At 67.1% G+C, this 111,307-nt stretch carries 102 protein-coding genes and 1 other RNA gene (1 of these 103 cut by a window edge); 55 read left to right on the top strand and 48 right to left on the bottom strand.

Annotated features, from left to right (window positions below; translation table 11 throughout):
* The first annotated feature begins 371 nt into the window (after window positions 1-371).
* On the top strand, window positions 372-1,091 hold the full coding sequence (locus BLV15_RS01595; RefSeq protein ID WP_090224034.1) for a 16S rRNA (uracil(1498)-N(3))-methyltransferase: 720 nt from the start codon (window positions 372-374) through the stop codon (window positions 1,089-1,091).
* A gap of 308 nt (window positions 1,092-1,399) precedes the next feature.
* Here the strand turns inward: BLV15_RS01595 and BLV15_RS01600 are convergent, their stop codons facing one another.
* From BLV15_RS01600 to ompR, 4 genes are all read right to left on the bottom strand, one after another.
* Window positions 1,400-2,137, bottom strand: coding sequence for a SapC family protein (locus BLV15_RS01600; protein ID WP_090224036.1), 738 nt, complete (start codon window positions 2,135-2,137; stop codon window positions 1,400-1,402).
* Window positions 2,138-2,241: 104 nt separating this feature from the next.
* Window positions 2,242-5,655 carry an EAL domain-containing protein gene (locus BLV15_RS01605; RefSeq protein ID WP_090224038.1) on the bottom strand — a complete coding sequence of 1,138 codons (3,414 nt, stop codon included), beginning with the start codon at window positions 5,653-5,655 and terminating at the stop codon, window positions 2,242-2,244.
* 197 nt (window positions 5,656-5,852) lie between these two features.
* Window positions 5,853-7,166, bottom strand: a complete 1,314-nt coding sequence (locus BLV15_RS01610; RefSeq protein ID WP_090224040.1) for an ATP-binding protein — start codon at window positions 7,164-7,166, stop codon at window positions 5,853-5,855.
* 103 nt (window positions 7,167-7,269) lie between these two features.
* The gene (gene ompR, locus BLV15_RS01615) at window positions 7,270-8,004 is read right to left on the bottom strand and encodes an osmolarity response regulator transcription factor OmpR (protein WP_090224042.1); all 735 of its coding nucleotides are present in this window, start codon (window positions 8,002-8,004) and stop codon (window positions 7,270-7,272) included.
* Window positions 8,005-8,235: 231 nt separating this feature from the next.
* Here ompR and BLV15_RS01620 point away from each other — a divergent pair, with 231 nt between their 5' ends.
* The 3 genes from BLV15_RS01620 (at window position 8,236) to gshA (ending at window position 12,660) form a co-directional block, all read left to right on the top strand.
* Window positions 8,236-10,551, top strand: a complete 2,316-nt coding sequence (locus BLV15_RS01620; RefSeq protein ID WP_090224043.1) for a Tex family protein — start codon at window positions 8,236-8,238, stop codon at window positions 10,549-10,551.
* 2 nt (window positions 10,552-10,553) lie between these two features.
* A complete protein-coding gene (locus BLV15_RS01625) occupies window positions 10,554-10,943 on the top strand; it encodes a PaaI family thioesterase (RefSeq protein ID WP_090224045.1) in 390 nt (129 codons plus the stop codon).
* A 124-nt stretch (window positions 10,944-11,067) separates the two neighbouring features.
* Window positions 11,068-12,660, top strand: coding sequence for a glutamate--cysteine ligase (gene gshA / locus BLV15_RS01630; protein ID WP_090224047.1), 1,593 nt, complete (start codon window positions 11,068-11,070; stop codon window positions 12,658-12,660).
* Window positions 12,661-12,863: 203 nt separating this feature from the next.
* On the opposite strand, the gene rutR (BLV15_RS01635) is transcribed toward gshA, so the two are convergent.
* Window positions 12,864-13,559, bottom strand: coding sequence for an HTH-type transcriptional regulator RutR (rutR, locus tag BLV15_RS01635; protein ID WP_090224049.1), 696 nt, complete (start codon window positions 13,557-13,559; stop codon window positions 12,864-12,866).
* 349 nt (window positions 13,560-13,908) lie between these two features.
* Here rutR (BLV15_RS01635) and rutA point away from each other — a divergent pair, with 349 nt between their 5' ends.
* The 6 genes from rutA (at window position 13,909) to rutF (ending at window position 18,275) form a co-directional block, all read left to right on the top strand.
* The gene (gene rutA / locus BLV15_RS01640) at window positions 13,909-15,000 is read left to right on the top strand and encodes a pyrimidine utilization protein A (RefSeq protein ID WP_090224051.1); all 1,092 of its coding nucleotides are present in this window, start codon (window positions 13,909-13,911) and stop codon (window positions 14,998-15,000) included.
* Window positions 15,000-15,731: a pyrimidine utilization protein B gene (gene rutB, locus BLV15_RS01645; protein ID WP_090224053.1), complete on the top strand. Its 732-nt coding sequence runs from the start codon at window positions 15,000-15,002 to the stop codon at window positions 15,729-15,731. The genes rutA and rutB overlap by 1 nt, the downstream gene beginning before the upstream one ends.
* A gap of 163 nt (window positions 15,732-15,894) precedes the next feature.
* The gene (rutC, locus tag BLV15_RS01650) at window positions 15,895-16,281 is read left to right on the top strand and encodes a pyrimidine utilization protein C (RefSeq protein ID WP_090224055.1); all 387 of its coding nucleotides are present in this window, start codon (window positions 15,895-15,897) and stop codon (window positions 16,279-16,281) included.
* A gap of 53 nt (window positions 16,282-16,334) precedes the next feature.
* Window positions 16,335-17,111 carry a pyrimidine utilization protein D gene (gene rutD, locus BLV15_RS01655; protein ID WP_090224057.1) on the top strand — a complete coding sequence of 259 codons (777 nt, stop codon included), beginning with the start codon at window positions 16,335-16,337 and terminating at the stop codon, window positions 17,109-17,111.
* Between the two features lie 17 nt (window positions 17,112-17,128).
* The gene (locus tag BLV15_RS01660; protein ID WP_090224059.1) at window positions 17,129-17,719 is read left to right on the top strand and encodes a malonic semialdehyde reductase; all 591 of its coding nucleotides are present in this window, start codon (window positions 17,129-17,131) and stop codon (window positions 17,717-17,719) included.
* A gap of 31 nt (window positions 17,720-17,750) precedes the next feature.
* Window positions 17,751-18,275 (top strand): NADH-dependent FMN reductase RutF, encoded by a 525-nt coding sequence (gene rutF, locus BLV15_RS01665; protein WP_090224061.1) that lies wholly within the window; start codon window positions 17,751-17,753, stop codon window positions 18,273-18,275.
* 168 nt (window positions 18,276-18,443) lie between these two features.
* On the opposite strand, the gene rutR (BLV15_RS01670) is transcribed toward rutF, so the two are convergent.
* Entirely contained in the window at window positions 18,444-19,079 is a 636-nt protein-coding gene (rutR, locus tag BLV15_RS01670) for an HTH-type transcriptional regulator RutR (protein ID WP_090224062.1), read from the bottom strand.
* Window positions 19,080-19,514: 435 nt separating this feature from the next.
* Here rutR (BLV15_RS01670) and BLV15_RS01675 point away from each other — a divergent pair, with 435 nt between their 5' ends.
* From BLV15_RS01675 to BLV15_RS01705, 7 genes are all read left to right on the top strand, one after another.
* Window positions 19,515-20,522, top strand: coding sequence for an isopenicillin N synthase family dioxygenase (locus BLV15_RS01675; protein WP_090224064.1), 1,008 nt, complete (start codon window positions 19,515-19,517; stop codon window positions 20,520-20,522).
* 3 nt (window positions 20,523-20,525) lie between these two features.
* On the top strand, window positions 20,526-20,912 hold the full coding sequence (locus BLV15_RS01680; RefSeq protein ID WP_090224065.1) for a VOC family protein: 387 nt from the start codon (window positions 20,526-20,528) through the stop codon (window positions 20,910-20,912).
* Window positions 20,913-21,065: 153 nt separating this feature from the next.
* Complete coding sequence (locus BLV15_RS01685) at window positions 21,066-22,151, top strand: BMP family ABC transporter substrate-binding protein (RefSeq protein ID WP_090224067.1); 1,086 nt, start codon at window positions 21,066-21,068, stop codon at window positions 22,149-22,151.
* Window positions 22,152-22,279: 128 nt separating this feature from the next.
* Window positions 22,280-23,788: an ABC transporter ATP-binding protein gene (locus BLV15_RS01690; protein WP_305087626.1), complete on the top strand. Its 1,509-nt coding sequence runs from the start codon at window positions 22,280-22,282 to the stop codon at window positions 23,786-23,788.
* Entirely contained in the window at window positions 23,781-24,902 is a 1,122-nt protein-coding gene (locus tag BLV15_RS01695) for an ABC transporter permease (protein ID WP_090224069.1), read from the top strand. Before BLV15_RS01690 ends, BLV15_RS01695 begins: the two co-directional genes overlap by 8 nt.
* On the top strand, window positions 24,902-25,828 hold the full coding sequence (locus BLV15_RS01700) for an ABC transporter permease (protein WP_090224071.1): 927 nt from the start codon (window positions 24,902-24,904) through the stop codon (window positions 25,826-25,828). The genes BLV15_RS01695 and BLV15_RS01700 overlap by 1 nt, the downstream gene beginning before the upstream one ends.
* A gap of 225 nt (window positions 25,829-26,053) precedes the next feature.
* Window positions 26,054-26,728: a cysteine hydrolase family protein gene (locus BLV15_RS01705; RefSeq protein WP_090224072.1), complete on the top strand. Its 675-nt coding sequence runs from the start codon at window positions 26,054-26,056 to the stop codon at window positions 26,726-26,728.
* 578 nt (window positions 26,729-27,306) lie between these two features.
* On the opposite strand, the gene argA is transcribed toward BLV15_RS01705, so the two are convergent.
* A complete protein-coding gene (gene argA, locus BLV15_RS01710; protein WP_090224073.1) occupies window positions 27,307-28,605 on the bottom strand; it encodes an amino-acid N-acetyltransferase in 1,299 nt (432 codons plus the stop codon).
* Window positions 28,606-28,738: 133 nt separating this feature from the next.
* Window positions 28,739-29,890, bottom strand: a complete 1,152-nt coding sequence (gene argE, locus BLV15_RS01715; protein ID WP_090224074.1) for an acetylornithine deacetylase — start codon at window positions 29,888-29,890, stop codon at window positions 28,739-28,741.
* Window positions 29,891-29,990: 100 nt separating this feature from the next.
* Here argE and BLV15_RS01720 point away from each other — a divergent pair, with 100 nt between their 5' ends.
* The 6 genes from BLV15_RS01720 to BLV15_RS01745 all read left to right on the top strand — a co-directional run bounded on the left by BLV15_RS01720 (window position 29,991) and on the right by BLV15_RS01745 (window position 35,937).
* Window positions 29,991-31,358, top strand: coding sequence for a CYTH domain-containing protein (locus tag BLV15_RS01720; protein WP_090224076.1), 1,368 nt, complete (start codon window positions 29,991-29,993; stop codon window positions 31,356-31,358).
* Window positions 31,359-31,540: 182 nt separating this feature from the next.
* Window positions 31,541-32,206 carry a DUF502 domain-containing protein gene (locus tag BLV15_RS01725; protein ID WP_090224078.1) on the top strand — a complete coding sequence of 222 codons (666 nt, stop codon included), beginning with the start codon at window positions 31,541-31,543 and terminating at the stop codon, window positions 32,204-32,206.
* A gap of 72 nt (window positions 32,207-32,278) precedes the next feature.
* A complete protein-coding gene (gene tfpB, locus BLV15_RS01730) occupies window positions 32,279-34,063 on the top strand; it encodes a type IV pilus assembly ATPase TfpB (RefSeq protein WP_090224080.1) in 1,785 nt (594 codons plus the stop codon).
* Window positions 34,064-34,160: 97 nt separating this feature from the next.
* On the top strand, window positions 34,161-35,093 hold the full coding sequence (locus BLV15_RS01735) for an SPFH domain-containing protein (protein ID WP_090224081.1): 933 nt from the start codon (window positions 34,161-34,163) through the stop codon (window positions 35,091-35,093).
* Window positions 35,090-35,536, top strand: a complete 447-nt coding sequence (locus tag BLV15_RS01740) for an NfeD family protein (RefSeq protein ID WP_090224083.1) — start codon at window positions 35,090-35,092, stop codon at window positions 35,534-35,536. Before BLV15_RS01735 ends, BLV15_RS01740 begins: the two co-directional genes overlap by 4 nt.
* 89 nt (window positions 35,537-35,625) lie before the next feature.
* On the top strand, window positions 35,626-35,937 hold the full coding sequence (locus BLV15_RS01745; protein ID WP_090224085.1) for a DUF2388 domain-containing protein: 312 nt from the start codon (window positions 35,626-35,628) through the stop codon (window positions 35,935-35,937).
* Between the two features lie 118 nt (window positions 35,938-36,055).
* Here BLV15_RS01745 and BLV15_RS01750 read toward each other — a convergent pair whose 3' ends face one another.
* The 7 genes from BLV15_RS01750 to BLV15_RS01780 form a co-directional block, all read right to left on the bottom strand.
* Window positions 36,056-37,516 carry an inorganic phosphate transporter gene (locus tag BLV15_RS01750; protein ID WP_090224086.1) on the bottom strand — a complete coding sequence of 487 codons (1,461 nt, stop codon included), beginning with the start codon at window positions 37,514-37,516 and terminating at the stop codon, window positions 36,056-36,058.
* 217 nt (window positions 37,517-37,733) lie between these two features.
* The gene (gcvH, locus tag BLV15_RS01755) at window positions 37,734-38,120 is read right to left on the bottom strand and encodes a glycine cleavage system protein GcvH (protein ID WP_090224088.1); all 387 of its coding nucleotides are present in this window, start codon (window positions 38,118-38,120) and stop codon (window positions 37,734-37,736) included.
* Window positions 38,121-38,213: 93 nt separating this feature from the next.
* Window positions 38,214-39,296 (bottom strand): glycine cleavage system aminomethyltransferase GcvT, encoded by a 1,083-nt coding sequence (gcvT, locus tag BLV15_RS01760; RefSeq protein ID WP_090224090.1) that lies wholly within the window; start codon window positions 39,294-39,296, stop codon window positions 38,214-38,216.
* A 338-nt stretch (window positions 39,297-39,634) separates the two neighbouring features.
* A complete protein-coding gene (locus BLV15_RS01765; protein ID WP_175534288.1) occupies window positions 39,635-40,852 on the bottom strand; it encodes a 2-octaprenyl-3-methyl-6-methoxy-1,4-benzoquinol hydroxylase in 1,218 nt (405 codons plus the stop codon).
* Window positions 40,853-41,052: 200 nt separating this feature from the next.
* Window positions 41,053-42,237, bottom strand: coding sequence for a 2-octaprenyl-6-methoxyphenyl hydroxylase (gene ubiH / locus BLV15_RS01770; protein ID WP_090224093.1), 1,185 nt, complete (start codon window positions 42,235-42,237; stop codon window positions 41,053-41,055).
* Between the two features lie 2 nt (window positions 42,238-42,239).
* Entirely contained in the window at window positions 42,240-43,574 is a 1,335-nt protein-coding gene (gene pepP, locus BLV15_RS01775) for a Xaa-Pro aminopeptidase (RefSeq protein WP_090224094.1), read from the bottom strand.
* A 19-nt stretch (window positions 43,575-43,593) separates the two neighbouring features.
* Entirely contained in the window at window positions 43,594-44,157 is a 564-nt protein-coding gene (locus BLV15_RS01780; RefSeq protein ID WP_090224096.1) for a YecA/YgfB family protein, read from the bottom strand.
* A 213-nt stretch (window positions 44,158-44,370) separates the two neighbouring features.
* Here BLV15_RS01780 and BLV15_RS01785 point away from each other — a divergent pair, with 213 nt between their 5' ends.
* From BLV15_RS01785 to BLV15_RS01800, 4 genes are all read left to right on the top strand, one after another.
* Window positions 44,371-44,577: a TIGR02449 family protein gene (locus BLV15_RS01785; protein WP_090224098.1), complete on the top strand. Its 207-nt coding sequence runs from the start codon at window positions 44,371-44,373 to the stop codon at window positions 44,575-44,577.
* On the top strand, window positions 44,577-44,891 hold the full coding sequence (locus tag BLV15_RS01790; RefSeq protein ID WP_090224100.1) for a cell division protein ZapA: 315 nt from the start codon (window positions 44,577-44,579) through the stop codon (window positions 44,889-44,891). The genes BLV15_RS01785 and BLV15_RS01790 overlap by 1 nt, the downstream gene beginning before the upstream one ends.
* Before the next feature lie 33 nt (window positions 44,892-44,924).
* Window positions 44,925-45,102: non-coding RNA, 6S RNA (gene ssrS, locus BLV15_RS01795), on the top strand.
* A 61-nt stretch (window positions 45,103-45,163) separates the two neighbouring features.
* Entirely contained in the window at window positions 45,164-45,772 is a 609-nt protein-coding gene (locus tag BLV15_RS01800; RefSeq protein WP_090224102.1) for a 5-formyltetrahydrofolate cyclo-ligase, read from the top strand.
* A 19-nt stretch (window positions 45,773-45,791) separates the two neighbouring features.
* Here the strand turns inward: BLV15_RS01800 and BLV15_RS22025 are convergent, their stop codons facing one another.
* Window positions 45,792-45,929 (bottom strand): hypothetical protein, encoded by a 138-nt coding sequence (locus BLV15_RS22025; protein ID WP_175534268.1) that lies wholly within the window; start codon window positions 45,927-45,929, stop codon window positions 45,792-45,794.
* A gap of 188 nt (window positions 45,930-46,117) precedes the next feature.
* On the opposite strand from BLV15_RS22025, the gene BLV15_RS01805 reads away from it, so the two are divergent.
* The 5 genes from BLV15_RS01805 to BLV15_RS01825 all read left to right on the top strand — a co-directional run bounded on the left by BLV15_RS01805 (window position 46,118) and on the right by BLV15_RS01825 (window position 53,490).
* A complete protein-coding gene (locus BLV15_RS01805) occupies window positions 46,118-46,567 on the top strand; it encodes an EVE domain-containing protein (RefSeq protein ID WP_090224104.1) in 450 nt (149 codons plus the stop codon).
* Between the two features lie 51 nt (window positions 46,568-46,618).
* Complete coding sequence (locus BLV15_RS01810; protein WP_090224106.1) at window positions 46,619-48,493, top strand: sensor domain-containing diguanylate cyclase; 1,875 nt, start codon at window positions 46,619-46,621, stop codon at window positions 48,491-48,493.
* Between the two features lie 73 nt (window positions 48,494-48,566).
* A complete protein-coding gene (locus BLV15_RS01815) occupies window positions 48,567-49,637 on the top strand; it encodes an HlyD family secretion protein (RefSeq protein WP_090224107.1) in 1,071 nt (356 codons plus the stop codon).
* Window positions 49,634-52,363 carry a ribosome-associated ATPase/putative transporter RbbA gene (gene rbbA, locus BLV15_RS01820; protein ID WP_245728119.1) on the top strand — a complete coding sequence of 910 codons (2,730 nt, stop codon included), beginning with the start codon at window positions 49,634-49,636 and terminating at the stop codon, window positions 52,361-52,363. The genes BLV15_RS01815 and rbbA overlap by 4 nt, the downstream gene beginning before the upstream one ends.
* Before the next feature lie 2 nt (window positions 52,364-52,365).
* Complete coding sequence (locus tag BLV15_RS01825; RefSeq protein WP_090224111.1) at window positions 52,366-53,490, top strand: ABC transporter permease; 1,125 nt, start codon at window positions 52,366-52,368, stop codon at window positions 53,488-53,490.
* Window positions 53,491-53,499: 9 nt separating this feature from the next.
* On the opposite strand, the gene BLV15_RS01830 is transcribed toward BLV15_RS01825, so the two are convergent.
* Complete coding sequence (locus BLV15_RS01830) at window positions 53,500-53,916, bottom strand: flagellar basal body-associated protein FliL (RefSeq protein ID WP_090224112.1); 417 nt, start codon at window positions 53,914-53,916, stop codon at window positions 53,500-53,502.
* Window positions 53,917-54,084: 168 nt separating this feature from the next.
* Here BLV15_RS01830 and BLV15_RS01835 point away from each other — a divergent pair, with 168 nt between their 5' ends.
* Window positions 54,085-55,062 carry an NADPH:quinone oxidoreductase family protein gene (locus BLV15_RS01835; protein ID WP_090224114.1) on the top strand — a complete coding sequence of 326 codons (978 nt, stop codon included), beginning with the start codon at window positions 54,085-54,087 and terminating at the stop codon, window positions 55,060-55,062.
* Window positions 55,063-55,150: 88 nt separating this feature from the next.
* Here BLV15_RS01835 and BLV15_RS01840 read toward each other — a convergent pair whose 3' ends face one another.
* The 4 genes from BLV15_RS01840 to trxA form a co-directional block, all read right to left on the bottom strand.
* Window positions 55,151-56,116, bottom strand: a complete 966-nt coding sequence (locus BLV15_RS01840; RefSeq protein WP_090224116.1) for a CDP-6-deoxy-delta-3,4-glucoseen reductase — start codon at window positions 56,114-56,116, stop codon at window positions 55,151-55,153.
* Between the two features lie 39 nt (window positions 56,117-56,155).
* Entirely contained in the window at window positions 56,156-57,622 is a 1,467-nt protein-coding gene (gene ubiD, locus BLV15_RS01845; RefSeq protein WP_090224118.1) for a 4-hydroxy-3-polyprenylbenzoate decarboxylase, read from the bottom strand.
* A 120-nt stretch (window positions 57,623-57,742) separates the two neighbouring features.
* Window positions 57,743-59,002 carry a transcription termination factor Rho gene (gene rho / locus BLV15_RS01850; RefSeq protein ID WP_090224120.1) on the bottom strand — a complete coding sequence of 420 codons (1,260 nt, stop codon included), beginning with the start codon at window positions 59,000-59,002 and terminating at the stop codon, window positions 57,743-57,745.
* Window positions 59,003-59,251: 249 nt separating this feature from the next.
* Window positions 59,252-59,578 (bottom strand): thioredoxin TrxA, encoded by a 327-nt coding sequence (trxA, locus tag BLV15_RS01855; RefSeq protein ID WP_090224122.1) that lies wholly within the window; start codon window positions 59,576-59,578, stop codon window positions 59,252-59,254.
* Window positions 59,579-59,844: 266 nt separating this feature from the next.
* On the opposite strand from trxA, the gene ppx reads away from it, so the two are divergent.
* The gene (gene ppx, locus BLV15_RS01860) at window positions 59,845-61,347 is read left to right on the top strand and encodes an exopolyphosphatase (RefSeq protein WP_090224124.1); all 1,503 of its coding nucleotides are present in this window, start codon (window positions 59,845-59,847) and stop codon (window positions 61,345-61,347) included.
* 6 nt (window positions 61,348-61,353) lie between these two features.
* On the opposite strand, the gene BLV15_RS01865 is transcribed toward ppx, so the two are convergent.
* Both BLV15_RS01865 and BLV15_RS01870 read right to left on the bottom strand, forming a co-directional pair.
* A complete protein-coding gene (locus BLV15_RS01865) occupies window positions 61,354-61,653 on the bottom strand; it encodes a DUF2218 domain-containing protein (RefSeq protein WP_090224127.1) in 300 nt (99 codons plus the stop codon).
* A gap of 131 nt (window positions 61,654-61,784) precedes the next feature.
* Entirely contained in the window at window positions 61,785-64,043 is a 2,259-nt protein-coding gene (locus tag BLV15_RS01870; protein ID WP_483878427.1) for a TonB-dependent siderophore receptor, read from the bottom strand.
* 247 nt (window positions 64,044-64,290) lie between these two features.
* On the opposite strand from BLV15_RS01870, the gene BLV15_RS01875 reads away from it, so the two are divergent.
* A complete protein-coding gene (locus BLV15_RS01875; RefSeq protein WP_090224131.1) occupies window positions 64,291-65,262 on the top strand; it encodes a helix-turn-helix transcriptional regulator in 972 nt (323 codons plus the stop codon).
* A gap of 51 nt (window positions 65,263-65,313) precedes the next feature.
* Here the strand turns inward: BLV15_RS01875 and ppk1 are convergent, their stop codons facing one another.
* Both ppk1 and hemB read right to left on the bottom strand, forming a co-directional pair.
* The gene (gene ppk1 / locus BLV15_RS01880; protein WP_090224133.1) at window positions 65,314-67,521 is read right to left on the bottom strand and encodes a polyphosphate kinase 1; all 2,208 of its coding nucleotides are present in this window, start codon (window positions 67,519-67,521) and stop codon (window positions 65,314-65,316) included.
* A gap of 18 nt (window positions 67,522-67,539) precedes the next feature.
* Window positions 67,540-68,553: a porphobilinogen synthase gene (hemB, locus tag BLV15_RS01885; protein ID WP_090224135.1), complete on the bottom strand. Its 1,014-nt coding sequence runs from the start codon at window positions 68,551-68,553 to the stop codon at window positions 67,540-67,542.
* A gap of 218 nt (window positions 68,554-68,771) precedes the next feature.
* Here hemB and BLV15_RS01890 point away from each other — a divergent pair, with 218 nt between their 5' ends.
* Both BLV15_RS01890 and elbB read left to right on the top strand, forming a co-directional pair.
* The gene (locus BLV15_RS01890) at window positions 68,772-69,326 is read left to right on the top strand and encodes a DedA family protein (protein WP_090224137.1); all 555 of its coding nucleotides are present in this window, start codon (window positions 68,772-68,774) and stop codon (window positions 69,324-69,326) included.
* A gap of 117 nt (window positions 69,327-69,443) precedes the next feature.
* The gene (gene elbB / locus BLV15_RS01895; protein WP_090224139.1) at window positions 69,444-70,097 is read left to right on the top strand and encodes an isoprenoid biosynthesis glyoxalase ElbB; all 654 of its coding nucleotides are present in this window, start codon (window positions 69,444-69,446) and stop codon (window positions 70,095-70,097) included.
* Window positions 70,098-70,108: 11 nt separating this feature from the next.
* On the opposite strand, the gene BLV15_RS01900 is transcribed toward elbB, so the two are convergent.
* The 4 genes from BLV15_RS01900 to BLV15_RS01915 are packed head-to-tail and all read right to left on the bottom strand — an operon-like array spanning window position 70,109 to window position 73,704.
* Window positions 70,109-70,558 carry a YaiI/YqxD family protein gene (locus BLV15_RS01900; RefSeq protein WP_090224141.1) on the bottom strand — a complete coding sequence of 150 codons (450 nt, stop codon included), beginning with the start codon at window positions 70,556-70,558 and terminating at the stop codon, window positions 70,109-70,111.
* A gap of 11 nt (window positions 70,559-70,569) precedes the next feature.
* Window positions 70,570-71,202: a homoserine/homoserine lactone efflux protein gene (rhtB, locus tag BLV15_RS01905; RefSeq protein ID WP_090224142.1), complete on the bottom strand. Its 633-nt coding sequence runs from the start codon at window positions 71,200-71,202 to the stop codon at window positions 70,570-70,572.
* Between the two features lie 16 nt (window positions 71,203-71,218).
* Window positions 71,219-71,800, bottom strand: a complete 582-nt coding sequence (locus BLV15_RS01910) for a mechanosensitive ion channel family protein (protein WP_090224144.1) — start codon at window positions 71,798-71,800, stop codon at window positions 71,219-71,221.
* Window positions 71,797-73,704 carry an ATP-binding cassette domain-containing protein gene (locus tag BLV15_RS01915; RefSeq protein WP_090225170.1) on the bottom strand — a complete coding sequence of 636 codons (1,908 nt, stop codon included), beginning with the start codon at window positions 73,702-73,704 and terminating at the stop codon, window positions 71,797-71,799. Before BLV15_RS01915 ends, BLV15_RS01910 begins: the two co-directional genes overlap by 4 nt.
* A gap of 50 nt (window positions 73,705-73,754) precedes the next feature.
* Between BLV15_RS01915 and BLV15_RS01920 the strand changes: the two genes are divergently transcribed.
* Complete coding sequence (locus BLV15_RS01920; RefSeq protein ID WP_090224145.1) at window positions 73,755-74,189, top strand: TIGR02444 family protein; 435 nt, start codon at window positions 73,755-73,757, stop codon at window positions 74,187-74,189.
* A gap of 223 nt (window positions 74,190-74,412) precedes the next feature.
* Here BLV15_RS01920 and BLV15_RS01925 read toward each other — a convergent pair whose 3' ends face one another.
* From BLV15_RS01925 to BLV15_RS01960, 8 genes are all read right to left on the bottom strand, one after another.
* Window positions 74,413-75,969, bottom strand: coding sequence for an alpha/beta hydrolase-fold protein (locus tag BLV15_RS01925; RefSeq protein WP_090224147.1), 1,557 nt, complete (start codon window positions 75,967-75,969; stop codon window positions 74,413-74,415).
* Window positions 75,963-78,413 carry a TonB-dependent siderophore receptor gene (locus BLV15_RS01930; RefSeq protein WP_090224149.1) on the bottom strand — a complete coding sequence of 817 codons (2,451 nt, stop codon included), beginning with the start codon at window positions 78,411-78,413 and terminating at the stop codon, window positions 75,963-75,965. The genes BLV15_RS01925 and BLV15_RS01930 overlap by 7 nt, the downstream gene beginning before the upstream one ends.
* Window positions 78,414-78,511: 98 nt before the next feature.
* Window positions 78,512-79,462: a FecR domain-containing protein gene (locus BLV15_RS01935; protein ID WP_175534269.1), complete on the bottom strand. Its 951-nt coding sequence runs from the start codon at window positions 79,460-79,462 to the stop codon at window positions 78,512-78,514.
* Complete coding sequence (locus BLV15_RS01940) at window positions 79,459-79,992, bottom strand: sigma-70 family RNA polymerase sigma factor (protein WP_407072471.1); 534 nt, start codon at window positions 79,990-79,992, stop codon at window positions 79,459-79,461. The genes BLV15_RS01935 and BLV15_RS01940 overlap by 4 nt, the downstream gene beginning before the upstream one ends.
* Window positions 79,993-80,092: 100 nt before the next feature.
* Entirely contained in the window at window positions 80,093-80,764 is a 672-nt protein-coding gene (gene trmB, locus BLV15_RS01945; protein WP_217632872.1) for a tRNA (guanosine(46)-N7)-methyltransferase TrmB, read from the bottom strand.
* A gap of 136 nt (window positions 80,765-80,900) precedes the next feature.
* A complete protein-coding gene (locus BLV15_RS01950; RefSeq protein WP_090224156.1) occupies window positions 80,901-81,695 on the bottom strand; it encodes a thiazole synthase in 795 nt (264 codons plus the stop codon).
* Between the two features lie 19 nt (window positions 81,696-81,714).
* Window positions 81,715-81,915: a sulfur carrier protein ThiS gene (gene thiS / locus BLV15_RS01955; RefSeq protein WP_090224157.1), complete on the bottom strand. Its 201-nt coding sequence runs from the start codon at window positions 81,913-81,915 to the stop codon at window positions 81,715-81,717.
* A 92-nt stretch (window positions 81,916-82,007) separates the two neighbouring features.
* Entirely contained in the window at window positions 82,008-82,382 is a 375-nt protein-coding gene (locus BLV15_RS01960; RefSeq protein ID WP_090224159.1) for a DUF423 domain-containing protein, read from the bottom strand.
* A 131-nt stretch (window positions 82,383-82,513) separates the two neighbouring features.
* Here BLV15_RS01960 and mtgA point away from each other — a divergent pair, with 131 nt between their 5' ends.
* Complete coding sequence (gene mtgA, locus BLV15_RS01965; protein WP_090224160.1) at window positions 82,514-83,221, top strand: monofunctional biosynthetic peptidoglycan transglycosylase; 708 nt, start codon at window positions 82,514-82,516, stop codon at window positions 83,219-83,221.
* A gap of 72 nt (window positions 83,222-83,293) precedes the next feature.
* Here mtgA and rpoH read toward each other — a convergent pair whose 3' ends face one another.
* The 4 genes from rpoH to ftsY form a co-directional block, all read right to left on the bottom strand.
* Window positions 83,294-84,148: an RNA polymerase sigma factor RpoH gene (gene rpoH / locus BLV15_RS01970; protein ID WP_090224162.1), complete on the bottom strand. Its 855-nt coding sequence runs from the start codon at window positions 84,146-84,148 to the stop codon at window positions 83,294-83,296.
* A 158-nt stretch (window positions 84,149-84,306) separates the two neighbouring features.
* Window positions 84,307-85,326: a permease-like cell division protein FtsX gene (gene ftsX / locus BLV15_RS01975; RefSeq protein WP_090224163.1), complete on the bottom strand. Its 1,020-nt coding sequence runs from the start codon at window positions 85,324-85,326 to the stop codon at window positions 84,307-84,309.
* Window positions 85,323-85,991 carry a cell division ATP-binding protein FtsE gene (gene ftsE, locus BLV15_RS01980; RefSeq protein WP_090224165.1) on the bottom strand — a complete coding sequence of 223 codons (669 nt, stop codon included), beginning with the start codon at window positions 85,989-85,991 and terminating at the stop codon, window positions 85,323-85,325. Before ftsE ends, ftsX begins: the two co-directional genes overlap by 4 nt.
* Window positions 85,988-87,259: a signal recognition particle-docking protein FtsY gene (gene ftsY, locus BLV15_RS01985; protein WP_090224167.1), complete on the bottom strand. Its 1,272-nt coding sequence runs from the start codon at window positions 87,257-87,259 to the stop codon at window positions 85,988-85,990. The genes ftsE and ftsY overlap by 4 nt, the downstream gene beginning before the upstream one ends.
* Window positions 87,260-87,507: 248 nt before the next feature.
* On the opposite strand from ftsY, the gene BLV15_RS01990 reads away from it, so the two are divergent.
* Genes BLV15_RS01990 through rsmD form a run of 3 tightly spaced genes read left to right on the top strand, consistent with a single transcriptional unit; the run spans window position 87,508 to window position 90,957 of the window.
* Window positions 87,508-88,866 carry a M16 family metallopeptidase gene (locus tag BLV15_RS01990; protein WP_090224169.1) on the top strand — a complete coding sequence of 453 codons (1,359 nt, stop codon included), beginning with the start codon at window positions 87,508-87,510 and terminating at the stop codon, window positions 88,864-88,866.
* Window positions 88,859-90,352, top strand: coding sequence for a M16 family metallopeptidase (locus tag BLV15_RS01995; RefSeq protein WP_090224171.1), 1,494 nt, complete (start codon window positions 88,859-88,861; stop codon window positions 90,350-90,352). The genes BLV15_RS01990 and BLV15_RS01995 overlap by 8 nt, the downstream gene beginning before the upstream one ends.
* Window positions 90,352-90,957 carry a 16S rRNA (guanine(966)-N(2))-methyltransferase RsmD gene (gene rsmD, locus BLV15_RS02000; protein WP_090224173.1) on the top strand — a complete coding sequence of 202 codons (606 nt, stop codon included), beginning with the start codon at window positions 90,352-90,354 and terminating at the stop codon, window positions 90,955-90,957. The genes BLV15_RS01995 and rsmD overlap by 1 nt, the downstream gene beginning before the upstream one ends.
* A gap of 4 nt (window positions 90,958-90,961) precedes the next feature.
* On the opposite strand, the gene BLV15_RS02005 is transcribed toward rsmD, so the two are convergent.
* Window positions 90,962-91,900 carry a UDP-glucuronic acid decarboxylase family protein gene (locus BLV15_RS02005; RefSeq protein WP_090224175.1) on the bottom strand — a complete coding sequence of 313 codons (939 nt, stop codon included), beginning with the start codon at window positions 91,898-91,900 and terminating at the stop codon, window positions 90,962-90,964.
* Window positions 91,901-91,968: 68 nt separating this feature from the next.
* Between BLV15_RS02005 and BLV15_RS02010 the strand changes: the two genes are divergently transcribed.
* Together BLV15_RS02010 and BLV15_RS02015 are read left to right on the top strand one after the other, a co-directional pair.
* Window positions 91,969-92,802 carry a glycosyltransferase family 2 protein gene (locus tag BLV15_RS02010; RefSeq protein ID WP_175534270.1) on the top strand — a complete coding sequence of 278 codons (834 nt, stop codon included), beginning with the start codon at window positions 91,969-91,971 and terminating at the stop codon, window positions 92,800-92,802.
* Between the two features lie 75 nt (window positions 92,803-92,877).
* Window positions 92,878-93,858 (top strand): hydrolase, encoded by a 981-nt coding sequence (locus BLV15_RS02015; protein WP_090224179.1) that lies wholly within the window; start codon window positions 92,878-92,880, stop codon window positions 93,856-93,858.
* 69 nt (window positions 93,859-93,927) lie between these two features.
* On the opposite strand, the gene BLV15_RS02020 is transcribed toward BLV15_RS02015, so the two are convergent.
* Window positions 93,928-94,593, bottom strand: coding sequence for a TetR/AcrR family transcriptional regulator (locus BLV15_RS02020; protein ID WP_090224180.1), 666 nt, complete (start codon window positions 94,591-94,593; stop codon window positions 93,928-93,930).
* 219 nt (window positions 94,594-94,812) lie between these two features.
* Here BLV15_RS02020 and BLV15_RS02025 point away from each other — a divergent pair, with 219 nt between their 5' ends.
* The 6 genes from BLV15_RS02025 to ggt all read left to right on the top strand — a co-directional run bounded on the left by BLV15_RS02025 (window position 94,813) and on the right by ggt (window position 101,218).
* Window positions 94,813-96,255: a coniferyl aldehyde dehydrogenase gene (locus BLV15_RS02025; protein ID WP_090224182.1), complete on the top strand. Its 1,443-nt coding sequence runs from the start codon at window positions 94,813-94,815 to the stop codon at window positions 96,253-96,255.
* 34 nt (window positions 96,256-96,289) lie between these two features.
* Window positions 96,290-96,835 (top strand): twin-arginine translocation pathway signal protein, encoded by a 546-nt coding sequence (locus tag BLV15_RS02030; protein WP_090224184.1) that lies wholly within the window; start codon window positions 96,290-96,292, stop codon window positions 96,833-96,835.
* Between the two features lie 74 nt (window positions 96,836-96,909).
* The gene (locus BLV15_RS02035; RefSeq protein WP_090224186.1) at window positions 96,910-98,502 is read left to right on the top strand and encodes a GMC family oxidoreductase; all 1,593 of its coding nucleotides are present in this window, start codon (window positions 96,910-96,912) and stop codon (window positions 98,500-98,502) included.
* Between the two features lie 142 nt (window positions 98,503-98,644).
* Complete coding sequence (coaD, locus tag BLV15_RS02040) at window positions 98,645-99,124, top strand: pantetheine-phosphate adenylyltransferase (RefSeq protein WP_090224188.1); 480 nt, start codon at window positions 98,645-98,647, stop codon at window positions 99,122-99,124.
* A gap of 143 nt (window positions 99,125-99,267) precedes the next feature.
* Window positions 99,268-99,519, top strand: a complete 252-nt coding sequence (locus tag BLV15_RS02045; RefSeq protein WP_058163014.1) for a YfhL family 4Fe-4S dicluster ferredoxin — start codon at window positions 99,268-99,270, stop codon at window positions 99,517-99,519.
* Between the two features lies 1 nt (window position 99,520).
* Window positions 99,521-101,218 (top strand): gamma-glutamyltransferase, encoded by a 1,698-nt coding sequence (gene ggt / locus BLV15_RS02050; RefSeq protein WP_090224189.1) that lies wholly within the window; start codon window positions 99,521-99,523, stop codon window positions 101,216-101,218.
* Between the two features lie 27 nt (window positions 101,219-101,245).
* On the opposite strand, the gene BLV15_RS02055 is transcribed toward ggt, so the two are convergent.
* From BLV15_RS02055 to BLV15_RS02065, 3 genes are all read right to left on the bottom strand, one after another.
* On the bottom strand, window positions 101,246-101,590 hold the full coding sequence (locus tag BLV15_RS02055) for a multidrug transporter (protein ID WP_090224191.1): 345 nt from the start codon (window positions 101,588-101,590) through the stop codon (window positions 101,246-101,248).
* A 98-nt stretch (window positions 101,591-101,688) separates the two neighbouring features.
* Entirely contained in the window at window positions 101,689-102,501 is an 813-nt protein-coding gene (gene mutM / locus BLV15_RS02060; RefSeq protein WP_090224193.1) for a bifunctional DNA-formamidopyrimidine glycosylase/DNA-(apurinic or apyrimidinic site) lyase, read from the bottom strand.
* Between the two features lie 91 nt (window positions 102,502-102,592).
* Window positions 102,593-103,405, bottom strand: coding sequence for an HDOD domain-containing protein (locus BLV15_RS02065; protein ID WP_175534289.1), 813 nt, complete (start codon window positions 103,403-103,405; stop codon window positions 102,593-102,595).
* 235 nt (window positions 103,406-103,640) lie between these two features.
* Between BLV15_RS02065 and BLV15_RS02070 the strand changes: the two genes are divergently transcribed.
* Entirely contained in the window at window positions 103,641-104,180 is a 540-nt protein-coding gene (locus BLV15_RS02070; RefSeq protein WP_090224196.1) for a type 1 glutamine amidotransferase domain-containing protein, read from the top strand.
* 56 nt (window positions 104,181-104,236) lie between these two features.
* On the opposite strand, the gene scpC is transcribed toward BLV15_RS02070, so the two are convergent.
* On the bottom strand, window positions 104,237-105,754 hold the full coding sequence (scpC, locus tag BLV15_RS02075; protein WP_090224198.1) for a succinyl-CoA:acetate CoA-transferase ScpC: 1,518 nt from the start codon (window positions 105,752-105,754) through the stop codon (window positions 104,237-104,239).
* A gap of 161 nt (window positions 105,755-105,915) precedes the next feature.
* Here scpC and BLV15_RS02080 point away from each other — a divergent pair, with 161 nt between their 5' ends.
* Complete coding sequence (locus BLV15_RS02080; RefSeq protein WP_090224199.1) at window positions 105,916-106,596, top strand: Crp/Fnr family transcriptional regulator; 681 nt, start codon at window positions 105,916-105,918, stop codon at window positions 106,594-106,596.
* Here BLV15_RS02080 and BLV15_RS02085 read toward each other — a convergent pair.
* Window positions 106,585-107,766 carry an NnrS family protein gene (locus tag BLV15_RS02085; RefSeq protein ID WP_090224201.1) on the bottom strand — a complete coding sequence of 394 codons (1,182 nt, stop codon included), beginning with the start codon at window positions 107,764-107,766 and terminating at the stop codon, window positions 106,585-106,587. The two genes, BLV15_RS02080 and BLV15_RS02085, sit on opposite strands and share 12 nt — an antisense overlap.
* Window positions 107,767-107,892: 126 nt before the next feature.
* Here BLV15_RS02085 and BLV15_RS02090 point away from each other — a divergent pair, with 126 nt between their 5' ends.
* The 3 genes from BLV15_RS02090 to ilvD form a co-directional block, all read left to right on the top strand.
* Window positions 107,893-109,089 (top strand): class I SAM-dependent rRNA methyltransferase, encoded by a 1,197-nt coding sequence (locus BLV15_RS02090; protein ID WP_090224203.1) that lies wholly within the window; start codon window positions 107,893-107,895, stop codon window positions 109,087-109,089.
* 87 nt (window positions 109,090-109,176) lie between these two features.
* The gene (locus BLV15_RS02095; RefSeq protein WP_090224205.1) at window positions 109,177-109,395 is read left to right on the top strand and encodes a hypothetical protein; all 219 of its coding nucleotides are present in this window, start codon (window positions 109,177-109,179) and stop codon (window positions 109,393-109,395) included.
* Between the two features lie 282 nt (window positions 109,396-109,677).
* On the top strand, window positions 109,678-111,307 hold the 5' portion of the coding sequence (gene ilvD / locus BLV15_RS02100; protein WP_090224207.1) for a dihydroxy-acid dehydratase. The gene runs 209 nt beyond the window's last position; only the first 1,630 of its 1,839 coding nucleotides appear in the window; the start codon lies at window positions 109,678-109,680; its stop codon lies beyond the right edge, outside the window.

Genomic DNA, 111,307 nt, shown 5'->3' on the forward strand with positions numbered 1-111,307 from the left:
GGGCGGATGACGCTATTTTCATTCGCCGTCACACCGCCGCTGGATCGTTGAAGCGCGACCCACCCTGCGAAACTCCGCCCGGTGGGTTACGCGGCTTTCGGCATCGGAGTAGGCCGGCGTATCGAGCGATGCCGCCAATCCACCCTACGAAATCGCCTCGCACACACCGTAGGGTGGGTTAGCCGCGCCCGCGAGGGGTCGGGTTCCCCCAAACGCCTGTGCGGCGTAACCCACCGGACGCTACCACGGCCAGCGCTGCGCACAAGGCCCGTAGGGTGCGCCGCGCGCACCAAAGCACCAAAACCAAAGCCCCACGCCGCCACCGGCAAAGCCGGTAGAATTGCGCCTCACCCCTCGCCGGCTGGACCCGCATGCGCCTCTCCCGTTTCTTCATCGACGCCCCGCTCGCCCTCGGCCAGCACGAACTGCCCGAGGCCCAGGCCCATTACCTCGGTCGCGTGCTGCGGCTGAACGCCGGTGCCGCCGTGCAGCTGTTCGATGGCAGCGGCTTCGAGTACCTCGGCGAACTGGTGGAGGTCGGCAAGAAAAGCGTGCGCGTCGAGCTGAACGAGCGCGTCGAGGGGCAAGCGGAATCTCCGTTGCGCGTGCACCTCGGCCAGGGCCTGTCGCGCGGCGAACGGATGGACTGGGCGATCCAGAAAGCCACCGAGCTGGGGGTCGCCGAGATCACGCCGATCTTCAGCGAGCGTTGCGAAGTGCGCCTGAAGGACGAGCGCGCCGACAAGCGCCTGGCCCACTGGCGCCAGGTGGCGATCAGCGCCTGCGAGCAGTGCGGCCGCTCGCGGCTGCCGACGATCCATTCGCCGCTGCCGCTGGCGCAGTGGCTGGAGCAGACGCCGGCCGACCTCAAACTGGTCCTGCATCCCTTCGCCGAGCCGCTGAGCAGCCACGCCAAGCCGACCAGCCTGGCCTTCCTCATCGGCCCCGAGGGCGGCCTCAACGACAACGAAGTCGCCAGCGCCAGCCGCGCCGGCTTCCACCCCGCGCGGCTCGGCCCGCGCGTGCTGCGCACCGAAACCGCGCCAGTGGTGGCGCTGGCCGTGGCCCAGCAGTTGTGGGGCGACTTCTAGCTGAGATATCCGCGGCTGATAAAGGAAGCTCATCACGCGGGTTGCACCCGCCCTACGAAGCCAATATGGCCACTCCGGTCCGCTATGGGGGCTTCAGCCCACCGGGGTTCGTCGATGCCGGGGTGGTGGGCTGAAGCCCACCCTACGCACGCCCCTGCAGGAGCTCGCTCGCGATCAACGCGCCCAAAAGCATCGCCAGCAAGCTGGCGCCTGCACTCCCGTAGGGTGGGCTTCAGCCCACCAGCACCCGACTCCCCCACGGCCCCCACGAAAAAGCCCCGCATCGCGGGGCTTTTTCAGGCATCGGCTCAGTGCCGGGCGACTTCGCCGCCTTTCTTCTTCAGGTAGTCGTCGAACAGCTGGTTGGTGTTGCCCAGCGACATCAGGTGCGCATAGATCCAGCCGAGGAAGCCGGACCTGTGCAGATCGAGCACCTGCTCGTCGGCGAGGCCGAGGAACTTCGCCTCGTCCACCGCCTGGAAATCGCTGAGCACGAAGGTTTCGCCGCTGGCGTGGGTGAGCGTCAGGGTGCGGCTGGAAAGCAGCTGCAGTTCGTTGAGCTTGGCGACGAACAGGCGGGTGCGCTCCATCTCGGCGGTGAAGTTCTGCAGGAACTGGATCATCTCGTCGAGGAACTCGCTGTTGCGCCCCTCGGCGTCGAACAGCTCGCGGCCGGTTTCCTCGTTCCAGCCGTCGTAGGCGGCGTCGAAGCAGACGGTGAAGGTGGCGTCGTCCTGCGCCATGACGAACGGGTAGCGGCGGACGAAGGCCGGGATGTAGGTGTTGGCCTGCCACTGATGCTCGCCGTCGACGTAGCCGTTATGGCCGTCCTTGAGGCCCAGCAGGGCGATCGGCATGGCCTTGTCGCCCTCGCCGATGAACACCAGCGGGTAATGCCGCGCCGCCTGGAAGAACTCCAGCCCGGCCACCGGGACCAGGTGGGTGGCGGCGGCGAATTCGCAATTCTGCGCGGTCCGCAGCTTGAGCGTGCGGTGTTCCTCGCGGTTGAGCGCCTTGATTTCCTTGTAGAGCAACAGGGTGGTCATGAATGACTCCTGGGTCGGTGGACGGTCGAGGCGGGAGCGCCCGCCTGAGGGTTCTGACGGTCCTAACCATAGCAAGGGTTCCCGCAGGCGAAAGCCGCGCTGCCCTACCTGCGCTCCATCCAGTTCACGAACTGCTCGGCGACCAGCGGCCGGCTGAAGTGGTAGCCCTGGCCCAGCGCGCAGCCGTGCTCGCGGAGGAATTGCAGCTGGCTGGACGTTTCGATGCCCTCGGCGACGCACTCCAGCCGCAGGTTGGCGGCGATCAGCAGGATGGTTTCCACCAGCAGCAGGTCGCTGGCTTCGCCGTTCAGATCGAGGAAGCTGCGGTCGATCTTCAGCCGGTCCAGCGGCAGCCGCTTGAGGTAGGTGAGCGACGAATAGCCGGTGCCGAAATCGTCGATGGCGAAGCGCACGCCGAGGGCCTTGAGCTCCTGCATGGCATCGATGCAACGTTCGGCATCCTCCAGCAGCACGCCTTCGGTGATCTCCAGTTCCAGCGCCGAGCCGGCCAGCCCGTGGCGCTGCAGGCAGTCGCCGACGCGTTGCGCGAAGCCGGCCTGGCGCAGCTCACGCGGGCTGACGTTGACCGCCATGACCAGGCGCGGCCAGCGCCGGTGCCACTCGGCCAGCGTGGCGCAGGCCTGCTCCAGCACCCACTGGTCGAGTTCCTGGACGAGCCCGGTTTCCTCGGCCAGCGGGATGAAGGCGGCCGGCTCGATGTCGCCGCGCTCGGGATGATTCCAGCGCAGCAGCGCTTCGACCCCGCAGACCTCGCCGCTCTCCAGCGCCAGTTGCGGCTGGTACTCCACACGCAACTGATGGCGCGCGATGGCCTGGCGCAGCTCGCTTTGCAGCTGCAGGCGCTTGTCGATGGCATCCTGCATCTCGGGGGCGAAGAAGTGCAGCGCATTGCGCCCGCCGAGCTTGGCCCGGTACATCGCGGTGTCCGCCTGCTTCAGCGCGTCGGTGGCGAGCTGCGCGCCGATGGGATGCAGGGCGATGCCGATGCTCGCGCTGGCCGACAGCTCGTGGCCGTCCACCACGCAGGTTTCCACCAGGGACCTGAGCAGCTTCTCGCCGACTTCGGCGGCGTACTTGGCGGCCGCCTCCGGCTGCGCCGCGAGGCCTTCGAGCAGCACCACGAACTCGTCGCCGCCCAGCCGCGCCAGGGTGTCCTCGGTGCGCAGGCAGCGCGCCAGGCGCGCGGTGACCTCGCGCAGCAGCGCATCGCCAACCGGATGGCCGAGGCTGTCGTTGACCGTCTTGAAGTGGTCCAGGTCGATGAACAGCAGCGCGCCGAAGCGCTGCTCGCGCTGTTCGCGGTCCATCGCGTGCTGCAGGCGATCCAGCAGCAGGCGGCGGTTCGGCAGGCCGGTTAGCTCGTCGCTGTAGGCCAGCCGCTCGATTTCGCGCTGGTAGCGCTGGCGTTCGGAAATATCGGTGATGCTCAGGCGCAGCAGCGGCTGTTCGCCGCCCGGCAGGCGTACCAGGCGCACCTCGCAGGGCCGCACGCGGCCGGCGCGGTCACGGATCAGCCAGTCGAACACCGGCACCTCGCCGGCGAGTGCGGCCCGCAGCAGGTCGACCGCGACCGTCTGCGAGGCGCGTCCGTCGGCCTGTTGCGGCGGGCTGAACTCGACCGGCTGGCGGCCGAGCAGTTGTTCGCGCGGCAAACCGGTGAGCCGCGAGGCGTTGCCGTTGACCTCGACGATGCCGTTCTTCGCATCGAACATCATGATCGCCTCGGGCGCGTGCTCCACCAGCGTCTGGTAGCGCGCCTCGGCCTCGCGTCGCTCGGTGATGTCGGCCAGCAGCGCCAGGCAGGCCTGCAGGTGGCCCTCGGCGTCGCGCACGGCGCGCAGGCTGAGGCGGGTGAAGACGACGCTGCCGTCGGGACGAAGGAAACGTTTCTCCATCTCGTAGTCGTCGCGCTCACCAGACACCAGCTCGGCGAACAGCACCGCCTCGTAGGCCAGGTCGTCCGGGTGGCTTACCTGGCTCCACGGCGCCGCGTGCAGCGCCTCGAGGCTGCGACCGAGAATCTGGCACAGGCGCAGGTTCATTTCGCGCCACTGCTGCTGCGGGCCGAGCATGGCCATGCCGATCAGCGGGGCCTCGAAGAACAGCCGCAGCCACTCGTCGCGCTCGCGCAGCTGCTGCTCGGCGAGGCGCCGCGCGCTGACGTCCTGGATCGCGCCATAGATGCGCACCAGCTGCGTACCGTCGCGCTCCACCAGGCCGTTGATGCGCACCCAGCGCGGCGTGCCGCGGCCGCCGACGAGGCGGGTTTCCAGGTCGAAATCGTTGCCGGAGACCAGCAGCCCGGCCATCGTCTGCTTGAGCAGCTCGCGGCCCTCGGCATCGAAGAGCCCGAGCACGCGCTGGTAGCTCGGCGGGCCGTCGAAGGCGTCCACTTCGAGGATGCGCAAGCAGCCCTCGCTCCAGAACATGCGCAGGTCCGGGTACTCCAGCACCCAGCCGCCGATGTCGGCGATGGCTTCGGTCTGCGCCAGCAGGTGAGCCTGGCGCAGCAACTCACCGCGGCGTTCGTCGAGCTCGCGGGAGAGCCGTTCGCGGATCGTCACGTCCTGCTGCAGCGCGAGAAAATGGCTGACGCCTTCGGCATCGCGAATCGGCGCCAGGGTCAGCTCGTTCCAGAACGCCGCGCCGTCCTTGCGGAAGTTGCGCAGCACCACCTGGCAGGGCTCACCGCGCTGCAGCGCCCGGCGCAGTTGCTGCATCTGCACCTGCTGGCCGTGGTTGCCGCAGAGGAAGCGGAAATCCCGCCCGAGCACCTCGCTTTGCGCATAGCCGCTCATCCGCTCGAACTGCGGGTTGCAGTAGATCAACGGCAGGTCGGCGTGCCGCGCGTCGGCGATGGTCAGGCCCAGCGGCACCGCCTTCAGCGCCTTGTCGCTCATTCCGGGAACCGGCGAAGCCGACGACGGCAGCGCATCGACCGCCGCCGCGCGCAGCCAGCCGCGGCGCCGCAGCGCGGGGCTGAGGCCGGCCAGCAGCGGAATGCCGAGCACCACCATGAGCAGCCCGCGGGCGGCCCAGTGGCCTTCCTTGAACGGTTTGATCGACTGCCACAGGAAGGTCGTCAGCGCCTCCTGGTGGCCACTGACGAAGGTCGCGACGATCAGCGGCAGCACCACGCCCAGGCCAAGAAACTGCGCCCAGTTGCGCGGGCCGCGCAGCGCGGGGTCGAACGGCCGACCGCTCAGCAGCAGCCAGCCCAGCCCGCAACAGAGCGTTTCCGGAATCGCCAGGAACGGCGCCCAGGCCCATTCGCCGAGGCTGATACCGCTCACCAGCACGCCGTTGAGATAGACCAGCGGCAGTACCCGCGCGCCCCACCAGAGGCTGAACACCAGGCCCAGCGCCAGCGACGGATACCACAGCGGCAACGCGTCGGGGCTGCTCCAGGCCAGCGCCGCGGCGCTGGAAAGCAGCAGCAACGGCAGCGGCAACCAGCGGGTCCAGCCAGGCAGGCGGTCGGATCGGGCGGCGGGCATGAGACCTCGTCGGGGAAATGCCGTATCAAAGCGGCTCCGAACCACGGCGCGGCAGGAACGGGTTCGAGGGAGTGGCGAAGAAAGCGGGGGCCTAGGCTAATGGGCGGCGCGGAAGCCGTCCAGACAAACCAGAGAGCAAGAATTGCGCCGTATCGGCGGCGTGATTGAAGGCTGCGACATCGGTACGTCGCGCGCCGCTAGACCGCGTCGCGCGGCAGCACCAGCCCCAGCGGCAGGCGAACCCGCGCCTCCAGCCCGCCGCCGGCACGGTTGCGCAACTCGACGCTGCCGCCATGCAGCGCGGCGATGCGCTTGACGATGGCCAGGCCCAGCCCGGTGCCGCGCCCGCCGCGGGCCCGGTCGCCGCGGATGAACGGGTTGAAGATCTCGCCCAGTTCTGCCTCGTCGATGCCTTCGCCGCGATCGAGCACGCTGAGCACCACGTAGGGCGCGGTGAAGTCGTCGGCCACGTAGGCCGCGACCTCGACGCCGTTGCCACCGTGGTTGAGGGCGTTCTCGATGAGGTTGGTCAGCAGACGCTTGATCGACACGCGACGCAGCGGGAACGGCGGTATCCGCTCCAGGCACAGGCGCACGTGCTCGCCGTTCTGGTTGAACGGCGCCACCGTTTCGGCGACCAGCTCGCCAAGGTCGAGCTGCTCCACCGGCTCGTCGCGGCCATCGCGGATGAAGGCGAGGAACTGGTCGAGGATGGCGTTCATGTCCTCGATGTCGCGGACCATGTCTTCGGTCAGTTCGGTGTCGCTGTCGAGCAGCTCCAGCGCCAGGCGCAGGCGGGTCAGCGGCGTGCGCAGGTCATGCGAGACGCCAGCGAGCATCAGCTCGCGCTCGCGCGCCGCCTGCTCGACGTCCTCGGCCATCTGGTTGAAGGCGCGGTAGACCTCGGTCATCTCGCTGGGCGTATCGCCCACCGGCAGGCGCACGCTGCGGCCCTGGCCGAGCTGGCGGGTGGCGTCGACCAGACGCTTGAGCGGCGCGTTGAGCTGGCGCACGAAGATCCACGCGGCGGCAGTGGACAGCAGGCCAATGCCGAGGAACCAGCCGAGCACGCTCCAGATGCGCTGGCCGCGCAGCGGATGTGCGTACATCGGCACCTTGATCCACTCCGGACCGAGCGCCGGCGCGCGCACCCACAACGCCGGCGGGCTCTGCACGCGCACCCGTACTTCGGTGTCGGCGCCCAGTTCGACCTGCATCTGCCGCTGGAACACCTCGCTGTAGGGCCAGTGCTGCTCGCCCGGCGGGAGGATTTCCTGCGGGACGATCTTCAGCCCGGCGGAATCGGCGATCCGCGGACGATCGGCGGAATCCGCCGCCCAGTAGGCGCGCAGGGTCAGCGCCGCGCCATGGCTGTACTGCCGGTCCACCAGCATGTCCTCGTTCATCATCAGGTAGACCAGGGTCAGCGCCTTGGAGAACAGCACGACGACGAGCACCAGCCAGAGGGTGCGGGCGAAGAAGCTTTGCGGGAACCAGACAGGGGTTTTCATGACGGGAAGCCAGAACGGCGCAGCGCCGGTCGCGGGAAGGGTCGCTCGGCGCGCGAGCGGGAGGGCCGGGCGGCGGACGAGGCGGGCCTCGTCCGCCGGGCGATCACTTGTTGCCGTCCGGTACGAACACGTAGCCGACGCCCCAGACGGTCTGGATATAGCGCGGCTTCGACGGGTCCGGCTCGATCAACCGGCGCAGGCGGGAGATCTGCACGTCGATGGAGCGCTCCAGGGCGTCCCATTCGCGGCCGCGGGCGAGGTTCATCAGCTTGTCGCGGGTCAACGGTTCGCGAGCGTGCTGGACCAGCGCCTTGAGCACGGCGAACTCGCCGGTGGTGAGCATGTGCACCTCGTCGCCGCGCTTGAGTTCGCGGGTCGCCAGCGACAGTTCGTAGTCGCCGAAGGTCACGGTTTCCTCTTCGCTGCCCGGCGCGCCCGGCACCAGCGGCACCTGGCGGCGCAGCACGGCCTTGATCCGCGCCATCAGCTCGCGCGGGTTGAAAGGTTTGGCCAGGTAGTCGTCGGCGCCCTGCTCCAGGCCCTGGATGCGGCTGCTCTCGTCGCCCTTGGCGGTGAGCATGATGATCGGCACCTGGTTGTTCGACTCGCGCAGCCGGCGGCAGGCGGACAGGCCGTCCTCGCCGGGCAACATGAGGTCGAGCACCACCAGTTGGAACAGCTCGCGGCCGAGCAGGCGATCCATCTGCTCGACGTTCTCCACGGCGCGTGCGCGGTAGCCCTGCTCGGTGAGGAAGCGTTCGAGCAGGCGGCGCAGGCCGGGATCGTCGTCGACGATGAGGATCTTTTCGCCTTCGGCGGCAGGGGCAGTGCTGTTCATGGAATCTCCAAAAATCCATCCGGGCGGCATTATGGCGTAGTCGCGAGACGCGGGAACGTCAGCCATTGTTAGCAGATTTTTCGCTGTCTGGCGGCGCTGGCGCACGTCACAGGCCGGCCACGGCGTGTCGTCGCCTGTCCGCCACCTGCCGTTCGCGGGCGCCGCTCGTGTTTATAATGCCGGCCTTTCGCGCAGGCACGGCCTGCTCTTCTTGTCTGATTCAGGTGGTTCATGGACAGCATCAGTACCCGCATCGCCAACGAGCTGGGCGTGCGCCCGCAACAGGTCGCCGCCGCCGTGGCTCTGCTCGACGAGGGCTCCACCGTGCCCTTCATCGCCCGCTACCGCAAGGAAGTCACCGGCAGCCTGGACGACACCCAGCTGCGCCATCTGGAAGAACGCCTGCGCTATCTGCGCGAGCTGGACGAGCGCCGCGCGGCGATCCTCGCCAGCATCGAGGAACAGGGCAAGCTGACGCCGGAACTGACCCGCGAGATCAACCTGGCCGAGACCAAGACGCGCCTGGAAGACCTCTACCTGCCCTACAAGCAGAAGCGCCGCACCAAGGGCCAGATCGCCCTGGAAGCCGGCCTCGGCGAACTCGCCGATGGCCTGTTCGGCGACCCGACCCGCGACCCGGAAGCCGAAGCCGCGCGCTTCGTCGACGCCGAAAAGGGTTTCGCCGACGTCAAGGCGGTGCTCGAGGGCGCCAAGTACATCCTCATGGAACGCTTCGCCGAGGACGCCGACCTGCTGGCGAAACTGCGCGGCTTCCTCAAGGACAACGCCACCCTCGCCGCGCGCCTGGTGCCCGGCAAGGAAACCGAAGGCGCCAAGTTCAGCGACTATTTCGAACACGACGAACCCTTCCGGAGCGTGCCGTCGCACCGCGCCCTGGCGATCTTCCGCGGGCGCAACGAAGGCGTGCTGAGCGCCGCGCTGAAGGTCGGCGAGGAGCTGCCCGGCAGCATGCACCCGGGAGAAGTGATGATCGGCGAGCGCTTCGGCATCGCCAACCAAGGCCGCGCGGCCGACAAATGGCTGGCCGAAGTGGTGCGCTGGACCTGGAAGGTCAAGCTCTATACGCACCTGGAGACCGACCTCTTCGGCGAGCTGCGCGACGCCGCCGAGGACGAGGCGATCAGCGTCTTCGCGCGCAACCTGCACGACCTGCTGCTGGCCGCCCCGGCCGGCCCGCGCGCCACCCTCGGGCTCGATCCGGGCCTGCGCACCGGCTGCAAGGTCGCCGTGGTCGATGCCACCGGCAAGGTCCTGGATACCGCCACCGTCTACCCGCACGCGCCGAAGAACGACTGGGACGGCACCCTCGCCGTGCTCGCCAGGCTCTGCGCCAAGCATGGCGTCGACCTGATCGCGATCGGCAACGGCACCGCCAGCCGCGAGACCGACAAGCTCGCTGGCGACCTGATCGCCAAGGTCCCGGGCCTCAAGCTGACCAAGGTGATGGTCAGCGAGGCCGGCGCCTCGGTGTATTCCGCCTCGGAGCTGGCGGCCAAGGAATTCCCCGGCCTCGACGTCTCGCTGCGCGGCGCGGTATCCATCGCCCGCCGCCTGCAGGACCCGCTGGCCGAACTGGTGAAGATCGATCCGAAATCCATCGGCGTCGGCCAGTACCAGCACGACGTCTCCCAGCTCAAGCTGGCGCGCTCGCTGGACGCGGTGGTGGAAGACTGCGTGAACGCCGTCGGCGTCGACCTGAACACCGCCTCCGCCGCCCTGCTGGCGCGGATCTCCGGGCTCAACGCGACGCTGGCGCAGAACATCATCGCGCACCGCGACGCGCATGGCGCCTTCGCCAGCCGCGACGACCTGAAGAAGGTCCCGCGCCTGGGCGAGAAGACCTACGTGCTGGCCGCCGGCTTCCTCCGCGTGATGAACGGCGACAACCCGCTGGACGCCTCGGCCGTGCACCCGGAAACCTATCCGCTGGTGCAGCGCATCGCCGCCGACACCGGCCGCGACATCCGCTCGCTGATCGGCGATTCGAGCTTCCTCAAGCGCCTCGACCCGAAAGCCTTCACCGACGAGTTCTTCGGCCTGCCGACCGTCACCGACATCCTCCGGGAACTGGACAAGCCTGGCCGCGACCCGCGCCCGGAGTTCAAGACCGCGACCTTCCAGGACGGCGTCGAGAGCCTCAACGACCTGCAGCCGGGCATGCTGCTCGAGGGCGTGGTGACCAACGTCACCAACTTCGGCGCGTTCGTCGACATCGGCGTGCACCAGGACGGGCTGGTGCACATCAGCGCGCTGGCGGAAAAGTTCGTCAAGGACCCGCGTGAGGTGGTCAAGGCCGGCGACGTGGTCAAGGTCAAGGTGATGGAAGTGGACATCCCGCGCAAACGCGTCGGCCTGTCCATGCGCCTGGGCGACACGCCGGGCGAGAAGGTCGACGGTCCGCGCGGCGGCCAGGGGCGCGGCAGTCGCCCGGCGCCGGCCACGCGCAGCGAGCCCAAGGCGGCCGCCGCGGCGCCCAACGCGGCGATGGCGGCGCTGTTCGCCAACGCCAAGCAACTGAGGAAGTAGGCATGACCCGACAAGTCGAAGCGGTGGGCAGCAGCAGCGCCTTCGGGCGCCTGCTCGGGCTGGAGATCATCAAGGCCGAGGCTGGCGAGGCGCGCCTGCGCCTGCGCATGCACGAGGGCCTAAGCAACGTGCGCGGCATGCTCCACGGCGGCGCGCTGTTCTCGCTGATCGACACCGCCATGGGCCAGGCCAGCCACAGCCTGTTCGGTGGCGAAGCCGCCGCGGTGACGCTGGAGAGCAAGATCAACTACATCCGCGGCGTGAGCGAGGGCGAAGTGCTCTGCCGCGCCTGGGTGGTGCATGCCGGAAAGCGCACCCAGGTGATCGAGGCCGAGGTGCATCAGGGCGATAAACTGATCGCCAAGGCGCAGTCGACCTTTGCCGTCCTCTGAGTCGGCGGCGCCGGTCGCCGCCACCCCACTTCACGGCCAGACGTCGACGTCACCGTTCCTCCCCTTGTAGAGCGAAAGGCCCACCCCCATATTGGGGCGACCGTCGCGTGAAGGAATTGCAATCTTGAGCGAGCTTTTGACCCGCCGCCTGGCCCTGCTAGGCGCGCCCGCCCACCTGTCGCTGCTCACCCGCAGCCTGCATGGCATCGAACGCGAGACCCTGCGCGTCGATCGCGACGGACGCCTGGCGAAGACCGGGCATCCGGCCGCGCTGGGCTCGGCGCTGACCCATCCGCAGATCACCACCGACTATTCCGAGGCGCTGCTGGAGTTCATCACCCCGGCCGAGCCCGACCCCCGCGCGACCCTCGCCGACCTCGACGCGATCCATCGCTTCGCCGCCAGCCAGCTCGATGGCGAATACCTGTGGAGCCCGTCGATGCCCGGCGCGCTGCCGGAAGAGGCGCAGATTCCCATCGCCGAATACGGCAACTCGCTGATCGGCCGCCTCAAGCACGTCTACCGCAAGGGGCTGGCGCTGCGTTACGGCAAGACCATGCAGTGCATCGCCGGAATTCACTACAACTTCTCCCTGGCCGACGAGGTCTGGCCGCTGCTGCAGGCCGACGAAGTGCCCGGCGACACGCGCAGCGCGCGCGACTACCAGTCGGCGCGCTACATCGCCCTGGCGCGCAACTTCCGCCGCTACAGCTGGCTGCTGATGTACCTGTTCGGCGCCTCGCCGGCGCTGGACGCGAACTTCCTCCGCGGCCGCCCGCACGCCCTGGAACGCTTCGACGACGACACCCTTTACCTGCCCTGGGCGACCAGCCTGCGGATGAGCGACCTGGGCTACCAGAGCAGCGCCCAGTCCGGTCTGACGCCCTGCTACAACGACCTGCCCAGCTACATCGAGAGCCTGCGCACCGCAGTGGCGACGCCCTACCCGCCGTACGCCGAGGTCGGCACCAAACGCGATGGCGAGTGGCTGCAGCTGAACACCAACATCCTGCAGATCGAAAACGAGTACTACTCGACGATCCGCCCGAAACGGGTGACCTACACCGGCGAACGACCGATCCAGGCGCTCAGCGCCCGCGGCGTGCAGTACGTCGAAGTGCGCTGCCTGGACATCAACCCGTTCCTGCCGCTGGGCATCGACCTCGCCGAAGCGCGCTTCCTCGACGTGTTCCTGCTGTTCTGCGCGCTGGAAGACAGCCCGCCGCTGGATGGCAGCCACTGCCAGGGCTGCACCGACAACTTCCTCACGGTGGTCAAGCAGGGCCGGCGCCCGGGCCTGCTGCTGCGCGGCGAAGACGACCAGCCGGTCGAGCTGAAGACCTGGGCGAACGACTTGCTGCAACGCTTCGAGGCGATCGCCGAACTGCTCGACGCGGCCAGCGGCAGCGACGAGCATCGCCAGTCGCTGCAGGCGCAGCGCGGCAAGGTCGCCGACCCTGACTCGACGCCGTCGGCGCGGGTGCTGCGCGAAATGCGCGAGCGCCAGGAAAGCTTCTCGGCCTTCGCCCTGCGCCTGTCGCGCGAGCATGACGGCTACTTCCGCAGCCATCCGCTGAATGCGCAAGAGCAGGCGCGCTTCGAGAAACTGGCCGCCCAATCCATCGCCGACCAGGCCGAACTGGAGCAGACCCAGGTGGGCGACTTCGACACCTTCGTCGGCGCCTACCAGGCGAGCATCCTCGGCCTGAGCCACTGACGCCGGACTGCGTCCACCCTACGACACCCATAGCAGGGTGGATCAGACCGTAGGGTGGGCGCTCACGGGCCGCACGAACCGTAGGGTGGGTTAGCGGCATCGCACGACATCTCAGCCCTCCCCGACTCCCCCGCCGCGTAACCCACCGGGCGGAGCCCCGCCCAGCCCCGCAAGACGGATGCAACGCGTCCCGGGTTTCGTCCTCAGCGCGGGCGGATGCCGTCGAGAATCAGCGCCTGAAGGCTGCCCAGCACTTCCTCGAAGAAATCCGGGTCGCTCAGCGTGCGGCCGGTGATGGATTCCACCTGGACGCGGAAGTCCGCGTAGTGCTGAGTCGTCGCCCATAGCGAGAAGATCAGGTGATAGGGGTCGATCGGCGCCAGCCGGCCGGATTCGCTCCAGCGGCGGATCACCTCGGTCTTGGCGTGCACCAGATCGCGCAGCTCATGCTCCAGCTCGCCGCGCAGCAGTGGCGCGCCCTGGATGATCTCCAGGCAGAACAGCCGCGACGCCGCCGGTTCGTCGCGCGACAGTTCGAGCTTGAGGCGGATGTAGCCGCGAATCGCCTCCAGCGGCTCCATCTCCACGCTCAGCGCGCGCAGCGGCGCCAGCCAGACGCTCATCAGTTGGTGCAGCACCGCCAGGTAGAGGTCTTCCTTGCTGCCGAAGTAGTACAGCAGGTTGGTCTTGGAGACGTCGGCACGGGCAGCGATCTGATCGACGCTGGTGCCGTGCAGGCCGAACTGCGAGAACAGCGCGATGGCCGCCTCGGTGATCGCCGCGCGCTTGCTTTCCATCTGCCGCTCGCGCCGCGCCAGGGTCGCTGCGCTGGCCGTGCGCGACGCCTTCTTGCGGATCGCTGGCGCGTGCTCGGCGCCGGACGGGTGGTCCTGGGTCATGCGGCCCTCCTGTTCGGCCAAAAGCGCCTGGGCGAGGCGCCGGGCGGGGGCCGCCACCATAGCCAAAACGGCGGGGACTGTCAGGCCGACTGAATGCGACCGACTTGACGGCGATCATGGACAGATCCGGATTCGTGCGTCTTTTTCGGGCGGCACGCACAAACCAGGTGCTCTATAGCAGACCATTTGGTCCACTCTAACGCAGAGGTTTAACCCAACCTCCTGTTTTCGCTGGATTTTTCTTTTCTGGCACAGTCCATGCTCTCTTCCCTGCGACACATCGCCGCGAGCAGGCGCCGTGAACATGCCGGCATCGCTCGTCAACACGCGCAATCAAGGGGTTATCGTTATGAAAGTTGGCGTCTTCATTCCCATCGGCAACAACGGCTGGCTGATCTCCGAGACCGCCCCGCAGTACATGCCGACCTTCGAGCTGAACAAGCAGATCGTCCAGCGCGCCGAGCACTACGGCTTCGATTTCGCCCTGTCGATGATCAAGCTGCGCGGCTTCGGCGGTAAGACCGAATTCTGGGAGCACAACCTCGAATCCTTCACCCTGATGGCCGGTCTCGCCGCCGTCACCAGCAAGATCCAGCTGTTCGCCACCGCCGCCACCCTGACCCTGCCGCCAGCCATCGTCGCGCGCATGGCCTCGACCATCGACTCGATCTCGGGCGGCCGCTTCGGCGTCAACCTGGTCACCGGCTGGCAGCGCCCGGAGTACTCGCAGATGGGCATGTGGCCGGGGGACGAGTTCTTCTCAACCCGCTACGAGTACCTCGGTGAGTACGCCCAGGTCCTGCGCGACCTGTGGAGCACCGGGCACAGCGACCTGAAGGGCAAGTACTTCACCATGGAAGACTGCCGCGTCAGCCCGAAACCCCAGGCCGACATGAAGATCATCTGCGCCGGCTCCAGCGACGCCGGCATGGCCTTCTCCGCGCAGTACGCCGACTACAACTTCTGCTTCGGCAAGGGCGTGAACACCCCCGCCGCCTTCGCCCCGGCCACCGAGCGCCTGCTCGCGGCCACCGCCAAGACCGGTCGCGAGGTCAATTCCTGCGTGCTGTTCATGGTCATCGCCGAGGAAACCGAAGCCGCCGCCCGCGCCAAATGGGAGCTGTACAAGGACGGCGCCGACCAGGAAGCGCTGAAGTGGCTGGGTGACCAGGCCGCGGTGGACACCCGCTCGGGCAGCGACACCAACGTGCGGCAGATGTCCGACCCCACCTCGGCGGTGAACATCAACATGGGCACCCTGGTGGGCTCCTTCGAGCAGGTCGCGAAGATGCTCGACGAAGTGGCGGCGGTGCCGGGCACCGAGGGCGTGATGCTGACCTTCGACGACTTCATCGAGGGCGTCGAGAAGTTCGGCCAGCGCATCCAGCCGCTGATGAAGAGCCGCAGCGCCGTCGTGGAAACCCTGAAGGAGATCGCCTGATGAGCGAGAAAAGCGTATCCGGCTACGAACTGCCGGTGGACGCCAGCGCGCCGCTGACCCTGCCGGCACGCCCGGAACCCCTGCAGCTGCGGCCCAGCCAGACCGCGCTGATCGTGGTCGACATGCAGAACGCCTATTCGACCCTCGGCGGCTACCTCGACCTCGCCGGCTTCGACGTCTCCTCCACCGGCCCGGTGATCGAGAAGATCCAGGTCGCCCTCGACGCCGCGCGCGCCGCCGGCGTGCAGGTGATCTTCTTCCAGAACGGCTGGGACAAGGAGTACGTCGAGGCGGGCGGCCCCGGCTCGCCGAACTGGCACAAGTCCAACGCGCTGAAGACCATGCGCCGGCGCCCCGAACTGCAGGGCACGCTGCTCGCCAAGGGCGGCTGGGACTATGACCTGGTCGACCAGCTGAAGCCGCTGCCCGGCGACATCGTGATGCCGAAACCACGCTACAGCGGCTTCTTCAACACGCCGCTGGACAGCATCCTGCGCGCCCGCGGGATCAAGAACCTGGTGTTCACCGGGATCGCCACCAACGTCTGCGTCGAATCGACCCTGCGCGACGGTTTCTTCCTCGAATACTTCGGCGTGGTCCTCGCCGACGCGACCCACCAGGCCGGCCCGCCGTCGGCCCAGGAAGCGGCGCTGTTCAACATCGAGACGTTCTTCGGCTGGGTGTCCTCGGTCGACGACTTCTGCACCACGCTCAAGCAACCGAATCATTAACCGAGGTCGTTCAGAAGCGTAGCGAGCGAAGGACGGGCAAGGCGGAGAAAACCGAGGACGCGGAGTTTACGAGCTGTAAATGAGCAGTCCGAGGTTTTCTCCAACGCAGCCCGCCCGAGCGCAGCAGCTTCTGAGCGATCTCTGAAAACCAGGAAGCCTTGCCATGCCCAAACAATCGATCATCCCGCCGGGAACCGGCAAACCCCTCGCCCCCTACGTACCGGGCTCGCTGGCCGACGGCATCCTCTACGTCGCCGGCACCCTGCCGCTGGACAAGGACGCCAACGTGGTCCACGTCGGCAACGCCACCGAGCAGACCCGCCACGTGCTGGAAACCATCAAGGGTGTCGTCGAGGCCGCCGGCGGCACCATGGACGACGTCACCTTCAACATGATCATGCTCAAGGACTGGGCCGACTACGCGGCGATCAACGCCGTCTACGCCGAGTACTTCGCCGGCGAGAAGCCGGCGCGCTACTGCATCCAGTGCGGCCTGGTGAAACCCGAGGCACTGATCGAGATCGCCTCGATCGCCCACGTCGGCAAGTGATGCGCTGCCCGGATGCGCCCTGAGCGGCGCATCCGGCGGCTCGAGGACCCTCCATGCACTACGAAATCCACGGCAATCCCGACGCCGGGCAGACCGTCCTGCTGTCCTCCGGCCTTGGCGGCTCGGCGGGCTACTGGACGCCGCACCTGGCCGCGCTCGGCGAACGTTTCCGGGTGATCAGCTACGACCAGCGCGGCACCGGGCGCAGCCCCGCCGAGCTGGCCGAGGGCTACTCCATCGCCGACATGGCCGACGAGGTGCTGGCCCTGGCCGACGACCTCGAATTGACCCAGTGCGACTTCGTCGGCCATGCCCTCGGCGGCCTGGTCGGCCTGCAGGTCGCCCTGCAACGCCCCGGCCTGATCCGCCGCCTGGTGCCGATCAACGCCTGGGCCGCGCCCAACGCCCACAGCGCGCGCTGCTTCGACATGCGCATCGCGCTGCTGAAGAACACCGGCCCGGCCGCCTACGTGGCCGCGCAACCGATCTTCCTCTACCCGCCGAGCTGGATCGTCGCCAACGGCGAACGTCTCGAGGCGGACCTGGCCCACGCCCTCGCGCACTTTCCCGGCGAGGCCAACACCCTGCGGCGGATCGCGGCGCTGCGCGCCTTCGACATCTCCGCGCGACTGGCCGAGATCGACGTGCCGACGCTGGTCATGGCCAGCCGCGACGACAGCCTGGTGCCCTGGACCCAATCCGTGGCCCTGGCCGAAGGCCTGCCGAACGCCCGCCTGGACGTGCGAGACTTCGGCGGCCACGCCTTCAACCTGACCGAACAAGCGGCGTTCGAAGCCAGCCTGCTGGACTTCCTCCAGCAAGCGGCCTGAAACGCCCGGAGAACACCATGAGCCTTGCACTCGACGAAAAAGCCCTTGCCACCCTGTTCAGCGAAGCCCGCACCCACGGCAGCTGGCGCGACCAGCCGGTGAGCGACGAACAACTGGCCGAACTCTATGCACTGACCCGCATGGGCCCGACCTCGGCCAACTGCAGCCCGGCGCGCTTCGTCTTCGTGCGCAGCGCCGAAGGCAAGGAAAAGCTCAAGCCGACGCTGTCCTCGGGCAACCTGGACAAGACCATGAGCGCGCCGGTGACGGTGATCGTCGCCTACGACCGCGAATTCTACGAAGCTCTGCCGCGCCTGTTCCCGCACGGCGATGCGCGCAGCTGGTTCACCTCCAGCCCGGAATTCGCCGAACAGACCGCGCTGCGCAACAGCTCGATGCAGGCCGCCTACCTGATCCTCGCCGCCCGCGCGATGGGCCTGGATACCGGGCCGATGTCGGGTTTCGACCGCGCCAAGCTCGACGCAGCCTTCTTCGCCGGCAGCACCTGGACCGCCAACCTGCTGATCAACCTCGGCTATGGCAACCCGGAGAAACTTTACCCGCGCCTGCCGCGCCTGGCCTTCGAAGAAGCCTGCACGCTCGCCTGACCGACTCGCCCCGCGGGGCAAGGAGATTTTCATGCTCAGCCATTCCGTCGCCGCCTGCGCCAACGACCTGCCGCCCCGCGTGCTCAAGCACGACTATCGCGATGCCATGGCGCGCCTGGGCGCCGCGGTGAACGTGATCACCACCGACGGCCCCGGCGGGCAAGCAGGCTTCACCGCCTCGGCGGTGTGCAGCGTGACCGACGAACCGCCGACCCTGCTGGTCTGCCTCAACCGCGGCGCCTCGGTCTACGACGCCTTCCTGGCCAACGGCGTGGTCTGCGTCAACGTCCTGGCCCACGGCCAGGAAGCGCTGTCCAACCTGTTCGGCGGCAAGACCTCGATGGCCGAGCGCTTCGCCGCCGCGCAGTGGGGCGAACTGGCCACCGGCGCACCGGTACTCGACGGGGCACTGGTCTCCTTCGACTGCCGCGTCGCCGAAACCACCCAGGTCGGCACCCACGACATCCTGTTCTGCGAAGTACTCGCCATCCGCCACGGCGAGCCGGGCAAGGGCCTGATGTACTTCGAACGGGCCTACCACGGCCTGGGCATCTGATTCCACGCCCGCAGATGCAGGGTGGATCGGGGCGCGTAGCCGACGCTTCTTTCATCCACCGTTGCGCCACCCGGTGGATCGATAAGGCGCGATCCACCCTACGGGGTTCCACCGCCTACGCCGCCTTTCGACCCGCACCGGGCATGTGACCGGCGAGGGGAACGGCATCTACGACCCGGAAAGCTCGCCAGCTTCCACCCCGATACCGCGCAAGATCAGCCCCTGGACACTGGCCAGGGCCTGCTCGAAGAACGCCGGATCGTCCAGCGTGCGACCGGTGATCGACTGCACCTGGACCGAGAAATCGGCGTAATGCTGGGTCAGCGCCCAGAGCGAGAAGAACAGGTGATGCGGGTCCACCGGCTGCAACCGGCCGGCAGCGACCCAGGCGCGAACCACCCCGGCCTTGGCATCCACCAGTTCGCGCAGAGTTCCTTCCAGCGCCGGTTTCAGCAACGGCGCGCCCTGGATCATCTCCAGGCAGAACAGCCGCGACGCCTGCGGGTGATCGCGCGAGTTGATCATCTTCAGGCGGATGTACTGGGCGATCGCCTCGGCCGGGTCCTGCTCCGCGCCGATCGCGCGCAGCGGCGCCAGCCAGAGGTCGAGCAGGTTGCTCAGCAGATCGATGTACAACTCCTCCTTGGAGGCGAAGTAGTACAGCAGGTTGCTCTTCGACAGGCCGGCGAGGCTGGCGACCTGATCCAGACTGGTTCCGTGCAGCCCGTAACGCGAAAACAGATCCAGCGCGGCCGCCTGGATCGCCTCCTGCTTGGGTGTTCCGGGTAGGCTCTTTTTACTCACCGTCGAACTTCCTTTGCTGCGGAAAGTTCACCACCGAAGAGGCGACGAAGTTATGGGAACGCCCCCGTTGAATAACCCACATCACGCCGCGCAACAACCCTTTTAAAATGCGGGTTAATTATTTACGACGCAATGCGCCGAGCGATCACCCCGCACAAAACAGGGTAGGCAATACTTTGGTGCGCGGCAGTCCCAATGCGGTGCACCGCCACCCCGACCACGGCGCGGCAAAACGCCGCCAACCTCACCTTTAAAACCAAATAAATCAAACAGATATGCGTTTTTGTCCATTTGGTCAAAATTGGCATACCGGTTGCTATTCAAAGAGGCGGCAAAATGATTATAAAAGCAACTCGAATAGCCTTAGTCGTGCACTTTTAAGTTCACGTAACTTCAGCTGCCCTCGATCAACTTTCCCACGACCGGAGAGTAGAAATGACGCTGTTGTATGTGCCCATCATCGACCTCGAACCCTATTTCGAAGGCACTCCGGAAGGGAAACAGAAAGTTGCCAGGGCGGTGGATCAGGCCTGCCGGGATATCGGCTTCCTGATCATCAAGAAACACCGGATTCCCCGCGAACTCATCGAGCGCGTATCGCGCCTGAGCCAAGCCTTCTTCGACCTGCCGCTGGCGGAAAAACGCAAGGTCGACCGCCCGCGCCCGGACCAGGTGCGCGGCTTCTCCGCGGTGGCCGAGGAGAGCCTCTCCTACAGCACCGGCGAGGCGGCACCGGGCGACCTCAAGGAATCCTTCTCGGTCGGCCCGAGCAACGTGCCCGACGAGCCCTACTACAACGGCGCGGACGCCGGCCCGCACTTCGCGCCGAACGTCTGGCCGAGCACCCTGCCGGGCTTTCGCGAAGCCTATGAAGAATACTTCGCCGCGATGAGCGAACTGGCGCTGCACATGATGCGGCTGTTCGCCCTCGCCCTGGAGTTGCCCGAGCACTACTTCGACGACAAGGTCGACCGTCACATCAGCATGTTCCGCGTGCTCAGCTACCCGCGCCTGACGCAGCCGCCCGAGGACGGCCAGTTCCGCGCCAGCCCGCACAGCGACTACGGCAGCATGACCATCGTGCTGCCGGACGCCGGCGGCCTGCAGGTGCGCAACAAGGCCGGCGAATGGGTCGACGTGCCCTTCGAGCCGGACGGCTTCGCGGTGAACATCGGCGACCTGATGATGCAGTGGACCAACGACCGCTGGATCTCCACCGTGCACCGGGTGATCGTTCCCGAGCTGGAGCAGCCGAGCAACGCGCGGCGCCAGTCGCTGGTGTTCTTCCACCAGCCCAACTACGACGCCCTCGTCGAATGCCTGCCGAGCTGCCTCGCCGACGGCGAAACGGCGAAGCACGCACCGATCAGCTCCGGCGATCACCTGCGCTCGAAATTCGTCAAGCAGACCACCTTCGGCGGCACCAAGAGCGAGGTCGCGTAAGCCATGGCCACGCTCTCCTACGTCAACGTCTTCGCCCGCGACGTGGTCGCCCTCAGCGGCTTCTACCAGAAGGTGTTCGGCTTCGCCGAGATCGAGGCGATCCGCTCGCCGATCTTCCGCGGGCTCGACACCGGCAAGTCGTGCCTGGGCTTCAACGCGCCGGACGCCTACGAATTGCTCGGCCTCGCCGACCAGGCCGAGACCCGCGGCATCAAGTTCCTGCTGAACATCGACGTCGACAGCCAGGCGGACGTCGACCTCCGGGTACCGCTGGCCCTGGAGGCCGGCGCGACGCTGATCAAGGCGCCCTACACCACCTATTACAACTGGTACCAGGCGGTGCTGCTCGACCCCGAAGGCAACGTGTTCCGGATCAATTTCATGCTGTAGGGCCGCGCAAACGCTCGACAGCGCACATTTCGCCCCTCTCCCATTCATGGGAGAGGGTTAGGGAGAGGGCGGTTTTCCCCTCTCCCCCAGCCCCTCTCCCGTAAACGGGAGAGGGGAGGAATGCACACCACCTTCACTCCCGGAGACGACGCAATGCACAAATGGATTCAGAGAAGCCTCTACAGCGCCGTGCTGGTCAGCGTGGCCGGCGTTGCGATGGCCGATGACGGCTTCACCCTGGAAGGCCCGCCGAAGATCGCGATGATCTACTTCGATGCGAAGAACGATGGCGGCTGGACCCAGGCCTTCGACGAGGCACGGGTGAAGATCGAGAAGGAGCTGGGGCAGAAGATCCAGTTCGTCGAAAAAGTCCCGGAGAGCGCCTCGGCGATCAAGCCGGCGGCCGAGCGCTTCATCTCGCGCGGCGCCAACATCGTCATCGGCACCGCCTTCGGCTACTCCGACACCTTCAAGGAACTCGCCGAGAAATACCCCAGGGTGGCCTTCCTCAACGGTTCCGGCACTACCAACGGGCATAACCTCGAATCCTTCTACGGCCGTACCTACGAGACCCACTACCTGTGCGGCATGGCGGCCGGCGCGGCGTCGAAGACCGGCAAGCTGGGCTTCGTCGCGGCCAACCCGTTCGGCGTGGTCAACTGGACCGTCAACGCCTACGAGATGGGCGCCAAGCAGATGAACCCGAATGCCACCACCACGGTGATCTACACCGGCGCGTGGAACGACCCGGTGAAGGAACGCGCCGCCGCCATGGCGCTGATCGACCAGGGCGCCGATGTCATCGGCCAGCACGTCGATACCCCGACCCCGCAGATCGTCGCTCAGGAGCGCGGCGTGTACGGCACCGGCCACCACCGCGACCTCAGCCAGTTCGCCCCGGATGCGACCATCTGCTCGGCGATCTGGACCTGGGACAAGTTCCTCGTCCCGGAGCTGAAGAAGATCGCCGCCGGCAACTGGAAGCCGGCGCCCTACGGTGCCTTCATGACCATCCCCGAGGGCGGCGGCGACATCGCCTTCGGCAAGGTCGGCCTGAGCGAGGAAGCCAAGGCGAAGATCATGGCCGAGCGCCAGGCGATCATCGACGGCAAGCACATCTACGCGGGGCCTTTGGTCGACCGCGAAGGCAAGGAACGCGTGCCGGCCGGCAGCACCCTGTCCGACGCCGACCTGTGGAAGATGGACTGGTACGTACCCGGCGTGATCACCCAGAAATAACCCTCGCCAACGGGGACCGCGCCGCGGTCCCTTTGCCAATGGCTTCGTGCGCGAAGCCATTGGCAAAGCCGCTCCAGAGGTTTCCTCCACGGGCGGCCGCACGCCTCCGCTCTATCCCGAGAATCCAAATGCCCAACGCCCTGCAACTCACCGGCGTCAGCAAGTCCTTCGACGGCTTCAAGGCCCTTTCCGACGCCAGCTTCACGGTCAAATGGGGCGAGGTTCATGCCCTGCTGGGCGAGAACGGCGCCGGCAAATCCTCGTTGATGAACATCGCCGCCGGGCTCTACGCGCCGGAAACCGGCGAACTGCTGATCGACGACAACAAGGTCCAGCTCAAGGGCCCGGCGGATGCCGCGCGCGAGCGCATCGGCATGGTCCACCAGCACTTCAAGCTGGTGAAGCCGTTCTCCGTGGCCGAGAACATCCTGCTCGGCCTGCCGCGGAGCGACGGCAGCCACCGCAAGCGCCTGCGCGAGACCGAACGGCTGATCGCCGAGAAGGCCGAGCAGATCGGTTTCTCCATCGACCCGAAGAAGACCGTGGCGGACCTGTCCATCGCCGAGCAGCAGCGCGTGGAGATCCTCAAGGTGCTGCTCGCCGGGGCGAAGATCCTGATCCTCGACGAACCCACCGCGGTGCTCACTGACCAGGAAGGCGAACGCCTGCTGTCCACCGTGCAAGGCCTTGCCCGGCAAGGCGCGGCGGTGATCCTGGTGACCCACCGGATGGCCGACGTGAAACGCTTCGCCGACCGCGTGACGGTGATGCGCGGCGGCCGCACGGTGGAAACCCTCGACCCGCAGCAGGTCTCCATCGCCGACCTGGTCAAGCTCACCGTTGGCGAGTCGCTACCGGCGCCGGCGCATGCGCGCAGCGAACCGGGCCCGGCCCTGCTCAGCGTGCGCGGGCTGAAATCCCCGGAGATCGGCGGCCGACGCATCCTCGACGGCATCGACCTGAGCCTGCGCGGCGGCGAGATCTACGGCATCGCCGGGGTCGGCGGCAACGGCCAGAGCGAGCTGGCCAACGTGCTGATGGGGCTGCCCGAACCCAGCGAGGGCGAGATCGCCCTGGAAGGCTTCGGCGACCTGCGCACCGCCGACATGGACCAGCGCCGCGACCTGCGCATCGCCGCGATCCCCGCCGACCGTTACGGCCTGGCGCTGGCCGGCGGCCTGTCGATCGCCGAGAACTTCGCCATCGGCCAGGTCCACAGCGGCCGCTACGGACCGTTCTGGCTGCTGCGCGAAGGCCGCGCGCGGGAAGAGACGCAGGCCGCCGTGGAACGCTTCGACGTGCAGGGCGTGCGCAACGTCCGCCAGAAGGCCGCGCTGCTCTCCGGCGGCAACGCGCAGAAGCTGGTGATCGCCCGCGAGTTCTCCCGCGAGCCGCGCATCGTCCTCGCCCACAGCCCGAGCCGCGGCCTCGACGTGCGCGCCGGTGCCGCCGTGCACCAGCGCCTGCTGGCTGCGCGCGACAGCGGCGCCGCGGTGCTGCTGATCAGCGAGGACCTCGACGAAGTGCTGGCCCTGGCCGACCGCATCGGCGTGATGAGCGCCGGCAAGATCGTCGCCGAATTCGAACGACCCGCCGATCGCCAGGCGATCGGCAAAGCCATGGTGGACCATGTCTGAGCTTTCCAACGCAACCCGACCCACGTCCGCGCCGAAGCGCCAGCCGCTGACCAGCCGCCGCTACGCCCTGGAAATCCGCCAGCAGATGGCCTGGCACTGGCAGGCGCTGATCCTCGCCGTATCGCTGATCTTCGGCCTGGGCATCTCCGCGGCCATCCTGATCGCCGCCGGCGTCCCTGGCGGCGAGCTGCTCGACGAGTTCGTCATCCTCACCCTGTTCGATGCGCAGAGCCTGCGCGCGGTGCTGTTCCAGGCCGCGCCCATCGTCATGGTCGGCATCGCCGGCTGCCTGGCGTTCCGCGCGCGCTTCTGGAACCTCGGCCTGGAGGGCCAGATGATCTGGGGCGGGATCGCCGCCACCGCCATCTCGCTGTTCGAGGTCGGCCCGGAATCCACCCGCCTGGCGCTGATGTTCGTCGCCGCCACCCTCGCCGGGCTGGCCTGGGCGCTGGCGCCGGTGCTGCTCAAGCTGAACCTCAAGGTCAACGAGATCATCTCCACCCTGATGCTCAACTACATCGCCGCCAACTTCCTCCTGCACCTGGTCTACGGCGCGTGGAAGGACCCCAAGGATTCCTTCCCCTATTCGCCGCAGTACCGCGCCTTCGAGCGCCTGCCGGAGATGTTCGACGGCTACAGCATGGCGATTCCGCTGGCGGTGCTGGTGGCGCTGTTCGCCTGGTGGTTCGTCGGCGTCTGCCGCGCCGGGCTGTACCTGCGCTTCGTCGACGCCAACCCGCGTGTCGCCGATGCGGTCGGGGTGCCGGTGCGCAAGGTGATCGTCGGCACCGTGCTGCTCTCCGGCGGCCTCGCCGGGATCGCCGGCTTCGTCGTCGCCGCCGGCCAGGAAGGCCGCCTGACCCAGGCGTTCTACCAGGGCTACGGCTTCTCCGGCATCCTCATCGCCTTCCTCGCGCGCAACAACCCGCTGGCGGCGACCATCGTCGCGCTGCTGGTGGCGACCCTGTTCGTCGCCGGGCGCAACCTGCAGGTGTTCTACCAGATCCCGTTTTCCATGGTTCAGCTTATCCAGGCGCTGATCGTCATCTGCGTCGCCTCCTCGGACTTCTTCATTCGCCACCGCATCCGCCGCATCGCCGGGAGGGAAAGCTGATGGACCTGCTCGCCAGTTGGCTCGGCAACGTGCCCGATTTCGCCGTGCCCTACGCCCTCGCCGCGCTGGGCCTGATTCTCACCGAGCGCGCCGGGGTGCTCTCGCTCGGCGCCGAGGGCCTGCTGCTGGCCGGGGCGCTGGCCAGCATCGGCACGCAGCTGGCCTTCGGCGTGGCCGGCCTCTCGCTGCTCGCCGGAATGGCTGCCGCCGCGCTGGTGTCGATCCTCTTCGCCGTGATGGTGATCGTCCTGCGGGTCAACCAGGTGATCGCCGGACTGACCCTGGTGTTCTTCTGCCAGGGCCTCACCAGCCTGCTCGGCACGCTGCTGGAATGGACCAACCAGCCGATCCGCGGGCTGCCCGCGCTGGCCCTCTGGCCGCTGTCCGAGCTGCCGCTGGTGGGCAAGCTGTTCCACCAGAACCTGATGGTCTACCTGACCGTGCCGATCTTCCTCGGCGTGGTCTGGTACCTCAACCGCAGCACGTCCGGCCTGCGCCTGCGCGCGGTGGGCGAGAACCCGCAGGCGGCCGATGCCGCCGGCATCCCGGTGCTCGCCTACCGCTTCGCCGCGGTGATGGCCGGCTCGGCGCTGGTCGGCCTGGCCGGCGCCTACATCGCCGTGCTGAGCACCAAGATGTGGATCGCCGACATGAGCGGCGGGCGCGGCTGGATAGCCGTGGCGCTGGTGATCTTCGCCCGCTGGTCGCCGTGGAAGGCACTGGCCGGCGCGGTGCTGTTCGGCTGCATCGAGGCGCTGATCCCGCAACTGGCCGCCGCCGGGGTGCGCCTGCCGCAGTATTTCGTGCTGATGACGCCCTATGCGGTGACCCTCGGCGTGATGATCTGGGTCGCCCTCGGCGGCCGCCAGAACAATGCGCAGCCCGGCGCGCTGGGCGAACCCTATGTGCGCGAGGAACGGCGCTGAACGACTGAACGGGGCCCGTCTTTTACTTCGCTGTCAGGCGCGGCACCGCACGGTGGATCGATGAAGCGCGATCCACCCTACGAAAGCGTTGAGTTGCGGATGACGCGCCGATCATAGCCACTGCACCGATCGGCTTTTCGTAGGGTGGATGTCGCTTTTCACATCCACCAGGGCGCAGACCGCACTCTTCCGCAAACTACCCATTACCCACTCCCAGGAGCCCGCATGCGCACCTTCGTCTATGAACAACCGCGCGAGCTGGACGCGGCGCAATTCGCCGACTACCTCGACCCCAGCCGCACCGCGATCATCTCCATCGACCTTCACCGCGGGCACCTCGACGACTCGCCGGAATGCCCCTGCCCGGCGCCACGCGCGCGCGAGCTGGTGGCGCCGGTGGACGCCTTCCACGATCAGGCCCGCGCGCTGGGCGTGCGCGTGGTGCACATCCGCTCGGTGCTGCGCGCCGACGGCTCGGACGATATGAACGGGATTCCGGCAGCCTGGCGGCGGACCTTCCCGCTGCACGTCGGGGAGATTCCCAACCACGCCGAACACGCGCTGGAGGGCTCGATCTGGACCGAATGGGTGACCTGCGTCGAACCGGGCGACCTGATGGTCTCGAACAAGCGCCGGCTGTCGGCCTTCTATCCCACCGACCTGGACTTCCTGCTGCGCAACCAGCGCATCGACACTCTGGTGTTCAACGGCGGCTTCGCCGACTGCTGCGTGCTCAACAGCGCCTTCGAGGCGAACAACCTCAATTACCGGGTGATCGTCCTGCGCGACCTGGTGCGCGGCACCGACGAACACCTGGAGTCCGCGGCGTTCTCGATGGTCTCGCTGCACCTGGGGCTGGTGATGGAATCGCAGGACCTGCTGCAGGTCTGGCGCGGCTAAACGCACGCTGCCCCAGCGGGCGCTTGCGATGGTGGGCTGAAGCCCACCCTACGCAAGACGTCCGACTTTAGCCGTAGGGTGGGTTAGGCGCATTCCGGAGGGTGGGGCCCGCTCCGAACGTGACGCGCCGTAACCCACCGGGCGGTGCCTCGCCTAACGCCGCCCGGGGGCAGTCGAGACGAGAGGGTTGGTGCGCATGGCGCACCCTACGAGATCGCGCGCTGCGTTAGCCGTAGGGTGGGTTAGGCGCATTCCCGGAAGTTTGGTCCCGCGCCGAACGTGACGCGCCGTAACCCACCGGGCGGTGCGTCGCCTAACGCCGCCCCGGGGGCAGTCGAGACGAGAGGGTTGGTGCGCATGGCGCACCCTACGAGATCGCGCGCTGCGTTAGCCGTAGGGTGGGTTAGGCGCATTCCGGAAGTTTGGTTCCGCGCCGAGCGTGACGCGCCGTGACCCACCGGGCGGTGCCTCGCCGAACCCGTGAGGAGTGATCCAGGCGCGCCGATTGCGCACAGCGTTCCCCCGCGACGCATGCCGGCTCGCTGGCGTAGGGTGCGCCGCGCGCACCGCCTTGGCGCCTACAGCGTCTTCTCGAAGATCTTCGAGTTGCGCTGGAAGTTGTACAGCGAGGCACGCGCCGCCGGCAGGCGCTCGACGCCGCTAGGCTCGAAGCCGCGCTCGCGGAACCAGTGCGCGGTGCGCGTGGTGAGCACGAACAGGGTCTTCAGCCCGGCCGCCCGGGCGCGCTCCTCGATGCGTTCGAGCAGTTCGTCGCCGCGCCCTCCGTGGCGGTAATCCGGGTTCACCGCCAGGCACGCCAGTTCGCCGGCATCGGAATCGGCGATCGGGTAGAGCGCCGCGCAGGCGATGATCAGGCCGTCGCGCTCGACCAGGCTGAACTGCTCGATCTCCCGCTCCAGCACTTCGCGCGAGCGGCGCACCAGAATCCCCTGCTCTTCCAGCGGCGTGATCAGGTCGATCAGCCCGCCGACGTCCTTGATGCTCGCCTCGCGCAATTGCTCGAACTGCTCCTGGTCGACCAGCGTGCCGCCGCCGTCGCGGGTGAACAGCTCGGTGAGCAGCGCGCCGTCCTCGGCGTAGCTGACGATGTGGCTGCGCTTCACCCCGGCGCGGCAGGCGTGCGCGGCGGCATCGAGCAGTTCGGCCTGGTAGTTGCTGCCCAGGCGCTGCAGATGCGCCGGCACCTGCTGCGGGCGCAGTTCGCGGATCAGCTTGCCGCTCTCGTCGAGCAGGCCGTGCTCGGCACCGAACAGGATCAGCTTGTCGGCGGCCAGGTCGATGGCCGCGCGCATCGCCACGTCCTCGCAGGCGAGGTTGAAGATCTCGCCGGTCGGCGAATAGCCCAGCGGCGAGAGCAGCACGATGTTGCGCTCGTCGAGCTGGCGGCCGATGCCCTTGCGGTCGATGCGGCGGACCTCGCCGGTGTGGTGGTAGTCGACGCCGTCGAGCACGCCGATCGGCCGCGCGGTGACGTAGTTGCCGCTGGATACCCGCAGCCGCGCGCCCTGCATCGGCGAGGCGGCCAGGTCCATCGACAGGCGCGCCTCGATGGCCACGCGCAGGTGGCCGACGGCGTCGATCACGCACTCCAGCGTCTGCGCATCGGTGATCCGCAGGTCGCGGTGGAAGTGCGGGGTCAGCCCGCGCGCCGACAGCCGCGCCTCGATCTGCGGGCGCGAACCGTGGACCAGCACCAGGCGCACGCCGAGGCTGTGCAGCAGCACCAGGTCGTGGACGATGTTGCCGAAGTTGGGGTGGGCAACGCCCTCGCCGGGCAGCATCACCACGAAGGTGCGCTCCCGGTGGGAGTTGATGTAGGGCGAAGCGTGGCGTAGCCAGTTGACGTAGTCGTGCATGAAAGAACCGCTGTCGATCGGATAACTCCCCGCACCGGTCGGGCGCGGGGTCGCGGAGAGGCCTTGGGTGGCGGCGTCTCGGTCCTCGGGGGAGGGACTCATCGTCGTAGCACGGGGTACTCCGTTGTCGGCCTCAGCGGGCGGGGTTCAGGCAGTAATGGGTGATCAGCTCGCGCAGCAGGTTCACGCAAGGTTCCAGGCGCGACAGCTGCAGGTACTCGTCCGGCTGGTGCGCGCAGGCGATATCGCCGGGGCCGAGCACCAGGGTCTCGCAGCCAAGCTGCTGAAGATAAGGCGCTTCGGTGCCGAATGCCACCGCCTCGGCGGCGTGCCCGGTGAGCCGCTCGGCAAGGCGCACCAGCTCGGCGTCGGCGGCCTGCTCGAACGGCGGCACTTCGGGAAACAGCGGAGCGAAGTCGATCTGCACCTGGCGGGCCTCGGCCAGTGGCTGCAGCTTGTCGCGGATCGCCGCGCGCAGCTGCTGCGGGTCCATCCCCGGCAGCGGGCGCAGGTCGAACTCCAGCGAGCATTGCCCGCAGATGCGATTCGGGTTGTCGCCGCCGTGGATGCAGCCGAGGTTGAGGGTTGGCTGCGGCACGTTGAACAGCGGGTTCTGGTACTCGCGCTGCCATTCGCCGCGCAGCAGCAACAACTCGTGCATCGCCGCCTGCATCGCCTCCAGAGCGCTGTGGCCGAAGCTCGGGTCGGAGGAGTGGCCGCTTTGCCCGAGGATGTCGATGCGCTCCATCATCACGCCCTTGTGCAGACGGATCGGCCGCAGTCCGGTCGGCTCGCCGATCACCGCGGCGCGCCCCAGCGGCCGTCCGGCCCGCGCCAGCGCGCGGGCGCCGGACATCGAGCTTTCCTCGTCGCAGGTGGCGAGGATCAGCAACGGCTGGCGGAACGGCTGCTGCAGCAACGGCAGCACCGCTTCGATGATCAACGCGAAGAAGCCCTTCATGTCGCACACGCCGAGGCCGTACCAACGGTCGTCGGCCTCGCGCAGCTGCAGCGGGTCGCCGCTCCACAGCGGCGCGTCGAACGGCACGGTATCGCTGTGCCCGGCCAGCACCAGGCCGCCGGGACCGCTGCCGTAGCTGGCCAGCAGGTTGAACTTGCCGGGGCTGATTTCCTGGGTCTCGCAGACGAAACCGAGGTCGCCCAGCCAGCTGGACAGCAGTTCGATCACCGGGCGATTGGTCTGGTCCCAGTGCGCCTGGGTGCAGCTCACCGACGGCGCGGCGATCAGCGCGGCGAAGCGTTCTTTCAGGTTGGGCGGTGACATGAATACTCCAGGGTTCTGCATCGTGAAAGCGTGCGGCGGACGCGTCCTGTAGACTTTCCGCTTCCGGCAGCCGTCCCGCGCTGCGTCGAACGCCACGGCCATGCACAAAGAAACCGAAATCAAATTGCGCGCCAGCCGCGAAACCCTCGCCGCACTGCGCGAGCACCCGCTACTGAAGAAGCGCAACAAGTCCGGCTGGGAGCGCAGTGAACTGCTCAACCAGTATTACGACACGCCGAATCGCGATTTGGCTCAGGCCAGGGTCGCCCTGCGCGTGCGTCGCGACGGCGACCTGTTCATCCAGACCCTGAAGAGCCGCGGGCGCAGCGTCGCCGGGTTGTCCGAACGCAACGAGTGGGAATGGAACCTGCCCAAAGCCAGGCTGGATATCAAGCTGCTCGGCGACGACTGCTGGCCGGAAAGCCTGGCCGACCTGGACAAGAAGACCCTGAAACCGCTGTTCACCACCGATTTCGTCCGCGAACGCGCGGAGATCGCCTGGGGTCGCGGCAAGGCCAAGGTAGTCGTCGAGGCGGCGCTGGACCTCGGCCAGGTGCTCGCCGACGGCAAGCAGGAGGAAATCTGCGAGCTGGAGCTGGAACTGCGCCAGGGCGAACCCGAGGCGCTGCTGGAGCTGGCCGCCGAGCTGGCCGCGAGCCTGCCGCTGATGCCCTGCGACATCAGCAAGGCCGAGCGCGGTTATCGCCTGTTCGATCCGGACAGCTACGCCGTCAGCCTGCCCGCCGCGGAGCTCAATGGCCTGATGGCGCTGGACGATGCCTTCGCCGCGCTCGCCTGGCAGTTGCTCGGCAGCAGCCAGCGCCTCGCCGAGCAATATCGCTTCAACGGCCACTGGAAGCTGCTGGAGGACTGGCTGCGCCAACTGGTCGACCTGCGCGCCCTGCTCAGCAGCCTCGGCCAGGCCGCGCCGCGTTCGAGCAGCCACGCGCTGCGCGAAAGCCTCGATGCGCTGCTGGCCGACTGGCGCCCACGCCTGCTCGCCGGGCACGACGACGAAAGCGTGCGCCAGGCGGCGCCAGGGCTGTTCGCCGAAGAGCTGGCCGGCACGCGCTGGGGCGTGTTCTCGCTGAACGCCTCTAACTGGCTGCTGGGCCGCCAGTGGACCGCTGGTCGCAACGAGCGCGGGACGCGCCAGGGCGCCGCGCCGCTGGGCAAATGGCTGCCACGGCAACTCGGCGACGAGGCCAAGGCGCTGCCGCTGGCGCGCTACGAACTGCAGCCCGAGGACCTCGCCGAGCAACTGCCGCGCCTGGAGCGCCTGCTGGTCTGGCTGCGCCTGGGCCGCGGCGTGCTGGAGCTGGCGGAGACCGACCGGCTGTTCGGCGAGTTGAGCAAGCTGGTCGACCTGGCGAACCGCCCGCGCGACGAGGACGGCGTGCTCGACGAACGCGAGCAGCAGGCCCGCACCGTCGGCACCCTGCGCGCCTGGAAGACGCTCAACCGCTGAAGCCCGCGAATTCGTGGGGCAGGTCTAAGCCGCGCCCTCACTCAACCATCGGGCATCTGCGAACGCGTAGGGTGGGCTTCAGCCCACCACACCCACACCGCCCGCGCCGCAGAGCCTGCCGATAGTTCCTCCGGGGATAATCTGGCAAGCTCCGGCGACCTGTTCATCCACCGGAGCCCCGCGTGTTCAAACGAAGCTTCCAATCCCTCGTCGCCACCTGGCTGACCGGGCTGATCGCGTTGCTGCCCCTGGTGCTGACGTTTGCCCTGCTGGCCTGGATCGTCAACCTGCTCAACGGCATCGTCGGTCCGTCAACGCTGATCGGCCGCGTGCTCGCCGCGCTCGGCCAGCCGTTCGCCAGCAATTCCTACCTGGCCTACCTGGTCGGCACCCTGGTGATCCTCGCCAGCCTCTACCCGCTCGGCCTGGCCGTGCAGCTGGGCTTTCGCCGGCCGCTGGCCTGGCTGTTCCGGGTGACCCTGCGGCGGGTGCCGCTGATCGGCAATTTCTACAACCTCGCGGACCGCTTCGTCGGCCTGCTCGACCGCGACAAGGACGCCGACATCACCAGCATGAGCCCGGTCTGGTGCTTCTTCGGGGGCGACGGCGCGGCGGTGCTGGCACTGATGCCCAGCGGCGTGACGGTCGACCTGGAAGGCCGCCCGCACGTGGCTATCCTGGTGCCGACCGCGCCGATCCCGGTCGGCGGCGGCCTGCTCTACGTGCCCCAGGAATGGATTCGCCCGGCCAACATGGGCGTCGATACGCTAACCAGCATCTACGTCTCCATGGGCCTGACGCCGCCACCGGCGCTGCCGCGTCGCGAGGCCGATCAACTGCCCGGCTAGCCGCCAGGCGCAGGTTCTGCGATCACCGGGATTAGGGCATCCTAGTCCCCCAGCCGCTCAAGGGGACTCCGCATGTCCGCCCTCACCTCCTCCGCCGCCGACCGCACGCTCGATCTGGCCGATCTGCTCCGCGACCTGGTCGCCCAGGGCCGCATCGACCAGAACGCCGCCGAGCAGTGCCTGGCGATCCGCCGCAGCTCGCTGAACAACCAGCAGCACCCGCTGGAGTTCCTCGCCGCACAGCAGGTCGAGGACAAGGCCAACCCGCCGCGCAAGCTCGATCTGGAAACCCTCACGCGCTGGCTCGCCGACCACGCCGGGCAGCCGTACCTGCGCATCGACCCGCTGAAGATCGACGTCGCCGCGCTGACCCCGCTGATGTCCTTCGCCTTCGCCCAGCGGCACAAGATCCTCGCCGTCGCGGTGGACGCCGAGGCGGTCACCATCGCCAGCGCGCAGCCCTTCGTGGTCAGTTGGGAAGCCAACCTGACCCACGTGCTCAAGCGCCCGATCAAGCGCGTGGTGGCCAACCCGGCGGAGATCCAGCGCTTCACCACCGAGTTCTACCGCCTGGCGCGCTCGGTCAGCGGCGCCAACTCGATCGACCAGAAAATCAGCAACCTGGGCAACTTCGAGCAGTTGCTCAGCCTCGGCGCGCAGGACCAGGAACCGGACGCCAACGACGCGCACATCGTCAACATCGTCGACTGGCTGTTCCAGTACGCCTACCAGCAGCGCGCCAGCGACATCCACATCGAACCGCGCCGCGAGATGGGCACCGTGCGTTTCCGCATCGACGGCGTGCTGCACAACGTCTACCAGTTCCCCGCGCAGGTGACGATCGCCATCATCAGCCGGCTGAAGAACCTCGGGCGGATGAACGTCGCCGAGAAACGCAAGCCGCAGGATGGCCGGATCAAGACCAAGACGCCCGACGGCGGCGAGGTCGAATTGCGTCTTTCGACGCTGCCGACGGCGTTCGGCGAGAAGATGGTGATGCGTATCTTCGACCCCGAGGTGCTGCTCAAGAGCTTCGACGCGCTGGGCTTCTCCGCCGACGACCTGCGCCGCTGGCAATCGATGACCGGCCAGCCGAACGGCATCATCCTGGTCACCGGGCCGACCGGTTCGGGCAAGACCACCACCCTCTACACCACGCTCAAGCAACTGGCCACCGAGGAAGTGAACGTCTGCACCATCGAGGACCCGATCGAGATGATCGAGCCGGCGTTCAACCAGATGCAGGTGCAGCACAACATCGAGCTGACCTTCGCCAGCGGCGTGCGCGCGCTGATGCGCCAGGACCCTGACATCATCATGGTCGGCGAGATCCGCGACCTGGAGACCGCCGAAATGGCCATCCAGGCGGCGCTCACCGGCCACCTGGTGCTCTCCACCCTGCACACCAACGACGCGCCCAGCGCGATCACCCGCCTGCTCGAACTCGGCGTACCGCACTACCTGCTCAAGGCGACGCTGCTGGGCGTCATGGCGCAGCGTCTGGTGCGCACCCTGTGCCCGCACTGCAAGGCGCCAGTGGAACTCGACGAAGCCGACTGGCACAGCCTGACCAAACCCTGGAGCGCGCCGCTGCCAACCGGAGCGCACCGCGCGGTGGGCTGCAACGAATGCCGCGACACGGGTTACCGGGGGCGCGCCGGGGTCTACGAGATCATGCTGCTCAACGACTCGATCAAGCCGCTGATCACCGCCGACATCGACCTCGTCGCCTTCCGCCGCCAGGCCTTCAAAGATGGCATGCGCAGCCTGCGCCTGTCCGGCGCGCAAAAGGTCGCCGCCGGCCTCAGCACCATCGAGGAAATCCTCCGGGTAACGCCGCAGAGCGAGCAGAAGTGAACGCAACGTGCGGCAACAGCTTGGTCGGCCGGGAACCTGAGCCGGCCGGCGATCCGGGTTAGACTGGCGCTTCCTCTTCATTCGCAAAGGAACCGCAATGGAAGTCGCCAGCGTCATCTTTCTCTTCGTCGGCCTCGCCGTGGCCATCGTCTTCATGGGCTTCAAGGTCGTGCCGCAGGGCTACCAGTGGACGGTGGAGCGCTTCGGTCGCTACACCACCACGCTCAAGCCCGGTTTGAACATCATCGTCCCGGTGATGGACCGCATCGGCCACAAGATCAACGTGATGGAAAGCGTGCTGGACATCCCGCCGCAGGAAGTCATCACCGCCGACAACGCCACCGTGCAGATCGACGCCGTGTGCTTCTACCAGGTGATCAACACCGCCCAGGCCGCCTACGAGGTGAACAACCTGGTGCATGCGATCCGCAACCTGCTGCAGACCAACATCCGCACCGTGCTCGGCTCGATGGAGCTGGATGCGATGCTCAGCCAGCGCGACAACATCAACGAGAAGCTGCTCAAGACCGTCGATGAAGCGACCGCGCCCTGGGGCATCAAGATCACCCGCATCGAGATCAAGGACATCAGCCCGCCGGCCGACCTGATGGCCGCCATGTCCGGGCAGATGAAGGCCGAGCGGGTCAAGCGCGCGCAGATTCTCGAAGCCGAGGGGTCGCGCTCGGCGGCGATCCTCACCGCCGAAGGGCACAAGCAGGCGGAAATTCTCCGCGCCGAGGGCGAGCGTGCCGCGGCCTTCCTCGAGGCCGAGGCGCGCGAACGCGCGGCGGCCGCCGAAGCGGAGGCGACCCGCGTGGTCTCCGAGGCCATCGCCAGCGGCAACGTGCAGGCGGTGAACTACTTCGTCGCGCAGAAGTACATTGACGCCCTCGGCAAGCTGGCCGGCTCCAACAACAGCAAGGTGATCCTGATGCCGCTGGAAGCCAGCCAGGTGATCGGCGCGGTCGGCGGCATCGGCGAGATCGTCAAGGCCACCTTCGGCAACGCACCCGAAGACAAGCGGCCATGATCGAGTACCTGCAACACCTCTCGCCCTGGCAATGGCTGGCCTTCGGCACGCTGCTGCTGATCCTCGAGGTGTTCGGCGCCGGCGGTTATCTGCTCTGGATCGGCGTGGCCGCGGCCGGCGTGGCGCTGGCCGGCTTCGTTTTCCCGGCGCTGCCCTGGGCGTTGCAGTTCGTGCTGTTCGGCGTGCTGTCGATCCTGACGGCGGTGTACTGGTGGCGGCGCCAGCGCAGTGGCAAGTCGCCGTCGGAGCAGCCGGGCCTGAACCAGCGCGGCCAGGAATTCCTCGGCCGGCGCTTCGCCCTGCACGAAGCGATCGTCGACGGACGCGGCAAGATCAAGGCCGGCGACAGCCTCTGGCTGGTGACCGGCCCGGACCTGCCGCAAGGCAGCGAAGTGCGCGTGATCGGCCAGGACGGCGTACTGCTCAGGGTCGAAGCAGCCTGAGGGAAGGTACGACGAACGGAACTGTTTGCCGCACCGCGCTTTCTGATGGGTAGGTCCCCCTCGACGGGCCGTTCAAAAGGAGCCCTATCATGCGCAATAAACTTCTGATCGCCTCGCTGGCGCTTTGCCTGCCTGCCACCGCCGCCATGGCCGCAGGGGTGCGTGACTACGCCACCTCCGCCGGTATTTCCGCGTCGCTGTATTCCACCTTCAAGGACGACAAGATCGTCTATGCCGCGCAGGACGATGCCAGCAGTTTCGTCGCCAGCAATGGCGCGATCCGCGGTCCCTACCTGGAAGCCGCCCTGCAGCAGGTGCGCGGCAACAATCCTGACCTGCAGGCCGACGACATGGCCCTGGCCACCGCGATCCTGACCGCCGAGCAACAGCCGGCCCAGTGATCCTGCAGCGACGACGAAGCCGCCCCCGGGCGGCTTTTTCATGCCTGTCATCCGCCGTCGCCCATGCTGTGGGCAACAAAAAGGCCGCCCGTAGGCGGCCTTTTCAAGCGGCCCGGCGTCAGCCGAACACGCGGGTGGCGGTCCAGAACAGCAGCGCCGCCAGCGCCATCGAGATCGGCAGGGTCAGCACCCAGGCCAGCAGGATGTTGCGGATGGTGTTGCCCTGCAGCCCGCTCTTGTTCGCCACCATGGTCCCGGCGACACCGGACGACAGCACGTGGGTGGTCGATACCGGCAGGCTGAAGACGTTGGCCAGGCCGATGGCGCAGGCGGCGGTGATCTGCGCAGACATGCCCTGGGCATAGGTCATGCCCTGCTTGCCGATCTTCTCGCCCACGGTGAAGACCACCCGTTTCCAGCCGATCATGGTGCCCATGCCGAGCGCCAACGCGACCGCCAGGATCACCCAGAACGGTGAGTACTCGGTGGTGGTGGTGAGGTCGCCGCGCAGCTTGTCGAGGTCCGACTTGTCACGTCCCGAGAGCACGTTCAGCTTGCCGACCAGTTTCGCCGAGTCGTCCAGACACAGCAGATAGCGGCGTACTTCGATGCGCTTGGCTTCGCTGAGGGTACGGTAGTCGTCGATGCCCTCGAGGTTGGCCTTCAGCGCGGCGATGGTCGGCACGGTCAGCTTCGGATCGCAGCGATATTCCGGCGGCAGGTCGACGTCGCGACGTTTCAGCGCGAGGAAATCGCCCAGCGAATCGGCGTTGCGCTCGTAGAACATGCTCAGGTGGGTCGCCGCGTCGCGGGTACGCTCGATCTCGTAGGTGCTGGCGTTCAGGTCGAGGACGAACTTGGCCGGCACCAGGCCGATCAGCACCAGCATGATCAGGCCGATGCCCTTCTGCCCGTCGTTGGACCCGTGGACGAAGCTCATGGCCATCGCCGACAGCACCAGCACCAGGCGATTCCAGAACGGCGGGTGCTTCTTGTTGCGGCGCTGTTCGGGGGTCTTGTGCATCTTCGAGAACGGCCGCCACCACTTCAGGCCGAGCAGCACCAGGCCGGCGACGACGAAACCGACCATCGGCGAAACGATCAGCGACAGGCCAATGTCGATCGCCTTCTGCCAGTTGATCCCGTCACCCACCGGAATCCCGGTGATCAGCGCGTTGGCCAGGCCGACGCCAAGGATCGAGCCGATCAGGGTGTGCGAACTGGACGCCGGAATCCCCAGGTACCAGGTGCCGAGGTTCCAGGCGATGGCGGCGGCGAGCAGCGAGAACACCATCGACAGGCCGTGGGCGGTGTTGACGTTGATCAGCAGCTCGACCGGCAGCAGGTGGACGATCGCGTAGGCCACGCCCACGCCGCCGAGCAGCACGCCGAGGAAATTGAACACACCCGAAGCGAATACGGCGAGGTGCGGAGGCATCGCCTTGGTGTAGATCACCGTGGCGACCGCGTTCGCAGTGTCATGGAAACCGTTGATGAATTCGAAGGTGAGGACGAATGCCAGAGCGAGCACCAGGCTCAGCACCAGCCAGGCATCGAGCCCGCTGAAAAGTTCGAACATGAAGGTTCAGGACCACTCTTGAGGGGGCGCGATTATGACAGAAAAGCCACCATGCTCCCCTAGGCGTTTATTGATGCAGCGCACTCGGCACCGACCGGCGGGCCGCGGAGCGCGTTCCCGGCGCGGCGAAGGAGACACCGGGCAGAAACGCGAAACCGGCGCGAACGCCGGTTTCGATGAGCCGAGGGCACCCGACACGGTCGGTGCTCGCCGGAACTCAGGCTTCGTCGGCGGCGGCGCGGTAGCCGTCGGCATCGAGCAGCTTGTCCAGCTCGCTGACGTCGCTGGGCTGCAGCTTGAAGAACCAGCTGCCGTAGGGATCGCTGTTGACGCCTTCCGGGCCATCGGCCAGGCCGGTATTCACCGCGATGACTTCGCCGCCGACCGGGGCGTAGATGTCCGAGGCAGCCTTCACCGACTCGACGACGCCGGCTTCCTGGCCCGCGGCGAGTTGTGCGCCGACGTCCGGCAGTTCGATGAAGACCACGTCGCCGAGGGCTTCCTGGGCATGGTCGGAAATGCCCACGGTGACCGTGCCGTCGGCTTCCAGGCGGGCCCATTCATGGCTGGCGGCGTAACGCAGGTCGGCACGGATATCACTCATTTTCTTGGTCTCCAGAGTTGGCAAAAACTGCCGGTAATTTAGCAGCCCCGCGCGGCTTTTCGCGGAAAACCTGCGGAGCGGAAGGCCCGGCGATCAGATCAGTACTTTGCCATGGCGGACGAAGGTGGGCTGGACGACCCGAACCGGATACCACTTGCCACGGATTTCCACCTCGGCGCGCACGCCGGTGGCGGCCGGCACGCGTGCCAGCGCTATCGATTTGCCCAGCGTCGGGGAATAGCTGCCGCTGGTGATCTCGCCGTCGCCGACGCCGACCACGCGTACCACCTGATGCGCACGCAGCACGCCGCGCTCTTCCAGCACCAGCCCGACCAGACGTGGCAGGGCGCCCTGGGCGCGCTGTGCCTCGAGCGCGGCGCGGCCCATGAACTGGCGCTCGGCGGGCTCCCAGGCGAGCGTCCAGGCCATGTTCGAGATCAGCGGCGACGTGCTGTCGTCCATGTCCTGGCCGTAGAGGTTCATACCGGCTTCCAGGCGCAGGGTGTCGCGCGCGCCGAGGCCGATCGGCGAGATGCCGGCGCCGACCAGTTCGCTGAAGAACCCGGCGACCTGATCCTGCGGCAGGATGATCTCCAGGCCGTCCTCACCGGTGTAGCCGGTGCGGGCGATGAACCAGTCGCCATCGGCGAAGCCCTGGAACGGCTTGAGCGCCCGAATCAATTCGGCGCGCACGTGATTGACCTGCTCGCAGGTACGCGCTCGCGCCTGCGGGCCTTGCACCGCCAGCATGCCGAGGTCCGCACGCTCGCGCAGCTCGACGTCGAAACCCTCGCTGCATTGCTGCATCCAGGCGAGGTCCTTGTCGCGGGTGGCGGCGTTCACCACCAGGCAGTAACCGTCCTCGGTGAGGTAGACGATCAGGTCGTCGACCACGCCGCCACGCTCGTTGAGCATCGCGCTGTAGAGGGCCTTGCCGGGGCTCGCCAGGCGCGCGACATCGTTCGCCAGGAGCATTTGCAGGAAGACCTTGGCATCGCTGCCGGACAGGTCGACGACGGTCATGTGGGAGACATCGAAGACACCGCAGTCACGGCGCACCTGATGGTGCTCTTCGACCTGCGATCCGTAGTGCAGCGGCATGTCCCAGCCGCCGAAGTCGACCATCTTGGCGCCGAGCGCCAGGTGCTGGTCATAGAGGGGCGTACGCTTACCCATGGGTTTCTCCTTCCGGGTCCGGCGAGATGCGTTCGGGCCTGGTGATCTGGCTGAAACCCGCGGTTGACGGGGCTTGCGCAGATCCACACAGGCCTGCCGGGGATGGTCGGCCGCATCGAATGGCGCGCATTGTAGCCGCAAGGTGGGGGGCGGTCATCCCGGGTTTCTGTCGCAGTTGATGTCCGCCCGCAGGGCCGCGGCCCGGCCTCGAGGCGGTCCGACGGGCGGGCGGATACGAAGGAAATCGTGGCGCGAAAAGACCGTCGCCAGGTTCTGACGGAGAGTGCGAAGAGCACTGGAAGAGGATCGCCGGACGCCAGGAAGCGCCCGGCACAACGTCAGAGGCGGGCCAGTTCGGGAAGATCGCCGGACAGTCCAAGCGCCTGGCGAACGAACAGCGATTTGGCTTCCGGCAGCTTGTCGACCAGGCGCAGGCCGGTGTTGCGCAGCCAGCGCAGCGGCAACAGGTTGCTCTGGAACAGCCGCTCGAAGCTCTCCATCGCCGCCATCATCGCCAGGTTGTTCGGCATCCGCCGACGCTCGAAGCGGCTCAGCACACGCTCGTCGGCCAGTGTTTCACCGCGCTGCAGCGCGTGCAGCAGCACTTCGGCGAGCACCGCGGCGTCGAGGAAACCCAGGTTCACGCCCTGCCCGGCCAACGGGTGGATCACGTGGGCAGCGTCGCCGATCAGCGCCAGGCCCTGTTGGATATAACGCTTGGCGTGGCGCTGGCGCAGCGGAATGCACAACCGCGGGTCCGCAGCCTGGACCTCGCCCAGACGATGCTCGAACGCATTGCCCAGTTCGGCACAGAACGCGCCGTCCTCCAGCGCCATCAGGCGGCTGGCTTCGGCGGGCGTGCAGGACCAGACGATCGAGCACCAGTGCTGGTCGCCGTCACGGTCCAGCGGCAGAAACGCCAGCGGGCCGTCATCGGTGAAACGCTGGCGCGCCGTGCGCAGGTGCGGTTTCTCGCTGCGCACGCTGGTGACGATCGCGTGGTGCAGGTAATCCCACTCGCGGGTGGCGCAGCCGGCCAGGCGGCGCACGGTGGAGTTGGCCCCGTCGGCGGCGATCAGCAACGGCGCGCTCAGCTCGCGGCCCTCGGTGAGGGTCAGCAGCCAGCCGTCGTCGTTGCGCTTGATCTGGTCGACGCGCGCGTTGGGCAGCAGGTCGACGCGGGTTCCCAGCAGACGCTCGAGCAGCGCCTCCTGCACCACGCGGTTCTCGACGATATGGCCGAGCGATTCGGCATGCACGCTGGCGGCGGAGAAATGGATGTTGCCGGTGCCGCTGCCGTCCCACACCTGCATGTCTTCATAGACGCTGGCGCGACGGGCGACGATGCCCTCCCAGGCGCCCAGGCGCTCGAGAATGCGCTGGCTGGCGACGGACAGCGCGCTGACCCGCGGCTCGAACGCGGCGCTACTGTCGAAGGGCTCGAGGCTCAACGGACCGCCATCGAGGAGGAGGATTTTCAGGCCGCTGTCCTTCAGTGCCAGGGCCAGCGCACTGCCGACCATGCCGGCACCCACGATGATCACATCCGCTTGCATCTGCATCGTATTCCTTAAGGCCGCCTCGCCTGGCGAAGCAGCCGAACCTGGGGTTTCGCCCGTTGGGCGTTACGGAACCAGCGCCGGAGCGCCGCCGAAGAAGCTGCGTTTTTACCAGTTCACGCCCCGGCGCGCCCGTTTCCGGGGAATCTTCGCGCGCTTATGCCGCAGCGCCAGAGCCTCTGGCGAACGCGGCGGAATCAGCTGACGCGAGTACCGAGCCCCATGGCCTGGCGGGCGAACCAGCGCTTGGCCGGCGGCAACAGGTCGAGACCAAGCAGCCCCAGATGACGCACGCTGGAGAGCGCCGGATCGGCCGCGGTGAACAGCCGGGTGACGCGGTCGGAGAAGCCGATGGTCATCTCCTGGTCGAGGCGCTGGCGCGCCAGGTAGCCCTGCAGGGTCGCCAGGTCGCCCAGCGGCGCTTCGCTGCGCAGCAGGGTTTCCGCCAGTTCCACGGTGTCGCGCAGCGACAGGTTGTAGCCCTGGCCGGCGATCGGGTGCATGCCGTGGGCGGCGTTGCCGAGCACCACCAGGTGCGAGCGCACCTGCTCCTGTGCCTCGATCAGCACCAGCGGGTAGAGGTGCCGCGCGCCGACCTGGCGAAACGCGCCGAGGCGGTAACCGAAGGTCCGCTGCAGCTCGCCGAGGAAGGCCTGGTCGTCCAGCGCCGCGAGGCGTGTGGCCTCCTCGGTCGGCCGCGTCCAGACCAGCGCGCAGCGGTTGTCGGCCAGCGGCAGCAGCGCCATCGGCCCGTCGGCGACGAAGCGCTCGAAGGCCAGCCCGCGATGCGCCTCGCTCGGGGTGACGTTGGCGATGAGCGCGGTCTGCCCGTACGGCGTCTTGTCGACCTGGATGCCGAGCCGCTCGCGCAGGCCCGAACGGCCGCCGTCGGCGAGGATCGCGAGGTCGCAATCGAGCGTCGTCTCATCGCCCAGGATCAGTCGGTAGCCGTCCTCGCGCGGCTGCATCTGCTCGACCACCGCCGGGCAGCGCCAGTTGATCACGTCGCTGTGCAGCGCTTCCCACAGGCACTGGCCGAGCCAGGCATTCTCCACCACGTAGCCCAGCGCCGGCACGCGCTCGGCGCTGGCGGAAAGACGGGTGGCGCCGAAGCGACCGCGCTCGGAGACATGGATGTCGAGGATCGGCTCGGCGCGCCGGGCGATGCTCTCCCACACGCCCAGGCGCTGATAGATCAGCCGCGTGCCGTAGGAAATCGCCGAGGAGCGCGCGTCGTAGCTGGGCTGGTAGCTGTCGCCGGGCGCGAACGGCTCGATCATCTCGATTTTCCAGCCACGCTGCCGGGCGCCGGCCTGCAGGCTCAGGGCAAGACTGGCGCCGACCAGGCCGCCACCGATGATCGCAATCTGGGTCCGTTGCATGCTCATGCCACCTCGCGCCGGCCCTGGGCCATCAGCGCCTCGATTTCGTCGATGCCTTTCGGCACCCCGCCGGTGAGGATTTCGCAGCCGGTGCGGGTCACCACGACGTCGTCCTCGATGCGAATGCCGATACCGCGCCACTTCTTCGCCACGCTGGCGTTGTCGGGCGCGATGTAGATGCCCGGCTCGACGGTCATCGACATGCCCGGCTCGAGCACGCGCCATTCGCCGCCGACCTTGTAGTCGCCGACGTCGTGCACGTCCATGCCCAGCCAGTGGCCGGCGCGGTGCATGTAGAAGGGCTTGTAGGCTTCGCTGGCGATCAGTTCGTCGAGCGTGCCCTTGAGCAGGCCGAGCTCGAGCAGGCCGGCGGTGATCACCCGCACGGTGGCCTCGTGGGCTTCGTTCCAGTGGCGGCCGGGACCGATGAACTTGAAGGCCTCGACGTTCGCCGCCAGGACGATTTCGTAGAGCGCCCTCTGTTCGGTGGAGAACACGCCGCTGACCGGGAAGGTGCGGGTGATGTCGCTGGCGTAGCAGTCGATCTCGCAGCCCGCGTCGATCAGCACCAGGTCGCCGTCTTTCAATGCGGCGTCGTTCTCGCGGTAATGCAGGATGCAGCCGTTGCGGCCGGCCGCGACGATGGAGCCGTAGGCCGGCATCTTCGCCCCGCCCTTGCGGAACTCGTAGTCCAGCTCGGCTTCCAGGTGATATTCGAAGAGCCCGGCGCGGCTCGCCTGCATGGCGCGGATGTGCGCGCGCGCCGAGATTTCCGCGGCCTCGCGCATCACCTTCACTTCGGCGGCGCTCTTGTACAGGCGCATGTCGTGCAGCAGGTGGTCGAGGGCGACGAATTCGTTCGGTGGCTGCGCACCCTGGCGCGCCTTGGAACGGATCACGTTGACCCACTCCATCAGGTGCTGGTCGAACTCCGGGTTGGTGCCGATCGCGTAGTAGACCCGCTCGCGACCTTCGATCAATCCGGGAAGGATGTCGTCGATGTCGCCGATGGGGAAGGCATCGTCGGCGCCGAAGTCGCGGATCGCGCCTTCCTGGCCGGCGCGCAGGCCGTCCCACAGTTCGCGCTCGGGGTTGCGCTCCCGGCAGAACAGCACGTACTCGCCGTGCTCGCGGCCGGGAATCAGGGCGATCACCGCTTCCGGCTCGGGAAAGCCCGAGAGGTACTGGAAGTCGCTGTCCTGGCGATAGACATGCTCGACATCGCGGTTGCGGATATACACCGGCGCGGCCGGCAGGATGGCAATGCTGTTGGGTTCCATCTGCGCCATCAGCGCTTTGCGGCGGCGGGCGTATTCCGACTTCGGGATGCTGGTCATGGCAGGACGCCTTAGCTTCTCAGTGCAGGGAGGGTTTGCTCGCAACGGGCGCCGCGGCGACCGGCTTGGCACATTCGGTAAACAATAGAAGGGGCGCGACGCGCAGGTATTCCATCACTTCCATGTAGTCGTTCTCGCCGTCTTCGGACTCTTCCAGCGCGCTTTGCACCTGGGCGATGGCGGCGAGGTCCTGCAGCACTTCCATGGCCTCGGCGGACAATGCGCCGTCACGGGCGGTCATGCCGAAACCGCCAAGGAAGCCCTGGCACCACTGGCCGAGGGCGACGGCACGCTCGCTCAGCGGCGCGTCGTCGCCCGGCAGCAGCAGGACCACGGCGATGTCGTCGCCGGTGAGTTCGCCCTTGACCATGTCCTGCAGGCCGATGAGCGCCTGGCGCACGTTGTCCTGCGGCTCGCCGCCGAGCAGTTCGGCGGCATCCTGCAGCCACGCTGCGTGATCGAAGTCTGCACCGGCGCAGCTGCGACCGAGCAGAAGGCCATGCAGTTCGGCCGGGGAAACGGGGTGGCCGCTGCTGGAAAGCAGCGCGGCGAAGGCGGTGTAAGGGGAGTTCGAAGAAGGCATGGGCGGCTAGGCGCGGAAGGGCGCAATCACTAGAATGAGGGCCAGGTATCCTAGCAGCCTGACGACCCGAAGGCAGCCCTGTCGCAGCACGTCGGCACCCGCCGTGGCCGTTTGCCGCGAGCCCTTCGCGCGACGGATCGGGCGATGCCGGCCCGGCGTCCTGCCGAGCGGCTGTTATAGTTCCGCCCATCAATCAGCCCAAGTAGGGAGCCCATGGAACACGCCGAACTGCAAGCGCTCGCGGGCAAGCTGGAGCTGTTGATCCAGCGCATAGAGCAGCTCAAGACGCAGAACCGACTCCTGCTGGCAAGCGAGCGTTCCTGGCGCGAAGAGCGCGCTCATCTGATCGAAAAGAACGAAATGGCCCGGCAGAAGGTCGAAGCGATGATTTCGCGCCTGAAAGCCCTGGAGCAGGACTAATGACCCAGCCAAATACCGTAAACGTGCAGATTCTCGACAAGGAGTACTGCATCTCCTGCCCGCAGGACGAGCGAGCCAACCTGGAGAGCGCCGCGCGCTACCTGGACGGCAAGATGCGCGAGATACGCACCAGCGGCAAAGTCATCGGCGCCGACCGCGTCGCCGTTATGGCCGCGCTCAACATCACCCACGACCTGCTGCACAAGCAGCAACGCCTCGATCTGCAGGCGGATTCCACCCGCGAGCAGGTGCGCGATCTGCTGGACCGGGTCGACGAGGCCCTTGCCACCGATCCGGATGAAGCCCGTAGCTGATTGCATGGCGGCCTATTGGGGTATACTCGCCACAGCTCCCTGGTGTGTGCGCCAGTTGGTCACGTCCCTCTCCCGATACGCAAAACCCTGGAGGCTGCACGTGGGGCCCGTGTGCATGTCCGCCTGACGGAAAGCCTTACGGTCTCCTGCAGTCGCCACCTTGAACTTTCGGGTTCAAGGGTCAAACCGACAGCGGCACCTCGGGGAGTCACCTTTTCAATCCGTGGACTCGGTCCGCGGATTCTTCGGTCATCCGCAGCGGCCCGTCCTTGATGATCGCCAGCGAATCCCTTTCCCGCGCCGAACTGCGTCGCCTGCTGCGACGGCGGCGTCGCTCCCTGAGTCGCCTCGAACAACGCCAGGCCGCCCGCGCGCTCTACCGCCGCCTGGCGCAGCACGCGCTGTTTCGGCGTGCCCGGCACATCGCGATGTACCTGCCCAATGACGGCGAAATAGATCCGCGCCTCCTGCTCGAGGAGGCACGCCGCCGCGGCAAGGCGACCTATCTACCGGTGCTTAATCCCTGGCCGCGCACGCGCATGGCGTTCCAGCGCGTACGCGCGGGCGAACGCTTGCGCGGCAACCGCTTCGGCATAGCCGAACCGACGCGCGTGCCGAAGCGGCAACGCAAGCCATGGGCACTGGACCTGATCCTGCTACCGCTGGTGGGCTTCGATGAAAACGGCGGAAGGCTGGGCATGGGCGGCGGGTTCTATGACCGCAGCCTGGCATTTCTGCAGCGCCGCAAGGGGATACACAAGCCGCGATTGATCGGCTTGGCGCATGACTGTCAGAAGGTGGATCGACTGGCCCAGGCCAGTTGGGATATCCCGCTGCAGGCATGCGTTACCGACAGCGGATGGTACGGCGCCACCGGATGATGCGTGGCGCGGAAGGCGATCAGCGTTGCTGCTGCGCCGAAACGCTCACCGGAATGTCACCGGGGCGTTCCCACTGACTCTGGGTGTAGCCGGTAGTCACCACACCCAGACCGAACAGAATGACCAGAACCCACAACAGATCAGGTTTACGTTTCATCTAATTGCCTCCCCCTTCCAGGCAAATGTTGCGCAATGTTCGCCGGCATTTTCTTTTCGGGCTCGCGGCCGTTGCGGGTCGAACGGGCGGCATTTTCCGCCAAGCCAGGAGTCCGTGCAATTGGCTAGATGACCGCACGTCAGACCAGAATCGGCCCCACCCCGACACCGAAAACAAGGAGCAAGTTCATGCCGCACTGGCTGATGAAGTCCGAACCCGACGAGCTGTCTATCCGCGACCTGCAGCGCCTGGGGCAGGCGCGCTGGGATGGCGTGCGCAATTATCAGGCACGCAATTATCTGCGCGCCATGAATGTGGGCGAACTGTTCCTTTTCCATCACTCCAGTTGCGCGGAACCGGGCATCGCCGGCATCGGCAGGATCGTCAGCGAACCCTATCCCGACCCCACGGCAGTGGACCCCGAGAGCCCCTACTTCGATGCCAGGGCGAGCCTGGAAAAGAACCCCTGGAGCGCGCGTGACGTGGCGTTCGTCGAAGCGTTTCCCGTGCTGCTGAGCCTGAAACGCCTGCGCGATGAGCCGGAGCTGGCGCGGATGCCGCTGCTGCAGAAGGGCAGCCGCCTGTCGGTGATGCCCATCGACGAGGACCACTGGCTGCGCGTGCTCGCGCTGCGTTGAGCGGCTGGCGGCACTGTGCTATGACAGCAGCCAATTACCCTGGAATCCCCGATGCCTCGTAAGCGTTTCGTCTGGTCCGCGCGCCTGTTACTGCTGTTACTGCTGATTCTGTTGTTCGGCGGCTGCGGGCTGCTGTGGCACAAGCTGCGCAGCATCCAGCAGGAACGCGTCGCCGAGCGCGTCGCCTATCACGCGCGGGCGCTGGCGCAGACGCTGGAGAGCAACATCGACGAGGAGGTGCAGAACCTCTCGCGCATCGCCCAGCTGTGGGATTTCCACGGGCGCATTCCACACGACGAGTGGACACTCAACGTCGAGTTCGCCCTGCGCCACTTCAAGGGCTATCAGTCGATCCAGTGGATGGGCGCCGACCTGCGCATCCACTGGTTGCTGCCCCTGGCCGGCAACGAGGCCGCGCGCGATTTCCAGCTCACGCCCGAGCACCCGAACTACCCGATCGCCATGCAGGCCAAGGCCAGCGGCCAGCCGCAGTTTTCCAACAGCTTCGCCCTGGTCCAGGGCGGCCGCGGCTTCGTCCTCTACGACCCTATCTACCTGCATGACAAACAGGGCGTAGCGCGCTTCGACGGCTTCGTGCAGGGGGTTTTCCGCGTCGAGGAGCTGATGGACGAGCTGCTCGCGGACAGCGCCGACGAGTTCAACGTGCGCCTGCTGGAGCGGCAGAATTCGATCTACACCCATACCACCCGCGAGGCGCGCGACGACCTCCAGCAGCAGGTTCCGCTGCACCTGCTGAACAACGATGCCTTTGCGCTGCAACTCAGCCCGACCCGTGAACTGGTCGCCAGCCTGGATAGCCCGTTGCCCGAGTTCGTCCTTGGCGCCGGCCTGGTGATCAGCCTGCTGCTGGTGGCGGCCCTCGCCCTGGCGATGGAAAACGACCGCCGCGCCCGTGCGCTGAAGGCGGGCAACCGTCGCCTGAACAAGGAAATGCGCCAGCGCGAGGAGATCGAAAAGGTGCTGATCGACAGCCGCGAGCGCCTGCAACTGGTGCTCGACCTGACCGACTCCAGCAGCGACGGCCTGTTCATCATCGACCCGAAGAATGGCGGTCTGCTGCACACCAACCGCGCCACCTACGACAGCCTCGGCTATGACGCGCAGAGCTTCGCCCGGCTGTTCAGCGAGGACCCGGAACGGATCCTGCCCGGCTATCACGCCTGGCTGGAGGAAGTCCGCCAGGCCCAGCGCGAGGATACCTCGCCGATCTTCCAGCGCGAGATGCGCCGTCGCGACGGCAGCGGCAGGGCCGCGGAAATCAGTGCCCAGCTGGTGGAGGTGAATGGCCACGAATACCTGATCGGCGTGTCCCGCGACAACAGCGAACGCCTGCAACTGGAAGCGCACCTGCAGCGGCTGTCGCAGCAGGACGGTCTGACCGGGCTCTACAACCGCCGTTTTTTCGACCAACGCCTGCAGGCGGAGTGGCGGCGCATGTGCCGCACTGCGCGGCCGCTGGCCCTGCTGTTGCTGGATATCGACCACTTCAAGGCCTACAACGACGCCCTCGGCCACCTCGCGGGCGACGATGCGTTGCGCCAGGTGGGTGGCCAGCTGCAACGCTGCCTGCAGCGCGAAGGCGACGTCGCCTGCCGCTACGGCGGCGAAGAGTTCGCGCTGATCCTGATGGACACCGACGAGGCCGGCGCCGAGCACGTCGCCGCGCGACTGCAGCGGCTGATCGCCGAACTGCGCATCCCTCACCCCGACAGCCCGCTGGGCCGGGTGACCGTCAGCATCGGTCTGTCCACCTCGCGCGACGTGCCCGACAATCGCGCGGAAACCCTGGTGGCTCAGGCGGACGGCGCGCTCTATCGGGCCAAGCGCGCAGGGCGCAACCGGAGCATGCGCTGGGACGCGCTTGATCCGAATCAGTGCGACCAACTGCCGCCCGTCTCAAGCTGAACCTGTAAAGGCATCGGCTCGTCGTCTATCCTGACGGGCCGATGTCCCCCTCCGCAGCAGAAGGCAGCTCCCGATGACACTCAAGGGAAAATGGACGATCCGCGCCGGCATTCTCGCCGGGCTCCTGATCCTCGCCGCGCTGGCCTGGTTCGAATGGCGTCCCAGTGGCCTGGAAGACGGCATCGCCAGCGGCAACGGGCGCATCGAGGCCACCGAGATCGACGTCGCCAGCAAGCTCGGCGGGCGCATCGCCTCGATCGGGGTGGACGAAGGCGACTTCGTCGAGGCCGGCCAGACCGTGGCGAAAATGGACACCCAGGTGCTCGAGGCGCAACTCGCACAAGCCCGCGCCCAGGTGCGCCAGGCGGAAAATGCCACGCGCACCGCGCAGGCCCAGGTCAGCCTGCGCGAAAGCGAGAAGACCACCGCCGAAGCCGTGGTGCGCCAGCGTCAGGCCGAACTCTCCGCCAGCGACAAGCGCTACACGCGCACCGCGGCCATGGTGCAGCGCAACGCCATGCCCCGGCAGCAACTCGATGACGACCTGGCGCACCTGCAAAGCGCCCAGGCGGCGCTGGCGGCGGCGCGCTCGCAGGTGGCCTCGGCGGATGCCGGCATCGCCGCCGCACGCTCGCAGGTGATCGAGGCGCAGTCCGCGGTGGAGGCCGCGAATGCCAGCGTCGACCGCCTGCTCGCCGATATCGACGACAGCCAGTTGAAGGCGCCGCGCAGCGGTCGCGTGCAGTACCGCATCGCCCAGCCCGCCGAAGTGCTCGCTGCCGGCGGCAAGGTGCTCAACCTGGTCGACCTGGGTGATGTCTACATGACCTTCTTCCTGCCCTCTGCGCAGGCCGGCCGCGTCGCCCTCGGCTCGGACGTGCGCCTGGTGATCGACGCGATCCCGCAGTACGTGATTCCGGCCAAGGTGTCCTACGTCGCCAGCGTCGCCCAGTTCACCCCGAAAACCGTGGAAACCGCCAGCGAGCGCGAGAAGCTGATGTTCCGGGTCAAGGCGCGCATCGATCCGGCGCTGCTGCAGCAACACCTCGCCCAGGTGAAGACGGGCGTGCCGGGCATGGCCTACCTGCGCCTCGACCCGCAGGTTGAATGGCCCGAAAGGCTGCAGACCAAGGTTCCGCAGTGAACTCGCAGCCCGCGGTCGCCCGGCTGCACGGGGTCGACCTGCGTTACGGCGAGACCTACGCCGTGCGCGGTGTCGATCAGGACATCCCGGCGGACCGGATGGTCGGCCTGATCGGCCCTGACGGGGTGGGGAAATCCAGCCTGCTGGCGCTGATCGCCGGGGCGCGGAAGATCCAGCAGGGCCGCATCGAAGTGCTCGGTGGCGACATGGCCGATGCCGCGCACCGCCGCGCAGTCTGCCCGCGCATCGCCTATATGCCGCAGGGGCTGGGCAAGAACCTCTACCCGACGCTGTCGGTGTTCGAGAACGTCGACTTCTTCGGCCGACTGTTCGGCCAGGATGCCGCCGAGCGCCAGCGGCGCATCGCCGACCTGCTCGCCAGCACCGGACTGTCGCCTTTCGCCGATCGCCCGGCCGGCAAGCTGTCCGGCGGCATGAAGCAGAAGCTCGGGCTGTGCTGCGCGCTGATCCACGATCCGGATTTGCTGATCCTCGACGAGCCCACCACCGGCGTCGATCCGCTCTCGCGTAACCAGTTCTGGGAGCTGATCGCACGCCTGCGCAGCGAACGCCGCGGCATGAGCGTGCTGGTCGCCACCGCCTACATGGAAGAGGCCGAACGCTTCGACTGGCTGATGGCGATGGACGACGGGCGCATCCTCGCCACCGGCACGCCGCAGGAACTGCGCGATGCCACCGGCTGCAGCAGCCTGGAGGAAACTTTCATCGCCTTGCAGCCGGAGGAGAAACGCCGCGATCACCGGCAACTGGTGATTCCGCCGCGCCCCCAGGACGAAGCCGGACAGATCGCCATCGAGGCGCGCGAGCTGACCTGCCGCTTCGGCGACTTCGTCGCGGTCGACCATGTGAATTTCCGCATCGAGCGCGGCGAGATCTTCGGCTTCCTCGGCTCCAACGGCTGCGGCAAGTCGACCACCATGAAGATGCTCACCGGCCTGCTGCCGGCCAGCGAGGGCGAGGCCTTCCTGTTCGGCCAGAAGGTCGACCCGCAAGACATGAACACCCGCCGCCGGGTCGGCTACATGTCCCAGGGTTTCTCGCTGTACGCCGAACTCAGCGTGCGCCAGAACCTGGTGCTGCACGCCCAGCTGTTCCATGTGCCGCGCGAGCAGATCGACGCACGGGTCGCCGAGATGGCTGGCCGCTTCGACCTGCTCGGCTCACTGGACGCCCTGCCCGACGCCCTGCCGCTGGGCATGCGTCAGCGTCTTTCGCTGGCGGTGGCGGTGATCCACAAGCCGGAAATCCTGATCCTCGACGAGCCGACCTCCGGGGTCGACCCGATCGCCCGCGACGGTTTCTGGGAGCTGATGATCGACCTGTCGCGCAACGATGGCGTGACCATCTTCATCTCCACCCACTTCATGAACGAAGCGCTGCGCTGCGACCGCATCTCGCTGATGCACGCGGGCAAAGTGCTCGACAGCGACACCCCGCAGGCGCTGATCGCCAAGCGGGGTCTGCCGACCCTGGAGGCGACCTTCATCGCCTACCTCGAGGAAGCCACCGGCGCCGCCAGCGCATCCGAGCCGGCAACGCCGGTCGGCGCGCCCGTGGCGCCGCAGGCGCAGCCACAACGGCGCTTCAGCCTGCGCCGGCTGCTCAGCTACTCGCTGCGCGAGAGCATGGAGCTGCGCCGCGATCCGATCCGTCGCACGCTGGCGCTGCTCGGCCCGCTGCTGCTGATGTTCATCATCGGCTATGGCATCAACCTGGACGTGGAGAACCTGACCTTCGCCGTGCTCGACCGAGACCAGACCACCACCAGCCAGGAGTACGTGCTCAACCTGACCGGCTCGCGCTACTTCACCGAGCGCCCGGCGATCACCGATTACGCCGACCTCGAGCGGCGCATGCGCGATGGCGAGATCAGCCTGGCGGTGGAAATCCCGGCGCATTTCGGCCGCGACCTCAAGCGCGGCGCCAGCCCGCAGATCGGCATGTGGATCGACGGTGCCATGCCGACCCGCGCCGACACCATCAACGGCTATGTGCAGGGCCTGCACAACGACTATCTGCGCGAGCTGGCGCGGCGCTCGCCGCAACCCGGCGCTGCGGCGCTGGCGGACCTCGAGGTGCGCTACCGCTACAACCCCGACGTGGAAAGCCTCAAGGCCATGGTGCCGGCGGTGATCCCGATGATGCTGATGCTGATCCCGGCGATGCTCACCGCACTCGGCGTGGTCCGCGAGAAGGAGCTCGGCTCGATCATCAACCTCTACGTCACCCCGGTCACGAAGCTGGAGTTCCTCCTCGGCAAGCAACTGCCCTACGTGGGCATCGGCCTGCTCAACTTCCTCTCCCTCGTCACCTTCGCGGTGCTGGTGTTCGACGTGCCGATCAAGGGCAGCCCGGCAGCCCTGGCAATCGGCGCGCTGCTCTACCTGTTCTGCTCGACCGGGCTCGGCCTGCTGATATCGACCTTCACCCGCAGCCAGATCGCCGCGGTGTTCGGCACCGCCATCGCCACCATGCTGCCGGCCATCCAGTTCTCCGGCCTGATCTACCCGGTGTCGGCACTCGAAGGTCTGGGCGCGCTGATCGGGCACCTCTATCCGACGTCGCACTTCGTGGTGATCAGCCGCGGGGCCTTCTCCAAGGCGCTGGGCGTCGCCGACCTGGCCGCCTATTTCATGCCGCTGCTGCTGACCGTTCCCCTGCTGACGCTGCTCAGCACGACACTGTTGAAGAAGCAGGAGGCCTGACCATGGAGCGCCTGGCCAACATCCTCCACCTGGGGCTCAAGGAGTTCCGCAGCCTGGGCCGCGACTACGCGCTGCTGGCGCTGATCGTCTGGTCGTTCAGCGTTGGCGTCTACTCGTCCGCCACCAGCATGCCGGAGAGCCTGCACAATGCCGCGATCGCGGTGGTCGACGAGGACCGCTCGCAGCTGTCCACACGGATCGTCCACAGCTTCCAGCCGCCCTACTTTCTCAGCCCGGCGTTGATCGACCTGAACCGCATGGACCATGGCATGGACGCCGGGCTCTACACCTTCACCCTGAACGTGCCGCCGAACTTCCAGAGCGATGTGCTCGCCGGCCGCCAGCCGGCGCTGCAACTGAACGTAGACGCCACCCAGATCAGCCAGGCGTTCACCGGCGCCGGCTACATCCAGAACATCGTCAGCAGCGAGATCGGCGAATTCATCGGCCGCTACCGCGCCCTCGCCGCCCAACACGCCGAGCTGAACGTGCGCATGCAGTTCAACCCGAACCTGACGCGCACCTGGTTCGGCTCGGTGATGGAAGTGATCAACCAGATCACCATGCTCTCGATCATTCTCACTGGCGCGGCGCTGATCCGCGAACGCGAGCACGGCACCATCGAGCACCTGCTGGTGATGCCGGTGACACCGTTCGAGATCATGCTGGCCAAGGTCTGGTCGATGGGCGCGGTGGTACTCGGCGCTGCGGCGCTGTCGCTGCTGCTGGTGGTCCAGGGCTGGCTGCAGGTGCCGATCGCCGGCTCGGTGGGGTTGTTCCTCGCAGGCGCCGCACTGCACCTGTTCGCCACCACCTCGATGGGCATCTTCTTCGGCACTCTGGCGCGCTCGATGCCGCAACTCGGCCTGCTGATCATCCTGGTGCTGATGCCGCTGCAGATACTCTCCGGCGGGACCACGCCGCGCGAGAGCATGCCGGAGGTGATCCAGCGGATCATGCTGCTGGCACCGACGACCCACTTCGTCGCCCTGGCCCAGGCGATTCTCTACCGCGGTGCGGGGTTGTCGATCATCTGGCCGCAGTTGCTGGCGATCATCGGCATCGGCAGCCTGTTCTTCTTCGCCGCGCTGAGCCGCTTCCGCAAGACGCTGGCGCAGATGGCCTGAAACGCCGGGCTAGGGCTGGACGACCAGGTTGTTGAACAGCAGGTCGTCCACCAGCGGCGCGCCTTCCTCCTGCTGGAGCACGTCCTGGACCTGCTTGAGCGCCTCCTGGCGCAGCTTTTCCTTGCCGTCCGGGCTGCCCAGGCTCTCGTCGGTCTGCTGCGAGAAGATCATCACCAGCTGATTGCGGATCAAGGGCTCGTGGTGCTCGACCTTGGCCTTGGCGTCGGCGCTCTTCACCTGCAGCGCGATGTCCGCCTTGTAGTACTTCAGCTTCGGCCCGGACCCGTAGTTGCCGACCAGCGCGGGGGTGAGGCCGATGTAGGCCGTCGTCGGCGCGGCCGCCTCGCCTTCCTTGGGTTCGGCTTCCTCGTTGGCGTGCGCCAGCGGCAGGGACAGGGCGAGCAGTAACGCGATGCAGGTTTTCAAAGCCGATTCTCCAGAGGTCTGCGCCTAGCATAGCCAGTGTGCGTGCCGCGCCCAAGCCCGCCGGCGATCACGGCTTATGCCCGGCCATCAGGCAGGGGCATGCTGATTGACCGGGCAGGCCTCGCCCCTACACTGCCAGGCCAACAATCAGAACGAAGGAAGCCCCCGATGAAAGCCGTGCTCTGCAAAGCCTTCGGCCCCGCCGACAGCCTGGTCCTCGAAGACATCGCCAGCCCGCAGCCCAAGGGCAACGAAGTGCTCCTCGACGTGCACGCCGCCGGGGTCAACTTCCCCGACACCCTGATCATCGAGGGCAAGTACCAGTTCAAGCCGCCCTTCCCGTTCTCGCCGGGCGGCGAAGCGGCCGGGGTGGTCGCGGCAGTGGGCGAAAAGGTCGGCCACCTGAAGGTCGGCGACCGGGTCATGGCGCTGACCGGCTGGGGCAGCTTCGCCGAACAGGTCGCGGTGCCCGGCTATAACGTGATGCCGATCCCCGAGGGCATGGACTTCGCCAGTGCGGCGGCCTTCGGCATGACCTACGGCACCTCGATGCACGCCCTCAAGCAACGCGGTAACCTGCAGCCGGGCGAGACCCTGCTGGTGCTCGGTGCCTCCGGCGGCGTCGGCCTGGCCGCGGTGGAAATCGGCAAGGCGCTGGGCGCGCGGGTGATCGCCGCGGCGAGCAGCGCGGAAAAGCTGGCGGTGGCGAAGAACGCCGGCGCCGACGAGCTGATCAACTACAGCGAAGGCAGCCTCAAGGACCAGTTGAAGACGCTGACCGGCGGCAAGGGCGTCGACGTGATCTACGACCCGGTCGGCGGCGAGCTGTTCGAGGAAGCCTTCCGCTTCATCGCCTGGAATGGCCGCATGCTGGTGGTCGGCTTCGCCAGCGGGACCATCCCCGCCCTGCCGGCCAACCTCACGCTGCTCAAGGGCGCGTCGCTGGTGGGGGTGTTCTGGGGCTCGTTCGCCCAGCGCCAGCCGCAGGACAACGCCGCCAACTTCCAGCAGCTGTTCCACTGGTTCGCCGAAGGCAAGATCAAGCCATTGGTATCGCAGACCTTCCCGCTGAACCAGGCCGGCGCCGCCATCGATACGCTCGGCCAGCGCCGGGCCGTGGGCAAGATCGTGGTGCAGGTGCGCTGATCCTTAGCCGCTCACGAAAAAGGCCGCCCTCGGGCGGCCTTTTGCAGGCTTCCTCACCTCTTTCGTGGATGCGCGCGCGGGCTCGACCTCAGCGGGGCGCGTAGGCGAACACGTCGGCGCGCATCTGATGCGCATCCATGCCCGCCTCCACCAGCGCGTCGAGGGTCGCATAGACCATCGCCGGCGAGCCGCTGGCGTAGACATGCAGCGCGCCGAGGTCGGCGAAATCCTCGCGGATCGCCTCGTGCAGCAGGCCGCAGCGGCCTTCCCAGCCACACAGGTCGCTGACCACCTGGTGCAGGAACAGGTTGTCCACCGTCTGCCATTCCTGCCAGTGCGGCACGTGGTAGAAATCGTCGGGCTGGCGCGCGCCCCAGTACAGATGCACCGGATGGGCGAACCCCTGGCTGCGGCAGTATTCGATCAGGCTGTGCATCTGCGCCATGCCGGTGCCGGCGGCGATCAGCACCAGCGGGCCGTCGGGCAACTCGGCGAGGTGCGCATCGCCGAACGGCAGGCGCACACGGGCGAAACCCTGGCGCTGGACGAACGCCAGCAGGTTGCGCGCGGAGTCCTCCCGCGCCAGCACATGCAGCTCCAGCTCGCGGCCCGAATGCGGCGAGGACGCCAGGGAGAACGCCGCCCACTCGCCATCCTCGCGCAGCACCTGCAGGTACTGCCCGGCGTGGTAGCGCGGCGGCTTGCCGGCCGGCGCCCGCAGGCGCACGCGGAACACGTCGCCGCCGGCGTCGATGCACTCGATCAGTTGGCAGCTCAGCTCATGCACCGGCAATTCGCCAGGGGCGAGCACCCCGTCCCACTGCAGCACGCAGTCCTCCATCGGCTCGGCGAGGCAGGTGAACAGCTCGCCTTGGTCCAGCACCTCACCGCCCTGGCGTACCCGACCCTCCACCAGCAGCGCGGCGCAGACATGGCAGTTACCGTTGCGGCAGCTCTGCGGGCAGTCGTAGCCGAGCCGGCGCGCCGCATCGAGGATGCGCTCGCCGGGAAGCGTGTCGAGTACCGCTCCGGACGGCTGCAAGGTCACTTTCATCGGTGGGTTCTGCTCGGTGTTCAAGGCAAGACGGACTATTCAGTCGATTCCCAGGGAAGTCCAGAGTTCGTCGACGCGGCGGCTGACCGCTTCGTCCTTGACGATCGCCCGGCCCCACTCGCGGCTGGTTTCGCCCGGCCACTTGTGGGTGGCATCGAGGCCCATCTTCGAGCCGAGCCCGGAGACCGGCGAGGCGAAATCGAGGTAGTCGATCGGCGTGTTGTCGACCAGCACCGTGTCGCGCTTGGGGTCCATCCGCGTGGTGATTGCCCAGATCACGTCCTTCCAGTCGCGCGCATCGATGTCGTCGTCGGTGACGATGACGAACTTGGTGTACATGAACTGGCGCAGGAACGACCAGACGCCGAGCATCACGCGCTTGGCGTGGCCGGGATACTGCTTCTTGATCGTCACCACCGCCATCCGGTACGAGCAGCCTTCGGGCGGCAGGTAGAAGTCGGTGATCTCCGGGAACTGCTTCTGCAGGATCGGCACGAACACTTCGTTCAGCGCCACGCCGAGAATCGCCGGCTCGTCCGGCGGCCGGCCGGTATAGGTGCTGTGGTAGATCGGTTTCTGCCGGCGGGTGATGCGCTCGACGGTGAACACCGGGAAGCGGTCGACCTCGTTGTAGTAGCCGGTGTGGTCGCCGTAAGGGCCTTCGTCGGCCATCTCGCCGGGATGGATCACGCCCTCGAGGACGATCTCGGCGCTGGCCGGCACCTGCAGGTCGCTACCGCGGCATTTCACCAGTTCGGTCTTGTGCCCGCGCAGCAGGCCGGCGAAGGCATATTCGGAGAGGCTGTCCGGCACCGGCGTCACCGCGCCGAGGATGGTCGCCGGGTCCGCGCCCAGGGCCACCGCCACCGGATAGGGTTTGCCGGGAAACTTCTCGCACCACTCGCGGAAATCCAGCGCGCCACCGCGATGGCTGAGCCAGCGCATGATCAGCTTGTTGCGGCCGATGACCTGCTGGCGATAGATGCCGAGGTTCTGCCGCTCCTTGTTCGGCCCTTTGGTGACGGTCAGCCCCCAGGTGATCAGCGGGCCGATATCGCCTGGCCAGCAGGTCTGCACCGGCAGCTTGGCCAGGTCGACGTCATCACCCTCCTCGACCACTTCCTGGCACGGCGCGTCCTTCAACACCTTGGGCGCCATGCTCAGCACCTTCTTGAAGATCGGCAGCTTGGACCAGGCGTCCTTCAGGCCCTTCGGCGGCTCCGGCTCCTTGAGGAAGGCCAGCAGCTTGCCGATCTCGCGCAGCTCTCCCACGTCTTCGGCGCCCATGCCCAGGGCCACGCGTTTGGGCGTGCCGAACAGGTTGCCGAGCACCGGCATGTCGAAGCCGGTAGGGTTCTCGAACAGCAGCGCCGGCCCCTCGCGCCGCAGGGTGCGGTCGCAGATTTCGGTCATTTCGAGAACCGGGGAAACCGGCACCTGGATGCGCTTGAGTTCGCCGCGCTGTTCCAGGCCGCTGATAAAGTCGCGTAGGTCGCGATACTGCATGGGTGAGCCTCGCTGGAGCGTGCAGGCGGGGGCGCCGAGTTTAGCGCCAACCGCCGGACGCATGAACCTGCAGATGCGCGAAAGCCGGGTTTCCCCGGCTTTCGTCGACCTGCCGAATCCTTACTTGCGCTTCATCGACAAGAAGAATTCATCGTTGGTCTTGGTGTCCTTCAGCTTGTCGAGAAGGAACTCGATGGCGGCGATTTCGTCCATCGGGTGCAGCAGCTTGCGCAGGATCCACATCCGCTGCAGTTCGTCCTCGGCGGTCAGCAACTCTTCGCGGCGGGTGCCGGAGCGGTTGATGTTGATCGCCGGGAACACGCGCTTTTCCGCGATGCGACGGTCCAGGGGCAGCTCCATGTTGCCGGTGCCCTTGAATTCTTCGTAGATCACTTCGTCCATCTTCGAGCCGGTCTCGACCAGCGCGGTGGCGATGATGGTCAGCGAACCGCCTTCCTCGATGTTCCGCGCGGCGCCGAAGAACCGCTTCGGTTTCTCCAGGGCGTGGGCATCGACACCACCGGTGAGGACCTTGCCGGAGCTCGGGATCACGGTGTTGTAGGCACGCGCCAGACGGGTGATGGAGTCGAGGAGGATGACCACGTCCTTCTTGTGCTCGACCAGGCGCTTGGCCTTCTCGATCACCATTTCGGCGACCTGCACGTGGCGGGTCGGCGGCTCGTCGAAGGTGGAAGCGACCACTTCGCCGCGCACGGTGCGCTGCATCTCGGTCACTTCTTCCGGGCGCTCGTCGATCAGCAGAACGATCAGGTGGCACTCGGGGTTGTTGCGGGTGATGTTCGCCGCGATGTTCTGCAGCATGATCGTCTTGCCGGCCTTCGGCGGCGCCACGATCAGGCCGCGCTGGCCCTTGCCGATCGGTGCGCAGAGGTCGATCACGCGGCCGGTCAAGTCTTCGGTGGAGCCGTTGCCGGCTTCCATGACCAGGCGCTTGGTGGGGAACAGCGGGGTCAGGTTCTCGAAGAGAATCTTGTTCTTCGCGTTCTCCGGTCGATCGTAATTGATCGAGTCGACCTTGAGCAGCGCGAAGTAGCGTTCACCTTCTTTCGGCGGGCGGATCTTGCCGATGATGGTGTCGCCGGTACGCAGGTTGAAGCGGCGGATCTGGCTCGGCGAGACGTAGATGTCGTCCGGGCCGGCGAGATAGGAAGAGTCCGCGGAGCGCAAAAAGCCGAAACCGTCCTGGAGTATCTCCAACACGCCGTCACCGGAAATTTCCTCACCGCCTTTGGAGTGCTTCTTGAGCAGCGAGAAGATCACGTCCTGCTTGCGCGAACGGGCCATGTTCTCGATGCCCATCTGTTCGGCCATTTCCAGCAGTTCGGTAATCGGCTTTTGCTTGAGTTCGGTCAGATTCATAGGAATGACGTAGATACGAAGTATAGGAAGGAAGCATTTAGCTTGGGATGCCGACCGCGCCGGGGGGAGGCGAAGGAATCGCAGTACTGACTGGAGTAGGAGTGCGGCGATGGCGGCTTGCGAAGGGCTGCGTCAGAAAATGCAGCGAGCCGAATGTAACACCGGCTTTGTTCGAGCGTCTAGCTTTTGCGCAGAAAAAAGCCCCGTCGTTTGCGGGGCCTTTAATTCGCCGTCTGCAGCGCAGCGGCGTCAGATGTTGGCGTCGAGGAATGCCGCCAGTTGCGACTTGGACAGCGCACCAACCTTGGTCGCCTCGACGTTGCCGTTCTTGAACAGCATCAGGGTCGGGATGCCGCGCACGCCATACTTCGGCGGGGTGTCCTGGTTTTCGTCGATGTTCAGCTTGCAGATCTTCAGCTTGCCCTGGTAGGTCTGGGCGATCTCGTCGAGTACCGGCGCGATCATCTTGCACGGGCCACACCACTCGGCCCAATAGTCGACCAGAACCGGACCGTCGGCTTGCAGCACGTCTTGATCGAAGCTGGAATCGCTGACGTGGGTAATGAACTCGCTCATGGAAGTCTCCGTGGTCAGAATCGAAATTGGCGGCCATCATAGCCCGCTTGCCTACGGATCGAAAGCCGCGGGCGATTGAGCTTCGCTATCGCGGCCAAGGCAAATCCTATCGACGGCGGCGGCGCAACCTTTGCCCGCGCATGCCTGTCCCAACCGATGCCGACCTGATTCACCTGCGCGCCCTGATCGGCAGCGCCACGGGCGCCGAATTGGCGAAGTCGCCCTATCGTGGCAGGATGGCGCGGTTCTAACTCGAGACGCTAAGCATGCCGTCAGCTCCTGCCAAACATTTCCCTTTGATCGCCGCCATCGACCTGGGCTCGAACAGCTTCCACATGGTCCTGGCCAAGGCCGATCGCGGTGAAATCCGCATTCTCGAGCGCATCGGCGACAAGGTTCAGCTGGCCGCCGGGATCGACGAGAACCGCCAGCTCAGCGCCGAAGCCATGCAGCGCGGGCTCGATTGCCTGCGCCTGTTCGCACAGATGATCAATGGCCTGCCGCAGGGCGCGGTGCGCATCGTCGGCACCAACGCGCTGCGCGAAGCGCGCAACCGGGGCGACTTCATCCGCCAGGCCGAAGCCATTCTCGGGCATCCGGTGGACGTGATTTCCGGCCGCGAAGAAGCCCGCCTCATCTATCTGGGCGTGTCGCAGACCTCTCCCGACGTGCCGGGCAAACGGCTGGTCGTCGACATCGGCGGCGGCAGCACCGAATTCATCATCGGCCAGCGCTTCGAACCGCTCCTGCGAGAAAGCCTGCAGATGGGCTGCGTCAGCTTCACCCAGCGCTATTTCCGCGACGGCAAGATCACCTCGGCGCGTTACGCCCAGGCCTACACCGCGGCGCGCCTGGAACTGATGGGCATCGAGCATGCGCTGCGCCGCCTCGGCTGGCAGGAAGCGCTCGGCGCCTCCGGCACCATCCGCGCCGTCGGCCTGGCGATTCGCGGCGAGGGCAACGGCAACGGCGAGGTCAACCCGCAGGGCCTGAAACTGCTGAAGATCCGCCTGCTCAAGCTGGGAGACGTCGAGCGCATCGACCTCGACGGCGTGAAGCCCGACCGTCGGGCGATCTTCCCGGCGGGCGTGGCGATCCTCGAGGCGATCTACGACGCCCTCGAGCTCGACCAGATGCTGCACTCCGAGGGCGCGCTGCGCGAGGGCGTGCTCTACGACCTGATCGGCCGCCAGCACCACGAGGACGTTCGCGAGCGCACCCTCGGGTCGCTGATGGAGCGTTACCACGTCGACCTGGAACAGGCCGCGCGGGTGGAGGCCAAGGCCCTGTCGGCCTACGAGCAGGTCGCCGACGCCTGGGACCTGCGCGACGAAGCCTGGAAGGAACTGCTGACCTGGGCGGCGCGGGTCCACGAGATCGGCCTGGACATCGCCCACTACCATTACCACAAGCACGGCGCCTACCTGATCGAGCACTCCGACCTGGCCGGCTTCTCGCGCCAGGATCAGCAGATGCTGGCCCTGCTGGTGCGCGGCCACCGCCGCAACATCCCGCGCGACAAGTACGTGGAGTTCACCGCCGACTCCGACAAGCTGGTGCGACTGTGCATCCTGCTACGCTTCGCGATCCTCTTCCACCACATCCGCGGCACACAGGAAATGCCCAAGGTCCAGCTCAAGGCCGGACGGCGCAGCCTGGAAATGGTCTTCCCGGACGGCTGGCTTGAGAACAACCCGCTGACGCAGGCCGACTTCGCCCAGGAAGCCGAATGGCTGGCGCGGGTCGGTTATCAGCTCAAGGCACGCTGAGCCGGCTCACATCTCCGGGTTCGCCCCGTCCTGCCATTCGATCATCAGGCGTTCATCGCGCGAGAAGCGCAGCAGGTGGTCGGCGAGCACGAACTGCAGGCGCGCCAGCGCCTCGCCGGGCTCGGCCTGGCAGTCCAGCAGCAGCGCGTCCGCCTCGGCGCGCATGCGGCACAGGCCGAAGGGAAACGCTGCGTTCGCCTGGCGTTCGTCATAGTCCACGCTGACCTTGTGGCGGAAGTGCTTGCACAGCCGGGTCATGTTGCGCGAAGCCTCGGCGGTCGGCACCCGGGCATGGAAGTGGATCATCGCTTGCTCCTCGTCGATCGACCGCAGGCCTCGCCGCTCGTGCAGCGACGGCCCTCATCAGCGGTTCACGGATGGCCTGGCAGGACGAAGCACGGCGACCCTGCGGCGCCGCGCTTCGGGACTCACGCCCCTCAGAAGGACGTGCTGACGCTGGTGTAGAACGTCCGCCCAGGTTCGTTGTAGGTGTAGGCGCCGGCACCGAAGATCTGGTTCGGCGCGGTCCCGGTGGTTTGCGAGTTGCCCTCGCGGTAGAGGCGCTTGTCGAACAGGTTCGATACGCCTGCGGTGACGCTCAGCTTCTCGCTGAACGCATAGGTGCCGCTGAGCCCGGCGATGGCGTAGGGCGAGATTTCCCGAGCCTCGCTGCCCGAGACCGCAACGCCCTGGTAGTTGTACTTCTTCGGCTGCTGCTTGCCGTAGTACACGACGGTGGCCTGCAGCGAGAGCTGCTCGGTCGCCTGCCAGTCGAGCATGGAATTGAGGGTGTACTTCGGGATGATCGACAGGCGATCACCGGTGTCCTCGTTCTTCGACTGCAGCATGTAGGTGAAATTGTTGTTCCAGGTGACGGACTCGCTCAGCGGCAGGTTCAGCGTACCTTCGATGCCCTCGACCAGCGCCTTGTCGACATTGTCCCACTGGAACACCCGGCGGCCGGTGGAGGAATAGGCGACCGGGCTGGTACCCGCTTCGATCTTGTTGCGGTAATCGTTGCGGAAGTAGGTGACGCCGGCCGTGACGCCGCCCTCGTTGAACTCGACGCCCAGTTCCTTGTTGACGCTGGTTTCGGCCTCGAGGTTCTTGTTGCCGACCAGATAGCAGCCGGCGCTGGCGCCGCTTCCGGCACCGCCCCAGCAGCCCTGACCGGCGCTGTAGAGCAGGTACTCCGAGTTGGTCTGGTAGAGGTTGGGCGCCTTGTAGGCGCGCGCGATACCGGCCTTGAGGCTCCAGGCTTCGGTCAATGCGTGGGACAGGTTCAGCGCCGGGCTCCAGTTGCTGCCGGACTCGCTGTGGTGGTCGAAGCGCAGGCCCGGCGTCAGGGTCGTGCCCGGACGCAACTCGATGTTGTCGTCGAAGAACAGCGAAGCCAGGCGCGCCGACGTCTTGCTGCCGCGGTTGGTGGCATCGATTCCCGGAAGGGTGTTGTTGCCGAACTGCGGCAGCGAGAAGTTCAGCGAGTTCGAGCTGCTGTCATCCAGGCGCTGGTCCTGCCATTCCACGCCGATCGTCGCGACCTGCGGCATGGCGGTTTCCCACGGCAGGCTGACTTCGCTGTGGGCGGTGGTGGTCTTCAGCTCGGCGGTGCTCACGCCGACTGGGCCGAGGGCGCCGTTCGGGTTGAAGATTCCCTCGATACCACCGGCGAGCCCCTCGCCAAGGCGGCGGTTACGCGTGCGCTCGTACTGCAGGTAGCTCATCGTCGAGCCGAAATCGAACTCGCCTTCGTGCGTCAGCGCATAGCTCTGGCGATACAGGGTATTGGTTTCATGTCCCAGCATCTGCTGCACCAAGGCGTTGGTGTTGGTGTTCTGGGTGTCGCCGGTGTACAGGTTGCCCTGGCGGTTGAAGCCGGCCTCCAGCTTGAGCTTCTGCCCTTCGGCGAAACGCCAGTCCAGCTGTCCGTTCAGGTCGCGATTGCGCACCCCTTCGCGGCCGGCCGGCAGGCTGGCGGCGTTGGTCCCGGTGCGCGGCGATTGATGCCCGGCGTTGATGTCCGCATCGTCCATGTCGGTCTTCGCCACGTTGCCGTAGAACCGGTAGGAAAGGTTTTCGGTGAGCGGCCCGTCGAGGGAGAAGTTGATGCGCTTGCTGGCGCCTTCTTCCTTGTGGGAGGGAAAGCTCATGTATGCGGTCGCGTTGCCGTGCATTTCCTCGGTCGGCGCCTTGGTGATGATGTTCACCACGCCACCCGCCGCGCCCGAGCCGTAGCGCGCCGCCGCCGGGCCACGCAGCACCTCGATGCGCTCGATCTGTTCGGCCGGCACCCAGTTGGTATCGCCGCGACTGTCACGCTCGCCACGCCAGCCCATGCGCACCGAGTTGCGCGAACTCACCGGCTTGCCGTCCACCAGGATCAGGGTGTTCTCCGGGCCCATGCCGCGGATGTCGATCTGCCGGTTGTTGCCACGCTGGCCGCTGGTGGAGTTACCGGTCAGGTTGACGCCCGGCATTCGGCGGATGATTTCGGAAAGGTCGTTGGCCGGCGGCGACTTCCTGATGTCTTCGGCGGTGATCACCGAAACGCCCGGTGCCTGCTTGAGCTCTTCGGCGGCGGTGCCGAGGACCTTGCCTTCCTCCAGCTGGATGGCTGCGCTCGCGGCAGAGGTGTCGGTGTCCGAGTCAGCCGCGTGGGCCAGGCCGGTGCTGGCGGCCAGCAACGCGACGACCAGGCGGCGACGGATGAAGATGGGCGGTTTTGCGACTGTTGCCACGGTGAACTCCCCGAACGGGCGCGAAGACCGCACCCAATCAATCAAATGATAACGATTTGCATCAACTGATGTCGGGCGGTAGTCTTCCACAGCGCTACCCGCAAAAGGTTTGCGCAAACGAGCAAAAGGTTTGCGCCATCCACTCTCCTGCTCGCCGTCGTTTTCCCGGAGCCGGCCTGCCGCCGACTCGTCGCAAGGAGCCCCCATGTGCAGCCCCGAATCCTTCGTCGGCCGTTCCAATCTGCTGAATTCGGAAACCCGGCTGCGCTTCCTGCGCAACGAGTCGGCGGACGAGGAGCGCCTTTTCCAGGGCCAAGTGCGCTGGCACAACCTGCGTACCGGGTTGTCGCTGCATTGTTCCGACTGCCATGAACTGCAGGACTTCTGCACCGAGGTGGAAGTCCTGCCACGCCTGAGCTTTGCCCTCTTCCTCGAAGGGCACAGCGACGTGCGCTACGGCGACAAGGCGCTGCGCATCGGCAGCAGGCTCGGTGCGCCGCCGGAAGGCCTGGCGATCGCCCTCGCCGAACCCGCGCTGTTCAGCCGCGAGGCGAAGCGCGGCGCGCATGTCCGCAAGCTGGTGGTGAGCCTGGCGCCGGAGTGGTTCGAGTCCGGCGGGCTCGACGAGCACGCCGGCTACGCGCAGATCGTCGGCTTCAAGCGCAAGCACCTCGAGGTGCGCCACTGGCAGCCGTCGGCGCGGCTGCTGGCGCTGGCCGAACAGATGCTCTGCCCGCCGGGCTACAGCCCGATGCTGCAGAACCTCTACCTGGAAAGTCGCGCGCTGGAGATCGCCGGCGAGGCGCTGACCACGATCACCCACGAGGCGACGCTGCCGGTCGGCAGCCTGCGTCCGCACGAACACCGCCGGTTGTTGCGGGTTGTGGAGCTGCTCGACAGCGGCGCCGCCGATGGCTGGTCGCTGGAACGGATCGCGCGGGAAGCCGGCGTCAATACCAGCACCTTGCAGCGCCAGTTCCGCCTGCACAAAGGGACCACCGTCTTCGAGTACCAGCGCGTGCGCAAGCTGCTGGAGGCCCGCGAAGCACTGGAAAGGCAAGGCGCCAACGTGGCCCAGGCGGCCTGGATCGCCGGCTACAACAGCGCGACGAACTTCGCCACGGCGTTCAAGCGTCAGTTCGGGCTGACGCCGAAGCAGGTTCGCGGGCGCATCTGAGGGGATTCGCCCGGGTGTCCGGGCGAGTGACGGGAAACCCTGGCGCGTTGCTCAGCGCGCGGTCACCGAATTCGTCAGCCGATCGAACAGCGTGGCCTGTGCGTTGCGCGAGTTCTGGTTGCCGGTCGGGCTGCAGCGCACGTAGCTGCCGTCCGACTGCAGCGCCCAGGCCTGGGAGTTGTCGGTCAGGTACGACTCCAGCTCCTTCTTCACCCGCGTGATCAGCTTCTTGCCCTCCACCGGGAAGCAGGTCTCGATGCGCTTGTCGAGGTTGCGCTCCATCCAGTCGGCGCTGGAGAGGAAGATCTTCTCGTCGCCGCCGTTGAGGAAGTAGTAGATGCGGCTGTGTTCGAGGAACCGGCCGATGATGGAGCGCACCTGGATGTTGTGCGAAACACCCGGCACACCCGGACGCAGGCAGCACATGCCGCGCACCACCAGGTCGATCTTCACGCCCGCCTGGCTGGCCTTGTACAGGGCGCGGATGATCTTTGGATCGGTCAGCGAGTTGACCTTGGCCATGATCTGCGCCGGACGCCCTTCGCTGGCGGCGACGCCCTCGCGGTTGATCATCTCCAGCAGGTTCTTCTTCAGGGTGAACGGCGCATGCAGCAGCTTCTTCATGCGCAGCGTCTTGCCCATGCCGATCAACTGGTTGAACAGCTTGTGCAGGTCCTCGCAGAGCGCCACGTCGGCGGTCAGCAGGCTGTAGTCGGTGTACAGCTTGGCATTGCCGGCGTGGTAGTTGCCGGTGCCGAGGTGCGCGTAGCGGCGCAGCTCGCCGTTCTCGCGGCGCAGGATCAGCATCATCTTGGCGTGGGTCTTGAAACCGACCACACCGTAGATCACCACCGCGCCGGCAGCCTGCAGGCGGCTCGCCAGTTGCAGGTTGGACTCCTCCTCGAAACGCGCGCGTAGCTCGATCACCGCGGTGACCTCCTTGCCGTTGCGCGCGGCATCGACCAGCGCATCGACGATCTCCGAGTTGGCCCCGGAGCGGTACAGCGTCTGCTTGATCGCCAGCACGCTGGGGTCCTTGGCGGCCTGACGCAGCAGGTCGATCACCGGGGTGAAGGACTCGAACGGGTGCATCAGCAGGTAGTCGAGCTTGCCGACCACGTTGAACAGGTTGTCGCGGTTCTGCAGCTGCTTTGGAATCAGCGGGGTGAACGGCGCGTACTGCAGCTCGGGATGGCTGTCGAGGCCGGTGATGCTGAACAGGCGCGTCAGGTTGACCGGCCCGTTGACCTTGTACAGCTCGCTTTCGGACAGGCCGAACTGCTTGAGCAGGTAGTCGGTGAGCGGCTTCGGACAGCTTTCCACCACCTCGACGCGCACGGCATCGCCGTAGCGCCGCGAGAACAGTTCGCCGCGCAGCGCACGCGCCAGGTCCTCGACGTCCTCGGCATCGACCGACAGATCGGCGTTACGCGTCAGGCGGAACTGGTAGCAACCCTTGACCTTCATGCCGTGGAACAGCTCGTCGGCATGCGCGTGGATCATCGAGGAGAGGAACACGAAGTTGTCGCCGGCGCCGCCGACGTCCTCGGGCACGCGGATCACCCGCGGCAGCAGCCGCGGCGCCGGAATGATCGCCAGGCCGGAGTCGCGACCGAAGGCGTCCATCCCCTCCAGCTCGACGACGAAGTTCAGGCTCTTGTTCACCAGCAGCGGGAACGGGTGCGTCGGGTCGAGGCCGATCGGCGTGATGATCGGCGCGATCTCGTCGCGGAAATAGCGGCGGACCCAGGCCTTCAGCTTCGGCGTCCAGTAGCGGCGACGGATGAAGTTGACGTTGTGCTTGGCCAGTTCCGGCAGAAGGATGTCGTTGAGGATCGCGTACTGGCGGTTGACCTGCTCGTGCACCAAGTCGGCGATCCGCGCCAGCGCCTGGTGTGGCTGCAGGCCATCGGCGCCGGCCTGCTCGCGGGCGAAGGTGATCTGCTTCTTCAGCCCGGCGACGCGGATTTCGAAGAACTCGTCGAGGTTGCTGGAAAAGATCAGCAGGAACTTCAGCCGTTCCAGCAGCGGCTGGGACTCGTCCAGCGCCTGCTCCAGCACGCGGATATTGAACTGCAGCTGCGACAACTCGCGGTGGATGTACAGGCTGCTGTCGTCGACCCCCGGAACCGGCGCGGCCGGCTCGGCGGGGGCCACCTCGGGCAGCGCCTCCGCGGGCGGGGTTTGCGGCGTCTCGGCGATGGCCGGGGCCGGCACCTCGTCGAGCGGGGTTTCAGTGAGTCCTTCGCTGCTGTTCATCGAGTCTCCTGCGTGATCTCAATGCCCTTGCTTGAGGGCCTTGGCCGCGTGTTTGGCGAAATAGGTGAGGATGCCGTCGGCACCGGCGCGCTTGAAGGCGATCAGCGATTCCATGATCACCGCCTCGGACAGCCAGCCGTTCTGGATGGCCGCCATGTGCATCGCGTACTCGCCGCTGACCTGATAGACAAAGGTCGGCACGCGGAATTCGTCCTTCACCCGGCGCAATACGTCGAGGTAGGGCAAGCCCGGCTTGACCATGACCATGTCGGCGCCTTCGGCGAGGTCGAGGGCGACTTCGTGCAGCGCCTCGTCACCGTTGGCCGGGTCCATCTGATAGTTGTACTTGTTGCCCGAACCGAGGTTTCCGGACGAGCCGATGGCGTCACGGAACGGGCCGTAGTAGGCACTGGCGTACTTGGCCGAGTAGGCCATGATCCGCACGTTCGGATGCTCGGCCACCTCCAGCGCCTCGCGCATCGCCTGGATGCGCCCGTCCATCATGTCCGACGGCGAGACGATGTGCGCGCCGGCCTCGGCGTGGGACAGGGTCTGCTTGACCAGCGCGTCGATGGTGATGTCGTTCTGCACGTAGCCGTCGGCGTCGATGATGCCGTCCTGGCCGTGCGTGGTGTACGGGTCGAGCGCCACGTCGGTCATCACGCCCAGCTCGGGGAAGCGCTCGCGCAGCGCGCGGATCGCCCGCTGCACCAGGCCATCGGGATTCCAGGCTTCGGCGGCGTCGAGGGATTTGCGCTCGACCGGGATGAACGGGAACAGGTCGATCAAGGGAATCCCCAGCTCGACCAGCTCTTCGGCGTCGATCAGCAACTGGTCGATCGACAGCCGCTCGACGCCGGGCATCGAGGCGACCGGCTCGCGGCGATTCTCGCCATCGAGGATGAACACCGGGAGGATCAGGTCATCCACGCTCAACTGGTTCTCCCGCACCAGACGACGGGAAAACTCGTCGCGGCGGTTGCGCCGCAGGCGGGTGGCAGGGAACAGGCGATTGGCGGGGGTAAAACTCACGGCGGACTCCAGACCCGCACGAGCGGGCACAGTGTGACGGTTATAGGCCGTCATTATGACCCTTTGATGACGGCAGGTGCCGCAAAGGCACTCAAGCGAACATTGTCACCAGCCCGGCGCGATCCGTCGAGCGACCGGGCGCATTGATCCGCGTGCTTTTCCGTGCGGCCGCGATAGGAGTAGGCTGCGCCCTACCTTTTTCCGGCTTAACCCCCGCCATGCTCGAACACCTGCTGGAGAATTTCGGCTACATCGCCCTGTTCCTGGGCACCTTCTTCGAGGGCGAGACGATCCTGGTGGTAGCCGGTTTCCTGGCCTTTCGCGGCTACCTGAACGTGCAACTGGTGGTGCTCACCGCCTTCCTCGGCAGCTACGCCGGCGACCAACTGTGGTTCTACCTGGGACGCCGCCACGGCCGCGCGATCCTGCAACGTCGTCCGCGCTGGCAGGTGCTGGGCGACCGGGCACTGACCTACTTTCGCCGCCATCCCGACCTCTGGGTGCTGGGTTTCCGCTTCGTCTACGGCCTGCGCACGGTCATGCCGGTGGCGATCGGCCTGTCCGGTTATTCACCCGGACGCTACCTGCTGCTCAACGCCCTCGGCGCGCTGGTCTGGGCCACCGTACTGACCGTGGCCGCCTATCACTTCGGCGCCGCCCTCGAAGGGCTGCTCGGCAACCTGCGCCGCTACGAGCTCTACGTGCTTGGCGCGCTGCTGCTCGGCGGCGTCCTGCTGTGGCTGCGCCGCCTGCACCTGGCGCGTCGCGGCTGAGCCTCGCCCCGCCGCATCGCGCCGGTGGCTGAACCGCCGCACAATCGTGACATCCATATGAATGACGGCCCTGCAGTTGCCGGCGCCGAAGCGTTCCACCTGCCCAGGAGAATGGCGATGAGCAAGAAAGTAGCGGTGATCCTTTCCGGTTGCGGCGTCTATGACGGCGCGGAAATCCACGAAAGCGTGCTCACCCTGCTGCGCCTCGACCAGCGTGGCGCGCAGGTGCAATGCTTCGCGCCGAACATCGCCCAGTTGCAGGTCGTCGACCACCTCACCGGCGACGAGGTGTCCGAGACGCGCAACGTGCTGGTCGAGTCGGCGCGCATCGCCCGCGGCCAGATCAAGGACCTGCGCGAAGCCAAGGCCGAGGCGTTCGATGCGCTGATCGTGCCTGGCGGTTTCGGCGCGGCGAAGAACCTCTGCGATTTTGCCGTCAGCGGCGCCAACATGAGCGTGCAGCCCGACGTGCTGGCGCTGGCCCAGGCCTTCGCCGCTGCCGAAAAGCCCATCGGGCTGATGTGCATCGCGCCGTCGATGGCGGCGAAGATCTTCGGTGAAGGCGTCACCTGCACCATCGGCAAGGACGCCGACACGGCGGCGGCGCTGACCCAGATGGGCGCGCGGCACGAGGAGTGCGAGGTGGACAACATCGTCGTCGACCCCGAGCACAAGCTGGTGACCACGCCGGCCTACATGCTCGCCCAGTCCATCGCGGAAGCGGCCGCCGGGATCAACAAGCTGGTGGACCAGGTCCTGGAAATGGCCTGAGAAGCCGGCGCCTAACGCATCAACTGCACGAGCAGCCGATCCAGCGTATTGGCGAAGGCCTGGCGATCGCGCTCCGAATAGGCCGCCGGACCGCCGCCAGCCTGGCCCTGCTCGCGCAGGTCGGTGAACAGGTTGCGCACCGCCAGGCGCTCGCCCATGTTGCGCTCGTCGAACACCTTGCCGCGCGGGTCGAGCGCCAGCACGCCCTTCTTCACCAGCCGGTCGGCCAGGGGCACGTCGCTGCAGATCACCAGATCGCCGGGCTCTGCGTGCTCGACCAGGTAATCGTCGGCGGCGTCCGGGCCGCTCGGCACCACGATCAACTGCACCAGCGCGAAGGCCGGTTTTATCTGCGGCTGGCCCGCTACCAGCAGCACCTGGAAGCGCCGCTTGAGGGCGAACTTGACCACCTGCTCCTTCGCCGCCTTGGGGCAGGCGTCGGCATCGATCCAGACGCGCATCGGCGTTTCGCTCACACCACGGCCCGGCGCACCGTCGCCAGCAAACCGGCGGCGCCGACGAACAGCACGGCGAAACTGCGGTTCATCAGGCGCTGCTGGCGCGGCGTGCGCAGCAGGCGCAAAACCCGCGAAGCGAGGCCGGTGTAGCCGGCCATGACGATCAGGTCGACGACGATCATGGTCGCGCCGAGCACCAGGTACTGCCCCATCAGCGGCTGCGCAGGATCGATGAACTGCGGCAGCACCGCGAGCATGAAGACGATCGCCTTGGGGTTGCTGGCATTCACCAGGAAGCCGCGCAGGACCAGGCTCAGCGGCCGGCCGATGGGTCGTGCGGCAGCGGCATCCGGCAGGTCGGCGGGCAGCGCGCGCCATTGCTTGATCGCCAGCCACACCAGGTAGACGACGCCGAACCACTTGATCAGGGCGAAGGCCAGCGCCGAGGTGGCCAGCACCGCGCCGACACCGGCGGCGACGATGGCGATCTGCAGCGCCAGGCCAACCTGCAGCCCCAGCGCATTCCAGTAGCCGCGCCAGAATCCGTACTGCAGGCCCGCCGACATCGAGGCGATGGCCCCGGCGCCGGGGGACAGGCTGATGACCCAACAGGCCACCAGGAACGCAAGCCAGGTATGCAGTGCCATGGGACTTACCTTCCGATCATTCGTCGCGGTTGGAGAATAGGGTGAAGGGTTCGGAGCCGCGCCAGCGGCGCACCGACTTCTGGAAGAACTGCGTGTTGGGGATTTGCACCGAGCAGGTGTTGCCGTGCTCGTCGACTTCTTCAAGGGTGGTGAAGAGCAGGTTGATCGAGGCGACGCGGCCCTTGATGCCGGGCTTGTCCGAGGCGTCCAGCACCTCGACCACGTCGCCTAGGCGGAACGGCCCGACGGTGAAGATCAGCACCGCGCAGAACAGGTTGGAGAGCACGCTCCAGATCGCGAAGAAGGCCACCGCAGCCACCGCGATGAAGCCCGACACCGCCGTCCAGAGCACGGTCACCGACACGCCGAGGCGCTCGAGCACCATGATGAAGGCGCTGCCCATGATGAACCAGCGCAAGCCGCCGCGCAGCGGCAGCAGCAGCTCCACCGGCAGCTGGTAGCGCTCGCCGAGGCGCGTCAGCCCCCGCCATACCAGGCGCTGCAGGATGTAGGCGACCAGCACGATGAGCAGGATCTTCAGCCCTTCGAACACCGGCTGCAGCCAGCTCTGCTGCAGGAACAGGTAGACCTCGTTCACGATGCCGCCTCCAGTTCGCGCTGCAACCCTTCGAGGACCTCCAGCGCCTCCAGCCAGCGCTCCTCCAACTCGCCCTCACGCGCCTTGAGGCTCGTCTGGCTGGCCAGCAGATCGCGCAGCTCGTCCTTGCGTCCCGCCTCGTAGAGCGCCGCGTCGCCGAGCCGGGTTTCCAGCGCGGCGAGCTTCTCCTGCACCTCGCCGAGCTGTTTCTCCAGCTTGTCGGCCTCGCGCTTGTGCGGTGCCAGTTGCTGACGCAACGCCGCGGCGGCCTGCCGCTGGGCGCGCTTGTCGGTCTTGTCCGCGCCGCTGGCAACCGCCACCGGCTGCTGCCGCGCGCGGTAGTCCAGCAGCCAGCGGGCGTAATCCTCGAGATCGCCGTCGAAGGCCTGCACGCGCCCATCGGCGACCAGCAGGAATTCGTCGGTGGTGCTCTTGAGCAGGTGCCGGTCGTGGCTGACCACCAGCACGGCGCCCTCGAAATCCTGCAGCGCCATGGTCAGCGCGAGGCGCATCTCCAGGTCGAGGTGGTTGGTCGGTTCGTCGAGCAGCAACAGGTTCGGCTTGCCCCAGGCGATCAGCGCCAGCGCCAGGCGGGCCTTCTCGCCACCGGAGAAATTCAGCACAGGCTCGTCGCAGCGCGGGCCACGGAAGTCGAAGCCACCGAGGAAATCGCGCAGGGTCTGCTCGCGCTCGCCAGGGGCGATGCGCTGCAGGTGCAGCAAGGGGCTGGCCTTGTCGTCGAGGGCGTCCAGCTGGTGCTGGGCGAAGTAGCCGATGACCAGGTTCTCGCCGCGCGTCAGGCGCCCGCCGAGCGGCTGGATCTCGTCGGCGAGGGTCTTGATCAGCGTCGACTTGCCGGCGCCGTTCGGCCCGAGCAGACCGATCCTCGCGCCCGGCACCAGTTGCAGCTTGACCGCCTCCAGCACCGCGCGCTCGCCGTAGCCGAGACGGCCCTCGGCGAGGTCGAGCAGCGGGCTGGAGACCTTGTCGGCCTCGCGGAAGACGAAATCGAAGGGCGAATCGATGTGCGCCGGCGCCAGTTCCTCGAGTTTCTCCAGCGCCTTGATCCGGCTCTGCGCCTGGCGCGCCTTGCTGGCCTTGGCCTTGAAGCGGCGAATGAAGCTTTCCATGTGCGCACGCTGCGCCTGCTGCTTCTCGAACGCCTGTTGCTGCTGCGCCATGCGCTCGGCGCGAGTGCGTTCGAAGGCCGAATAGCCGCCGCGGTAGAGGGTCAGCTTGCGCTGTTCGAGGTGGACGATCTGGTCGACCACGGCGTCGAGGAAGTCGCGGTCGTGGGAGATCAGCACCAGGGTGCCGGGATAGCTCTTCAGCCAGCCTTCGAGCCAGAGGATGGCGTCGAGGTCGAGGTGGTTGGTCGGTTCGTCGAGCAGCAGCAGGTCGGACGGCCGCATCAGCGCCTGCGCCAGGTTCAGGCGCATCCGCCAGCCGCCGGAGAAGTCGCCGACCGGGCGCTCCATCTGTTCGTTGGAGAAGCCCAGCCCGGCCAGCAGCTTGCGCGCACGGGCGTCGGCGCTGTAACCATCGGCGTTGTCCAGTTCGGTGTGCAGCCGCGCCAGGGCGGCGCCGTCGTGGCTGGCCTCGGCGACGGCCAGCCCGCGCTGCACGCGGCGCAACTCGAGGTCGCCGTCGAGCACGTAGTCCACTGCCAGGCGATCGAGGGTCTCGATCTCCTGGCGCATGTGCGCGATGCGCCAGTCGGCGGGCAACTGGCAGTCGCCGGCGTCCGGCCCCAGTTCGCCGCGCAGCAGCGCGAACAGGCTGGATTTGCCGGCGCCGTTGGCACCCACGAGGCCGGCCTTCTGGCCGGGGTGCAGGGTCAGCTCGGCGCCTTCGAGCAGGCGCTGCGGACCGCGCTGCAAGGTAAGATTCTGTAGTCGTATCATGATGGCGGCGGAGTTTATCAGCTTCGCCCCCACCCCGCCCGGAGTGCCGAATGCCCGCCGATCTATGGAGTTTCGCCCTCGCCCGCTACGCCCGTCCCGGCGTGGAAAGCGCCTGCCTGACGCTGCAGGCCGAGGGCGCGGACGTCTGCCTGCTGCTCTGCGGCGCCTGGCTCGGCGAACGCCGCGTGAGCTGCACGGCGGCGCGCGCGGAGCAGTTGAAGGCGCAGGCGAAACCCTGGCAGGCCACCGTAGTCACGCCGCTGCGCCAGCTTCGCCAGAGCTGGAAAGCCGCGGCGGCCAGCGACGCCGCACTGGCCGAACTGCGCGAGCAGGTCAAGGCGCTGGAACTGCGGGCCGAGCGCGAACTGCTGCGCCGGCTGGAATCCGCCTCCGCAGATTGGCCGGAAGACGCTGGCGAAACCACGCACTACTGGCTGCGCGAACTCGCCGGCTTCGATCACCCGGCGCTGCAATCCCTGCTGTAGGGCGGCTGAAACCCGCGATCGCAGACGCAGGGCGATGCGACAAGCGTTTCGTAGGGTGCGCCGCGCGCACCACCCACCGCCGGGGCCATTCGGTGCGCGCGGCGCACCCTACGAAGGGATTCATCCGCGCATAAAAAAGCCGCCCAACGGGCGGCTCGAGGCCAGGCAGGCCGGAAGTCAGGGGAGCGTGTGACGCTCTGGGGCGCCATTCTAGCCGAAGACACTAGCCCTGCGGGCGTCCAAGTAGCGCGATCAGTCCGTCGGCGAGGGTGCCGCGCCAGTTCAGGTAGTCGTGACCGCTGGCCCATTCGCGGTGGATCACCGGATAGCCCTTCGCCCGCAGCACGTCGCGCAGGTGGCGAGTGGTTTCGAAGATGCCGCTCTGGCCCACACCGCCCTCGAACTGCCCAGCCTCCAGATAGAAACGCAGCGGCAGCCTCGGCGCGGCGATGTATTCGCGGGTCAGCCATTGCGCCTCGCCCCCCGGCGGCGCCCACCAGAACGACCCGGACTGGCTGAGCACGTTGCCGAACACCTGCGGATAACGCAACGCCGCATAGGCCGAAGCCAGCCCGCCGTAGCTGGAGCCGCCGATCACCGTGCGTTCCGCCGCGGCGCTGATACCCTGCCGACGCAGCCAGGGCGTCAGCTCCTCGCCGAGGAAATGCGCGAAATCCGGGTTCGGCGGCAGCTCGGCGGCGCGACTCTGCGGGCTCGGATTGTCGATCAGCACCACCGCGGTGGGTGGGATCTGGCCGGCAGCGATCAGGTTGTCGAGGATGGTCGGTGTCGACACCTTGCCCAGGTAGGCTTCGGCATCGAACAGGTAGAGCAGCGCATTGCCCTTGGCGCCGGGTCGATAGCCGGCGGGCCGGTACAGATAGACCGAGCGCGTGTTGCCCAGCGCCATGCTGGCGAAGCTGTGTCGCTGCAGGCTGCCCCTGGCCACACCGGGCCGTGGGGCAATCCAGGGCTGCGGCGGTGCCTCGGCGAGCTCCAGCACCGAGTCGTACTGATAGGCATCCGGGCCTCTTTCCGGGAAGGCGCCGCGGTTCAGCGGATCGGCCTGAGCGGTGGCGAGGATCGCCCGGCGCCGGGTCATGGCGTCGGCATCCAGTTCAGGAACGTCCGGCGCCAGTTGATAGGACAGCCGCGTCTGCCGCGGCAGCTCGAAGGTCTTGAACCAGACATCCGAATCGCCCAGCCGCTGCAACGCGGCGTGTTCGTAGCCGGGGCCGCCGAACAGCCGCACGTTGTGCCGCGCGCCCCGCCAGAGGAAGGTCACCCGATCCTGCTGCGCGTCCAGCGCCTCCACCAGCGGCGTACCGCGAACCGCCATCTCGCGCCAGAACGCTTCGCTGTCACCGCCGCGCGCCAGTTCGTCCTGCAGCGCGCGCAGGCGCGGACTGGCGAGCCTCTCCTTCGGCGCCCGTTGCGCCGTCAGCGGCACCACCGGCTGCAACTCCAGCCGGTAGTCGGCCGCCGGCGCGCCGCTCAGTTGCAGGCGAAAGGTGCCGCCGGCCGGCGCGACCAGCATGAAGCTGCGGCGGCCACCCTGCGACGGTACCAGCCGCCGCAGATGAGCACCTTCGGTGTCCTGCAGGTCGAGGCCCAGGCCGGCGCCGGGCAGCTCGCCGGTGAGGTAGTCGCCGGCATTCAGGCTCAACGGGATGCGCTTGCCGCCCTGCGCATCCAGTTGGCCGACGTAGGCGCGCTCGGCGGCGGCCAGCGGTTCCAGCACCACAAGCGCAAGCAACAGGATCGCCAGCCGCCTCACCATGCGTAGTTCACGCTGGCGGTAAGGGTACGGCTGGAGCCGTAGAAGCAGGTGTCCACCGCGGCGCAGGAGGCGGCGTATTGCTTGTCGGCGAGGTTGCTGGCGTTGATCTGCAGCGAGGCGCCGGCAAGTTCTGGCGCCAGGTACTTCAGCTCGTAGCCGAGCATCGCATCGAGCAGCAGGATCGACGGCACCTTGTAGGTGTTCGCCGCGTTGCCGTAGCTGGAGCCGACGTAACGCGCGCCGCCGCCGATGGACAACCCGGCCAGCGGCGCGGCGTCGAAACGGTAGGTGGCCCAGGCCGACGCCAGATGGTTGGGCTGACGCGCCGGCTGATTGCCTTCGATGCCGGTCTGCTCCGACTTGCTCACCTTCGGCTGAAGGAAGGTGTAGGAACCGATCAGCTCCCAGTTCGACAGCACACGGCCGCGCGCTTCCAGCTCCAGCCCGTGGGTTTTGATTTCACCGGTCTGGGTGTTGTAGCCATTGACGCTGTCGTAGGTGACCACGTTGCGCTGCGCCAGATCGAACAACGCCGCACTGAACAGCGCCTCGCTGCCCGGCGGCTGGTACTTCAGGCCCAGTTCGGTCTGCTTGCCGGAGGTTGGCTTGAACGGCGATGAGCCAGGTGCACCGCTGCTCAGCACCGGCTCGAACGAGGTGCTGTAGCTGAGGTACGGCGAGATACCGTTGTCGAAGGCGTAGAGCAGCCCGGCGCGGCCGGTGAACTTGTCGTCGTCGACGGTCACGCGGCTGCCGCTGAGGTGGTTGTCGGTGACCACTTCGGAGCGGTCCTGGCGCCCGCCGATCATCAGGTTCCAGCCGCCCAGCTCGATCTGGTCCTGCAGATAGATGCCCAGTTGCTCGGCCTTCTGGCTCTGGTCGGTGTTCACCGTCAGGCTGCCGAGGGTGATGCCGTAGACCGGGTTGCGGATGTCCAGCGGATACTCGCCGGAATAGCTCAGGTCACGCGCGCCCCAGGTGTCCAGGTGGGTGCGCTTGTAGTCGGCGCCGGCGAGCAGGGTATGCGCCAGGGCGCCGGTCTGCAGGTCGAACTGCAACTGGTTGTCGATGACGAACTGGCGCATGTCCTCGGTGTTGTCGGCCGGTTGCCGTTCGAGGGTGTAGGCATTGCTCATGAACTGGAAAACCATCTGCCGGTAGTGGCCGTTCTCCTTGAGCAACCGAGCATTCTGGCGGAAGGTCAGCGCATCGTTGAAGCGGTGTTCGAACAGGTAGCCGAGGCTGGTCTGCTCGCGGGTCGACTTGTACCAGTCCGGATCCCCGACATCCAAGTGCCGCGACAGCCGCCCGTATGGGCCCGAGTTGGCGACGCCGGCGGTCGGCCAGAAGTTGCGATAACCGGCCTCGGGATCGTTCTGGTAGTAACCGAGCAGGGTCAGACGGGTGTCTTCGTCTGGGCTCCAGGTCAGCGCAGGAGCGAACGCCTGGCGTTCCTCCTCGACGTGATCGACTTCGTTCTGGCCCTTGCTGGCCACACCATTGAAGCGATACAGCCAGTCACCCTGCTCGTCCAATTGGCCATTCAGGTCGATGGCGCCGTTGACCAGCGAATCGCTACCAGCGCCCAGTTGCACGGCATTCTTCGCCGCCAGGGAGGGACGCTTGCTGACCATGTTCAGCAACCCGCCGGGGGTCGCCTGGCCATAAAGCACCGAAGCAGGGCCATGGATCAGCTCCACCCGCTCGAGCATCCAGGGATCGATCTGCGAGTAGGATTCGCCGCCGAAGCTGAGGCCGTCGAGGTAGGTAGGCAGGTAACCGAAACCACGCGCGAAGACTTCGTCGACCCGGTGCGAGGAACCACGGTATTCGGTGAACACGCCGCTGGTATAGCGCAGCGCCTGGGCCACGTTGGTCACTGCCTGATCGTCCATCTGGTCGCGGGTGACCACGGAAATCGCCTGCGGCGTCCTGATCAGCGGCGTGTCGGTCTTGGTGCCCGCGGCGCTGCGCTTGGCCAGGTAGCCATCGAGCGGACCGCTGGCGTCCTGCTCCGCCATGCCGGTGACAGTATTGCCGCCCAGTTGCATTGCCGAGGATTCGCCCAGCGGGCGCAGTACGAACACGCCATCGCCACTCGGCACCGCCTGCAGGCTGCTGCCTTCGAGCAACTGGCGGAACCCCTCGCGGGTCGTCCAGTTGCCGCGCAGACCGACGCTGCGCTTGCCGCGCACCTGATCGGGCGAAAGCGTCAGGCTGACTCCGGCCTGCTCGGCGAAACGCGAAAGCACCTCGCCCAGGTCTCCGGCGGGAATCGCATAGTTCGCGGTTTCGACCTGCGTCGCCTCGGCGGCGTGCAGCGACGGCTGCCACACACCGGCGCCCAACAGGCCGACGATCAGCAGGTTGCGGCGCACGGCCTGGCGCAACGGTTCATGGCGCGCGAAGATCGCGGGAGGATGGAGCGGCGCGGTGCTGTTCATGCAGTATCTCGTCTGGTTGGCAGTGGAGTTCTGCCGCCTTGACACACGAGAACCGCAAAGGGGACAGCCAGACCGAAAATTATCGTCCGCGACCCGGCTTACACCGGAACGACGCTCACCCAGTAGCGCGTGCGGTACTGGACGCGCACCGGCAGGGCGGCCGCCAGGCTGTCCAGCACCGGGCCACTGTTGTCCAGCTGGAAGGTTCCGGACAGGCGCAGCTCGGCAACCCGCGGATCGCACAGCAGCCAGCCCGTCCGATAGCGCGCCAGCTCGGCGACGAACTCGCCCAGACGCATGTCGGCCGCGCGCAGCACGCCGCGGGTCCAGTCCGCCGCATGGGCCGATGCCTGGCCCAGCGGCCCGACGCCAGCCCGCGTCAGCAGCGCCTGCTGTCCTGCCCGCAGCCAGGCACCGTCGCCCGGCGCATCCTGCGGCACCAACTGCAACGCACCGGACAGCACGCTGACGCGGCTGCCGGGCGCCATCTGGCGGATGACGAACGTCGCCTGCTCGGCGATCACTTCGCCACCACAGCTCTCCACCACCAGCGACCGGCAGACACCTGCCGTGCAGTCGCGTGCGGCGTCCACCTGCATCTCGCCGCGCAACAGGGTCACGCGACGGCAGTCGGCGTCGAAGCGCACGCTGATGGCCGAGCCGCTGTTGAGCTCGATGCGCGTGCCGTCCTGCAATTGCAGGCGACGGCGCTCGCCCACCGCCGTGCGGTAATCGGCGAACCAAGCCTGTTCGCGGGCCATCATCCACCCCGCCGGCAACGCGGCGCCGAGCACCAGTACGGACTTCAGCACGCCGCGGCGGCTCTGGCGACGCGAGCGGGCCAGGGTCTGCATTCCCAGCGCCGAAGGCAGTGACCCGAAGCGCTGGCTGACCTGCAACGCCTGCTGCCAGGCGGCTTCGTGCTCCGCATGGCTGGCCCGCCAGCGCTGGCAAGCGTCATGATCGGCGGGGCTGGCGTCGGTGGATTGCAGTTGAACGAACCAGCACGCCGCCTCGTGCACCACCTGCGGGGAAACCGGACCGCTCACGCGAGGGCCAGCATGCAGTGGGCCAGGCCCTGGGCGACATAACGCTTCACGCTGCGCTCGCAGACACCCAGGCGCTGGCCGATCTCGGCGTAACCGACGCCTTCGAGCTGGGCCAGCAGGAACGCCTGGCGTACCGCGCCGGGCAGGCCATCGAGCATGGCGTCGATTTCGTGCAGCGCTTCGATCAGCAGCCACTGCTGCTCGGGCGACGGCACGTCCGCCTCGGGCAGCAACGCCAGCGCCTGCAGCCACGCACGCTCCAGAGACTGGCGGCGGTAGTGGTTGAGCAGCACGCGCTTGGCGACGGTGGTCAGGTAGGCGCGCGGCTCGCGCAACTCGTCCTGGCAGAAGACGGTCTGCCGCTTGCCGGCGGCGATCAGTACGCGGATGAAGGTGTCTTGCGCCAAGTCCGCCGCCTCGCAGGCGTTGCCCAGACGATAGGACAGCCAGCCGCATAGCCAGCCGTGGTGACGTTGGTAGAGCGAACCGATTTCACGATTGAGCGCGGCTTGGGGTGTGGGCACGGCGATTTCCGAGCGCCACTAGGGCGCCGACGCAGGTAGGAATTATTCTCAATTGTGACCTGCAACGGTATCGCAATGCAATTGGTACGCTACGCACCAGATACGCTCAGTCGATACGCTCGAACTTGAGGTCCCAGACGCCGTGGCCGAGGCGCTCGCCGCGGCGCTCGAACTTGGTCACAGGGCGCTCCTGGGGGCGCGGCACGTACTGCCCGTCCGCGGCCTGGTTGCGATAACCAGGCGCGGCGTTCATCACCTCGAGCATGTGCTCGGCGTAGGGCTGCCAGTCGGTGGCCATGTGCAGCACGCCGCCAAGCTTGAGCTTGCTGCGCACCAGTTCGGCGAACGCCGGCTGGACGATGCGCCGCTTGTGATGGCGCGCCTTGTGCCAGGGGTCGGGGAAGAACAGCAGCACGCGCTCGAGGCTGGCGTCGGCGACGCACTGGCGCAGCACCTCCAGGGCGTCGCAGCTGTACACGCGGACATTGTCCATGCGCTGGGTGAGCAGACCGTTGAGCAACGCACCGACGCCCGGCCGGTGTACCTCGACGCCGATGAAGTCCTGCTCCGGCGCGGCGGCAGCCATTTCCAGGGTCGAATGGCCCATGCCGAAACCGATCTCGAAGGTGCGCGGTGCCCGACGCCCGAACACCTCATCGAAGTCGCGCAGACCGTCGCCCAGCTCCAGGCCGAACTTCGGCAGGCCCTGTTCGAGACCGCGCTGCTGGCCCTCGGTCATGCGTCCGGCACGCATCACGAAGCTCTTGATGGTGCGCATCGGGCGTTCGGCTTCGAGGGCGATGGGGCTTTCGGACGGTTCGGTCATGCGGGTTGTTTCCGTGGCGCGAAGAGGCGCGGCGTACCTGAAGGTGCGCCGCGTCGAAGGAAAGGGCGCGTCGCGCGCGCCCGGGGATTCAGCGGATCAGCCCGTCGAGCGGCGACGAGGCGCTGGCGTAGAGTTTCTTCGGCATGCGTCCGGCGAGGTAGGCCAGTCGCCCGGCCTCGATGGCGTATTTCATCGCCTCGGCCATCAGCACCGGCTTCTGCGCGTGGGCGATGGCGCTATTCATCAGCACCGCCTCGCAGCCCAGCTCCATGGCGATGGTGGCATCGGAGGCGGTGCCGACGCCGGCGTCGACCAGCACCGGAACCGGCGATTCCTCGAGGATGATGCGCAGGTTGTACGGGTTGCAGATGCCCAGCCCGGTGCCGATCAGTCCGGCCAGCGGCATCACCGCGATGCAGCCGATTTCTGCAAGCTGACGGGCGATGATCGGGTCGTCACTGGTGTAGACCATCACGTCGAAACCGTCGGCGACCAGGGTTTCCGCCGCCTTGAGCGTTTCGATCACGTTCGGGAAGAGGGTCTTCTGGTCGGCCAGCACTTCCAGCTTGACCAGCTTGTGGCCGTCCAGCAGTTCGCGCGCCAGGCGGCAGGTGCGCACCGCCTCTACGGCGTCGAAGCAGCCGGCGGTGTTCGGCAGGATGGTGTAGCGCGACGGCGGAATCACGTCGAGCAGGTTCGGCTCGCCGGGGTTCTGGCCGAGGTTGGTGCGCCGCACGGCGACGGTGACGATCTCCGCGCCGGAGGCTTCGATGGCGGCGCGGGTTTCCTCCAGATCCTTGTATTTTCCGGTGCCGACCAGCAGGCGCGACTGGTAGGTACGACCGGCCAGGACGAAAGGCTTGTCGTTGGGGACTGCGCTCATGGGGAAACTCCTCGTGCGGTTAACCGCCACCGATGGCATGGACGACCTCGACCTGGTCGCCTTCGGCCAGCGACGTGCTGGCGTGCTGGCTACGCGGAACGATGTCCAGATTGAGCTCGACGGCCACCCGGCGCCCGACCAGATCGAGGCGCACGAGCAGGTCCGCGACGGTCTGGCCGTCCGGGAGCTCGAAGGATTCGCCGTTCAACTGGATATGCATGGGCTGGAATGGTCGCGATTTTACGGGGTCGGCATTCTAGCCCGATCGCCCCGGTGGACCAAGGGCATCGGGCACCATTCGTCCCGGAACGATCAGGGGGTGAGGCGCCAGGCGCTCAGCCCCAGGCACGCCCAGCCAACCAGGAAGGCCACGCCGCCGATCGGGGTGATGATGCCGAGCTTGCCGATGCCGATCAGGGTCAGCACATAGAGGCTGCCGGAAAACAGCAGGATGCCGAGAACGAAGGCGCCGCCGGCGATGCTCAGCAGTCGGCTCGGCGCATGCAGCGAGAGCAGCGCAACGCCGAACAGGGCGAGGGCGTGGATCATCTGGTAATGCACGCCGGTCTGGAACACCGCGAGGTATTCGGCGCTGAGGCGGCTCTTCAGGCCATGCGCCGCGAATGCGCCAAGGGCCACGCCGGTGAAACCGAAGAACGCAGAAAGCATCAGATGCAGGCGCAGCATGTGTAACTCCAGATGGCGGGAATGCGCCGCTATAATGGCGCGCTGCACCGATTATTCCTATTCCGGATCGGACCTGTCGCGACCCTCAGTCGCAGCCTGTCGACCGGCCCACAACGGATTGAGGCCAGCCCATGCTCCGAACGCTGTACCGTCGCCTGGTCAAGCTTTTACTTGGCTTCGTCGCCCTCAGCGCCCTGCTGGTACTGGTACTTCGCTGGGTACCGCCGCCGTTCACCGCGCTGATGGTGGAGCGCAAGATCGAGTCGTGGAACGACGGTGAGCCGATCGATCTGCAGCGCACCTGGCGGCCCTTGAAACAGCTGCCGGACGACCTGAAGATCGCCGTGATCGCTGGCGAGGACCAGAAATTCGCCGAGCACTGGGGCTTCGACGTCGCGGCGATCCAGGCGGCGATGGCGCACAACGAACGCGGCGGCTCGCTACGCGGCGCCAGCACGCTGAGCCAGCAAACGGCGAAGAACCTGTTCCTCTGGTCCGGTCGCAGCTGGCTGCGCAAGGGCCTGGAAGTGTGGTTCACCGGCCTGCTGGAGCTGCTCTGGCCGAAGCAGCGGATCCTCGAGGTCTACCTCAACAGCGTCGAGTTCGGTAACGGCATCTTTGGCGCCGAGGCCGCGGCGCAGCATCACTTCGGCATCGGCGCCGCCTACCTCTCGGCGCGTCAGGCCAGCCTGCTCGCCGCAGTGCTGCCGAACCCGCGCGAATGGAGCGCCAGCCGACCCAGCGCCTACGTCAGCCGCCGAGCCAGCTGGATTCGCCAGCAGAGCCGGCAACTGGGCGGCAGCGACTACCTGATGGCGCTCAAAGGCCGGCTGCCCTGAGGTCGTCCCGGATCGGCGAATCGCAGACAGAAAAAAGCCGCACCCAGGTGCGGCTTTTTCATTACCGGTCGCTTACGCCTGGATCGAGCCCTTGAGCTTGTTCATGGCGTTCTTCTCCAGTTGGCGGATGCGCTCGGCGGAGACGTTGTACTTGGCCGCCAGGTCATGCAGGGTCGCTTTCTCCTCGGCCAGCCAACGCTGCTGGAGGATGTCGCGGCTGCGCTCGTCGAGGCCTTCCAGCGCCTCGTAGAGACCGGCAGAGGAACTGTCGCTCCAGTCGGCGTCTTCCATCTGCATGGCCGGGTCGTAGCGGTGGTCTTCGAGGTAGTGCGCCGGCGACTGGAAGGCGCTGTCGTCGTCGGCATCCGCCGCCGGATCGAAGGCCATGTCGTGGCCGCTCAGGCGACTTTCCATCTCGCGCACTTCACGCGGCTCGACACCGAGGCTTTCCGCCACGCGCTGCACTTCGTCGTTGTTCAGCCAGGCCAGACGCTTCTTCTGGCTGCGCAGGTTGAAGAACAGCTTGCGCTGAGCCTTGGTCGTGGCGACCTTGACGATGCGCCAGTTGCGCAGGATGAACTCGTGGATCTCGGCCTTGATCCAGTGCACCGCGAAGGAAACCAGGCGCACGCCCATTTCGGGGTTGAAACGCTTCACGGCCTTCATCAGGCCGACGTTGCCTTCCTGGATCAGGTCGGACTGGTTCAGCCCGTAACCGGCGTAGCTGCGTGCGATGTGCACGACGAAGCGCAGGTGCGCGAGCACCATCTGCCGGGCCGCCTCGAGGTCCTGCTGGTAGAAGAGGCGTTCGGCCAGTTCGCGTTCCTGCTCCTGGGTCAGCAGCGGAATGCTGTTGACCGAGTGCACGTAAGCCTCCAGGTTCGAGCCTGGGACCAACGCACGCACAGGTTGCAATGAAGTGGTCATTCGAATCCTCCGATTCATCAAACGTCGGGCAGTTTATCACTGCAGCATTGGACTGCAAGACGGTCGCCAAGTTCCTTCCGGACCGATTGCTACAGGACCTTCAACCAATTGAAATATATAGGTTTTATCTATCTAAAAAGTGGATCTCGATGATCGGATCAGCGCGGTGCCAGCTCGCGCAGATGGCGCGCCACGGCCAGCCAGGCGCCGATGTAACCGAGGAACACCGCCCCCAGCAGCAACGACAGGCCGTCGTCGAGCGGCACGCCGGCGAGGGCGAAGTCGCTGTTGTACAGCCCCGCCAGACGCACCACCGCCTGGTTCAGCCAGTCCAGCCCAAAGGCCAGCACCAGCCAGGCCAGCAGCCCCGCGCCCAGGCCGTAGAGCGCGCCCATGTAAAGGAAGGGCCGGCGCACGTAGCTGTCGGTGCCGCCGACCAGCTTGATCACCTCGATCTCGGTGCGGCGGTTCTCGATGTGCAGGCGGATGGTGTTGCCGATCACCAGCAGCAGCGCCAGCACCAGCAGCACCGTGAGACCGAAGACGAAACGGTCGCCGAGGCCGAGGATCGCGGTGAGCCGCTCGACCCAGACCAGGTCGAGCTGCGCCTGCTGCACCTTGGGCAGCTCGGACAACGCCTGGCGCAGTGCTTCCAGGGCGGCCTTGTCGATCTCGTTGGGGGTCACCAGGACCACACCGGGCAGCGGGTTGTCCGGCAGTTCCTTAAGCGCCTGGCCGAGGCCGGATTGCTGCTGGAACTCGTCCAGCGCGCGTTGCCGGCTGATCCATTCGGCATCCGCGACGCCCGGCATCGTGGCGATGTTGTCGCGCATCGCCTCGCCGTCCTTGTCGGTGGCGTCCATCTGCAGATAGAGGGAAATCTGCGCGGCACGCTGCCAGGAACCGCCGAGGCGCTCGACGTTGCTCAGCAGCAGCGACAGGCCCATCGGCAGGCTCAGGGCGATGGCCATCACCAGGCAGGTGAAGAAGCTGCCGATCGGTTGCCGGCCGAGGCGCAGCAGGCTGTCCACCAGGCTCGCACGGTGGCTTTCCAGCCAGGCGTGCAGCAGGGTACGGAAGTCCGGGCCGTCGTCTTGGTTCTGCGGCTCCGGCTGCTGCTTGCGCGCAGCCCCGACGCGCTCGGACGGGTTGGGTGGTGGCATGCGGGTGGCGCTCATGCGGCCTCCCCGTCGCCGATCAGGCGTCCGCGCTGCAGGGTCAGCATGCGATGGCGCATGCGCGCGATCAGAGCCAGGTCGTGGCTGGCGATCAACACCGTGGTGCCAAGGCGGTTGATGTCCTCGAACACGCCCATGATCTCCGCGGCAAGGCGCGGGTCGAGGTTGCCGGTGGGTTCGTCGGCGAGCAGCAGCGCCGGGCGATGCACCACCGCGCGGGCGATGCCGACGCGTTGCTGCTGGCCGGTGGACAGGTCGGCCGGATACAGCTCGGCCTTGTCGTGCAGGCTGACGCGCTCCAGCGCGGTGCCGACGCGTTCGGCGATCTCGTCGCGGCCCAGGCCGAGGATCTGCAGCGGCAGTGCGACGTTGTCGAACACGGTGCGATCGAAGAGCAACTGGTGGTTCTGGAACACCACGCCGATCTGCCGGCGCAGGAAGGGAATCTGCGCGTTGGTGATGGTCGACAGGTCCTGCCCGGCGAGCAGCAGCTTGCCGGTAGTGGGTCGCTCCATCGCCAGCAGCAGACGCAGCAGGGTGCTCTTGCCGGCACCGGAATGGCCGGTGACGAAGAGGAATTCGCCGCGCTTCACACGGAACGACAGCTCGTGGATGCCGACATGGCCATTGGGATAGCGCTTGCCGACCTGGTCGAAACGGATCATGCGGGGGTTTTCTCCGAGAACAGCGCCTTGACGAAGGCCTCGGCCTCGAAGTCGCGCAGGTCATCGATGCCTTCGCCGACACCGATGTAGCGGATCGGCAGGCCGAACTGCTTGGCCAGGGCGAAGATCACCCCGCCCTTGGCGGTGCCATCGAGCTTGGTCAGGGCCAGGCCGGTGAGCGCGACCGCCTGGTTGAACTGCTTGGTCTGGTTGATCGCGTTCTGCCCGGTGCCGGCGTCGAGCACCAGCAGCACCTCGTGCGGCGCCGCCTCGTCGAGCTTGCCGATCACCCGGCGGACCTTCTTCAGTTCTTCCATCAGGTTGTCTTTGGTGTGCAGACGCCCGGCCGTGTCGGCGATCAGCACGTCGACGCCGCGCGCCTTGGCGGCCTGCACCGCATCGAAGATCACCGAGGCAGAATCGGCGCCGGTGTGCTGGGCGATCACCGCGATGTTGTTGCGCTCGCCCCACACCTGCAGCTGTTCCACGGCCGCGGCGCGGAAGGTGTCGCCGGCGGCGAGCATGACTTTCTTGCCTTCGAGCTGCAGCTTCTTGGCCAGCTTGCCGATGGTGGTGGTCTTGCCGGCGCCGTTCACGCCGACCACCAGGATCACATAGGGACGGACCTGCGCCGGAATCCGCAGCGGCTGCTCGACCGGAGCGAGCAGCGCGGCCAGTTCGTCCTGCAGCGCCTTGTACAGCGCGCCGCTGTCGGCCAGCTCCTTGCGCGCCACGCGCTTGGTCAGGCTCTGCATGATCGCCGAGGTGGCCTCGACGCCGACGTCGGCGGTCAGCAGGCGGGTTTCCAGTTCGTCGAGCAGGTCGTCGTCGATCGCCTTCCTGCCGAGAAACAGGCTGGCCATGCCTTCGCCGAGACTGGCGCTGGTCTTCGACAGGCCCTGCCGGAGACGGGCGAAGAAACCGGCCTTGTCGGCGGGCCTGGCGACTTCAGCCGGCGCGGCGGGGATTGCCTCGGGCTCGGCCATGGACGCCTGCGGCAAGGGCGCAGGTGCGACCTCGGGCGCCGCTTCGGCGAGGGTTTCGGGCCGGCTTTCCTGCGCCGCAGGCTGCGGCGCGCCGGGGCTCGGCAGCGGCTCGGCGGCGGCTTCTTCGAGGCTCGGTTCGGCCTCCGCCCGTGGGGCGATCGGGGTTGTCTCTACCGAAGGCGTTCCGGCGCTTTCCTGCGGCTTCTTGCGCAGCCAGCCGAACAGTCCTTTCTTCTCTTCCGGGGCGACCGGGGGCTTCTTGTCGTCGTTGGAACCAAACATGGGGACGGGTATCTCAAGGGAGCGCCGCGCCGGCGGGCTCGTCCAAACATATAAAGAGGGCGTCGGCCGAACGGGGCGAAACGAAAGGGACGACACCCTGGCGACTCGAGCAGGTTTTCCGCCACCCGCGAAGGCAGCGTCGCAGGGCGGCCCCGACAGGCATGGCCGCCGGGAAAATGGATGCGTATCCTAGCACCTCCTCGCCCGCTGAGGCTAAGACCCGGCGGCCCGCCCGAAAGGTCCATTCGATGAACAAAGCGCTTCTCTGCCGTGTCGCCGGCGTGCTCCTCGGCGCCCTCTGCATGCCGCTGCCGCTACTCGCCGCGGAACCCTCGCCCACCCACGAATTCAGCCTCGACAACGGCCTCAAGGTGCTGGTCCGCGAGGACCACCGCGCTCCCGTGGTGGTCTCCCAGCTCTGGTACAAGGTCGGCTCAAGCTACGAGCAGCCGGGTCGCACCGGGCTCTCCCACGCCCTCGAACACATGATGTTCAAGGGCAGCCGCAAGCTCGGCCCGGGCGAGGCCTCGCTGATCCTGCGCGACCTTGGTGCCGAGGAAAACGCCTTCACCAGCGACGACTACACCGCCTACTACCAGGTGCTGGCGCGTGATCGCCTGAACGTCGCCTTCGAGCTGGAGGCCGACCGTATGGCCGGACTCAAGCTGCCGGCCGACGAGTTCAGCCGCGAGATCGAAGTGATCAAGGAAGAACGCCGACTGCGCACCGACGACAAGCCGAACGCCCTCGCCTTCGAGCGCTTCAAGGCCATGGCCTACCCGGCCAGCGGCTACAGCATTCCCACCATCGGCTGGATGGCCGACCTCGAGCGCATGCAGATCGACGAACTGCGCGCCTGGTACCAGAGCTGGTATGCGCCGAACAACGCCACCCTCGTGGTGGTCGGCGACGTCAGCGCCGACGAGGTCAGGGCGCTCGCCCAGCGCTGGTTCGGCAACATCCCGAAACGCGCGGTGCCCTCCTCCAAGCGTCCGCTTGAGCTGGCCGAACCCGGCGAGCGCCGCCTGACGCTGCACGTGAAGACCCAGTTGCCGAGCCTGATCATGGGCTTCAACGTGCCAGGCCTGGCGACCGCCAAGGACCCGCGCGACGTCAACGCCCTGCGCCTGATCGGCGCGCTGCTCGATGGCGGCTACAGCGCTCGGCTGCCGTCGCGGCTGGAGCGTGGCGAGGAGTTGGTTTCCGGCGCGTCCGCCTGGTACGAGGCCTATACCCGCGGCGACAGCCTGTTCGTCGTCAGCGCCACGCCCAACGTGCAGACGGGCAAGACCCTGGCCGACACCGAAGCCGGCGTCTGGCGCCTGCTCGAGGAGCTGAAGAAAACCCCGCCGTCCGCCGAGGAACTGGCCCGCGTCCGCGCCCAGGTGATCGCCGGGCTGGTCTACGAGCGCGACTCGATCACCAGCCAGGCCAACACCATGGGCCAGCTGGAGAGCGTCGGCCTGTCCTGGAAGCTGATGGACCAGGAACTCGCCGATCTCGAAGCCGTGACCCCGGCGGACATCCAGGCCGCCGCCAGCACCTACTTCACCCGCACGCGGCTGAGCGTCGCCCACGTTCTGCCCGAGGAAGCCCACGATGAGTGAGTCCAGCAACGACCTGCGCCACAGCCTGTTCGGCCTCGTCCTGATCATTCTCATCGTGCTGCTGGCCGTGTACGTCAACCATGACCGCCAGCCCGCCGCGCAAGCCGCGACCCGCCAGAGCGAAGCGCCGGCCAGGCTCGAATCGCTGGCCGAGCTGGACAAGAAGGCGCCGAGCTACCGCAACCTGGACATCCAGAGCTGGCAGACCGCCGAGGGCGCCAAGGTGCTCTTCGTTGAGGCCCGCGAGGTGCCGATGTTCGACCTGCGCCTGACCTTCGCCGCCGGCAGCGCCCAGGACGGCGACGTGCCCGGCCTGGCCACGCTGACCAACGCGATGCTCAACGAAGGCGTCGCCGGCAAGGATGTCGGCGCCATCGCCGAAGGCTTCGAGGGCCTGGGTGCCGACTTCGGCAACGGCGCCTACCGCGACATGGCCATCGCCAGCCTGCGCAGCCTGAGCGCGGTCGACAAGCGCGAGCCGGCGCTGGCGCTGTTCGCCGAAGTGATCGGCAAGCCGACCTTCCCCGCCGACTCGCTGGCGCGGATCAAGAACCAGCTGCTGGCCGGCTTCGAGTACCAGAAGCAGAACCCCGGCAAGCTGGCCGGTGATGCGCTGTTCGAGCGCCTCTACGGCGACCACCCCTACGCGCACCCCAGCGACGGCAACGAGGCGACCCTCCCGGCGATCAGCCTGGAACAGCTGCGCGCCTTCCACCAGAAGGCCTATGCCGCCGGCAACGTGGTCATCGCACTGGTCGGCGACCTCTCGCGCAGCGAGGCCGAAGCCATCGCCGCGCAGGTCTCCAGCGCCCTGCCGAAAGGCCCGGCACTGGCGAAGATGGCCGAACCGCAGGCGCCGAAACCCGGCCTCAGCCATATCGAATTCCCCTCCAAGCAGACCCACATCCTGCTCGCCCAGCTCGGCATCAAGCGCGGCGACGCGGATTACGCGGCGCTGTTCATGGGCAACCAGATTCTCGGCGGCGGAGGTTTCGGCACCCGGCTGATGAAAGAGGTGCGCGAGAAACGCGGCCTGACCTACGGCGTCAGCTCCGGCTTCTCCGGCATGCAGGCGCGCGGCCCGTTCATGATCAGCCTGCAGACCCGCGCAGAGCAGAGCGAAGGCACGCTCGGGCTGGTTCAACAGATCGTCCGCGACTACCTCGCCGAAGGCCCCACGCAGAAGGAACTCGACGACGCCAAGCGCGAGCTGGCCGGCAGTTTCCCGCTGACCACCGCGAGCAACGCCAACATCGTCGGCCAACTGGGCGCCATGGGTTTCTACGACCTGCCGCTGAGTTATCTGCAGGACTTCATGAACCAGGCCCAGGCGCTGAGCGTCGAACAGGTCAGGGCGGCGATGGCGAAACACCTCTCCGCCGACAACTTCGTCGTCGTCACGGCCGGCCCCACGGTGGCGCAGAAGCCGTTGCCGGCGCCGACCGACAAACCCGCCGAACAGCCCCTCGGGGTCCCGGAGCACTGATGCGCGGACAGACCGTCAAACCCTCTCGTAGCGCCGCCAAGCCCCATGGCGGCACGGGATCGCTGCGCATCATCGGCGGCGAATGGCGCAGCCGGCGATTCGCCTTTCCCAACGGGCCGGCCCTGCGGCCGACCCCGGACCGGGTTCGCGAGACGCTGTTCAACTGGCTGGCGCCGTATATCGAGGGCGCCCGCGTGCTGGATGCCTACACCGGCAGCGGCGCGCTGTTCCTCGAAGCGCTGTCGCGCGGCGCCGGGCAGACCCTGGCGCTGGACACCAACGGCGAGGCGCTGGCCGCGCTACGCCAGCACCTCGACACCCTGGCCTGCGGGCGCGGGCAACTGGTCCAGGGTGACGCGCTGCGTTACCTGGAAAACCAGGCCGCGCAGCCGTTCGACGTGGTCTTCCTCGATCCGCCCTTCCACCAGAACCTGCTGCAGACCAGCTGCGAGCTGCTGGAAAACCGCGGCTGGCTGGCCGAACACGCGTGGATCTACACCGAAAGCGAAGGCGCCCCGTCAGGCCTGCCAATGCCGGCCAACTGGCGCCTGCACCGCGAGAAGAACGCCGGCCAGGTGCATTACGCGCTCTGGGAGCGCGGCTAGCGACTCAGGCCGTTTCCAGTATCTCGCGGAAGTAACTGATGGTCTGCAACAGACCGGCCTCCAGCGCCACCTTCGGCTGCCAGCCCAGGCGCTCGCGCGCGACGGTGATGTCTGGCTGACGCTGCCTCGGATCATCTTGCGGCAGCGGCATATAGGTCAGCTTCGACGCTGAGCCACACAGCGCGATGATGGTTTCGGCGATCTCCCTGATGCTGTACTCAGCCGGATTGCCGAGGTTCACCGGCCCGGTCAGATCGACCGGACTGTCCATCATGCCGATCACACCCTCTATCAGATCCGAGACGAAACAGAAGGAACGGGTCTGACTACCATCGCCATAGATGGTGATGTTTTCGCCAAGCAATGCCTGAACGATGAAGTTGCTAATCACGCGCCCATCATGCAACTGCATGCCCGGCCCGTAAGTATTGAAGATACGCACCACCTTTATATCCAGCGCGTGCTGGCGGTGGTAATCGAAGAACAGTGTTTCAGCACAGCGCTTGCCTTCGTCATAGCAACTTCGGATACCGATGGGATTGACTCTTCCCCAGTAATCCTCCGTCTGCGGATGGCATTCTGGATCCCCGTACACTTCCGACGTGGAGGCCTGAAGGATCCGCGCGCCTGTGCGCTTGGCCAAGCCCAGCATGTTGATCGCGCCGTGCACGCTGGTCTTGGTTGTTTGCACCGGGTCGCGCTGATAATGTACCGGCGAAGCGGGGCACGCGAAGTTGAAAATACGATCGACTTCGACATAAAGCGGGAACGTCACATCGTGGCGCATAACCTCAAAGCGCGGGTTGCTCAGAAGATCCTGAATATTGCGGCGACTGCCGGTGAAATAGTTGTCGACCGACAGTACTTCATGACCTTCTTCGAGCAGTCGCCGACATAAATGCGACCCGATAAACCCTGCCCCACCCGTTACCAGAACACGCATATTTAACTCCGAGAAAATCCATGTTTCCCATTACTTTCGTTACTACCTGTAAAGGGCGTTTGCACCACGTGAAACAGACGCTCCCGGTCATTGTTGCAGCAGAGCCGGGGGAGGTGATTTTGGTGGATTACGGTTGCCCCGACAACACCGGCGACTGGGTAGAGGCGAACCTGCCTTCGGTAAAGGTAATCCGTGTGACCGATGATCCCGGCTTCTGCCTCCCAAGGGCACGAAACACGGGTGCGGCGCATGCGACTTCGCCCTGGATCTGCTTTATCGACGCCGACATCATCATCCAGGATGGCTGGTTGCAATGGATGCAGGAAAACCTGCAGCCGCATCACTTCTATCGCGCAGAGCCGGGCGAAGGACTGGCCAACCTTGAAACTTACGGAACGGTCATCTGCAGCCGTGAAGACTTCAACGCTGTCAACGGTTACGACGAGGTTTTTCGTGGCTGGGGCGGTGAAGATGACGACTTGTATCACCGGCTTTCGTTTCTCAACGCCAACGCGCAAAAACGTTATCCGAACCACTTCGTCGAAGCGATTTCCCACGATGATGCCGAGCGCACGACCTTTCACGCGATAAAGAACGTGAAAACCCAGAGTTTCATCAACAACTGCTACATGAGAGTAAAAGAGTATTTGCGTTCGCAGGGTGTACATGACATCCCGTTTGAAACTCGCCAGCAACTATTCAACAGCCTGAGCGATACCCTGAAACAATATGCCGCCCGCCCTAAACTTTTCTCCACGCAAGTGAAGGCTAATAACTTGACGAACATCGACGGAGAACATCTCGACCTGCTCCTTGAAGTCGCTCGCCGCCGCCGCTATGGCCTGTTCGGTACACGTTACACCTCCGTTCGCACCCTCAAACAGACAACCGCTGAGGCTTGAGCCAGGAACAGGCTTTTCCAGGCAATACCGAATCGCTACTCTCGGCGGCATGCCAGACATACCGAGCGCGCCCCCATGCCTCACCCCTTCCAGCCGGCCTGGTGGCTGCCCGGCCCGCACCTGCAGACGCTGTGGTCGCCGTTCTGCCGCACGCCGCAGCCGCTAGATCGCCAGCGTGAACGGCTGTGGCTGGAGGACGGCGATTTCATCGATCTCGACTGGCACGGCCCGCACGACACCGAGGCGCCGCTGGTGCTGGTGCTGCACGGGCTCACCGGCTCGTCCGCCTCGCACTATGTAATGGGCCTGCAGGGGCGCCTGGGCGAGAACGGCTGGGCCAGCGTGGCGATCAACTGGCGTGGCTGCTCGGGCGAGCCGAATCTGCTGCCGCGCGCCTACCATTCCGGTGCCAGCGACGACCTCGGCGCGGTCATCGAACACTTGCAGCGCAAGCGTCCGCTGGCGCCGCTGCACGCGGTGGGCTATTCGCTGGGCGGCAACGTGCTGCTCAAATACCTCGGCGAGCGCGCCGCGAACTGCCCGCTGCGGGGCGCCGTGGCGGTGTCGGTGCCCTTTCGCCTGGACCAGTGCGCCGACCGCATCGGCCTGGGGTTTTCGCGCGTCTACCAGGCGCATTTCATGCGCGCCATGCTCGCCTACGTGAAGGACAAGCAGCGTCTCTTCGCCCACCAGGGCATGGCCGACCGGCTGTCGGTGATGGAGAAGCTCGGTCCGTTGGACGATGTGCGCACCTTCTGGGATTTCGACGGACGCATCACCGCGCCGCTGCACGGATTCGCCGATGCGCAGGACTACTACCGGCGCTCGTCGAGCCGCTATTTCCTCGGCGACATCCGCGTGCCGACGCTAATCATCCAGGCCGCCGACGATCCCTTCGTCTTCGCCCACAGCGTGCCGGCGGTGGACGAGCTATCGGCCAGCACCACGCTGGAGCTGCAGGAGAAGGGCGGGCACGTCGGCTTCGTCGAGGGCTCGCCGTGGCGTCCGCTGTACTACCTGGAGCGCCGCATCCCGCAGTGGCTGGCGCAGCGCTAGCCAGACGCGGGTTGGTCGCTCCGCCCGGTAGATCGATGAAGGACGTTCCACCCCAGGCCACGGACAGCGCTATTCCTGCCCAAGCACCCGCCCCAATGGCACGAACAGTCGGTCGTAGAGCCGATCCAGCGCACCCTGCGCGGCAGGGGTGAGGTAGCCGCCCTCCAGCGCCAGCACCTGGTAGATGCCACGCCGCATCAGGTCCTCGTCGAGCTCGGCGGAGGCGCCGCGCACGGTGCAGAGGAAGCGCACCCAGGAGGTCATCATGATCCAGGCATTCAGACTCAGCGCCTCCACCTGCGCGGGCGTCATGCGCAGGATGCCGGCCTCGACGAAACCGGCGTAGATGGCCTGCACGTGGGTCAGGCAGCGCTGGGCGAACTGCCGGTAGCGCTCGGCCAGCGCGGCGTCGGTTTCCAGCAGGTGTTCGAGGTCGCGGTGGAGGAAGCGGTAGTGCCACATCGCGGCGAGCGCCGCTTCCAGATAGAAGGTCTTGTCGTCCACCGTCAGCGCACGTTCCGGACGGCGCAGGAAGACATCCACGCGGCTTTCGTACTCGGCGAACAGCTCGGCGATGATCGCCTGCTTGTTGCGGAAGTGGTAGTACAGGTTGCCCGGCGAAATCTGCAGGTGCGCGGCGATGTGATTGGTGGTCACGCTGCGTTCGCCCTGCGCGTTGAACAGTTGCAGGCTGGCCTGGACGATGCGCTCGCGGGTCTTGGGTGCTGGCGGCATGGCTCGCTCGATGGGGACAGGTGGGCACAAGGTACAACGCGGGGCGCACGGGCACACCTCCACGGATCGGCCGCACCCGCTTTTGGTTGGCTGGCGCGGTTCGCACCGGCCGCCCAGGCTCCATTCGACAGGCGCGGGCGTCCCGGCATTTGACACTTTAGAGCAATTGCTCTAAAAATTCCCGAACGACAATAACAACCGCCCCGCCAAGGTGCCGCCATGCCCGCCGATCTCGCCCTGATCACCCCTTCCCCATCCGTCGCACCCCAGGATGCCGGGCCGCTGGAAGCGCTTCTTTCCCGGCAACGCGCCGCCTTTCGTGCCGACCCGATGCCTTCCGCCGAGGAGCGCATCCGTCGCCTCGGCGATCTGCACCGGCTGCTGCTCGATGAACAGCAGGCGATCGTCGCCGCCATAAACGCGGACTTCGGCAACCGCTCGGCCGACGAAACCCTGCTCGCCGAAATCATGCCCTGCCTGCACGGCATCGCTTACGCCCGCAAGCGTCTGCGCAAATGGATGAAGCCCTCGCGGCGTGCCGTGGGGCTGCAGTTCCAGCCGGCCAGCGCCCAGGTGGTTTACCAGCCGCTGGGGGTGATCGGCGTGATCGTGCCGTGGAACTACCCGCTGTTCCTCGCCCTCGGCCCGGCGATCGGCGCGTTATCGGCCGGCAACCGGGTGATGATCAAGATGAGCGAATCGACACCCGCCACCTCGCGCCTGCTCAAGACTCTGCTGGCGAAGATCTATCCGGAAGACCTGGTGGCGGTGGTCGAGGGCGACGTCGAGGTGGGCATCGCCTTTTCGCGCCTGGCCTTCGACCACCTGTTGTTCACCGGCGCCACGGGCATCGGCCGCCAGGTGATGCGTGCGGCGGCGGAAAACCTGGTGCCGGTGACCCTCGAACTGGGCGGCAAGTCGCCGGTGATCATCAGCGCCGAGGCGCCGATGGCGCAGGCCGCCGAGCGCATCGCCTGGGGCAAGACGCTGAACGCCGGGCAGACCTGCATCGCCCCGGACTACGTGCTGGTGCCGCGGGCGCGCCTGCAGGAATTCGTCGCCGCCTACCGCGAGGCGGTGCAGCGCTTCTTCCCGACGCTGGAGAACAATCCGGACTACACGACGATCATCAACCCGCGCCAGCTGGCCCGGCTCAACGACTACCTGAGCGATGCGCAGGCACACGGCGCGACCCTGCTGCCGCTGTTCCCGCAGAGCCAGGGCGCGCGCCTGGCGCACACCCTGCTGCTGGACGTGAACGACGAGATGCGCGTGATGCAGGACGAGATCTTCGGTCCGCTGCTGCCGGTGATTCCCTACGGGACGCTCGACGAGGCGCTGGAGTACGTCAACGCGCGGCCACGCCCGCTGGCGCTGTACTTCTTCGGCTACGACAAGGCCGAGCAGCGCCGCGTGCTGGCGCAGACCCACTCGGGTGGCGTCTGCCTCAACGACACCCTGCTGCACGTCGCGCAGGACGACGTGCCCTTCGGCGGCGTCGGCCCCTCGGGCATGGGCCACTACCACGGCCACGAAGGCTTCCTCACCTTCAGCAAGGCCAAGGCGGTGTTCAGCAAGCCACGCTTCAACGCCGCGCGGATGATCTACCCGCCCTACGGCAAGGCGATCCAGAAGCTGGTTTACAGACTGTTCATCCGCTGACGCGGGCGCGGCGAACCCTAGGGTGACCACACGAATGACCAACACCACGCTTTCCACCCCGGCGCTCAGCCGCCGCGGCCTGCTCAGGGCCGGCCTGGTCGGTTCGGCGTTTCTCGCCACCGCCGGCCTCGGCGCCGCGCTCAGCGGTTGCTCGGCGAGCAGCCCGGCCAGCGGCTATACCGTGCTGCGCGAAACCGACCTGCCCTTTCTCCGCGCGCTGATCCCGGTGCTGCTCGAAGGCGCCGTGCCCGCTGCACAGATGCCCGACGCGATCGCCGGCACCCTGCAGAGCCTCGACTACAGCCTCGACCACCTCTCCCCGGAACTGCTCAAGCTGACCCTGCAACTGTTCGACGTGCTCGCCCTGCCGATCACCCGCGGGCCGCTGACCGGCGTCTGGCGTAGCTGGGACAACGCCGGAGCCGACGACATCCGCCAGTTCCTCGCACGCTGGCAGGACAGCTCCATCTCCCTGCTGCGCATGGGCCACGAGTCCCTGCTCAAGCTGGTGATGATGGCCTGGTACAGCCGCCAGGAGTCCTGGGCGCATTGCGGCTATCCTGGCCCGCCGACGATCTGACGATGGCGGCGCGTCGCCCGCCAGCCCGCAGGCGCGTTGTGAATCCAGAACCCATAAGAACAAGAGAGGCCTGAATGCCCGTACCCGATCCGTTCCGCGAAGGCCTGGCCCGCGGCTGGAAGACCCACGACGGCTCACGCCTGGAAAACGACCTGACCCTGGAATGCGACGTGGCCATCGTCGGCACCGGCGCCGGCGGCGGCACCACGGCGGAAATCCTCAGCGCCGCCGGCTACAAGGTGCTGCTGATCGAGGAAGGTCCGCTGAAGACCAGCAGCGACTTCAAGATGCAGGAGGCCGAGGCGTATCCGAGCCTCTATCAGGAAGGCATCGGCCGGATGAGCAAGGACGGCGCCATCGTCATCCTCCAGGGTCGCGCGGTCGGCGGCACCACGCTGGTCAACTGGACCTCCAGCTTCCGCACCCCGGAGCCGACCCTCGAACACTGGGCAAGCGAGTACGACGTCAGGGGCCACAGCGCCGCCGAGATGGCGCCCTGGTTCGCGCGGATGGAAGAACGCCTCGGCGTGACGCCCTGGGCACTGCCGCCGAACGGCAACAACGACGTGCTGCGCCAAGGCTGCGAGAAACTCGGCTATCACTGGAAAGTCATCCCGCGCAACGTGCGCGGCTGCTGGAACATCGGTTACTGCGGCATGGGCTGCCCGACCAATGCCAAGCAATCGATGCTGGTGACGACCATTCCGGCAACCCTCGACAAGGGTGGCGAGCTGCTCTACCTGGCCCGCGCCGATAAGCTGCTGCTCGACGGCGACAGGGTCGCCGGGCTGAGCTGCCAGGCGCTGGACGCGCGTTGCGTGGCGCCGACCGGGCGGCGCATCACGGTCAAGGCGCGGCATTACGTGCTCGCCGGCGGCGGCATCAATACCCCGGCGATCCTCCTGCGCTCCGCCGCGCCGGACCCGCACGGGCGCACCGGCAAGCGCACCTTCCTGCACCTGGTGAACTTCTCCGCCGCGCAGTTCGAGCAGGTCATCAACCCGTTCTACGGGGCACCGCAGTCGATCTATTCCGACCATTTCCAGTGGGACGACGGGCCCACCGGGCGGATGTCCTTCAAGCTCGAAGTGCCGCCGCTGCAACCGGCGCTGTCCTCTACCCTGCTCGGCCGCTTCGGCGAGGAAAACGCGCTGCGCATGGAGCAGTTGCCGCACACCAACGTGATGCTCGCCCTGCTGCGCGACGGCTTCCACCCGCAGAGCACGGGCGGCAGCGTGGAGCTGCGCGGCGACGGCTCGCCGGTGCTCGATTATCAGGTCAGCGACTATGCCTGGGACGGCCTGCGCCGCGCCTTCCAGACCATGGCCGAAATCCAGTTCGCCGCCGGCGCCAAGGCGGTCCTGCCGCTGCACGCCGACGCCAACTACGTGACCACGCCAAAGGCGGCGCGCGAGCTGATCGACGACCTGCGCCTGGAGCTGTTCCGCACGCGCCTGGGCAGTGCCCACGTGATGGGCGGCTGCGCCATGGGCGAGGACCCCAAACGGGCGGTGGCCGACAGCATGGGCCGGCATCACCAGTTGCAGAACCTGTCGATCCACGACGGCTCGCTGTTCCCCACCAGCATCGGCGCCAACCCGCAGCTGTCGGTCTACGGGCTCACCGCCCAGCTGGCCACGCAACTGGCCGAACGGCTGAAGGCGTGAGCCGCGCGACCCCGCTTCAGCGCGGCGCGCATCCCGCCCATTCGCCACAAGAATGCCGACGATCACGCCATCGCGCCCCGCTTGGCCGCTCCGGCCTGCTGCGCTACCATCCGGGTCCCCTTGATCCTGCCAGGACATCGCGATGAACCGAGTGCTGTACCCGGGTACGTTCGACCCCATCACCCAGGGGCACGGCGATCTCATCGAACGCGCATCGAAGCTGTTCGACAGCGTGGTCATCGCCGTCGCCGCCAACCCGAAGAAGAACCCGCTGTTCCCCCTGGAGCAACGCGTCGAACTGGCCCGCGAAGTGACCCGGCACCTGCCCAACGTCGAGGTGGTCGGCTTCTCCACGCTGCTGGCGCATTTCGTCAAGGAGCAGCAGGCCAACATCATCCTGCGCGGCCTGCGCGCGGTGTCCGACTTCGAGTACGAATTCCAGCTGGCGAACATGAACCGTCAACTGGCGCCGGACGTGGAGAGCCTGTTCCTCACGCCGTCGGAGCACTACTCCTACATCTCCTCGACGCTGGTCCGCGAGATCGCCAACCTCGGCGGCGACATCACCAAGTTCGTTCATCCCGCGGTCGCCCGGGCCCTCGCGCAACGCTTCAAGCGCTGACGCGGAACCCTTCGCGCGCGGCCGGATCGAACGCCGCGCCCGTCCCCATTCGCCGCCGCGGCGTGCAAGCCCGGCGACGATGCGGCACAATTTACGGCCACCTTGCCAGTGCCCAGGCCGTTCGCCTCGGCAGGAGTTGTTCGATGTCCCTGAAAATCACCGACGATTGCATCAACTGCGACGTCTGCGAACCCGAGTGCCCGAACGGGGCGATTTCCCAAGGCGAGGAGATCTACGTCATCGATCCCAACCTGTGTACCGAGTGCGTCGGCCACTACGACGAACCGCAGTGCCAGCAGGTGTGTCCGGTGGACTGCATTCCCCTCGACGAGGCGCGCGTCGAAACCCGGGAGCAGTTGATGAGCAAGTACCTGATCATCACGGGCAAGGCCTGACATGCGCCGCTTGCAGCGGGCGTTCCTCGGCTTCGCCGCCCTCCTCCTCGTCTGCACCGCCCAGGCCCAGAGCACAGGCGAGGCCGCCGTCGCCAGTGCGCATCCGCAGGCCACCGCCGCTGGCCGGGAAATCCTCGATGACGGCGGCAACGCCTTCGACGCCGCCGTCGCCGTCGCCGCCGCGCTGGCGGTGGTCGAACCCTACGGCTCGGGACTCGGCGGAGGCGGCTTCTTCCTGCTGCGCCGCCCGGGCGATCCGCTGCGCTACAACTTCCTCGACGCCCGCGAGCGGGCCCCGCAGGCCGCCGATGCCTATCTCTACCGGCGCGACGGCGTCGTGCAGCCGCGGCTGTCCCTCGACGGCGCCCTGGCCGCGGCGATTCCCGGCCTGCCGGCGGCGCTGGTCGACCTCTCCGCACGCTACGGCAAGCTGTCGCTGAAACGCGCGCTGGCGCCGGCGATCCGCCTCGCCCGCGACGGTTTCGCGGTCGACGCGGTCTATCGAGAACGCGCGGCCTGGCGCCTCGCCGCACTGCGCGACGATGCGGAAAGCGCACGGCTGTTCCTGGTGGACGGCGAAATCCCGGCCGAGGGCCACGTGCTGCGCCAGCCGGAACTGGCCGCCACCCTGGAAGCACTGGCCGAACAGGGCCGCGACGGGTTCTACAAGGGCGCCGTGGCGCAGCGGCTGGTCGACGGCGTGCGCGCCGCCGGAGGCATCTGGACCCTGGAAGACCTGGACAAGTATCGCGTGGTCGAACGCGCGCCGCTGCGCTTCGCCCTCGCCGGCGGCCGCGAGCTGATCGCTGCGCCGCCGCCCTCGGCCGGTGGCGTGGCCCTGGCGCAGAGCCTCGCCATGCTGCAGCAACTGCCGCTGGGCGAGGCCGACAAGCTGCAGCGTGCGCACTACGTCACCGAGGTACTGCGCCGCGCCTACCGCGACCGCGGCGCGCTCGGCGACCCGGATTTCGTCCCCGCGCCGCTGGCCAGGCTGCTGCGCGCCGATTACCTGAAGGGCCTCGCCGCCGGCATCGACCCGGAAAAAGCCACGCCGAGCGCCGAACTGCCGCCCTCGCCCGCCTGGCGCGAAGGCGACAACACCACGCACTTCGCCGTGCTCGACGCCGACGGGCGCGCGGTCGCCGCCACCCTGTCGATCAACCTGCCCTTCGGCGCCGCGTTCAGCCCGGCCGGCAGCGGCGTGGTGCTCAACGACGAAATGGACGACTTCGCCGCCGATCCGCAGGGCTCCAACACCTACGCGCTGGCCGGCAGCCAGGCCAACGCCGTCGCCCCCGGCAAGCGCCCGCTGTCGAGCATGAGCCCCACCTTCATCGAGAGCCGCGACGACTTCGCCGCCTTCGGCACGCCCGGCGGCAGCCGCATCCCGAGCATGGTGCTGCTCGCCGTGCTGGACTACCTCGACGGCAAGCCGGTGGCCGAATGGCCGAAGACGCCGCGCTTCCATCACCAATACCTGCCGGACGTGCTGGAGTACGAGGCGGACGCCTTCAGCCCCGCGGAAGTCGCTGACCTGCAGGCGCGCGGCTATACGCTCAAACAGGTCGACCGGCGCTACGGCAATTTGCAGGTACTGCGCTGGCACAAGCCGTCCAACCGCGTCGAAGCCGCCAGCGACCCCCGCGGCATAGGCACCGCCGCGGTATTTCCGAGGGCCATGAAAAAGCCGGTCGATTGACCGGCTTTTCTTTGCAGCGGGTTCGCCTCAGTCGGCGTGGTTGTAACCGGTGGTGGTGCAGCCCAGGCAGCGCACGAAGGCGGCCTTGCCGGGATCGACCACCAGCGCCTTGCCGGAGTCGCCGATGCCGCCACTCGCGGCGGTGAACGGCAGTGCCACGACGAACGCAGCCGCGCCGATCACGGTCGCCGCGATCAGCAGGGGCCGCGCGATAACCAGATCGCCGATCATGGCGTAGGCAGGTGGCGCCTCGACGGTGTACATCGGGTCGCCCGACGAATTCTCCTCCACGGCCTGCCCGGCCTGAGCGGGCAAAGCCAGCGAGACGGTGGTCAGCGCCAAGACAAGAGCAGTGCAACGAAACAGGTTCATCGGGCGGTCCTTCAGGAGGTACGGGGCTTTGGCGTAACTATAACAGTGCCGCGGCGTTTGTCAGCGTGCGCTTCTTATCATCGCCGAGAGGTCACGCCTCAGCGCTGGCAGCGGCCGCAATACACGCTGGCGCGCTGGCCCAAACGAACCTCGCGCAGGGTGCTGCCGCAGACCTTGCAGAACTCGCCGCCGCGACCGTAGACGAACAGCTCCTGCTGGAAATAGCCGGGCAGCCCGTCGCCGCCGACGAAGTCGCGCAGGGTCGTGCCGCCACGCTCGATGGCATGCGCGAGGATGCGTTTGATCTCCTGCGCCAGGCGCTGGTAGCGCGCCCTGGAGATCGCTCCCGCTGCGCGCCGCGGGTCGATGCCGGCGGCGAAAAGCGCCTCGCTGGCGTAGATGTTGCCCACCCCGACCACCACCGCGTTGTCCATGATGAACGGCTTGACCGCCATCGAACGCCCGCGCGACAGCTCGAACAGGCGCTCGCCGTCGAAGGCGTCGGTCAGCGGCTCCGGCCCGAGGTTGCGCAGCAGCTCGTGGGCCAGCGGATCGGCGCTCCAGAGCAGCGCGCCGAAGCGGCGCGGGTCGGTGTAGCGCAGCGACATCCCCGACTCCAGCTCGAAGTCCACGTGTTCGTGCTTCAGCGCCGGCTGGCCACTGGGCACCAGGCGCAGGCTGCCGGACATGCCCAGGTGGGCGATCAGCGTGCCGCTCTCGGCCTGCAGCAGCAGGTACTTGGCGCGCCGCTGGACGTGTTCGATGCGCTGCCCGGACAGGCGCACGTCGAGGTCCTCGGGAATCGGCCAGCGCAGGCGCCGCTCACGCACGATCACCCGCTCGACGCGCTGACCTTCGACGTGGGGAGCGATGCCGCGGCGGGTGGTTTCGACTTCGGGTAATTCGGGCATGGGAACGTCGGGCTGCCAGGGAGGGGTAAGGCGCGAGAAAAGCGCATCGAGCGATCCGCAAGGTGCGCATGGCGCACCCTACGGGCAGTGGCTAGCCCACGCCCAGCTCGCGGATGCTTTCCTTGAGGGTTTCGTAGTCGTACTCGGAGAGGCCGATGTAATCCAGCACGTAAGGGCGCACCACGTGCCACTCGTGGTCCTCGGTCTGGCCGCCGAGCACCCGGTAGCAGCCGCAGATGTGTTCGGCCATCTTGAGGATCGCCAGCAGGTTCTTCAGTTGGCTGTCGCGCCCGGAGTCCTCGCTGAAGATCGCCAGCGCGTTGTGGTGGTTGGCGATCGCCTCGCAGAGGTGCGGGTTGAGGTTCCACGAACGCGCCGTGTAGTAACCGACCACCGCGTGGTTGGTGTTGAGCAGGCGGTTTTCCGTATCCACCACGCGGCGCTCGGCGGTGGTGCTGGCGTAGGCCTCCTCCAGCACGCTCATGTAGTGCGGGAAGCGCTTGAGCATCAGCGGGATGCCGCAGTTGTGGAACAGCCCCAGCGCGTAGGCCTCGTCCACCGCCTGGATGCCGACGCGCTTGGCCAGCGTCAGGCAGGTCATGGCGACGTCCTGCGCGGTGTCCCAGAAGCGGTTCAGGGTGACGATGGTCTCGTCGCTCATCTCGCCGCGGATCGACTGCGCGTTGATGATGTTGATCACGCTGTTGCAACCCAGCAGGTTCACCGCGCGCTGGATCGAGCTGACCTTGTTGGCCAGGCCGAAGTAGGGCGAGTTGACGATCTTCAGCAGCGCGCCGGACAAACCGGGGTCCTGACTGATCAGCTTGGCGATCGCCTTGAGATCCGGGTTGGGCATCAACTGCTCCATCTGCAGGTCGACCATGATCTGCGGTTGGGGCGGCACGCTGATGCCTTGCAGGGCCTTGCGGATCTGTTCGGAGGAGAGTTCCTGGGACATGTCGGGTACATCGGTGAAGTGGGGGAATTGCCGCAGTTTGCCATTTGCAGCTCGTCCGCGACACCGAACTTTCACCTGAGGCGCCGTTCGGTATTTCTTGCACGGCGCAGCGCGCAAGCTGGCCCCGCCAGGCTCTGCGAGGGGGCTTGCAGGCTGCGCCCCAGACCTTCGAGGAGAGATCATGAACGCATCGCTGAACGGCAAGAAAGTCGCCATCCTGGTCACCGACGGTTTCGAGCAGGTCGAGCTGACCGGCCCCAAAGACGCCCTGGAAAAGGCCGGCGCGACGGCCCACATCATTTCCGCCAAGACCGGCAAGGTCACCGGCTGGAACCACACCACGCCAGCCGACACCTTCGAGGTCGACAAGACCTTCGAGAGCGCCAACATCGACGACTATGACGCGGTGCTGCTGCCCGGCGGCGTGGTCAACGGCGACACCATCCGCACCGACGAGAAGGCCCAGGCGCTGGTCAAGGGCGCGGCGAACGCGAACAAGCCGATCGCGGTCATCTGCCACGGCGGCTGGATTCTCGCCAGCAGCGGCCTGGTCAAGGGCAAGACCATGACCAGCTGGCCATCGCTGACCGACGACCTGAAGAATGCCGGCGCCAACTGGATCGACCAGCAGGTGGTGGTGGACGGCACGCTGATCAGCAGCCGCAAGCCCGACGACATCCCCGCCTTCAGCCAGAAGCTGATCGACGTGCTGGCGGCCTGATCACGACACAGACGAAAAAGCCCGGCGATGCCGGGCTTTTTCGTTCGCGGTTCAGGTCAGGCGCTTGCCGCCACACCCAGCACGCCGCCGATCATGCTTCCGGTTTCCTCCAGGTCGATGTGCCACTGCATCGCCTCGCGCAGCAGGTGCGGGGTGTGACCACCCTTGGCGCAGGCACGCTCGAAGTAGTCGTTCAGCGCCGCGCGGTAGCTGGGGTGCACGCAATGGTCGATCACTGCCCGCGCCCGTTCACGCGGAGCGAGGCCGCGCAAGTCGGCCAGGCCCTGCTCGGTGACCAGGATGTCGACGTCGTGCTCGGTGTGGTCGACGTGGCTGACCATCGGCACCACGCTGGAGATCGCGCCGCCCTTGGCGATGGACTTGGTGACGAAGATCGCCAGGTGCGCGTTGCGGGCGAAGTCGCCGCTGCCACCGATGCCGTTCATCATTTTCGTGCCGCCGACGTGGGTCGAGTTGACATTGCCGTAGAGGTCGAACTCCAGCGCCGTATTGATGCCGATGATGCCGAGGCGGCGCACCACTTCCGGGTGGTTGGAGATTTCCTGCGGCCGCAGCACCAGCTTGTCCTTGTACTTCTCCAGATTGCCGAATACCTCGGCATTGCGCCGCGCCGACAGGGTGATCGAACTGCCCGAGGCGAAGCGCAGCTTGCCGGCGTCGATCAGGTCGAAGGTGGAGTCCTGCAGCACCTCGGAATACATGCTGAGGTTCTCGAACGGCGACTCGATCAGCCCGCACATCACCGCGTTGGCGATGCTGCCGATGCCGGCCTGCAGCGGGCCGAGGCTGTCGCTCATGCGCCCGGCCGCCACTTCGCCCTTGAAGAAATCGATCAGGTGGTCGGCGATGGCCTGAGTCTCCGCGTCCGGCGGCAGCACGGTGGATGGCGAATCCGCCTGGTTGCTGACGACGATGGCGACGATCTTCTCCGGCGGGATCGGAATCGCCCCGCTGCCGATGCGGTCGTCCACGCGGGTCAGCGGGATCGGCGTGCGGGTGGGCCGGTAGGTGGGGATGTAGATGTCGTGCAGGCCTTCCAGATTCGGGTTGTGCGCCAGGTTGATCTCGACGATTACCCGCTTGGCGAAGATCGCGAAGCTGGCCGAGTTGCCCACCGAGGTGGTCGGCACGATGTGGCCGTCCTCGGTGATCGCGACCGCTTCGATCACGGCGATGTCCGGCAGCTTGAGCTGGTGGTTGCGCAGTTGCTCGACGGTTTCCGAGAGGTGCTGGTCGATGAACATCACGCTGCCGTCGTTGATCGCCTTGCGCAGCGTGCTGTCGACCTGGAACGGCATGCGCCGGGCCAGCACACCGGCCTCGGTGAGCTGCTTGTCGAGGTCGTTGCCGAGGCTGGCGCCAGTCATCAGGCTGATCTGCAGCGGATGCTTGCGGGCCCGCTCGGCCAGCGCGCGCGGCACCGCCTTGGCTTCACCGGCGCGGGTGAAACCGCTCATGCCGACGGTCATGCCGTCTTCGATCAGCGCGGCGGCTTGTTCCGCACTCATTAGTTTGTCGAGCAGGGAGGGCAGGCGCACACGGTCGGAATGCATGGTTGGGGTCTCGCGAGCTGGGCTGGAAGGTGCGCAGCGTAGTCGATGCAAGCCCCCACGAAACGTGCGTCATACCAAAGTCGCAGGCACGCCCGGCGCGCAACTGGCGCCCGGTCCACCGCCTGTGCTGAGATGCGCGCTCATTCCCGACGCCGACCGCCATGCCCTCCTCCGCCCTCGACCTGCTCGCCGCCCACCGGTTCTTCCACGACCTGCCGCCGACCGAGCTGGAGACCCTTTCCGGCAGCCTGCAGCGCTGCCGCTTTCCCGCCGGCGACCTGCCGTTTCGCAGCGGCGAGCAGGCCCGACGCTGCCTGCTGCTCGGCGACGGCGAGGTGCAGGTGCTGCGCTTCGGCCTGGATGGCGAGGAGCGCGTGCTCGGCCAGTTCGGCCGCGGCGAGCTGATCGCGGTGGCGGCGCTGTTCATGGCCGACGGTCGCTACCCGGCCAGCGCCCGCGCGCAGACCGCGGTGTCCGGCTGGTGGCTGCCGCGCGAGGCCCTGCACCGGCTCTGCGCGGCGCACCCGGCGCTGTCCCTGCGCCTGCTGCAGAGCGTCAGCGGCAGCCTGTTGCGCAGCGTGGACCTGGGCGAGCGGCTGGCGGCGGACTCCTGCGCCCAGCGACTGGCCGGCTATCTGCTGGAACAACGCGGCGTCCAGGGCAGCGACGACCTGAAGTTGCCGCTGCGCCTCGGCCAGCTCGCCGCGAGCCTGGGCATGCGCGGCGAAACCCTCAGCCGGCAACTCGCCGACTGGCGCCGCCAGGGGCTGATCGCCGGGCGCGGCACCGCCGTCACCCTGCTCGACGCCGACGCCCTGCAGCGCCTGCGTTCAGCCCGATAGCCCGTCCACCCGGGGCTGGCACAGCCAACCCGCATAACGCGCCAGGAACATCCCGAACGCCAGCAGCCAGAGCAGGCCGGCGAGCACCAGCGCGCCTTGCGGCAGCCACGTCGGCAAGAGTACGCGGGCGAACGCCGACGCATTCAGCGCGACGAAGGCCCAGCGCATGCCCGCCGGTGGCAACAGCGGACGGCCGCTGTGGCCCAGGGAGACCCGCGCCATCATCGCCAGGATCAACCCGGCCAGCCCGCCGACGGTGAGCGCGTGCAGCGCGGCGCTGCCGTTGTCGATCAGCCCGAGGTGCCAGGCGGCCATGCCCAGCAGCGCCAGCACCAGCCAGGCGTAGGCCAGGTGCAGCGACCAGAGCAGCGGCACGCGCCACAGGCCCTTGTCGTACCAGCGCGACAGGCGAATGCCGTGGAGCACGCCCACCAGGCCGAACGGCAGCGCCATCCAGGCGCGTGGCTGCAGATCGAGTCCCGCCGCCGCCAGGATCGCGAGCACGGCCAGCCCGGCCAGCGCCGGGCGCTCCAGCCACTTCAGCGCCGGCACTGCCTGCGTCCGACCGAGACCGCGCTGGGTGAAGAACGGAATCACCCGCCCACCGATGATTCCGCTCAGCGCCGCCAGCAGCCAGAGCGCGGCATGCGCGCCCTGGCGCTGCCAGTCGGCGCGATCGAGCAGTTGCCCGGCCACCGCCAGGCCATCGGCGAGGGCGAACAGCAGCAACACACCCACCAGCGGATAGTTGTTGCGCTGCCGCGCGCGCCACAGGCTGCGCCCCAGCGCGAAGGCCAGCAGTGGCAGGAAGGCCAGTTCCAGCACCGCGCAGAGCGCCAGCGGCGCCCCGCCGAGCCAGGCCAGGCGCGTCAGTAGCCAGAGCAGGAACAGTGCGGCCAGCGGCGGGCCAGACAGCGCTTGGGCGCCGGTCCAGTTGGGCACCGCGGTGAGCAGGAAACCGGCCACCGCGGCCACGCCGAAGCCGAACGGCATCTCGTGCAGGTGCCAGGCCAGCCAACCGCCGGTCGGCTGCCAGACCGGGGCGCCGGAGAGCGCCAGGAGCCACAGGCCCAGCGCCACGCAGGCATAGGCGGCGCTGCCGAGAAAGAACGGCCGGAAGCCCAGGCGCCAGAGCGGAAAGCCCAGCGCGGGTCGGGAAATCTGAAGCATGGGGCACCTCCATGGATGAGCGCGCCGACTCTGCGCCGCGCCGTTTGTCTGGCGCCATGAGAAATGTCAAATCCTGCACGGCGACGACTATCCGGCTAGAATTCCACTCCCCTTCCGGAGATGAACATGTCCTTACCCAGCCTGCGCCTCAAAGCCAACGCCGATCGCCGCCTGCGTGCCGGTCACCTGTGGGTGTACAGCAACGAGATCGACGTGGCCGCCTCGCCGCTTGCCGGCTTCGCCGCCGGCGACCAGGCGATCCTCGAGGCGGCCGGAGGCAAGCCACTGGGCATCGTCGCCCTCTCGCCGAACAACCTGATCTGCGCCCGCCTGATGTCCCGCGACACCAAGCACGTCCTCGACAAGTCGCTGCTGGTGCACCGCATCAAGGTCGCCCTGTCGCTGCGCGAGCGGCTGTTCGACAAGCCCTTCTACCGCCTGGTGTTCGGCGACTCCGACCTGCTCCCCGGCCTGGTGGTCGACCGCTTCGGCGACATCCTGGTGGCCCAGCTCGCCTCGGCGACCATGGAGCGCTACAAGGATGACGTGCTCGCCGCGCTGGTCCAGGTGCTCAAGCCCAGCGGCATCCTCTGGAAGAACGATTCCGCCGCGCGCGACGCGGAAGGCCTGGAGCGCTACGTCAGCGTCGCCCATGGCGAAGTGCCGGAGTGGGTCGGGCTGGAAGAGAACGGCGTGAAGTTCGAGGCGCCGGTGATGGAAGGCCAGAAGACCGGCTGGTTCTACGACCACCGCATGAACCGCGCGCGCCTGGCGCCCTACGTCAAGGGCAAGCGCGTGCTCGATCTGTTCAGCTACATCGGCGGCTGGGGCGTGCAGGCGGCGGCCTTCGGCGCCAGCGAAGTGATGTGCGTCGACGCCTCGGCCTTCGCCCTCGACGGCGTGCAGCGCAACGCCGCGCTGAACGGCCTGACCGACCAGGTGATCAGCGTGGAAGGCGACGTCTTCGAGGCGCTGAAGGAGCTCAAGGCCGCCGAGGAGCGCTTCGACGTGGTGGTCGCCGATCCGCCGGCCTTCATCAAGCGCAAGAAGGACTTCAAGAACGGCGAGGCCGCCTACCGCCGCCTCAACGAGCAGGCCATGCGCCTGCTGAACAAGGATGGCATCCTGGTCAGCGCGTCCTGCTCGATGCACCTGCCGGAGGACGACCTGCAGAACGTCCTGCTCGGCAGCGCCCGCCACCTCGACCGCCACATGCAGCTGCTCGAACGCGGCGCCCAGGGCCCGGACCACCCGGTGCACCCGGCCATCGCCGAAACGCGCTACATCAAGAGCCTGATCTGTCGCCTGCTGCCGAGCGCCTGAGCGGCGCTGCCAGCGCCGCACCCTCCCGCGCCCCCTGAATCGTCGCCGTCAGCAGCGTTTCACCAGGGCGCGACTCGATCCGCAGGCATGCGCTTCGCCGACCACGGCGAAGCACGCCTGAATACACCGAGCGGGGCCAACGACACCGCGCCCCGCCGCCTGTCCGGAACCGGGTTCGGCGCCAAGTGGGCGACGCGCCCCTGGAACATCAGCGTGCTCGCGGCCTGGAAGGTCGGCGAGCACGAAGCGCAAGGCGACGGCGCGCGCCAGGCGAGGGTCTGGGCGCAACTGGCCTACGCCTTCTGAGCCTCGGCCATTGCCTGTGCAGCCTTCTTCACGCCCGCTCGCGAGGCGCCGTCGATCGGACGCCGCGCGCCCGGCCAGCCTTTCCCTCGGCGCGGGCTGCGGCGTAGAATCGCAGCATTCCCTGCCATCCATCCTTCGGCGGGCCTGAGTTTGGGCCACGCGAGCGGTGATCCCGCCTCGCCCTTCGGCCATCGCGTACGCACGGTCAACGCCGTTTGCATCCGTTTTTCGCGACGCTCACCATACGCCTCATAACGACCTGATCAGCCGCAGGAAACCGTCATGCCCGATTACCGTTCGAAAACCTCCACCCACGGCCGCAACATGGCCGGCGCCCGCGCCCTCTGGCGCGCCACCGGGATGAAGGACGAAGACTTCAAGAAGCCGATCATCGCCATCGCCAACTCCTTCACCCAGTTCGTGCCCGGCCACGTGCACCTGAAGGACCTCGGCCAGCTGGTCGCCCGCGAGATCGAGAAACACGGCGGTGTGGCGAAGGAGTTCAACACCATCGCGGTGGACGACGGCATCGCCATGGGCCACGACGGCATGCTCTATTCGCTGCCGAGCCGCGAGATCATCGCCGACTCCGTGGAGTACATGGTCAACGCGCACTGCGCCGACGCCATCGTCTGCATCTCCAACTGCGACAAGATCACCCCCGGCATGCTGATGGCCGCGCTGCGCCTGAACATCCCGGTGGTGTTCGTTTCCGGCGGGCCGATGGAAGCCGGCAAGACCAAGCTGGCCAGCCACGGGCTGGACCTGGTCGACGCCATGGTCATCGCCGCCGACTCCAGCGCCTCCGACGAGAAGGTCGCCGAATACGAGCGCAGTGCCTGCCCGACCTGCGGCAGTTGCTCCGGGATGTTCACCGCCAATTCGATGAACTGCCTTGTCGAAGCCCTCGGCCTGGCGCTGCCGGGCAACGGTTCGCTGCTGGCCACCCACGCCGACCGCGAACAGCTGTTCCTCCAGGCCGGGCGCACCGCCGTCGAGCTGTGCCGCCGCTACTACGGCGAGAACGACGCCTCGGTGCTGCCGCGCAACATCGCCAACCGCGCGGCCTTCGAGAACGCCATGACCCTGGACATCGCCATGGGCGGCTCGACCAACACCATCCTGCACCTGCTGGCCGCCGCCCAGGAGGCCGAACTGGACTTCGACCTGCGCGCCATCGACGACCTGTCGCGCAAGGTGCCGCAGCTGTGCAAGGTGGCGCCGAACACGCCGAAGTACCACATGGAAGACGTGCACCGCGCCGGTGGCATCATCGGCATCCTCGGCGAACTGGCCCGCGGCGGCCTGATCAACACCGACCTGCCGACCGTGCACAGCCGCACCCTGGGCGAAGGCATCGAGAAATGGGACATCACCGTCACCCAGGACGAGTCGGTGAAGACCTTCTACAAGGCCGGCCCGGCCGGCATCCCGACGCAGACCGCGTTCAGCCAGGCGACCCGTTGGGACACCCTGGATGACGACCGCGCCGAAGGCTGCATCCGCAGCGTCGAGCATGCCTTCTCCAGGGAAGGCGGGCTGGCGGTGCTCTACGGCAACATCGCGCTCGACGGCTGCGTGGTGAAAACCGCCGGCGTCGACGAGTCGATCCATGTCTTCGAGGGCCGCGCCAAGGTCTTCGAGAGCCAGGACGGCGCGGTGAAGGGCATCCTCAACGACGAGGTGCAGCCTGGCGATATCGTGATCATCCGCTACGAAGGCCCGAAAGGCGGTCCGGGCATGCAGGAAATGCTCTATCCGACCTCGTACCTGAAGTCCAAGGGCCTCGGCAAACAGTGCGCGCTGCTCACCGACGGGCGCTTCTCCGGCGGCACCTCGGGGCTGTCCATCGGCCACGCCTCGCCGGAAGCCGCCGCGGGTGGCGCCATCGGCCTGGTGCAGGACGGCGACA

This window comes from Pseudomonas kuykendallii (genome assembly GCF_900106975.1).
Lineage (GTDB): Bacteria > Pseudomonadota > Gammaproteobacteria > Pseudomonadales > Pseudomonadaceae > Pseudomonas_O > Pseudomonas_O kuykendallii.

What these genes read in the sequence shown, in the direction of transcription:
- BLV15_RS01595 (WP_090224034.1), top strand. Translation starts at nt 372, where the DNA reads ATGCGCCTCTCCCGTTTCTTCATCGACGCCCCGCTCGCCCTCGGCCAG.
- BLV15_RS01600 (WP_090224036.1), bottom strand. Translation starts at nt 2,137, where the DNA reads ATGACCACCCTGTTGCTCTACAAGGAAATCAAGGCGCTCAACCGCGAG.
- BLV15_RS01605 (WP_090224038.1), bottom strand. Translation starts at nt 5,655, where the DNA reads ATGCCCGCCGCCCGATCCGACCGCCTGCCTGGCTGGACCCGCTGGTTG.
- BLV15_RS01610 (WP_090224040.1), bottom strand. Translation starts at nt 7,166, where the DNA reads ATGAAAACCCCTGTCTGGTTCCCGCAAAGCTTCTTCGCCCGCACCCTC.
- ompR (WP_090224042.1), bottom strand. Translation starts at nt 8,004, where the DNA reads ATGAACAGCACTGCCCCTGCCGCCGAAGGCGAAAAGATCCTCATCGTC.
- BLV15_RS01620 (WP_090224043.1), top strand. Translation starts at nt 8,236, where the DNA reads ATGGACAGCATCAGTACCCGCATCGCCAACGAGCTGGGCGTGCGCCCG.
- BLV15_RS01625 (WP_090224045.1), top strand. Translation starts at nt 10,554, where the DNA reads ATGACCCGACAAGTCGAAGCGGTGGGCAGCAGCAGCGCCTTCGGGCGC.
- rutR (WP_090224049.1), bottom strand. Translation starts at nt 13,559, where the DNA reads ATGACCCAGGACCACCCGTCCGGCGCCGAGCACGCGCCAGCGATCCGC.
- rutA (WP_090224051.1), top strand. Translation starts at nt 13,909, where the DNA reads ATGAAAGTTGGCGTCTTCATTCCCATCGGCAACAACGGCTGGCTGATC.
- rutB (WP_090224053.1), top strand. Translation starts at nt 15,000, where the DNA reads ATGAGCGAGAAAAGCGTATCCGGCTACGAACTGCCGGTGGACGCCAGC.
- rutC (WP_090224055.1), top strand. Translation starts at nt 15,895, where the DNA reads ATGCCCAAACAATCGATCATCCCGCCGGGAACCGGCAAACCCCTCGCC.
- rutD (WP_090224057.1), top strand. Translation starts at nt 16,335, where the DNA reads ATGCACTACGAAATCCACGGCAATCCCGACGCCGGGCAGACCGTCCTG.
- BLV15_RS01660 (WP_090224059.1), top strand. Translation starts at nt 17,129, where the DNA reads ATGAGCCTTGCACTCGACGAAAAAGCCCTTGCCACCCTGTTCAGCGAA.
- rutF (WP_090224061.1), top strand. Translation starts at nt 17,751, where the DNA reads ATGCTCAGCCATTCCGTCGCCGCCTGCGCCAACGACCTGCCGCCCCGC.
- BLV15_RS01675 (WP_090224064.1), top strand. Translation starts at nt 19,515, where the DNA reads ATGACGCTGTTGTATGTGCCCATCATCGACCTCGAACCCTATTTCGAA.
- BLV15_RS01680 (WP_090224065.1), top strand. Translation starts at nt 20,526, where the DNA reads ATGGCCACGCTCTCCTACGTCAACGTCTTCGCCCGCGACGTGGTCGCC.
- BLV15_RS01685 (WP_090224067.1), top strand. Translation starts at nt 21,066, where the DNA reads ATGCACAAATGGATTCAGAGAAGCCTCTACAGCGCCGTGCTGGTCAGC.
- BLV15_RS01690 (WP_305087626.1), top strand. Translation starts at nt 22,280, where the DNA reads ATGCCCAACGCCCTGCAACTCACCGGCGTCAGCAAGTCCTTCGACGGC.
- BLV15_RS01695 (WP_090224069.1), top strand. Translation starts at nt 23,781, where the DNA reads ATGTCTGAGCTTTCCAACGCAACCCGACCCACGTCCGCGCCGAAGCGC.
- BLV15_RS01700 (WP_090224071.1), top strand. Translation starts at nt 24,902, where the DNA reads ATGGACCTGCTCGCCAGTTGGCTCGGCAACGTGCCCGATTTCGCCGTG.
- BLV15_RS01705 (WP_090224072.1), top strand. Translation starts at nt 26,054, where the DNA reads ATGCGCACCTTCGTCTATGAACAACCGCGCGAGCTGGACGCGGCGCAA.
- argA (WP_090224073.1), bottom strand. Translation starts at nt 28,605, where the DNA reads ATGCACGACTACGTCAACTGGCTACGCCACGCTTCGCCCTACATCAAC.
- argE (WP_090224074.1), bottom strand. Translation starts at nt 29,890, where the DNA reads ATGTCACCGCCCAACCTGAAAGAACGCTTCGCCGCGCTGATCGCCGCG.
- BLV15_RS01720 (WP_090224076.1), top strand. Translation starts at nt 29,991, where the DNA reads ATGCACAAAGAAACCGAAATCAAATTGCGCGCCAGCCGCGAAACCCTC.
- tfpB (WP_090224080.1), top strand. Translation starts at nt 32,279, where the DNA reads ATGTCCGCCCTCACCTCCTCCGCCGCCGACCGCACGCTCGATCTGGCC.
- BLV15_RS01735 (WP_090224081.1), top strand. Translation starts at nt 34,161, where the DNA reads ATGGAAGTCGCCAGCGTCATCTTTCTCTTCGTCGGCCTCGCCGTGGCC.
- BLV15_RS01740 (WP_090224083.1), top strand. Translation starts at nt 35,090, where the DNA reads ATGATCGAGTACCTGCAACACCTCTCGCCCTGGCAATGGCTGGCCTTC.
- BLV15_RS01745 (WP_090224085.1), top strand. Translation starts at nt 35,626, where the DNA reads ATGCGCAATAAACTTCTGATCGCCTCGCTGGCGCTTTGCCTGCCTGCC.
- BLV15_RS01750 (WP_090224086.1), bottom strand. Translation starts at nt 37,516, where the DNA reads ATGTTCGAACTTTTCAGCGGGCTCGATGCCTGGCTGGTGCTGAGCCTG.
- gcvH (WP_090224088.1), bottom strand. Translation starts at nt 38,120, where the DNA reads ATGAGTGATATCCGTGCCGACCTGCGTTACGCCGCCAGCCATGAATGG.
- gcvT (WP_090224090.1), bottom strand. Translation starts at nt 39,296, where the DNA reads ATGGGTAAGCGTACGCCCCTCTATGACCAGCACCTGGCGCTCGGCGCC.
- BLV15_RS01765 (WP_175534288.1), bottom strand. Translation starts at nt 40,852, where the DNA reads ATGCAAGCGGATGTGATCATCGTGGGTGCCGGCATGGTCGGCAGTGCG.
- ubiH (WP_090224093.1), bottom strand. Translation starts at nt 42,237, where the DNA reads ATGCAACGGACCCAGATTGCGATCATCGGTGGCGGCCTGGTCGGCGCC.
- pepP (WP_090224094.1), bottom strand. Translation starts at nt 43,574, where the DNA reads ATGACCAGCATCCCGAAGTCGGAATACGCCCGCCGCCGCAAAGCGCTG.
- BLV15_RS01780 (WP_090224096.1), bottom strand. Translation starts at nt 44,157, where the DNA reads ATGCCTTCTTCGAACTCCCCTTACACCGCCTTCGCCGCGCTGCTTTCC.
- BLV15_RS01785 (WP_090224098.1), top strand. Translation starts at nt 44,371, where the DNA reads ATGGAACACGCCGAACTGCAAGCGCTCGCGGGCAAGCTGGAGCTGTTG.
- BLV15_RS01790 (WP_090224100.1), top strand. Translation starts at nt 44,577, where the DNA reads ATGACCCAGCCAAATACCGTAAACGTGCAGATTCTCGACAAGGAGTAC.
- BLV15_RS01800 (WP_090224102.1), top strand. Translation starts at nt 45,164, where the DNA reads ATGATCGCCAGCGAATCCCTTTCCCGCGCCGAACTGCGTCGCCTGCTG.
- BLV15_RS22025 (WP_175534268.1), bottom strand. Translation starts at nt 45,929, where the DNA reads ATGAAACGTAAACCTGATCTGTTGTGGGTTCTGGTCATTCTGTTCGGT.
- BLV15_RS01805 (WP_090224104.1), top strand. Translation starts at nt 46,118, where the DNA reads ATGCCGCACTGGCTGATGAAGTCCGAACCCGACGAGCTGTCTATCCGC.
- BLV15_RS01810 (WP_090224106.1), top strand. Translation starts at nt 46,619, where the DNA reads ATGCCTCGTAAGCGTTTCGTCTGGTCCGCGCGCCTGTTACTGCTGTTA.
- BLV15_RS01815 (WP_090224107.1), top strand. Translation starts at nt 48,567, where the DNA reads ATGACACTCAAGGGAAAATGGACGATCCGCGCCGGCATTCTCGCCGGG.
- BLV15_RS01825 (WP_090224111.1), top strand. Translation starts at nt 52,366, where the DNA reads ATGGAGCGCCTGGCCAACATCCTCCACCTGGGGCTCAAGGAGTTCCGC.
- BLV15_RS01835 (WP_090224114.1), top strand. Translation starts at nt 54,085, where the DNA reads ATGAAAGCCGTGCTCTGCAAAGCCTTCGGCCCCGCCGACAGCCTGGTC.
- BLV15_RS01840 (WP_090224116.1), bottom strand. Translation starts at nt 56,116, where the DNA reads ATGAAAGTGACCTTGCAGCCGTCCGGAGCGGTACTCGACACGCTTCCC.
- ubiD (WP_090224118.1), bottom strand. Translation starts at nt 57,622, where the DNA reads ATGCAGTATCGCGACCTACGCGACTTTATCAGCGGCCTGGAACAGCGC.
- rho (WP_090224120.1), bottom strand. Translation starts at nt 59,002, where the DNA reads ATGAATCTGACCGAACTCAAGCAAAAGCCGATTACCGAACTGCTGGAA.
- trxA (WP_090224122.1), bottom strand. Translation starts at nt 59,578, where the DNA reads ATGAGCGAGTTCATTACCCACGTCAGCGATTCCAGCTTCGATCAAGAC.
- ppx (WP_090224124.1), top strand. Translation starts at nt 59,845, where the DNA reads ATGCCGTCAGCTCCTGCCAAACATTTCCCTTTGATCGCCGCCATCGAC.
- BLV15_RS01865 (WP_090224127.1), bottom strand. Translation starts at nt 61,653, where the DNA reads ATGATCCACTTCCATGCCCGGGTGCCGACCGCCGAGGCTTCGCGCAAC.
- BLV15_RS01875 (WP_090224131.1), top strand. Translation starts at nt 64,291, where the DNA reads ATGTGCAGCCCCGAATCCTTCGTCGGCCGTTCCAATCTGCTGAATTCG.
- ppk1 (WP_090224133.1), bottom strand. Translation starts at nt 67,521, where the DNA reads ATGAACAGCAGCGAAGGACTCACTGAAACCCCGCTCGACGAGGTGCCG.
- BLV15_RS01890 (WP_090224137.1), top strand. Translation starts at nt 68,772, where the DNA reads ATGCTCGAACACCTGCTGGAGAATTTCGGCTACATCGCCCTGTTCCTG.
- elbB (WP_090224139.1), top strand. Translation starts at nt 69,444, where the DNA reads ATGAGCAAGAAAGTAGCGGTGATCCTTTCCGGTTGCGGCGTCTATGAC.
- BLV15_RS01900 (WP_090224141.1), bottom strand. Translation starts at nt 70,558, where the DNA reads ATGCGCGTCTGGATCGATGCCGACGCCTGCCCCAAGGCGGCGAAGGAG.
- rhtB (WP_090224142.1), bottom strand. Translation starts at nt 71,202, where the DNA reads ATGGCACTGCATACCTGGCTTGCGTTCCTGGTGGCCTGTTGGGTCATC.
- BLV15_RS01915 (WP_090225170.1), bottom strand. Translation starts at nt 73,704, where the DNA reads ATGATACGACTACAGAATCTTACCTTGCAGCGCGGTCCGCAGCGCCTG.
- BLV15_RS01920 (WP_090224145.1), top strand. Translation starts at nt 73,755, where the DNA reads ATGCCCGCCGATCTATGGAGTTTCGCCCTCGCCCGCTACGCCCGTCCC.
- BLV15_RS01925 (WP_090224147.1), bottom strand. Translation starts at nt 75,969, where the DNA reads ATGGTGAGGCGGCTGGCGATCCTGTTGCTTGCGCTTGTGGTGCTGGAA.
- BLV15_RS01930 (WP_090224149.1), bottom strand. Translation starts at nt 78,413, where the DNA reads ATGAACAGCACCGCGCCGCTCCATCCTCCCGCGATCTTCGCGCGCCAT.
- trmB (WP_217632872.1), bottom strand. Translation starts at nt 80,764, where the DNA reads ATGCGCACCATCAAGAGCTTCGTGATGCGTGCCGGACGCATGACCGAG.
- BLV15_RS01950 (WP_090224156.1), bottom strand. Translation starts at nt 81,695, where the DNA reads ATGAGCGCAGTCCCCAACGACAAGCCTTTCGTCCTGGCCGGTCGTACC.
- thiS (WP_090224157.1), bottom strand. Translation starts at nt 81,915, where the DNA reads ATGCATATCCAGTTGAACGGCGAATCCTTCGAGCTCCCGGACGGCCAG.
- BLV15_RS01960 (WP_090224159.1), bottom strand. Translation starts at nt 82,382, where the DNA reads ATGCTGCGCCTGCATCTGATGCTTTCTGCGTTCTTCGGTTTCACCGGC.
- mtgA (WP_090224160.1), top strand. Translation starts at nt 82,514, where the DNA reads ATGCTCCGAACGCTGTACCGTCGCCTGGTCAAGCTTTTACTTGGCTTC.
- rpoH (WP_090224162.1), bottom strand. Translation starts at nt 84,148, where the DNA reads ATGACCACTTCATTGCAACCTGTGCGTGCGTTGGTCCCAGGCTCGAAC.
- ftsX (WP_090224163.1), bottom strand. Translation starts at nt 85,326, where the DNA reads ATGAGCGCCACCCGCATGCCACCACCCAACCCGTCCGAGCGCGTCGGG.
- ftsE (WP_090224165.1), bottom strand. Translation starts at nt 85,991, where the DNA reads ATGATCCGTTTCGACCAGGTCGGCAAGCGCTATCCCAATGGCCATGTC.
- ftsY (WP_090224167.1), bottom strand. Translation starts at nt 87,259, where the DNA reads ATGTTTGGTTCCAACGACGACAAGAAGCCCCCGGTCGCCCCGGAAGAG.
- BLV15_RS01990 (WP_090224169.1), top strand. Translation starts at nt 87,508, where the DNA reads ATGAACAAAGCGCTTCTCTGCCGTGTCGCCGGCGTGCTCCTCGGCGCC.
- BLV15_RS01995 (WP_090224171.1), top strand. Translation starts at nt 88,859, where the DNA reads ATGAGTGAGTCCAGCAACGACCTGCGCCACAGCCTGTTCGGCCTCGTC.
- rsmD (WP_090224173.1), top strand. Translation starts at nt 90,352, where the DNA reads ATGCGCGGACAGACCGTCAAACCCTCTCGTAGCGCCGCCAAGCCCCAT.
- BLV15_RS02005 (WP_090224175.1), bottom strand. Translation starts at nt 91,900, where the DNA reads ATGCGTGTTCTGGTAACGGGTGGGGCAGGGTTTATCGGGTCGCATTTA.
- BLV15_RS02015 (WP_090224179.1), top strand. Translation starts at nt 92,878, where the DNA reads ATGCCTCACCCCTTCCAGCCGGCCTGGTGGCTGCCCGGCCCGCACCTG.
- BLV15_RS02020 (WP_090224180.1), bottom strand. Translation starts at nt 94,593, where the DNA reads ATGCCGCCAGCACCCAAGACCCGCGAGCGCATCGTCCAGGCCAGCCTG.
- BLV15_RS02025 (WP_090224182.1), top strand. Translation starts at nt 94,813, where the DNA reads ATGCCCGCCGATCTCGCCCTGATCACCCCTTCCCCATCCGTCGCACCC.
- BLV15_RS02030 (WP_090224184.1), top strand. Translation starts at nt 96,290, where the DNA reads ATGACCAACACCACGCTTTCCACCCCGGCGCTCAGCCGCCGCGGCCTG.
- BLV15_RS02035 (WP_090224186.1), top strand. Translation starts at nt 96,910, where the DNA reads ATGCCCGTACCCGATCCGTTCCGCGAAGGCCTGGCCCGCGGCTGGAAG.
- coaD (WP_090224188.1), top strand. Translation starts at nt 98,645, where the DNA reads ATGAACCGAGTGCTGTACCCGGGTACGTTCGACCCCATCACCCAGGGG.
- BLV15_RS02045 (WP_058163014.1), top strand. Translation starts at nt 99,268, where the DNA reads ATGTCCCTGAAAATCACCGACGATTGCATCAACTGCGACGTCTGCGAA.
- ggt (WP_090224189.1), top strand. Translation starts at nt 99,521, where the DNA reads ATGCGCCGCTTGCAGCGGGCGTTCCTCGGCTTCGCCGCCCTCCTCCTC.
- BLV15_RS02055 (WP_090224191.1), bottom strand. Translation starts at nt 101,590, where the DNA reads ATGAACCTGTTTCGTTGCACTGCTCTTGTCTTGGCGCTGACCACCGTC.
- mutM (WP_090224193.1), bottom strand. Translation starts at nt 102,501, where the DNA reads ATGCCCGAATTACCCGAAGTCGAAACCACCCGCCGCGGCATCGCTCCC.
- BLV15_RS02070 (WP_090224196.1), top strand. Translation starts at nt 103,641, where the DNA reads ATGAACGCATCGCTGAACGGCAAGAAAGTCGCCATCCTGGTCACCGAC.
- scpC (WP_090224198.1), bottom strand. Translation starts at nt 105,754, where the DNA reads ATGCATTCCGACCGTGTGCGCCTGCCCTCCCTGCTCGACAAACTAATG.
- BLV15_RS02080 (WP_090224199.1), top strand. Translation starts at nt 105,916, where the DNA reads ATGCCCTCCTCCGCCCTCGACCTGCTCGCCGCCCACCGGTTCTTCCAC.
- BLV15_RS02085 (WP_090224201.1), bottom strand. Translation starts at nt 107,766, where the DNA reads ATGCTTCAGATTTCCCGACCCGCGCTGGGCTTTCCGCTCTGGCGCCTG.
- BLV15_RS02090 (WP_090224203.1), top strand. Translation starts at nt 107,893, where the DNA reads ATGTCCTTACCCAGCCTGCGCCTCAAAGCCAACGCCGATCGCCGCCTG.
- BLV15_RS02095 (WP_090224205.1), top strand. Translation starts at nt 109,177, where the DNA reads ATGCGCTTCGCCGACCACGGCGAAGCACGCCTGAATACACCGAGCGGG.